This window comes from Cellulosimicrobium sp. AB352, assembly GCF_049538415.1.
Classification (GTDB): domain Bacteria; phylum Actinomycetota; class Actinomycetes; order Actinomycetales; family Cellulomonadaceae; genus Cellulosimicrobium; species Cellulosimicrobium funkei.
In genome coordinates this window covers 1-115,343 of sequence record NZ_JBMVFX010000004.1, presented here as the reverse complement: position 1 = coordinate 115,343, position 115,343 = coordinate 1, and the positions used below count along the sequence as shown (strand labels likewise).

The 115,343-nt window shown below is 74.6% G+C and carries 91 protein-coding genes (1 of these 91 running past the window's edge); 41 read left to right on the top strand and 50 right to left on the bottom strand.

Annotated elements, in window-relative coordinates; all coding sequences use genetic code 11:
* The 7 genes from secA to mtrA form a co-directional block, all read right to left on the bottom strand.
* Positions 1-2,069, bottom strand: the 5' portion of a protein-coding gene (secA, locus tag ACPCUX_RS04450; RefSeq protein WP_255179358.1) for a preprotein translocase subunit SecA. The gene continues 997 nt to the left of window position 1, outside the view; only the first 2,069 of its 3,066 coding nucleotides appear in the window; the start codon lies at positions 2,067-2,069; its stop codon lies beyond the left edge, outside the window.
* A 284-nt stretch (positions 2,070-2,353) separates the two neighbouring features.
* Positions 2,354-3,598 (bottom strand): winged helix-turn-helix domain-containing protein, encoded by a 1,245-nt coding sequence (locus tag ACPCUX_RS04445; protein ID WP_423388239.1) that lies wholly within the window; start codon positions 3,596-3,598, stop codon positions 2,354-2,356.
* Positions 3,599-3,919: 321 nt separating this feature from the next.
* Positions 3,920-4,573: a ribosome hibernation-promoting factor, HPF/YfiA family gene (gene hpf / locus ACPCUX_RS04440; RefSeq protein ID WP_021482087.1), complete on the bottom strand. Its 654-nt coding sequence runs from the start codon at positions 4,571-4,573 to the stop codon at positions 3,920-3,922.
* A gap of 270 nt (positions 4,574-4,843) precedes the next feature.
* Positions 4,844-5,752, bottom strand: a complete 909-nt coding sequence (locus ACPCUX_RS04435; protein WP_423388238.1) for a ComF family protein — start codon at positions 5,750-5,752, stop codon at positions 4,844-4,846.
* 145 nt (positions 5,753-5,897) lie between these two features.
* A complete protein-coding gene (locus ACPCUX_RS04430; protein WP_423388237.1) occupies positions 5,898-7,658 on the bottom strand; it encodes an LpqB family beta-propeller domain-containing protein in 1,761 nt (586 codons plus the stop codon).
* Positions 7,655-9,385, bottom strand: a complete 1,731-nt coding sequence (gene mtrB, locus ACPCUX_RS04425; protein ID WP_423388262.1) for an MtrAB system histidine kinase MtrB — start codon at positions 9,383-9,385, stop codon at positions 7,655-7,657. Before mtrB ends, ACPCUX_RS04430 begins: the two co-directional genes overlap by 4 nt.
* A 107-nt stretch (positions 9,386-9,492) precedes the next feature.
* Entirely contained in the window at positions 9,493-10,176 is a 684-nt protein-coding gene (gene mtrA, locus ACPCUX_RS04420) for an MtrAB system response regulator MtrA (protein WP_034655451.1), read from the bottom strand.
* A 204-nt stretch (positions 10,177-10,380) separates the two neighbouring features.
* Here mtrA and ACPCUX_RS04415 point away from each other — a divergent pair, with 204 nt between their 5' ends.
* The 7 genes from ACPCUX_RS04415 to ACPCUX_RS04385 all read left to right on the top strand — a co-directional run bounded on the left by ACPCUX_RS04415 (position 10,381) and on the right by ACPCUX_RS04385 (position 18,249).
* Positions 10,381-11,817, top strand: a complete 1,437-nt coding sequence (locus tag ACPCUX_RS04415; protein WP_423388236.1) for a hypothetical protein — start codon at positions 10,381-10,383, stop codon at positions 11,815-11,817.
* On the top strand, positions 11,814-12,476 hold the full coding sequence (locus ACPCUX_RS04410) for a DUF4129 domain-containing protein (protein WP_144722715.1): 663 nt from the start codon (positions 11,814-11,816) through the stop codon (positions 12,474-12,476). The genes ACPCUX_RS04415 and ACPCUX_RS04410 overlap by 4 nt, the downstream gene beginning before the upstream one ends.
* On the top strand, positions 12,473-13,741 hold the full coding sequence (locus ACPCUX_RS04405) for a DUF4350 domain-containing protein (RefSeq protein ID WP_253705646.1): 1,269 nt from the start codon (positions 12,473-12,475) through the stop codon (positions 13,739-13,741). Before ACPCUX_RS04410 ends, ACPCUX_RS04405 begins: the two co-directional genes overlap by 4 nt.
* A gap of 197 nt (positions 13,742-13,938) precedes the next feature.
* Positions 13,939-14,913 carry an AAA family ATPase gene (locus ACPCUX_RS04400; RefSeq protein WP_034656053.1) on the top strand — a complete coding sequence of 325 codons (975 nt, stop codon included), beginning with the start codon at positions 13,939-13,941 and terminating at the stop codon, positions 14,911-14,913.
* Between the two features lie 10 nt (positions 14,914-14,923).
* Positions 14,924-16,216, top strand: a complete 1,293-nt coding sequence (locus ACPCUX_RS04395) for a DUF58 domain-containing protein (RefSeq protein WP_085387531.1) — start codon at positions 14,924-14,926, stop codon at positions 16,214-16,216.
* A 568-nt stretch (positions 16,217-16,784) separates the two neighbouring features.
* On the top strand, positions 16,785-16,907 hold the full coding sequence (locus tag ACPCUX_RS04390; RefSeq protein WP_255179365.1) for a hypothetical protein: 123 nt from the start codon (positions 16,785-16,787) through the stop codon (positions 16,905-16,907).
* 7 nt (positions 16,908-16,914) lie between these two features.
* On the top strand, positions 16,915-18,249 hold the full coding sequence (locus ACPCUX_RS04385; protein ID WP_423388235.1) for a winged helix DNA-binding domain-containing protein: 1,335 nt from the start codon (positions 16,915-16,917) through the stop codon (positions 18,247-18,249).
* 11 nt (positions 18,250-18,260) lie between these two features.
* Here ACPCUX_RS04385 and ACPCUX_RS04380 read toward each other — a convergent pair whose 3' ends face one another.
* Entirely contained in the window at positions 18,261-19,250 is a 990-nt protein-coding gene (locus ACPCUX_RS04380; RefSeq protein ID WP_396052412.1) for a stage II sporulation protein M, read from the bottom strand.
* An 86-nt stretch (positions 19,251-19,336) separates the two neighbouring features.
* On the opposite strand from ACPCUX_RS04380, the gene ACPCUX_RS04375 reads away from it, so the two are divergent.
* Positions 19,337-20,155: an RDD family protein gene (locus ACPCUX_RS04375; RefSeq protein WP_034654446.1), complete on the top strand. Its 819-nt coding sequence runs from the start codon at positions 19,337-19,339 to the stop codon at positions 20,153-20,155.
* Here ACPCUX_RS04375 and ACPCUX_RS04370 read toward each other — a convergent pair.
* The 5 genes from ACPCUX_RS04370 to ahcY all read right to left on the bottom strand — a co-directional run bounded on the left by ACPCUX_RS04370 (position 20,128) and on the right by ahcY (position 26,232).
* On the bottom strand, positions 20,128-21,480 hold the full coding sequence (locus ACPCUX_RS04370) for an acyltransferase family protein (protein ID WP_423388234.1): 1,353 nt from the start codon (positions 21,478-21,480) through the stop codon (positions 20,128-20,130). The two genes, ACPCUX_RS04375 and ACPCUX_RS04370, sit on opposite strands and share 28 nt — an antisense overlap.
* 156 nt (positions 21,481-21,636) lie before the next feature.
* Entirely contained in the window at positions 21,637-22,296 is a 660-nt protein-coding gene (locus ACPCUX_RS04365) for a response regulator transcription factor (RefSeq protein WP_034651737.1), read from the bottom strand.
* Between the two features lie 115 nt (positions 22,297-22,411).
* Positions 22,412-23,947: a sensor histidine kinase gene (locus ACPCUX_RS04360; RefSeq protein ID WP_423388233.1), complete on the bottom strand. Its 1,536-nt coding sequence runs from the start codon at positions 23,945-23,947 to the stop codon at positions 22,412-22,414.
* A gap of 82 nt (positions 23,948-24,029) precedes the next feature.
* Positions 24,030-24,638 carry a hypothetical protein gene (locus ACPCUX_RS04355; RefSeq protein ID WP_034651704.1) on the bottom strand — a complete coding sequence of 203 codons (609 nt, stop codon included), beginning with the start codon at positions 24,636-24,638 and terminating at the stop codon, positions 24,030-24,032.
* 40 nt (positions 24,639-24,678) lie between these two features.
* A complete protein-coding gene (ahcY, locus tag ACPCUX_RS04350) occupies positions 24,679-26,232 on the bottom strand; it encodes an adenosylhomocysteinase (RefSeq protein ID WP_370512506.1) in 1,554 nt (517 codons plus the stop codon).
* Positions 26,233-26,817: 585 nt separating this feature from the next.
* On the opposite strand from ahcY, the gene ACPCUX_RS04345 reads away from it, so the two are divergent.
* The 3 genes from ACPCUX_RS04345 to ACPCUX_RS04335 all read left to right on the top strand — a co-directional run bounded on the left by ACPCUX_RS04345 (position 26,818) and on the right by ACPCUX_RS04335 (position 30,078).
* Entirely contained in the window at positions 26,818-28,179 is a 1,362-nt protein-coding gene (locus ACPCUX_RS04345; RefSeq protein WP_255179369.1) for a quaternary amine ABC transporter ATP-binding protein, read from the top strand.
* Complete coding sequence (locus ACPCUX_RS04340; protein ID WP_061267508.1) at positions 28,176-29,045, top strand: ABC transporter permease; 870 nt, start codon at positions 28,176-28,178, stop codon at positions 29,043-29,045. The genes ACPCUX_RS04345 and ACPCUX_RS04340 overlap by 4 nt, the downstream gene beginning before the upstream one ends.
* Before the next feature lie 97 nt (positions 29,046-29,142).
* The gene (locus ACPCUX_RS04335) at positions 29,143-30,078 is read left to right on the top strand and encodes a glycine betaine ABC transporter substrate-binding protein (protein ID WP_034651706.1); all 936 of its coding nucleotides are present in this window, start codon (positions 29,143-29,145) and stop codon (positions 30,076-30,078) included.
* A gap of 160 nt (positions 30,079-30,238) precedes the next feature.
* On the opposite strand, the gene ACPCUX_RS04330 is transcribed toward ACPCUX_RS04335, so the two are convergent.
* Genes ACPCUX_RS04330 through rfbB form a run of 3 tightly spaced genes read right to left on the bottom strand, consistent with a single transcriptional unit; the run spans position 30,239 to position 32,933 of the window.
* Positions 30,239-30,427, bottom strand: coding sequence for a hypothetical protein (locus tag ACPCUX_RS04330; RefSeq protein ID WP_175009132.1), 189 nt, complete (start codon positions 30,425-30,427; stop codon positions 30,239-30,241).
* Positions 30,424-31,881 carry a phosphomannomutase/phosphoglucomutase gene (locus tag ACPCUX_RS04325; protein ID WP_423388232.1) on the bottom strand — a complete coding sequence of 486 codons (1,458 nt, stop codon included), beginning with the start codon at positions 31,879-31,881 and terminating at the stop codon, positions 30,424-30,426. The genes ACPCUX_RS04330 and ACPCUX_RS04325 overlap by 4 nt, the downstream gene beginning before the upstream one ends.
* Positions 31,882-31,937: 56 nt before the next feature.
* On the bottom strand, positions 31,938-32,933 hold the full coding sequence (gene rfbB, locus ACPCUX_RS04320; RefSeq protein ID WP_034651713.1) for a dTDP-glucose 4,6-dehydratase: 996 nt from the start codon (positions 32,931-32,933) through the stop codon (positions 31,938-31,940).
* 121 nt (positions 32,934-33,054) lie between these two features.
* On the opposite strand from rfbB, the gene rfbA reads away from it, so the two are divergent.
* Positions 33,055-33,918: a glucose-1-phosphate thymidylyltransferase RfbA gene (rfbA, locus tag ACPCUX_RS04315; protein WP_423388231.1), complete on the top strand. Its 864-nt coding sequence runs from the start codon at positions 33,055-33,057 to the stop codon at positions 33,916-33,918.
* Here rfbA and rfbD read toward each other — a convergent pair.
* Positions 33,891-34,790 carry a dTDP-4-dehydrorhamnose reductase gene (rfbD, locus tag ACPCUX_RS04310; protein WP_144722758.1) on the bottom strand — a complete coding sequence of 300 codons (900 nt, stop codon included), beginning with the start codon at positions 34,788-34,790 and terminating at the stop codon, positions 33,891-33,893. The two genes, rfbA and rfbD, sit on opposite strands and share 28 nt — an antisense overlap.
* 38 nt (positions 34,791-34,828) lie before the next feature.
* Between rfbD and ACPCUX_RS04305 the strand changes: the two genes are divergently transcribed.
* Positions 34,829-35,446, top strand: a complete 618-nt coding sequence (locus tag ACPCUX_RS04305; protein ID WP_423388230.1) for a dTDP-4-dehydrorhamnose 3,5-epimerase family protein — start codon at positions 34,829-34,831, stop codon at positions 35,444-35,446.
* Between the two features lies 1 nt (position 35,447).
* On the opposite strand, the gene ACPCUX_RS04300 is transcribed toward ACPCUX_RS04305, so the two are convergent.
* The gene (locus ACPCUX_RS04300; protein WP_009863301.1) at positions 35,448-35,801 is read right to left on the bottom strand and encodes a DUF3499 domain-containing protein; all 354 of its coding nucleotides are present in this window, start codon (positions 35,799-35,801) and stop codon (positions 35,448-35,450) included.
* A gap of 145 nt (positions 35,802-35,946) precedes the next feature.
* Here ACPCUX_RS04300 and ACPCUX_RS04295 point away from each other — a divergent pair, with 145 nt between their 5' ends.
* Positions 35,947-36,525 carry a metallopeptidase family protein gene (locus ACPCUX_RS04295; RefSeq protein ID WP_336244565.1) on the top strand — a complete coding sequence of 193 codons (579 nt, stop codon included), beginning with the start codon at positions 35,947-35,949 and terminating at the stop codon, positions 36,523-36,525.
* A 7-nt stretch (positions 36,526-36,532) separates the two neighbouring features.
* Here the strand turns inward: ACPCUX_RS04295 and ACPCUX_RS04290 are convergent, their stop codons facing one another.
* The 3 genes from ACPCUX_RS04290 to ACPCUX_RS04280 all read right to left on the bottom strand — a co-directional run bounded on the left by ACPCUX_RS04290 (position 36,533) and on the right by ACPCUX_RS04280 (position 42,111).
* The gene (locus ACPCUX_RS04290; protein WP_423388229.1) at positions 36,533-38,278 is read right to left on the bottom strand and encodes a DUF5719 family protein; all 1,746 of its coding nucleotides are present in this window, start codon (positions 38,276-38,278) and stop codon (positions 36,533-36,535) included.
* 5 nt (positions 38,279-38,283) lie between these two features.
* Positions 38,284-41,649, bottom strand: a complete 3,366-nt coding sequence (locus ACPCUX_RS04285; RefSeq protein ID WP_409141595.1) for a glycosyltransferase — start codon at positions 41,647-41,649, stop codon at positions 38,284-38,286.
* Between the two features lie 132 nt (positions 41,650-41,781).
* Positions 41,782-42,111 carry a WhiB family transcriptional regulator gene (locus tag ACPCUX_RS04280; RefSeq protein WP_021482334.1) on the bottom strand — a complete coding sequence of 110 codons (330 nt, stop codon included), beginning with the start codon at positions 42,109-42,111 and terminating at the stop codon, positions 41,782-41,784.
* 178 nt (positions 42,112-42,289) lie between these two features.
* On the opposite strand from ACPCUX_RS04280, the gene ACPCUX_RS04275 reads away from it, so the two are divergent.
* On the top strand, positions 42,290-43,087 hold the full coding sequence (locus ACPCUX_RS04275) for a TIGR03089 family protein (protein WP_423388228.1): 798 nt from the start codon (positions 42,290-42,292) through the stop codon (positions 43,085-43,087).
* A gap of 34 nt (positions 43,088-43,121) precedes the next feature.
* Here the strand turns inward: ACPCUX_RS04275 and ACPCUX_RS04270 are convergent, their stop codons facing one another.
* From ACPCUX_RS04270 to ACPCUX_RS04210, 13 genes are all read right to left on the bottom strand, one after another.
* Complete coding sequence (locus ACPCUX_RS04270) at positions 43,122-43,844, bottom strand: ABC transporter ATP-binding protein (RefSeq protein ID WP_034650565.1); 723 nt, start codon at positions 43,842-43,844, stop codon at positions 43,122-43,124.
* Positions 43,844-44,698, bottom strand: coding sequence for an ABC transporter permease (locus ACPCUX_RS04265; protein ID WP_034650568.1), 855 nt, complete (start codon positions 44,696-44,698; stop codon positions 43,844-43,846). The genes ACPCUX_RS04270 and ACPCUX_RS04265 overlap by 1 nt, the downstream gene beginning before the upstream one ends.
* Positions 44,695-46,692: a glycosyltransferase gene (locus ACPCUX_RS04260; RefSeq protein WP_423388227.1), complete on the bottom strand. Its 1,998-nt coding sequence runs from the start codon at positions 46,690-46,692 to the stop codon at positions 44,695-44,697. Before ACPCUX_RS04260 ends, ACPCUX_RS04265 begins: the two co-directional genes overlap by 4 nt.
* The gene (glf, locus tag ACPCUX_RS04255; RefSeq protein WP_034650576.1) at positions 46,689-47,876 is read right to left on the bottom strand and encodes a UDP-galactopyranose mutase; all 1,188 of its coding nucleotides are present in this window, start codon (positions 47,874-47,876) and stop codon (positions 46,689-46,691) included. The genes ACPCUX_RS04260 and glf overlap by 4 nt, the downstream gene beginning before the upstream one ends.
* A gap of 112 nt (positions 47,877-47,988) precedes the next feature.
* Complete coding sequence (locus ACPCUX_RS04250) at positions 47,989-49,962, bottom strand: DUF6541 family protein (protein WP_423388226.1); 1,974 nt, start codon at positions 49,960-49,962, stop codon at positions 47,989-47,991.
* A gap of 15 nt (positions 49,963-49,977) precedes the next feature.
* Entirely contained in the window at positions 49,978-50,865 is an 888-nt protein-coding gene (locus ACPCUX_RS04245; RefSeq protein ID WP_051027626.1) for a glycosyltransferase, read from the bottom strand.
* Positions 50,862-51,827 (bottom strand): glycosyltransferase, encoded by a 966-nt coding sequence (locus ACPCUX_RS04240; RefSeq protein WP_423388225.1) that lies wholly within the window; start codon positions 51,825-51,827, stop codon positions 50,862-50,864. Before ACPCUX_RS04240 ends, ACPCUX_RS04245 begins: the two co-directional genes overlap by 4 nt.
* Entirely contained in the window at positions 51,824-53,122 is a 1,299-nt protein-coding gene (locus ACPCUX_RS04235; RefSeq protein ID WP_423388224.1) for a nucleotide sugar dehydrogenase, read from the bottom strand. Before ACPCUX_RS04235 ends, ACPCUX_RS04240 begins: the two co-directional genes overlap by 4 nt.
* Before the next feature lie 67 nt (positions 53,123-53,189).
* The gene (locus tag ACPCUX_RS04230; RefSeq protein ID WP_423388223.1) at positions 53,190-54,275 is read right to left on the bottom strand and encodes a glycosyltransferase; all 1,086 of its coding nucleotides are present in this window, start codon (positions 54,273-54,275) and stop codon (positions 53,190-53,192) included.
* A gap of 30 nt (positions 54,276-54,305) precedes the next feature.
* Positions 54,306-55,457: a glycosyltransferase family 1 protein gene (locus ACPCUX_RS04225; protein ID WP_423388222.1), complete on the bottom strand. Its 1,152-nt coding sequence runs from the start codon at positions 55,455-55,457 to the stop codon at positions 54,306-54,308.
* Positions 55,454-56,704 carry a hypothetical protein gene (locus ACPCUX_RS04220; RefSeq protein ID WP_423388221.1) on the bottom strand — a complete coding sequence of 417 codons (1,251 nt, stop codon included), beginning with the start codon at positions 56,702-56,704 and terminating at the stop codon, positions 55,454-55,456. The genes ACPCUX_RS04225 and ACPCUX_RS04220 overlap by 4 nt, the downstream gene beginning before the upstream one ends.
* 3 nt (positions 56,705-56,707) lie before the next feature.
* On the bottom strand, positions 56,708-58,489 hold the full coding sequence (locus ACPCUX_RS04215; protein WP_423388220.1) for an ABC transporter ATP-binding protein: 1,782 nt from the start codon (positions 58,487-58,489) through the stop codon (positions 56,708-56,710).
* A 63-nt stretch (positions 58,490-58,552) separates the two neighbouring features.
* Complete coding sequence (locus ACPCUX_RS04210) at positions 58,553-59,764, bottom strand: hypothetical protein (protein ID WP_423388219.1); 1,212 nt, start codon at positions 59,762-59,764, stop codon at positions 58,553-58,555.
* 136 nt (positions 59,765-59,900) lie between these two features.
* Here ACPCUX_RS04210 and ACPCUX_RS04205 point away from each other — a divergent pair, with 136 nt between their 5' ends.
* The 3 genes from ACPCUX_RS04205 (at position 59,901) to ACPCUX_RS04195 (ending at position 64,335) form a co-directional block, all read left to right on the top strand.
* On the top strand, positions 59,901-61,082 hold the full coding sequence (locus tag ACPCUX_RS04205; protein WP_423388218.1) for an acyltransferase family protein: 1,182 nt from the start codon (positions 59,901-59,903) through the stop codon (positions 61,080-61,082).
* Between the two features lie 7 nt (positions 61,083-61,089).
* Positions 61,090-62,268: a glycosyltransferase gene (locus tag ACPCUX_RS04200; RefSeq protein WP_423388217.1), complete on the top strand. Its 1,179-nt coding sequence runs from the start codon at positions 61,090-61,092 to the stop codon at positions 62,266-62,268.
* 72 nt (positions 62,269-62,340) lie between these two features.
* Positions 62,341-64,335 carry a SpoIID/LytB domain-containing protein gene (locus ACPCUX_RS04195; protein WP_423388216.1) on the top strand — a complete coding sequence of 665 codons (1,995 nt, stop codon included), beginning with the start codon at positions 62,341-62,343 and terminating at the stop codon, positions 64,333-64,335.
* A gap of 55 nt (positions 64,336-64,390) precedes the next feature.
* On the opposite strand, the gene ACPCUX_RS04190 is transcribed toward ACPCUX_RS04195, so the two are convergent.
* The 4 genes from ACPCUX_RS04190 to ACPCUX_RS04175 all read right to left on the bottom strand — a co-directional run bounded on the left by ACPCUX_RS04190 (position 64,391) and on the right by ACPCUX_RS04175 (position 69,936).
* On the bottom strand, positions 64,391-67,165 hold the full coding sequence (locus tag ACPCUX_RS04190; protein WP_423388215.1) for an FG-GAP-like repeat-containing protein: 2,775 nt from the start codon (positions 67,163-67,165) through the stop codon (positions 64,391-64,393).
* Between the two features lie 91 nt (positions 67,166-67,256).
* Entirely contained in the window at positions 67,257-68,243 is a 987-nt protein-coding gene (locus ACPCUX_RS04185; RefSeq protein ID WP_423388214.1) for a Gfo/Idh/MocA family oxidoreductase, read from the bottom strand.
* Positions 68,243-69,343, bottom strand: coding sequence for a DegT/DnrJ/EryC1/StrS family aminotransferase (locus ACPCUX_RS04180; protein WP_423388213.1), 1,101 nt, complete (start codon positions 69,341-69,343; stop codon positions 68,243-68,245). The genes ACPCUX_RS04185 and ACPCUX_RS04180 overlap by 1 nt, the downstream gene beginning before the upstream one ends.
* A complete protein-coding gene (locus tag ACPCUX_RS04175; RefSeq protein WP_423388212.1) occupies positions 69,340-69,936 on the bottom strand; it encodes an acyltransferase in 597 nt (198 codons plus the stop codon). The genes ACPCUX_RS04180 and ACPCUX_RS04175 overlap by 4 nt, the downstream gene beginning before the upstream one ends.
* Positions 69,937-70,079: 143 nt before the next feature.
* Here ACPCUX_RS04175 and ACPCUX_RS04170 point away from each other — a divergent pair, with 143 nt between their 5' ends.
* The 4 genes from ACPCUX_RS04170 to ACPCUX_RS04155 all read left to right on the top strand — a co-directional run bounded on the left by ACPCUX_RS04170 (position 70,080) and on the right by ACPCUX_RS04155 (position 74,043).
* A complete protein-coding gene (locus ACPCUX_RS04170) occupies positions 70,080-70,796 on the top strand; it encodes a glycosyltransferase family 2 protein (protein ID WP_391516212.1) in 717 nt (238 codons plus the stop codon).
* 12 nt (positions 70,797-70,808) lie between these two features.
* The gene (locus ACPCUX_RS04165; protein WP_423388211.1) at positions 70,809-71,237 is read left to right on the top strand and encodes a DUF2304 domain-containing protein; all 429 of its coding nucleotides are present in this window, start codon (positions 70,809-70,811) and stop codon (positions 71,235-71,237) included.
* A gap of 69 nt (positions 71,238-71,306) precedes the next feature.
* Entirely contained in the window at positions 71,307-72,593 is a 1,287-nt protein-coding gene (locus tag ACPCUX_RS04160) for an LCP family protein (protein ID WP_423388210.1), read from the top strand.
* Positions 72,594-72,597: 4 nt separating this feature from the next.
* Complete coding sequence (locus ACPCUX_RS04155) at positions 72,598-74,043, top strand: LCP family protein (RefSeq protein ID WP_423388209.1); 1,446 nt, start codon at positions 72,598-72,600, stop codon at positions 74,041-74,043.
* Between the two features lie 9 nt (positions 74,044-74,052).
* Here the strand turns inward: ACPCUX_RS04155 and purE are convergent, their stop codons facing one another.
* Entirely contained in the window at positions 74,053-74,592 is a 540-nt protein-coding gene (purE, locus tag ACPCUX_RS04150; protein WP_043658982.1) for a 5-(carboxyamino)imidazole ribonucleotide mutase, read from the bottom strand.
* The gene (locus ACPCUX_RS04145) at positions 74,589-75,830 is read right to left on the bottom strand and encodes a 5-(carboxyamino)imidazole ribonucleotide synthase (RefSeq protein WP_423388208.1); all 1,242 of its coding nucleotides are present in this window, start codon (positions 75,828-75,830) and stop codon (positions 74,589-74,591) included. The genes purE and ACPCUX_RS04145 overlap by 4 nt, the downstream gene beginning before the upstream one ends.
* A gap of 110 nt (positions 75,831-75,940) precedes the next feature.
* On the opposite strand from ACPCUX_RS04145, the gene ACPCUX_RS04140 reads away from it, so the two are divergent.
* Positions 75,941-76,492 carry a GtrA family protein gene (locus ACPCUX_RS04140; protein WP_085387507.1) on the top strand — a complete coding sequence of 184 codons (552 nt, stop codon included), beginning with the start codon at positions 75,941-75,943 and terminating at the stop codon, positions 76,490-76,492.
* Positions 76,493-76,513: 21 nt separating this feature from the next.
* Here ACPCUX_RS04140 and ACPCUX_RS04135 read toward each other — a convergent pair whose 3' ends face one another.
* Positions 76,514-77,845: an ATP-binding protein gene (locus ACPCUX_RS04135; protein WP_085387506.1), complete on the bottom strand. Its 1,332-nt coding sequence runs from the start codon at positions 77,843-77,845 to the stop codon at positions 76,514-76,516.
* A gap of 43 nt (positions 77,846-77,888) precedes the next feature.
* A complete protein-coding gene (locus tag ACPCUX_RS04130) occupies positions 77,889-78,572 on the bottom strand; it encodes a response regulator transcription factor (protein WP_031316534.1) in 684 nt (227 codons plus the stop codon).
* Positions 78,573-78,676: 104 nt separating this feature from the next.
* Here ACPCUX_RS04130 and ACPCUX_RS04125 point away from each other — a divergent pair, with 104 nt between their 5' ends.
* The 5 genes from ACPCUX_RS04125 (at position 78,677) to ACPCUX_RS04105 (ending at position 89,286) form a co-directional block, all read left to right on the top strand.
* Positions 78,677-80,248, top strand: coding sequence for a sensor histidine kinase (locus ACPCUX_RS04125; RefSeq protein WP_144722727.1), 1,572 nt, complete (start codon positions 78,677-78,679; stop codon positions 80,246-80,248).
* A 42-nt stretch (positions 80,249-80,290) separates the two neighbouring features.
* A complete protein-coding gene (locus tag ACPCUX_RS04120; RefSeq protein WP_051876517.1) occupies positions 80,291-81,025 on the top strand; it encodes a response regulator in 735 nt (244 codons plus the stop codon).
* A 218-nt stretch (positions 81,026-81,243) separates the two neighbouring features.
* On the top strand, positions 81,244-82,065 hold the full coding sequence (locus ACPCUX_RS04115) for an ABC transporter ATP-binding protein (RefSeq protein WP_021482458.1): 822 nt from the start codon (positions 81,244-81,246) through the stop codon (positions 82,063-82,065).
* The gene (locus ACPCUX_RS04110; RefSeq protein WP_423388207.1) at positions 82,065-84,623 is read left to right on the top strand and encodes an ABC transporter permease; all 2,559 of its coding nucleotides are present in this window, start codon (positions 82,065-82,067) and stop codon (positions 84,621-84,623) included. Before ACPCUX_RS04115 ends, ACPCUX_RS04110 begins: the two co-directional genes overlap by 1 nt.
* A gap of 112 nt (positions 84,624-84,735) precedes the next feature.
* Complete coding sequence (locus tag ACPCUX_RS04105) at positions 84,736-89,286, top strand: FtsK/SpoIIIE domain-containing protein (protein WP_423388206.1); 4,551 nt, start codon at positions 84,736-84,738, stop codon at positions 89,284-89,286.
* A gap of 123 nt (positions 89,287-89,409) precedes the next feature.
* Here ACPCUX_RS04105 and ACPCUX_RS04100 read toward each other — a convergent pair whose 3' ends face one another.
* Positions 89,410-89,871 (bottom strand): hypothetical protein, encoded by a 462-nt coding sequence (locus ACPCUX_RS04100; RefSeq protein WP_228485038.1) that lies wholly within the window; start codon positions 89,869-89,871, stop codon positions 89,410-89,412.
* 240 nt (positions 89,872-90,111) lie between these two features.
* On the opposite strand from ACPCUX_RS04100, the gene ACPCUX_RS04095 reads away from it, so the two are divergent.
* On the top strand, positions 90,112-90,360 hold the full coding sequence (locus ACPCUX_RS04095) for a WhiB family transcriptional regulator (protein ID WP_021481972.1): 249 nt from the start codon (positions 90,112-90,114) through the stop codon (positions 90,358-90,360).
* 140 nt (positions 90,361-90,500) lie between these two features.
* Here ACPCUX_RS04095 and ACPCUX_RS04090 read toward each other — a convergent pair whose 3' ends face one another.
* Positions 90,501-91,982, bottom strand: a complete 1,482-nt coding sequence (locus ACPCUX_RS04090; RefSeq protein ID WP_085387501.1) for a sensor histidine kinase — start codon at positions 91,980-91,982, stop codon at positions 90,501-90,503.
* A 134-nt stretch (positions 91,983-92,116) separates the two neighbouring features.
* On the opposite strand from ACPCUX_RS04090, the gene ACPCUX_RS04085 reads away from it, so the two are divergent.
* The 7 genes from ACPCUX_RS04085 to ACPCUX_RS04055 all read left to right on the top strand — a co-directional run bounded on the left by ACPCUX_RS04085 (position 92,117) and on the right by ACPCUX_RS04055 (position 100,471).
* Entirely contained in the window at positions 92,117-92,617 is a 501-nt protein-coding gene (locus ACPCUX_RS04085; RefSeq protein WP_021481970.1) for a DUF2505 domain-containing protein, read from the top strand.
* 291 nt (positions 92,618-92,908) lie between these two features.
* The gene (locus tag ACPCUX_RS04080) at positions 92,909-94,243 is read left to right on the top strand and encodes an ABC transporter substrate-binding protein (RefSeq protein ID WP_034651856.1); all 1,335 of its coding nucleotides are present in this window, start codon (positions 92,909-92,911) and stop codon (positions 94,241-94,243) included.
* Between the two features lie 116 nt (positions 94,244-94,359).
* A complete protein-coding gene (locus ACPCUX_RS04075) occupies positions 94,360-95,484 on the top strand; it encodes a carbohydrate ABC transporter permease (protein WP_086150843.1) in 1,125 nt (374 codons plus the stop codon).
* The gene (locus ACPCUX_RS04070) at positions 95,481-96,401 is read left to right on the top strand and encodes a carbohydrate ABC transporter permease (RefSeq protein ID WP_034651858.1); all 921 of its coding nucleotides are present in this window, start codon (positions 95,481-95,483) and stop codon (positions 96,399-96,401) included. The genes ACPCUX_RS04075 and ACPCUX_RS04070 overlap by 4 nt, the downstream gene beginning before the upstream one ends.
* Before the next feature lie 135 nt (positions 96,402-96,536).
* Positions 96,537-98,087, top strand: a complete 1,551-nt coding sequence (locus ACPCUX_RS04065; RefSeq protein WP_423388205.1) for a glycoside hydrolase family 1 protein — start codon at positions 96,537-96,539, stop codon at positions 98,085-98,087.
* Positions 98,088-98,154: 67 nt separating this feature from the next.
* Entirely contained in the window at positions 98,155-99,171 is a 1,017-nt protein-coding gene (locus ACPCUX_RS04060; RefSeq protein WP_423388204.1) for a LacI family DNA-binding transcriptional regulator, read from the top strand.
* 106 nt (positions 99,172-99,277) lie between these two features.
* Positions 99,278-100,471, top strand: a complete 1,194-nt coding sequence (locus ACPCUX_RS04055) for a DNA glycosylase AlkZ-like family protein (protein WP_423388203.1) — start codon at positions 99,278-99,280, stop codon at positions 100,469-100,471.
* 73 nt (positions 100,472-100,544) lie between these two features.
* On the opposite strand, the gene ACPCUX_RS04050 is transcribed toward ACPCUX_RS04055, so the two are convergent.
* The gene (locus ACPCUX_RS04050; protein WP_423388202.1) at positions 100,545-104,081 is read right to left on the bottom strand and encodes a bifunctional proline dehydrogenase/L-glutamate gamma-semialdehyde dehydrogenase; all 3,537 of its coding nucleotides are present in this window, start codon (positions 104,079-104,081) and stop codon (positions 100,545-100,547) included.
* Between the two features lie 53 nt (positions 104,082-104,134).
* Here ACPCUX_RS04050 and ACPCUX_RS04045 point away from each other — a divergent pair, with 53 nt between their 5' ends.
* The 3 genes from ACPCUX_RS04045 (at position 104,135) to ACPCUX_RS04035 (ending at position 107,218) form a co-directional block, all read left to right on the top strand.
* The gene (locus tag ACPCUX_RS04045; protein WP_043653362.1) at positions 104,135-104,893 is read left to right on the top strand and encodes a helix-turn-helix transcriptional regulator; all 759 of its coding nucleotides are present in this window, start codon (positions 104,135-104,137) and stop codon (positions 104,891-104,893) included.
* Positions 104,894-104,984: 91 nt separating this feature from the next.
* Positions 104,985-105,785 (top strand): aldo/keto reductase, encoded by an 801-nt coding sequence (locus ACPCUX_RS04040; RefSeq protein WP_423388201.1) that lies wholly within the window; start codon positions 104,985-104,987, stop codon positions 105,783-105,785.
* Between the two features lie 86 nt (positions 105,786-105,871).
* Positions 105,872-107,218 carry a Glu/Leu/Phe/Val family dehydrogenase gene (locus tag ACPCUX_RS04035; RefSeq protein WP_249355976.1) on the top strand — a complete coding sequence of 449 codons (1,347 nt, stop codon included), beginning with the start codon at positions 105,872-105,874 and terminating at the stop codon, positions 107,216-107,218.
* A gap of 84 nt (positions 107,219-107,302) precedes the next feature.
* Here ACPCUX_RS04035 and ACPCUX_RS04030 read toward each other — a convergent pair whose 3' ends face one another.
* From ACPCUX_RS04030 to ACPCUX_RS04020, 3 genes are all read right to left on the bottom strand, one after another.
* A complete protein-coding gene (locus ACPCUX_RS04030) occupies positions 107,303-108,136 on the bottom strand; it encodes a tryptophan-rich sensory protein (RefSeq protein ID WP_043653356.1) in 834 nt (277 codons plus the stop codon).
* A 205-nt stretch (positions 108,137-108,341) separates the two neighbouring features.
* Positions 108,342-109,076, bottom strand: a complete 735-nt coding sequence (gene hemQ, locus ACPCUX_RS04025; protein ID WP_061267467.1) for a hydrogen peroxide-dependent heme synthase — start codon at positions 109,074-109,076, stop codon at positions 108,342-108,344.
* A gap of 41 nt (positions 109,077-109,117) precedes the next feature.
* Entirely contained in the window at positions 109,118-110,356 is a 1,239-nt protein-coding gene (locus tag ACPCUX_RS04020; protein WP_423388200.1) for a ferrochelatase, read from the bottom strand.
* 201 nt (positions 110,357-110,557) lie between these two features.
* On the opposite strand from ACPCUX_RS04020, the gene ACPCUX_RS04015 reads away from it, so the two are divergent.
* Positions 110,558-111,598: a DUF2804 domain-containing protein gene (locus ACPCUX_RS04015; protein ID WP_409141611.1), complete on the top strand. Its 1,041-nt coding sequence runs from the start codon at positions 110,558-110,560 to the stop codon at positions 111,596-111,598.
* Positions 111,599-111,761: 163 nt separating this feature from the next.
* The gene (locus ACPCUX_RS04010) at positions 111,762-113,057 is read left to right on the top strand and encodes an alkaline phosphatase (protein ID WP_171468243.1); all 1,296 of its coding nucleotides are present in this window, start codon (positions 111,762-111,764) and stop codon (positions 113,055-113,057) included.
* 170 nt (positions 113,058-113,227) lie between these two features.
* Here ACPCUX_RS04010 and ACPCUX_RS04005 read toward each other — a convergent pair whose 3' ends face one another.
* A complete protein-coding gene (locus ACPCUX_RS04005) occupies positions 113,228-114,301 on the bottom strand; it encodes a carbohydrate ABC transporter permease (protein ID WP_423388199.1) in 1,074 nt (357 codons plus the stop codon).
* A complete protein-coding gene (locus ACPCUX_RS04000; protein WP_170982177.1) occupies positions 114,298-115,263 on the bottom strand; it encodes a carbohydrate ABC transporter permease in 966 nt (321 codons plus the stop codon). The genes ACPCUX_RS04005 and ACPCUX_RS04000 overlap by 4 nt, the downstream gene beginning before the upstream one ends.
* Between the last annotated feature and the right edge of the window lie 80 nt (positions 115,264-115,343).

Here is a 115,343-nt window from a genome sequence, read left to right as displayed (position 1 = left end):
GCCGTGGCGCCCTCGACGTACGCGGTGACCACGTCGGTGAGGAAGTGCTGCACCTGCTCCTGCAGGTCCTCGCCCTCGAGCACGCGGCGGCGCTCGTCGTAGATGACGGTGCGCTGGCGCGACAGGACGTCGTCGTACTTGAGGACGTTCTTGCGGATCTCGAAGTTGCGCGACTCGACCTGGCCCTGCGCGCTCGCGATGCCGCGCGTGACCATCTTCGACTCGAGCGGCACGTCGTCGGGGAACCCCGCGCGGTTCATCATCGACTCGGCGAGGGTCGAGTTGAACAGGCGCATGAGGTCGTCCTGCATGGACAGGTAGAACCGGGACTCGCCCGGGTCGCCCTGACGGCCGGAACGACCACGGAGCTGGTTGTCGATGCGGCGCGACTCGTGCCGCTCCGTGCCGAGGACGTACAGACCGCCGAGCTCGCGGACCTCGTCGTGCTCCGCGGCGACCGCGGCCTTCGCCTTCTCCAGCGCGTCGGGCCAGGCGGCCTCGTACTCCTCCGGGTTCTCCGCCGCGTCCAGGCCGCGCGCCGCGAGGTCCGCGACCGCCATGAACTCGGCGTTGCCACCGAGCATGATGTCCGTACCACGGCCGGCCATGTTCGTCGCGACCGTCACGGCGCCCTTGCGGCCCGCGAGCGCGACGATCGCGGCTTCGCGCTCGTGCTGCTTCGCGTTGAGGACCTCGTGCGGGACGCCCTGCTTCTTCAGCTTGGACGACAGCAGCTCCGACTTCTCGACGCTCGTCGTGCCGACGAGCACCGGCTGGCCCTGCGCGTGGCGCTCGACGATGTCCGCGACGACGGCGTCGAACTTGCCCTCCTCGTTCTTGTAGACGAGGTCGGGCTGGTCGACGCGCTGCATCGGACGGTTCGTCGGGATCGGCACGACGCCGAGCTTGTAGGTGCCCTGGAACTCCGCCGCCTCGGTGTCGGCGGTACCGGTCATGCCCGCGAGCTTGGAGTACAGGCGGAAGTAGTTCTGGAGCGTGATCGTGGCGAGCGTCTGGTTCTCCGCCTTGATCTGCACGCCCTCCTTGGCCTCGATGGCCTGGTGCATGCCCTCGTTGTACCGGCGGCCCGGCAGGATGCGGCCCGTGTGCTCGTCGACGATCATGACCTCGCCGTTGAGCACGACGTAGTCCTTGTCGCGCTTGAAGAGCTCCTTCGCCTTGATGGCGTTGTTGAGGAACCCGATGAGCGGCGTGTTGAGCGACTCGTACAGGTTGTCGATGCCGAGGTAGTCCTCGACCTTCTCGATGCCGGGCTCGAGCACCCCGACCGTGCGCTTCTTCTCGTCGACCTCGTAGTCCGTCCCGGGGTTGAGACGGCGCACGACCTTGGCGAACTCGCCGAACCAGCGGTTCGTGTCGCCCGAGGCCGGGCCCGAGATGATGAGCGGCGTGCGCGCCTCGTCGATGAGGATCGAGTCGACCTCGTCGACGATCGCGAAGTGGTGGCCGCGCTGCACGAGGTCGTCCGTGGACCACGCCATGTTGTCGCGCAGGTAGTCGAAGCCGAACTCGTTGTTCGTCCCGTACGTGATGTCGGCGGCGTACTGCTCGCGCCGCTGCGCCGGAGTCTGGCCGGACAGGATGACGCCGGTCGACAGGCCCAGGAAGCGGTACACCCGGCCCATGAGCTCGGACTGGTACTTCGCCAGGTAGTCGTTCACCGTGACGACGTGGACGCCCTTGCCCTCGAGCGCGTTGAGGTACGCGGCCGTCGTCGCGACGAGGGTCTTGCCCTCACCGGTCTTCATCTCGGCGATGTTGCCGAGGTGCAGCGCCGCGCCGCCCATGAGCTGGACGTCGAAGTGCCGCTGGCCGAGCGTGCGCCGCGACGCCTCGCGCACCGCGGCGAACGCCTCGGGGAGCAGGTCGTCGAGGGTCTCGCCCGCCTCGAGGCGCGCCTTGAAGCGGTCGGTCTCCTCCCGCAGCTCCTCGTCGGTGAGATCCTCGAAGCCGGGCTCGAGCTTGTTCACCTGGTCGGCGATGCCGGACAGCTTCTTGAGGATCCGGCCCTCGCCGATGCGAAGGACCTTGTCGAGGATCGAAGGCACGCAGGACTCCCGTTTCGATCGGTGCCCGGGCCGGGTGGTCCGGGAGCAGAGCCGACGCTCTGCCGCGCGGGCGCGCACGGCAGCGGACGTCGGCAACGTCACACAACATCGTAGGGGAGTCGTGGCCGCGCCGGTCCCGTCCGGGTTTCGCCGACGACGAACCTCTCCCCCGCGACGTCGCCCGCCAGCCTACGGCGCAGGCACCTCGGCCGGGCGCGCCGTCCACCGCCGCCGGCGGCAGCAACGGCGGAGGGCCACGACGTCGCCGTCGCCGACAGGCGGCCTCAGTGCGTCGCGACCTCGGCCGCGAGGGCGGGCGCCAGGTCACCCACCGGCGCGACGTCGACCTCCGGCACCCCCAGCCACCGGCCGAGCACGTGCAGTTCGGCGGCGAGGCGCGCCGCCGTCTGCGGCCCGGCCGCCTGCTCCCGGTGCGCCGACTGCACCCGCAGCACCCCGGCCCGGCGGTCGGCCTTGAGGTCGACGCGCGCGGTGAGCGCCTCGCCCTCGAGGAAGGGCAGGACGTAGTAGCCGTGCACCCGCTTCGCCGCGGGCACGTAGATCTCGATCCGGTAGTGGACGTCGAACAGCCGCTCGAGGCGGGTCCGCTCGAACACGAGCGGGTCGAACGGGTTGAGCAGCGTCGTCCCCGTCGCGCGCCGCGGGAGCGCCGCGTCCGCGTGCAGGTAGGTCGGCTCGTCCCACCCCCGCACGGTCACCGGGCGCAGGGTGCCCGCCTCGACGAGCTCGTCGAGCGCCGTCCGCACCGCGGGCCCCTTGAGCCGGAAGTAGTCGCGGAAGCAGCGCAGCGTCCCGACCCCGTGCGCGCGGGCGCCGATCTCGAGCAGCGCCCGGACGGCGTCGGCGTCCGCGACCGGCGGCGTCGCGACGACCTCCGGCGGGAGCACGCGCTCCGTGAGGTCGTAGCAGCGCTCGAACGCGCCGTTGCGCCGCGCGGACGTGATCTCCCCCGTGAAGAAGAGGAACTCGAGCGCGCGCTTCGCGACCGTCCAGTTCCAGCCCCACTGCGAGCGGTCGCGCGGGTGCGCCCGCCCCTCGGCCTCGAGGATCTCGTGCACCTCGCTCGCGGTGATCGGGCCGCGCTCCGTGACGAGGCGCCGCACGTCCTGGACCGCCTCGGAGTGGCTCATCTCGACCGCGCTGATGGTGCCCCACGCCTCCGTGCGGTACCGGCGGCGGCGCCACTCGAGCAGCGGCCACGTGCTGGGCGGCACGTAGGACGCGACGTGCGCCCACGTCTCCACGAGCCGACGCGGCGCACGGCCCGCCGCGCGGTCGAGCAGCGCCGTGTCGTACGGGCCGAGCCGCGCGTACAGCGGCATGAGGTGCGCCCGCGCGAGCACGTTGACCGAGTCGATCTGGAGGAGCCCCAGGCGGTCGATGACCCCCTGGACCTGCCGCATCGTCGGGGCGCGCCCGCCGGACCCGGCACGCGCGCCGACGTCCGGGCGCTCCCGGTGCAGCCCTTGCGCGGCGAGCGCGACACGGCGCGCCTGGGACAGGGACATCGACTCGGACCTCGACGGCGTGGCGACCACCCCCCGATCCTGCCCGCCCCCACCCACACGCCCACCCGCCGCCCACCCGGCGTCCACCCGCCCCCGCCGACCAGGCGGTCCTGGCGCGTCCCGGCGGCCGGACCCGCCACGACCACCTGCTCGGCCGACCGGGATCGCCTGGTCGGCGGCGGTCGGCGGGCGGCGGTCGGCGGGCGGCGGACGGTGGGCAGCGGGCAGCGGGCAGCGGGCAGCGGGGGCGGGTCAGCGGGCGACGGGTCCGGACAGCACGACGCGCCCGGACCCTCGAGGGTCCGGGCGCGTCAGGTGCGGTCAGGCGCTCTTCTCGACCGAGGCGTCGGCGCAGTCGCAGGACGTGTCGAGCGCGACGACGCCGTACGTCCAGCCGCGGCGGCGGTAGGCGACGGACGGGCGCGACGTCTCGATGTCGACGAAGAGGAAGAAGTCGTGGCCGACCATCTCCATCTCGTACAGCGCGTCGTCCACCGTCATGGGCTCCGCGGTGTGCAGCTTCTGCCGGATGACGACGGGCGAGTCGCCGAGCGTCGTCTCGACGGCCTCCCCGGGCGCGGTCGGCGCGGTCGGCGCCGGCGGCGGGGGTGCCTCGTGCGTGGCCGGGTCGTAGGGACGCACGTCGACGGGCGGCACGACGGTGTGGTTGCGGTGGTCCTTGCGACGGTCGCGGGCGCGGCGCAGCCGTTCCGCGAGCTTGTCCATCGCGAGGTCGAGGGCGCCGAACCGGTCGTCGGCCGCGGCCTCGGCGCGGACGACGGGTCCCTTGGCCCGCACGGTGAGCTCGACGCGTTCGCGGACCCCCGAGAGCCTCGGGTTGTTCTCGTGGGTGACCTCGACGTCCACGCGCTGCGCCGTGGGCGCGAGCTGCTGGACCTTGGCGAGCTTGTCCTCCACGTGCCGGCGGAAGCGGTCTGCCACTTCCGTGTGCCTGCCGACGACGACGATCTCCATGTGAGCCTCCGCGAGGATCTAGTGCGACGCCCGGCCCGGTGCGTCCGGGCGCCTCGTTCGGATTCGGTAGGAGCACCCGCTGCCGGGTGCGGTGGGCTACCACCTCCTTGCGGCGCAGGGCCGCGCGCTCGGTACGCTCGCGCGGCGGCGCACGTGTCCTGCACGTCCGTCGTCCGCGGCGACTGGCCCTCAGCCTAACCCCGGGCCCGGGGTGTCGGCAGCACCAACGGAAGGTGAACGAGGGGACCTTCGACCCGCGCGGCGCGGACCTCACGGAGGCTGCCCGGCGGACCGCCGTCGTTCGCCCGGCGACGGGGTCGCGGCGAGCGCGACGGCGCCCAGCACGAGAGCGCCCGCGCTGGTCAGAGCCCTCTCGCACGCGGCGAGGGTGGCTCCCGTGGTGACGACGTCGTCGACGAGGAGGCACGCCACGACCGGTGCCGGTGCACCGGTCGACGGGCGCCGCCCGGGCCGTCCTCGACGCGCTCCGGCGGACGGTCCGACGAGCGGTCGGACGAGCCCTCCGGCACCGGCCCCGAGGAGCTTCCCGGGGGCGACGGCGACCGTGCCGAGACGGGCCCCGCGCGCCCGCGAGCCGAGCCCGACCTGGTCCCGGGCGCGCCCGCGGTGCACGAGGAGCGCGGCGCTCCGGGCGGGGGTTCCCGAGGTGTCGAGTCCGGCGGCGACCGCACGCGCGAGCAGGGCGACGGGGTCGCGCCCGCGGGCGCGACGCGCGGCCCGCGTCGTCGGTGCCGGGACGACGGGGACCGGGCACCCCCGGGACCCCTCCCCCGGGACCGCCCCGACCCCAGACCCGAGCGCGGGACCGAGCGCGGTGCCGCGCCCCTGCCCGAGCACGGCTCCGAGCACCGGCCCCAGCGCGGTGCCCGCGCGCCACGCGGCGTCCGCGAGCGGCCGGTCGAGGTCCGCCCTGCCGCGGTCCTTCCAGGCGACGACGACGCCGCGCACGGGCCCCGTGTACGCCGCCGGCGCCCACACCGGCAGGGGCGCGACGCCGTCGAGCCGGTCGAGGCGGGGCGCCCCACGCTCGCGCCGCTGGAGCGGGGCGCGCAGCGGCGCGAGGCAGGGCTCGCACCACCGGACGTCGGGCGCGTCGCAGCCGGGGCACGCGACGGGCAGGACGAGGCGGGCGACGTCGTCGAGGGCGGCGAGGAGCACCGGGCCAGCGTGCCCGGTGGCGCGAGCGTCCGGCACCGGCGGACCGGCCACCTGTGGACGACGCGCGCACCGCGGGCTCCCGACCCGCGCCGTCCGGGAGCCTGTGGTCGCCCGGCGCGCCTCGCGCCACCGGGCGCGCGGCGTCTCAGCCGGGGTACGTGGGCAGCCGGACCTCGGTGGCGATCTTGGTCCAGAGGCTCGACGTGCCCGCGGCGTACAGGCTGCTGTCGCTCGTCCCGACGAGCGTCGTGCCGACGCCCGTGGCCGACGCGAGCGAGACGGCGCCCTCGACGGGCGAGGCGGCGACCGTCGGCCCCCCGACGGGCACCCGCTGGACGACGACCTCGGACTCGCCGGACGCCCGGCCGAGCACCCCGAGGAGCGCGCGGTCGACCCACGTCACCTGTGTCGCGGCGGCGATCGGCTGCCCGACCCGGACCGGTGCGGAGAGCTGGGTCGGCCGGCCGGTCTCGTCGCGGACGATGCCCGCGACGTGGACCTGCGCCCCGGACCCCGAGTCGCTGACGACGGCCACCCGGGCGCCGTCGGGCGCGACCCGCAGCGACATCACGGTGCGCCCGTCGAGCCACGGCGCGGCCACCTCGGAGACCGCCGCGTCGCTGCCGGCCTCCCGCAGGTCCACGACCTGCAGCGACCCTGCCTGCACCTGCGGGCCGCTCCAGACGTACTGGAACCGGTCGATCGACGGCGCGACGAGGCTCGTCCCGGTGAGGAGCGTGACGGGCCCGGCCTCCGCCGTCGGCGCCGTGACGAGCCGCGCGGCGCCGTCCCGCACGACGTACGTGGCGTCGTCGGCCCGGCCGCGGAACGCGAGCGCGGTGGGCTGGAGCCCGGCGAGCGGGGCGGCCGACGTCACCGCGCGCGTCGTGCGCCCCTCCAGGCTCATGACCTGGTCGCCCGAGAGCACGACCGGCTCGTCGGGCGTGGTGGCGACGCCGATGGTCGGGACGTCGTCGGCCGAGAGCTCCGAGCCGCCGACGCCCACCGTGATGTCGACGGGCACGCCGAGCGAGGCCTGGAGCTGCGCGATGAGCATCGCGCGGTCGGCCGGCGACGCCGCGGTCACCGGGTCGGTGAGGGGCACCGCGACCCTGCCCTCCCCCGGGGGCACGGAGTCGATGCTCAGCGAGGTGCCCTCGGGCGCGACCGTCGCGACGGACCCTGCGAGCCAGTCGGCCGGGCCACGCAGCGTCTCGCGGACCGCGAGCGCCTGCCAGTTCCGGCTCGGGAACCAGCGGGCGTCGGGCACGAGGTAGGCCCGGTCGAGGGTCGGGAAGTAGAGGTTGGCCTGCTTGAAGGTGCGCGCGAAGTTCGTGGCCGTGATCGTCAGCCCGTCGTCGACCACGTCGATGCGCCACTGGTCGTCGGCGTCGCGGACGAGGCCGTAGGAGACCTCGGTGGTCCGGCCGGGCGCCTGCTCCGTGTAGACGCCGCGCTCGTCCACGGTGCCCACGACGTCGGCGGTGGCGCGGACCGTCGTCGTGCCGCCCTCGATCGCGGCCTCGTCGACGTCGAGCTGCGGCACGTCCTCGAGGATCGCGACCTGGGAGACGGGCGACCAGTCGTCCTGCGCGTCGCGCGTGAGGAACTCGGACGCGACGTCGAACGAGCCGCGCGCGCCCTGGGCCTGGGCGGCCAGGAAGCCGCGGACGATCTGGTCCGGCGAGGCGTCGCGGCGGGGCGAGGCGGCGCTGACGAACGGCTGGCCCGGGTCCTCCGGCGTCGCCTCGCCCTCGACGACCGGCCCGGACGTGGGGATCGAGGCGCACGCCGCGAGAGCGGCGACCCCCGCGGCCGCGATCCCGGCCGCGAGCGCGCGCCCGACCCGGCGCCGCAGGTTCGCCTGCCCCGTGGTCGGACGCCGCACGGTCCCCGTCGTGGTCATCGCCCCTCCTGGACGTCGTCGGGGCCGGCGGCCGGACCGCCGCCGGAGCCGGGCACCGTCGCCCGGCCGGGCTGGGGCGCGTGGTCGCGCGGGATGACGACGGGGATGCCGCCCGTGACCGACGGCAGGTCGGCGGGGCCCGCCGTCCCCTCGACGTCCTCGACGACCGGCGTCCGCACGCTCCACTCCGCGGGCAGCCCGCGGCCGGCGGCCGCCTCGGAGACGAGCGGCAGGGGGGACGACTGGAGCCGGATCCCGGCGCGCCGCGGGAGCGTGAGCCGGAAGCTCGCGCCCCGGCCGGGGCGGCCCCACGCCTCGAGCCACCCGCCGTGCAGGTGCGCGTCCTCCAGCGAGATCGCGAGCCCGAGGCCGGTGCCGCCGGTCGTGCGGGCGCGAGCGGGGTCCGCACGCCAGAAGCGGTCGAACACGTGCTGGACCTCGTCGGTCGTCATCCCGACCCCGTGGTCGCGGACCGTCACCGCGACGGCGTGCCCGTCGCCGTCGACCGTGATCTCGACCGGCCGCTCCTCGGCGTGCTCGACCGCGTTGACGACGAGGTTGCGCACGATGCGCTCGACCCGCCGCGGGTCGATGTCGGCCGTGACGGGCTCGTCGCCGAGGTGGACCGACAGCCACACGCTCTTGCGCTCGGCGAGCGGGGCGGCGTGGTCGACGGCGGCGTTCACCACGTCGCGCAGGTCGCGCCGCTCGGCGTCGAGGACCGCGGCGCCGGCGTCGAACCGGCTGATCTCGAGCAGGTCGGCGAGCAGGTCCTCGAACCGGTCGAGCTGGGCCTGCAGGAGCTCGGTCGAGCGTCGCGAGACCGGGTCGAAGTCCTCGCGCGACGCGTGCAGCACCTCGGAGGCCATGCGGATCGTGGTGAGCGGCGTGCGCAGCTCGTGGGACACGTCCGAGACGAACCGGCGCTGGAGCATCGACAGCTCCTCCATGCGCCCGATCTGCTCCTGGAGGCTCTGCGCCATCTCGTTGAACGAGTGCGCGAGGGACGCCATCTCGTCGTGGCCCTTGACCGGGAGCCGCTCGTCGAGGCGGCCGTCCGCGAGCCGTTCCGCGACGCTCGCGGCCTGGCGCACCGGGAGCACCGCCTGGCGCGTGACGAGCGCCGTGATCCCGACGAGCAGGGCGAGCAGCACGAGCGCCCCGACGAGCAGGACCGACTGGAGGAAGCGCAGCGTCTCCTGGTCGGCCTCGAGGTCGTAGAGGTAGTAGAGCTCGTACGTGCCCGCGACCGGCACCTCGACGGTCGAGCCCACGACGATGCCGGGCACCACCCCCGACGACTCCGGGTGGGCCGGGTCGACCGGGATCGCCACGGACTGGAGGTACTGCTCGCCGTCCGCCGCGACGGTCGCCGCGCGCATCTCGGGCGACACGAGGCCGTCGAGCTGCTGGTCGGTCGACTGGTCGAGGAAGCCGACCGTGCCCGACCCGCCGGACTGCCAGAGGAAGACGTCGCGCGACGACCCGGTGGTCTGGAGCATGGAGAAGAGGTCGAAGAGGAGCGACTGGGCCTCGGTCGGCGTCGACGCGGGCGACGCGTCGAGCGTGCGGCGCGCCTGCTGCGTGGACTGGGCGCTCTCCTGGTCGAGCTCGGCGGCACGCCGCTCGTAGAGGCCGTCGCGCATGGCGTCGGTGAGGTAGGCGCCGAGCGCCCCGACGGTCAGCACGCCGACGACGAGCGCCGACGTGACGACACGGAGCTGCATCGACGAGCGCCAGCGCCACACCACGCGGCGGACGGTCGCGCGCGCCCGGCGCCGGACGCGGCGCCAGAGCCCTCGCCCGCGCCCGTCGGCGGAGCCGGCCGTCGTGCTCACGTGCGGGTCGCGCCCGCCTTGTAGCCGACGCCGCGCACCGTGAGGACGATCTCCGGGTTCTCCGGGTCGTGCTCGATCTTCGAGCGCAGGCGCTGCACGTGGACGTTGACCAGCCGCGTGTCCGCCGCGTGCCGGTAGCCCCAGACCTTCTCGAGGAGCACCTCGCGCGTGAAGACCTGCCACGGCTTGCGCGCGAGCGCGACGAGGAGGTCGAACTCGAGCGGGGTCAGGGACACCTGCTCGCCGCCGCGCGACACGCGGTGCCCCGTGACGTCGATCTCGACGTCGCCGATGGACAGGTGCTCGGGGGCGGGCTCCTCCGTGCGGCGCAGGCGCGCCCGGATGCGGGCGACGAGCTCCTTGGGCTTGAACGGCTTGGAGATGTAGTCGTCGGCACCCGACTCCAGGCCGAGCACGACGTCGACCGTGTCGCTCTTCGCGGTGAGCATGATGATCGGGACGCCCGACTCCGCCCGGATGAGGCGGCACACCTCCGTGCCGTCCTTGCCCGGGAGCATGAGGTCGAGCAGGACCAGGTCCGGCTGCGTGGTGCGGAACGTCTCGAGCGCGAGGTCGCCGTCCGCGCAGAACACCGGTTCGAAGCCCTCGGAGCGCAGGACGATGCCGATCATCTCGGCCAGGGCGGTGTCGTCGTCCACCACGAGCACACGAACCTTCATGCGGACATCTTGCCATCGACGGGCCCGACGTCGGGGCGGCCGGGCCCCGCGGCGAGGGTGAACCCGCGGGCGGGGCGCACCCGGCGGCGCGAGCCGGTCGGCCGCCGCGCAGGGCCGCGTACTAGGGTGGCCTCGCCGCCGTTGCCGATCCTCGCCCGGCGGCCTGGACCGACGCCCGAGCCGATCGCGGGGGACCACGAGCACATGAGCACACCCGACACCTCCGGCACGCCGGACGGTGCCACGCCCGACCCGACGGCGGCCCCCGGCCCCACGCCGCCCGCCGCGCCCGGTCCGGGCGGCGACGCGAGCGGCTGGGGCGCGCCCTCGTACGGCGCCCCCGGCTACGGTGCGCCCGGCTCGTCGGCGCCCCAGCCGCGGTACGGCCAGTACGCGCCCGGCCAGGAGCCCGGTCAGCACCCGCCGACGGACCAGCCGCCCGCACCCGGCGCGTGGGGTGCGCCCGGCGCCGCTCCGGGACAGCCGGGGTACGGCCAGCCGGGCTACGGCCAGCAGCCGGGGTACGGCCAGCAGCAGCCGGGGTACGGCCAGCCCGGCTACGGCCAGCAGCCGGGGTACGGCCAGCCCGGATACGGCCAGCAGCCCGGTTACGGCCAGCAGCAGTTCGGGCAGGGCCAGTACGGGCAGCAGCAGTACGGCGCGCCGGGCTACGGCCCGCCGCCCGGCCTCGCGGGCGCGCCCTACGCGCCGGCCGCGGCGAAGCCCGGCATCATCCCGCTGCGCCCGCTGTCGCTCGGCGAGATCTTCGACGGCGCGTTCGGCGCGATCCGCCACAACCCCCGGGTCGTGCTCGGCATGAGCGCGCTCGTCGTCGTGGTGGCGACGCTGCTCGGCACCTTCCTGGGCTGGGCGTTCTCCGGCTACGTCGCCCAGTACTTCGACGTCGTGCTGGACGAGGCCACCTTCCCCGGCTTCGACGAGAGCTTCGCCACGACGCTCGCGAGCTCCCTCGGCATCCAGGTGACCACGTTCTTCGCCGCGCCGATCATCGCGGGTCTCCTCACGGTCTCCGTCGGCCAGTCCGCGATCGGGCGCAAGGCCGGTGTCGGCGAGGTCTGGTCCCAGGTCGGACGGCGCACGTGGTTCCTCATCGCGTTCCCCCTGCTGACCGGCCTGGCTGCGTCCGTGGCGCTCGGCCTGGCCACGCTCCTCGTCGTCGCGGGCTTCGCGGTCTCCGAGGGGCTCGGCGCGTTCCTCATCGTCGTCGCCCTGCTCGCCTGGCCCGTGCTCCTCGTCTGGGTCGGGACGCGGACCGGCCTCGTGCCTCCCGCCCTGGCGCTGGAGGGGCAGCCGTTCTGGCGGACCGTCAAGCGGGCGTGGCTGCTCACCCGCGGCAGCTTCTGGCGCCTGTTCGGCATCTACCTGCTCGCCCTCGTGGCGATGAGCTTCGTCTCCGGCATCGTCGCGTACCCCGCGAGCCTCGCCGCGTCGTTCCTGCTCATGGCGGGCCAGACCTTCCTGTACCACCTCGTGCAGGCGATCGGCGTCGCGCTCTCGATGATCCTCACCTCGGTCTTCCTGGGCTGCATCGTCGCCCTGCTCTACATCGACGTGCGCATGCGCCGCGAGGGCCTCGACGTCGAGCTCGCCGCGGCGGCGAGCGAGCAGCCGCCCGCATGACCGTGCGGTCGCTCGCGGCCGACGTGCCCGTGCAGCCCGGCGCCGACGAGGCCCGGCGGTGGCTCGTCGGCGAGCTCGCCGGGCCGGAGTACCGCACGGACCCGTCGCTCCTGCAGCGGTTCCTCGAGTGGCTCCAGGGACTGTTCGACGGCGCGCCCACGCTCGACCTCGGCGGCCCGCTGACGGCGGTGGTCGTCGTCGTGGCGGTCGCCCTCGTCGCGGCGGTGGCCTACTGGGTCGCCGGCCCGGTGCGCCTGTCGCGCCGGGCGAAGGCCTCGGTGGTCGTGCTCGACGACGACGCGCGCACCGCGGCCGAGATGCGGGCCGCGGCCGACGCCGCCGCGGCGCGCGCCGACTGGGCGACCGCCGCGCTCGAACGCTTCCGCGCCGTCGTGCGCTCGCTGGAGGAGCGCGCGGTCCTCGACCCGCGTCCCGGACGGACCGCGTGGGAGGCCGCGCGGACGGCGGGCGAGCGCCTGCCCGACGTCGCCGACGGGCTCGAGCGCGGCGCGCACCTGTTCGACGACGTCGCGTACGGCGCCGTGACCGTCGGCCCGGAGGCGGACGCCTTCCTGCGCGCGCTCGACGAGCGGACGCTCGCGACGCGCCCCGCGCTCCGTGCGGAGCTCGCCGCGTCCGCGCCCGGTGACGGCGCATGAGCGCCCCGACGACGTCCTCCGTCCCGCCCGGTGCGGCGCCCTCCGCGGGCGCGTCGGGCGACCCGCGAGCCGTGACGACCGCCTACGTGCCCGTCGTCGGCGACGGCACGACCGCCCGCTCGCGGGCCCGCAGCCGCTGGCGCCGGGCGCGCTGGCCCGTCGCCGTCGTCGGCGCGCTGCTGCTGCTCGCCGGGCTGACGGCGCTCGCGCGCCCCGCGACGTCGGCCACGCCGCTCGCACCCGACAACCCGGGCCCCGCCGGGGCGCGCGCGGTCGCGCAGGTGCTGGGCGACCAGGGCGTCGAGGTCACCTACGTGCGCACGGTCGCCGACGCGGTGCGCGCCGCCGAGGAGGGCGGCACGCTCCTCGTCGCGCAGGGCGACTACCTGCTCGACGAGCAGGTGGACGCGCTCGTCGGGACCCCCACGGACCTCGTGCTCGTCGCGCCGCCCGACCACCTGCTCGCCGCCGCGACCGACGGCGGCGCGGAGCTCGCGTACGACTGGGGCTCCGGCGGGTCGGCACGACCGGCGCGCTGCGCGGACCCGGCCGCGCAGGCCGCGGGCTCGATCCGCTCCGACGGCGTCGGCTTCGTCGCGCTCGACGACGCGACCGTCCTCTGCTTCCCCTCCCCCGACGACCCGTCCCTGGGCGCCTACCTCGTGCACGAGGCCGACGGGCGCACGGTGCGCGCGGTGGACACGCCCGCCGTCCTGCGCAACGACTCGGTCACCGAGGACGGCAACGCCGCGCTCGCGCTCTGGACGCTCGGCGCGCACGACCGTCTCGTGTGGCTCGTGCCCGACCCGTTCGACACGTCGCTCGCCGACGACGGGAGCACGACCCCCGGGCTGTCCCTGCCGCCGTGGTTCGGCGTCGTCGCCCTCCAGGCGCTCGTCGTGCTGCTCGTGGTCGTGCTGTGGCGCGGCCGCCGGCTGGGCCCCCTCGTCACGGAGGACCTGCCGGTGATCGTGCGCGCCGCCGAGACGACGCGCGGCCGCGGCCGCCTCTACCGACGCGCCGGGGCGCGCGGCCACGCCGCCGCAGGGCTGCGCGCGAGCGCCGCCGACCGTCTCGCGCACCGCCTCGGCCTGCCCCGCTCGGCCGACGCCCCCACCGTCGTCGACGCCGTCGCCCGCGCGACGGGTCGGCCGGGCGACCAGGTCGCCCAGCTCCTGTACGGACCACCACCCGCCGACGACGCGGCGCTGCTCGAGCTCGCGCGTCACCTTGACCGGATCGAGAGCGAGGTCTACCACTCGTGACGCACCACCCCGACGGCTCCGTGCCGCAGCCCGACCGCTACGCGCCGCCCGCCCAGGACCCGGGCGCCGCCGACCGCGTGAGCGCGGCCGCCGGCCAGCCCGCGCACCGGCCCGGACCGCAGGCACCCGCCCCGCAGGCGCCGTACGCCCAGGGCCATGCGCCCGCCACGCCGGCCCCGACCCCGACCCCCGCACCGGTGCACGACGCCCCGCCCGCGCCGTCGCCCGAGCTGCGGCAGGCGCTCGCCGCCGTCCGCAGCGAGGTCGGCAAGGCCGTCGTCGGGCAGGACGGCGCCGTGACGAGCCTGCTCATCGCGCTGCTCTGCAAGGGCCACGTGCTGCTCGAGGGCGTGCCCGGCGTCGCCAAGACGCTGCTCGTGCGCACGCTCGCCGCGTCGCTCGACCTCGGCACGAAGCGCGTGCAGTTCACGCCCGACCTCATGCCCGGCGACGTCACGGGCTCGCTCGTGTACGACGCGCGGACCGCCGAGTTCTCGTTCCGCGAGGGCCCGGTCTTCACGAACCTCCTGCTCGCCGACGAGATCAACCGCACGCCCCCCAAGACCCAGGCGTCGCTCCTGGAGGCCATGGAGGAGCGGCAGGTCTCGGTCGACGGGACGCCGCGCCCGCTGCCCGACCCCTTCCTCGTCATCGCGACGCAGAACCCCGTCGAGTACGAGGGCACGTACCCGCTGCCCGAGGCGCAGCTCGACCGCTTCCTGCTCAAGGTCGTGCTGCCGCTGCCGGAGCGCGAGCAGGAGGTCGAGGTGCTCGCGCGGCACGCCGCCGGCTTCAACCCGCGCGACCTCGCGGGCGCCGGGGTGCGCGCCGTCGCCGGGCGCGACGTGCTCGACCGCGCCCGCGCGGAGGTCGCGCGCGTCCAGGTCGCGCGCGAGGTGCTCGGCTACGCCGTCGACGTGTGCCGCGCGACGCGCCACTCCCCCTCGCTGTCCCTCGGCGTGTCCCCGCGTGGCGCGACGGCGCTGCTCGCCACGTCGCGCGCGTGGGCGTGGCTCTCGGGCCGCTCCTACGTGACGCCGGACGACGTCAAGGCCCTCGCGCACCCCACGCTGCGCCACCGCGTGCAGCTGCGGCCCGAGGCCGAGCTGGAGGGCGTGACGGCCGAGAGCGTGCTCGACACCGTGCTCGCGTCCGTCCCCGTCCCCCGCTGAGGCGTCGCTCGTGGCCCTGACGTGGCGCGCCGTCGTGCTGGCGGCGCTCGGGATCGTCCCCGTGCTGCTCGTCCCCGTGCCGGGGACGGTGCTCGTGTGGACGCTGCTCGTCGTCGCGCTGTGCGCGCTCGACGCGGCCCTCGCGGCGTCCCCGCGGCGTGTCGCGATCGAGCGGCGCGTCGCGGGCTCCGTGCGGCTCACCGACGCGACGGCGTCCCGGCTCACGCTGACGAACCTCGCCCCGCGGCGGCTGCGCGCGCTCGTGCGCGACGCGTGGCCGCCGTCCGCGGGGACCCAGGTCAACCGGCACGACGTCGACCTGCCGCCCGGCGAGGCGACGCGCGTGACGACCGTGCTCGTCCCGACGCGCCGCGGCGAGCGCGTCGCGGACCGCGTGACGATCCGCTCGTTCGGCCCGCTGCGGCTCGCCGCGCGCCAGGCGTCGATCCCCGTGCCCGGGCGGCTGCGCGTGCTCCCCGAGTTCGCGTCGCGACGCCACCTCCCGAGCCGCCTCGCGCGCCTGCGCGAGATGGACGGGCGCGCCGCGGTGCAGGTGCGCGGCGAGGGCACCGAGTTCGACTCGCTGCGCGAGTACGTGCTCGGCGACGACGTCCGCTCGATCGACTGGCGCGCGTCGGCGCGCGGCCGGGACATGGTCGTGCGCACGTGGCGGCCCGAGCGCGACCGCCGCGTGCTCATCGTCGTCGACACGTCCCGCACGTCCGCGGCGCGCGTCGGGGACGCGCCGCGCCTCGACGCGAGCATCGAGGCGGCGCTCCTGCTCGCCGCGCTCGCGGGGCGCGCCGGGGACCGCGTCGAGCTCGTCGCCTACGACCGCACCGTGCGCTCGCGCGTCGCGGGGGCCGCCGGGCCGCGCCTCATGCCCGCCATGGCGGACGCCCTCGCGCCGCTCGAGCCCGCGCTCCTCGAGACCGACTGGCCCGGCCTCGTCGGCACCGTCCACGAGCGCCTGTCGCAGCGCGCGCTCGTCGTGCTCCTGTCCACGCTCGACGCCGCCGCCGTCGAGTCCGGCCTGCTGCCCGTCGTCGGGCAGCTCACGGCCAAGCACCAGGTCGTGCTCGCCGCGGCGGGCGACCCCGAGGTCGCCGCCCTGCGCGACGACCGCACCGGGACCGCCGAGGTGTACGACGCCGCGGCCGCCGCGCGCGGCGAGATCGAGCGCGCCGCCGTGACGACGGTCCTGCGCCAGCGCGGCGTCGAGGTCGTCGACGCCCTCCCCGACGACCTCGCCCCCCGCCTCGCCGACACCTACCTCGCGCTCAAGGCGGCCGGCCGCCTCTGAGCCCCCGCCGGGGGCCACCGAGCCGGAGCCGGTGGTCGCGCGAGGTAGAGCCACGGTCGCACGAGGTAGAGGCCCGGTCTCACGAGGTAGAGGCGTCGTCCCACGAGGTAGAGCCGAGGCCGCGCGAGGTAGAGGCCAGGTCTCACGGGACGAGGGTGCCCGGGTTCGCCGAGCAGGGATCCCGGCTCCGTCTGCGGCGCCGGGCCACCAGAAGCGCCCTGTCGGGCGCCACGACCGTCCGGTCGGCGCGCAACCCGTCTGAGGTGGCCCGACGTCGTCGTCCCTCCGAGCGTGGGCAGGCCCACCCTGGGCGACCACGCCTCTACCTGGCGGAACCAACGCTCTACCTCGCGCAACCACGGCTCCACCTCGCGCAACCACGGCTCCACGTCGCGCAACCACGGCTCCACCTCGCGCAACCCACGCCTCTACCTCGCGGAACCACGGCTCTACCTCGGGAGGCCAGGCCTCTACCTCGCGGGAGGTGGTGCAGGGGCCCTCTCCCCCGACCGTCAGGGGCGGGAGGTAGGGTCGTCCAGCACGTCCATCCCGACCTCAGGAGGCTCCCGTGGCCTGGCAGCCGACCGACCCCCGGCAGCGCGTCCGGCGCAACCGTCGCGTCGCGATCATCGTCGTGGTGGCGCTGCTCGCGACGTTCCTCGTCCCGGCGCTCGCGATCGTCCTGTCCTGACGGGCCGATGGCCGACGAGCGGTTCGGGCCGCGGCTGAGCCACGACGACCTCAACCGGGCGCTGCTCGCGCGCCAGCACCTCGCGGCACCGCGCGACGCGACCGTGCTGGACGAGGTGCGGCACCTCGTCGGCCTGCAGTCGCAGGTCCCGTCGTCGCCGTACCCGGCGCTCTGGTCGCGCCTGGCGGGCTTCGCGCCGGACGACCTGGGCGACCGCCTGCTCGACCGCCAGGTGGTGCGCGTCGCGACGCTGCGCGGCACGGTGCACCTCGTCGCGGCCGACGACGCGCTCGAGCTGACGGCGCTCGCCCGCCCCGGCCTGGCGACCTACCTGCGGTCGCGGAACCAGCACGGGACCGCGCTCGCGCACGTCGACCTCGACGACCTCGAGCGCGCGGCGCGCGACCTGCTCGCGGAGCCGCTGACGTCGGTCGAGCTGGGGCGGCGCCTCGCGGAGCGCTGGCCCGACGTCGACCCGAAGCACCTCGCGTACGCGGCGCGCTGCCTGCTCCCGCTCGTGCAGGTCCCGCCCCGCGGCCTGTGGGGCGCGAGCGGCGCGGGCACCACGACCACCTGGACGACGGCGCAGGCCTGGCTCGGTCGGGCCGACGACGCCCTCGACGCCGTCGCGCACGGCACGGACCCGGACGCAACGCTCGCGGCGCGCGTGCGGCTCGTGCGCCGGTACCTCGCGGCGTTCGGCCCGGCGTCGGTGGCCGACGCGCAGCGCTGGGCGGGCCTGACCCGGCTGCGCGCCGCGGTCGACGTGCTGCGGCCCGAGCTCGTGACGTTCACCGGCCCGGCCGGCACCGAGCTCCTCGACCTGCCCGACGCGCCGCGCCCGCCGGGCGACGAGCCCGTGCCCGTGGTCCTCGCGGGCGACTTCGACAACCTGCTCCTGTCCCACGACGACCGCACGCGCGTCCTCGGGGACCTGCCGGTCACGAGCGTCGTGAGCGTCAACGGTCAGGTCGCGGCGGCGGTCCTCGTCGACGGCCGCGTCGCGGGCGCCTGGACGGCCCGCCCGGCGGCACCGGCGGCGCGCAGCGCCCGAGCAGCGGACCCAGGCACCCCCAGCGCCCGAGCAGCGGCCGCGCGCGGCGCCCGAGCGGCGGCCCCGGCCGACGGGACGCGCCCGGCCGACGGGACGGACGTCGTCGTGCACGTCGAGGTGCGGCCGCTGCGCGCACGGAGCGGCCCCGGCGCGCCCGGCGGCGAGGCGCCGAGCCTCGCCGACCGCCTGCGCGACCCCGCGGTGCGCGACGAGGTCGTCGCGCGCGCCGAGGACTGGGTGCGGTGCGGGTGGCCGGACGCCGGGGCGCGCGTCGTCGTCGACGGCTGAGGCGTCGCGGGTCAGGCCGCGACGGGCGCGGTGTCGCCCGCGTGGTCGGCCGTGAGGTCGCCCGTCTCCCCGGCCCGGACCGCGCGGCGTCCGAGCACGATCGTGTAGACCCAGAACGCCGCGAGCGCGACCGCCCCGATCACGATCTTGAGCCACCACGGCAGCTCCGACCCGGTGACGAAGCCCTCGATGACGCCGGAGACCGCGAGCGCGATCGCGAGGCCGATCGCGACGGTGACGAGCGCCCGGCCCTCCTGCGCGAGGGCGCGCGAGCGGGGCAGGGGGCCGGGGTCGATCCACGCCCAGAAGATCCGCAGCCCGGCGGCGCCGGCGACGAAGATCGACATGAGCTCGAGCAGCCCGTGGGGCGCGATGAGCTGGAGGAAGAGCGCGAGCTCGCCGTGCGCGGCCATCATGCCGCCGATCGAGCCGATGCCGACCGCGTTCTGGAACAGGACCCACGCGGGGAACACCCCCGTGATCCCGAGGCCCACGCAGAAGGCCGCGATCCGCGCGTTGTTCGTCCACACGACGGCGGCGAAGTCGACGCCCGGGTCGTAGTAGGACGCGAACGCGTCGTTCACGTACTCCTCCTGGGTGCTGGGCGGGCCCATGGAGGCGAGGCCCTCGGGCGTGGTCGCGACCCAGACGCCCGCGACGAGCGCGACGAGGAGGCACGCGGCGGTCACGCCGACCGACCACCACCGGATCCGGTAGAGCGCGGCCGGGAGGGACACCGTGAGGAACCGCACGACGTCGCGCCACGCGGGCTCGTGCGCCCCCGCGATGCGCGTGCGGGCGCGCCCGAGGAGCACGGACAGGCGCGAGATGAGCACCGGGTCCGGCGCGACGGAGCGCACGGTCGACAGGTGCGTCGCGACGGCCTGGTAGAGCCGGACGAGCTCGTCGGCCTCCGCGCCGTCGAGCGTGCGGCGGCGGACGAGCGCGTCGAGGCGGTCCCACTCCGCGCCGTGCACGTCGGTGAAGGCGTCGAGGTCCACGACCGATACCCTGCCACACGGGGCGTGCCGCCGGTGCGCCGACCGACGGGCGGGCAGGACCCGCGACGGCGAGGACGGGAGCGGGCGTGCGCGAGGGCATCGTGATCGGCGAGGGCGTGGTCCTGGACGCGCGACCGGCGTCGTTCGTGACGCGCGGGCTGGCGCTCGCGCTCGACCTGCTCGTCGTGCTGGTGTTCTTCGTCGCGACGCTCTTCGTGCTCGGCGCCTCGCTGGGCTCGCTCGAGCTCGACCTGGTCACCGCGATCCTCATCGCGTTCTCGGTCCTCGTCATGGTCGTCATCCCGACGACGGTCGAGACGCTCTCGCGCGGGCGCTCGCTCGGCAAGCTCGCGCTCGGCATCCGGGTCGTGCGCGACGACGGCGGCCCGGTCCGGTTCCGGCACGCGTTCCTGCGGGCGCTCGTCGGGGTCGGTGAGATCTGGCTGACGTTCGGCTCGGTCGCGCTCGTCGCGTCGCTGACGAACGACAAGGGCAAGCGGCTCGGCGACATGGCGGCGGGCACGTACGCGATCCGGGTGCGGGGCGGGCGACCGACGCTCGCCCCGCTCGCGATGCCGCCCTACCTCGCCGCGTGGGCCGCGCACGCCGACATGCGCCGGCTGCCGGACGGCCTCGCGCTGGCCGCCCGGCAGTTCCTCGGGCGCGCCGACCGCCTGCACCCGGCGTCGCGCGCACGGCTGGGCCAGGAGCTCGCGGGGCAGGTCGAGCGGTACGTCGCGCCGGGCCCGCCGCCCGGCACCCACCCCGAGACGTTCCTGCTCGCGGTGCTCACCGAGCGCCGCGACCGGGACCGCGCGACGGCCCACCGCGCGCAGGCCGCCGCGCGGGAGCAGGCCGAGCTGCTCCACCGGCTCCCCTACTCGGTGCCCGACCCGACGCGCTGACGCGCGCGGCGGCCCGTCGGAGCGTCCTCGAAGCGCCCGACGACGCGCGCGATCCCGACGAGCACGAGGGCGAACGCGCCGAACCAGACGGGCCGGCTCGCCCACCAGTCGGCGCCGCCCACGGCCGGGAGCTCCTGCCCGAGCACCACGAGGACGACCCCGACCACGACCACCATCGCGGTGAGGTGCCACAGGTACACGGTCATCGAGCGCCGCGCGAGACCGCGCACGACGGACCGCCCCCGGCCGTCGGCCCAGCGCACGAGCGGTCCCCGCGCGGCGAGCGCGAGCGCGACGAGCGCGACGGCGTGCAGCACGACGGGCGCGGTCGGCGGCCCGAGGTTGGACATCGCGTCGCCCGGCATGCCGATGAGCGAGACCGGGTAGGGCCCGACGGCGACGAGCAGGGCGGCGAGGGCCGCCGCGGCGAGCCCGGCGGCCACGAGCACGCGGGACCGCGGCACGACGGCGACGGGGACGACGCGGCCCCGGCGCACGACCCGCAGGCCCGAGCGGGCGTCGGCGTAGAGGAGCCCGACCGCGTAGGGCACGGCCCACACGAGCACCACGTTCACGAGCGCGAGCCGCTCGAGCCCGGCGCCGAACCGCAGGGCCTCGACCGCGAGCGGGGCCGCGGCGAGCCCGGCGACGGCCCACCAGCCGGCGGCGTGCAGCGCGCGGCGCAGGAGCGGCGTGAGCACGACGAGGCCGAGGTAGACCGCGAGGAACCACAGGAGCTGCGGCGCGAGCGTCGCGAGCGAGCGGACGGCGTCGGCCGGGAGCCCGACGGCCAGCAGGACGCCGACGGCGACCACCCACGCCCCGACGAAGACGGCCACCGGCCGCAGCAGGCGCGGCAGCCGGGCGCCCGCGAGGCGGGCGCCGTCGGCCAGGTCGGCGAGGGCGCTCGGGCGGGTCACGACCCGGCCCCGGGCGGCGGTCCCGCCGGGGCTGCCGGCACGCCGCAGCCCGTACGCCGCCGAGGCGCCCGCCGCGAAGAACAGCAGGGCGAGCACCTGGAGCACCCACGTCACGGCCCACCCGGCGCCGTGCGCGAGCGCGTTCCCGATCCGGAGCTGGTCGCCGTCCCACGTCGCGTCCGCCATGAGCCAGTGCACCGTGAGGACGCTCAGGGTCGCGACGGCGCGCACGGCGTCGACGAACACGTCGCGCGACGGGCGACGCGGCCCCTCGCCCGCCGCGGCCGCCGCGCCGGGCCGGTCCGGGCGCGGGGCCGGCGGGCCGCCGTCCCGGGTCCGGCGCGCGGCCGGGAGGACGGGCGACGACGCGCGGGGTCGGGCGGGGGGTGGCGACAGGACGGCCACGGGATGCTCCTCGGTCGGCGGGCCCGGGAGGTCTCCCGGTGCTCACCAGTCTCGAAACATCCCCTTCGTCCCGGTACGGGACGGTCCCCCGACCGCGTCGCGGTCGTCCACCCAGGTTCCGGGGGGTTGTCCCCCGCTGCTCAGACCATGAGCCGCTCAGACCTTGAGGTAGCGCAGGACCGCGAGGACGCGGCGGTGGTCGCCGGCGTCCTGCGGGAGCCCGAGCTTGCCGAAGATCGAGGTGACGTTCTTCTCGACCGCGCCGTAGGAGAGGAACAGGGCCTCCGCGATGGCGGAGTTCGACCGGCCCTGCGCCATGAGCTCGAGCACCTCGGTCTCGCGCGGCGTGAGGCGCGCGAGACCGTCGTCGGACCGCGACGCGCCCATGAGCTGGCTCACGACCTCCGGGTCGAGGACGGTCTGGCCCGCGGCGATGCGCGTGAGCGCGTCGACGAACTCGCCGACGTCCGCGACCCGGTCCTTGAGGAGGTAGCCGACGCCGCGCGCCCCGCCCGTGAGCAGCTCGCTCGCGAACCGCGTCTCGACGTACTGGGAGAACAGCAGCACCCCGAGGTCGGGGTGCGCCGCGCGCAGCGCGAGGGCGGCGCGCAGCCCCTCGTCCGTGAACGTCGGGGGCATGCGGATGTCGACGACGGCGACGTCCGGCAGCGCGTCCTGCGCCGCGAGCCGCGCGACCTGCGCGACGAGCTCGTCGCCGTCCGCGACCGCCGCCGCGACCTCGTGGCCGCGGCGGGTGACGAGCGCGACGAGACCGTCGCGCAGGATGGCGGAGTCCTCGGCGATGACGAGCCGCATGGTGTCCTTCCGGTCGGGCGGGCCGGGCGGCCCGGGCGGGCGCGGTGCCCCGGGGACATCCTGCCCGACGCCGCCCCGCCGCCCGGGCAGGACCGTCCCGTCCGTGCGCAGCACGTCAGACCCGGACGGGCAGGAGGACCGTGACGACCGTCGGCCCGCCGACGGGGCTCGTGAGCTCGAGCGAGCCGTCCACGGAACGCACGCGCTCCGCGAGGCCGGCGAGCCCCGAGCGGTGACCGTCGGAGCCCGGCTGCACGACGCGCGCGCCGCCCTGGCCGTCGTCGCGCACCCGCAGGCGCAGGCGGGCCCCCCGGCCGCCGCCCTGGCGCTCCACGAGCACGTACACGCCCGACGCGCGCGCGTGCTTGACCGCGTTCGTCACGAGCTCGGCGACGCAGAAGTACGCGATCGACTCGACCGCGGGGGCGAGCCGGCCGGACGCCTCGACGGCCGGGTCGACGTCGACCGTCACCGGCAGCGGCGAGCGCGCCGCGAGGGTCTCGAGCGCGACCGCGAGGCCGTTGTCGAGTGCCGGCGGGTGGATGCCGCGCGCGAGCTCGCGCAGCTCGACCAGCGCCTCCTTGGTCGACGAGTGCGCGAGGTCGACGAGCTCGAGCGCGTCGCCCGCGTCGCCGCCCGCCGCGAGCTGCTCCTTGGCCTCGCCGAGCTGCATCGCGACGGCGACGAGGCGCGCCTGGGTGCCGTCGTGCAGGTCGCGCTCGATGCGGCGCAGCTTCGCGTCGGCGTCCTCGACCGTGCGGCCGCGCGACTCCTCGAGGTCGGCGACGCGCAGGCTGGACAGCGTGGGGCCGAGCAGCGCCACGGTGAGCACGCGGAAGAGGTGCGCGAACGCGCGCGTGATGTGGGGCCACACCCAGAGGAAGAGCGCCCCGACGAGCACGAGGCCGAGCTGGCGCGCCGGGGTGTCGACGTACCAGTCGACGCCGAACTGCGCGCCGCGGTGCCACGACCCGTCGGCGGCCTGCTGCAGCGGGAGCCAGCGCGACCAGATCCAGTGCGTCATGCCGCCCAGCCCGACGGCGAGGAAGACCGTGCTCACGACGAAGGACAGGATGGCGAGCGGGAACGTCACGAGGAGGAACAGCACGGCCCGCCACCCCGTGCCGTCGCCGATCCCGCTCCACAGCGTGCTCCAGAAGCCGCGGCGGCGGGTGTACGGGGCGGGGGCGGCGACGTCGACCCCGAGCAGGGACCGCGCGAGCGACCGGTACATCGAGCCCCAGCCGCGCCCGCCGACCACGACCCACCCCGCGACGACGAGGCCCAGGACGGGCACGATCATCGCGACGAGGAAGACCACGGAGAACAGCCCGTAGGAGAACGCGAAGGGCGCCAGCAGGAGCGCGAGCGAGAGGTACCCGTACTCGCGCCACGTGCGCCCCGCGAACGGCGCGCGCGCGAAGCCGACCCGCTCGCGGTGGTCCACGTACCGCGGGTCGGGCTGCGAGCCCGCGAACGCGCCCGGGACCCCGGGCGCGGCGGCCACGGCGGACGCCGAGGGGTCCGACGGCGCGGCGGGCGACGACGGCACCGCGGAGGGGTGCGGCGTCGGCACGACCGCGTCGGGCACGCCCGGCGAGGGATCGCCCGCGGGCACGACGCTCGGCTGGTCAGGGGTCACGGCAGTCATGGTGCCAGTCTGGGCGCGCGCGCGCGGCGACGACAGGGTGGCGTCCGCCGCACCCGGGTGGGGACAACCCCCGTGCCTGCCTTCAGTGCAGCAGGTACTTGACCGCGATGACCACGCCGCCGAACGCCGCGGCGAGCAGCGTCTCCCCCACCAGCAGGCCTCCGCGCGCCCCCGCGCGGTACGCGGCGAGGAACCCCACCACGCCGAGCAGGACGACGGTGAACCACACCGCGACGAGGGCGGCGCCCTCGGCGTCGAGCCCGGCCGCGAGCGCCACGAGGTACACGACGATCCCGGGGAGCGCGCCGAGGAGCACCCCGACGTTGGACCGCAGCGCGACGACCGTGCGGCCCCACAGCGAGTGCCCGGTGTCGTGGAAGCGTCCGCTCACCGCGTCCACGTAGCAGTGCGCGAGCCAGTAGCCCACCGCCACGAGGGTCGTCGCGAGCACGACGCGGTCGCCCGTCGGGGCGTGCACGCTGGAGACCGCCATGACGAACCCCGCGACGATCGCGCCGTACAGGAGGTCGTGCGGGGGCTCGCGCTCCCAGCGGTCGCCCACGCGGTGCCACAGCGGCCGCACCCGGCCGGGCGGCGGCTCGTCGCGCACCTCGTCGGCCGGCCCCGTCGTGCCCTCGCCCGCGGGGGGCGAGGGCACGACTGGCGTGCGCTCGTCGGACGACGGGTCCATGCGACCTCCTCGGCGCGTGCCGGACGACTCGGGGCAGTGCTCAGTAGCGGTAGTGCTCCGGCTTGTACGGCCCCTCGACGGGGACGCCCAGGTAGTCCGCCTGGGACGGCGAGAGCTCGGTGAGCCGGACGCCGAGCGCGTCGAGGTGCAGGCGCGCGACCTTCTCGTCGAGCACCTTGGGCAGACGGTAGACCTGGCGTGCGTAGGCGCGCTCGCGCCCCTCGCGCGCGGCGGCCGTCGCGTCCTCGTAGAGCTCGATCTGGCCGATCACCTGGTTCGAGAACGAGTTGCTCATGACGAACGACGGGTGGCCCGTGGCGTTCCCGAGGTTGAGCAGGCGGCCCTCGGAGAGCACGACGACCGAGCGGCCCGCGGGCTGGCCGTCGGGGCCCGGCTCCGCGAACGTCCACTCGTGGACCTGGGGCTTGATCTCGGTGCGCGACACCCCGGGCACCTCGGCGAGGCCGGCCATGTCGATCTCGTTGTCGAAGTGGCCGATGTTGCCGACGACGGCCTTGTCCTTCATCGCGACGAGGTGCTCGGCGCGGATGACGTCCTTGTTGCCCGTGGTCGTGATGAAGAAGTCGGCCTCGCCGAGCACGTCCTCGATCCGGGCGACCTGGTAGCCGTCCATCGCGGCCTGGAGCGCGCAGATCGGGTCGACCTCGGACACGATGACGCGCGCGCCCTGGCCGCGGAACGCCTCGGCCGCGCCCTTGCCGACGTCGCCGTAGCCCGCGACGAACGCGACCTTGCCGCCCATGAGGACGTCGGTCGCGCGGTTGATGCCGTCGGGCAGCGAGTGGCGGATGCCGTACTTGTTGTCGAACTTCGACTTGGTGACCGAGTCGTTGACGTTGATCGCCGGGAAGAGCAGCTCGCCCGACTCGGCGAGCTGGTAGAGGCGGTGCACGCCCGTCGTCGTCTCCTCGGTGACGCCCTGGATCTCCTGCGCGATCGTCGTCCAGCGCAGCGGGTCGGCCTCGAGCGCGCGGCGCAGCACCCCGCGCACGACGTTCATCTCGTGGGTGTGGTCCGGCTCGCCCGGGAGCGTGTCCGGCGGGACGACGCCCGCGCGCTCGTACTGCAGGCCCAGGTGGACGAGCATCGTGGCGTCGCCGCCGTCGTCGAGGATGAGGTTGGGCGACTCGTCCCCCGGCCACACGAGGATCTGCTCGGTGCAGTCCCAGTACTCCTCGAGGCTCTCGCCCTTCCACGCGAACACCGGGACGCCCTGCGGGTCCTCGGGCGTCCCGTGCGGTCCGACGACGACGGCGGCCGCCGCCTCGTCCTGCGTCGAGAAGATGTTGCAGCTCGCCCAGCGCACCTGCGCGCCGAGCGCGACGAGCGTCTCGATGAGGACGGCCGTCTGCACGGTCATGTGCAGGGAGCCGGCGATGCGGGCGCCCGCGAGCGGCTGCGACTCCCCGTACTCGGCGCGCAGCGCCATGAGTCCGGGCATCTCGTGCTCGGCGAGGCGGAGCTGGTGGCGGCCCGCCTCGGCCAGGGACAGGTCGCGGACCTTGTACCGGCCGGGGATCTCGTCGAAGCCGGGGGTGGCGCCGGAGGTCGGGGCCTGCGCTGTGGTGGACATGGTTCTCCTGTGCGTTCTCGGTGCCGGCGGGGCCGGTGGTGCCGGCTCCGCGGTGGCTGCCGATGACTGGTCGGTTGCTGCGCTGGGGGCTCCCGTCCGCGCGGGACGGGACCGCGGCCCGCCCGGCACCAGCCTACCGAGGACGACGCCGTCCGGCCGGGGCGCGGACCGCCCGGTCCCGGAGCACCACCGTTCGTCCGGCGCGCGCGCCCGGGCGCGCGCGTAACACGAACGCTTGACCATCTCAAGATCACGAAGGGATAACGATCCCGGTTCCGCCGTCATCCGCACCATTCCAACGATGCTCGGTCAAGAATCGTCCTGGAATCGCCCCCGGTGCGGGGGTCCTGGGTAGAAGTTGAACCTCGAATCAGGCAGGGTGGGCGCGAACCGATTGACATCGGATCAGCGTGAGGCCCTGTGTGCGCCGGCCCCTGCGGGGGCAACCGGCCGGACGCGCCACCCCAGGGAGGACGTCCTCGCACCCGGGGCCTCCTGCCGTGCCCTCTCGTCGAGCGCCCGCACCCGGGTGCTCCGGAGGGGCGTGACGCTGGTCCACGACCGGAAGGTGGCGACACCCACCGCATGACAGCTCTCAGCACACCCGTGCCGACCGACCCGGCCGCGCACGCCGGCGCCGCGACCGTCGGCACCGACGACCGCGCGACCGCGCTCTCGGTCCGCGACGTCTACAAGGTCTTCGGGCGCCGCCCCGTCGAGGCGATCCGCCGCCTCGAGCAGGGCGCGAGCCGCGACGACGTCAAGCCGCTCGGCACCGCCGCGGTCATCGACGCGTCGTTCGACGTGAAGCAGGGCGAGATCTTCGTCGTCATGGGCCTCTCGGGCTCCGGCAAGTCGACGCTCATCCGCATGCTCAACGGGCTGTGGAAGCCGACGTCCGGGCACGTGCTGCTCGGCGGCACCGACCTCGCGCAGGCCGACGCCAAGCAGATGCGCGCGCTGCGCCGCAAGCACGTGTCGATGGTCTTCCAGCACTTCGCGCTCCTGCCCCACCGCACGGTGCTCGACAACGCCGCCTACCCCCTGGAGATCCAGGGCGTCGGCAAGGCGGAGCGCCGCGAGAAGGCCCGCACCGCGCTCGGCCTCGTCGGGCTCGGCGGCTGGGAGGACTCCCTGCCCTCGCAGCTCTCCGGCGGCATGCGCCAGCGCGTCGGGCTCGCCCGCGCGCTCGCCGCCGACACCGACGTCCTGCTCATGGACGAGGCGTTCTCCGCGCTCGACCCGCTCATCCGGCGCGAGATGCAGGAGCAGCTCCTCGAGCTCCAGCAGACGCTCGGCAAGACGATCGTCTTCATCACGCACGACCTCAACGAGGCGATGCACCTCGGGGACCGGATCGCCGTCATGCGCGACGGCCGGATCGTGCAGATCGGCACCGCCGAGCAGATCCTGTCCGACCCCGCGAACGACTACGTCGCCCAGTTCGTCGCCGACGTGGACCGCACGCGCGTCCTCACGGCGTCGTCCGTCATGGTGCGCCCCGCCGTCGTCGTCCCGCTCTCCGGCGGTCCCCGCCAGGCGAGCCGCACGATGCGCGAGGCGCAGGTCTCGGCCGCGTACGTCGTCGACCGCCAGCGCCGCCTCCAGGGCGTCGTGCGCGACGAGGACGCGGTCGCCGCCCTGAAGAAGGGCCAGGACAGCCTCGACGGGCTCGTGCGCCAGGGCGTCGCGCCCGTCTCCCCCGACACCCCGCTCGCGGAGGTCTTCGCCCCCGCCGCGGAGTCGCCGCTGCCCGTCGCGGTCACGGACGAGCAGGGCCGGCTCGTCGGCGTCGTCCCCCGCGTCACGCTCCTCGAGGCCATGGTCCCCGGCGACCAGCCGAAGACCGGCGAGATCGACCTCGGGCAGACGCCCGTCGTCCAGGACGCGCCGGCGGAGGGCCCCGCCCCGCTCGCGGCCGCCCCGACCGAAGGCGGTGCCGCGTGAACGACACCCTCGTCCCCCGCATCCCGCTCGGCGAGTGGGTCGACGCCTTCGTCGGCTGGGTCACCACCACGTTCCGGCCGCTCTTCCGGTTCATCAAGGACGTCCTCGTGGGCGTCTACGACGGGCTCGACGCCGTGCTCTCCGGCCCGCCGTTCTGGGTCGTCGCGATCGCCCTCGCCGCGCTGGCGTTCTTCGTCAAGGGCTGGCGGCTCGCGGTCGGCACGCTCGTCGGCTTCGTCCTCATCGCGGGCGTGAACCAGTGGGACAACGCGATGGACACCCTCGCGCTCGTCCTGCTGTCCGCCGTCCTCGCGATCGCGATCGCGATCCCGCTCGGCATCTGGGCCGCGCGCAACGACCGCGTCTCCGCCGTCGTGCGGCCCGTGCTCGACTTCATGCAGACGATGCCGGCGTTCGTCTATCTCATCCCGACCGTCGTCATCTTCCTCACCGGGCCCGTGCCCGGGATCATCGCGACGATCGTCTTCGCCATGGCGCCCGGCGTCCGGTTCACCGAGCTGGGCATCCGGCAGGTCGACAAGGAGGTGGTCGAGGCCGGGCAGGCGTTCGGCTCGACCCCCGGCCGCATCCTGCGCCAGATCCAGCTCCCGCTCGCCCTGCCGACCATCATGGCGGGCGTCAACCAGGTCATCATGCTCTCGCTCTCCATGGTCGTCATCGCCGGCATGGTCGGCGCCGGCGGCCTGGGCGAGGACGTCGTCGCCGCGCTCCAGCGCGTCGACGTGGCGCTCGGGTTCGAGGCGGGCCTCGCCGTCGTCATCCTGGCGATGTTCCTCGACCGCGTGACCTCCGCGCTCGGCGACCGCGCCCCCGTGGCGCGCGCCCTCGCCGCGGCGCGCGTCTGACCGCGCCACCCACCGTCCCCGGCCGCACGCCGGGACCCCGCCCACGCACCCGCCGTCGGGCACCCCGACCGGGCCCCCCGGCCCACGGAAGGAACGCATGACCCCCGCACGCAAGCGCACCACCCGCACCGCCGCCGTCGCCGCGACCGCCGTCCTCGGCCTCGCGCTCACCGGCTGCGCGTCCGACTCCGGCTCGGGCGGCTCCGGCGACGGCGCCTCCTCCACCGGCGAGGACGAGACGTCGGTCTCCATCGGCATCCCGTCCGGCTGGGACGAGGGCATCGCCGTCTCCCACCTGTGGACCACCATCCTCGAGGACGAGGGCTACGACGTGTCGACGCAGACCGCCGACGTCGGCGTCGTCTACACCGGCCTCGTCGGCGGGGACTTCGACCTCACGCTCGACGTCTGGCTGCCCTACACGCACGCGTCGTACGAGAAGAAGTACGGCGGCGAGATCACCGACCTCGGCTACTGGTACGACGACGCCAAGCTCACCATCGCGGTGAACGAGGACTCCCCCGCGCAGTCCCTCGAGGACCTCGCGGCCATGTCCGACGAGTACGGCAACAAGCTCGTCGGCATCGAGGCGGGCGCCGGCCTGACCGAGATCACCCAGGACCAGGTCATCCCCACCTACGGCCTCGAGGACATGGACTACTCCATCTCCTCCACCCCCGCGATGCTCGCCGAGCTCAAGGGCGCGACCGACAGCGGCGAGAACATCGCGGTCACGCTGTGGCGCCCGCACTGGGCCTACGACGAGTTCCCCGTCCGCGACCTCGAGGACCCCGAGGGCGCGCTCGGCGAGGCGGAGAAGATCCACATGTGGGGCTCGTCCGACTTCGAGGAGCGCTACCCGACGCTGACGAAGATGCTCGGCGCGTTCTCCCTCGACGACGAGCAGCTGTTCTCGCTCGAGAACATGATGTTCAACTCCGACGAGTACGCCGACGAGCAGGCCGCCGTCGAGGCGTGGCTCGAGGAGAACCCGACGTTCGTCGACGACCTCAAGGAGGCCGCGGGCGTCTGACGCCCCGACCACCCGCGCTCCGACGGGCCCGGCAGGGCCCGTCCCGGACGGGCTGCGGTCCCGGTTCGCCGCAGCCGTGCGGGCACCCTCGGTGCCCGACGCCGAAGGCCGGCTCCCTGGCGGGGGCCGGCCTTCGGTCGTGCAGCGGGGCGTGGCGCCCTCAGAGCTCGCGCGCGTCGTCCTCCAGCAGGACCGGGATGCCGTCGCGCACGGGATAGGCCAGCGGTCGCTCCGGGTCGGTCGAGTGCAGCTCCGGCTCCCCGGACGGGCCCGTCCCGTCCACGAGGCGGGCGCCCGTCACCGGGCACCGCAGCGCCTCGCGCACCCAGGGGTCGATCTGCAGGCTCATGCTCGCTCCTCGTCGTCGTCCGTGCGCACGAGCGACAGGACGTCGTCGCGCACCTTCTCCATGATGTCCTCGTCAGCGGCCTCGACGTTGAGCCGCAGGAGCGGCTCCGTGTTGGACGCCCGCAGGTTGAACCACCACTGCGGGTGGGAGCCCCAGTGCGAGACCGTCAGGCCGTCGAGCTCGTCGACCTCGACCGGGCCGGCCCCCTGCTGGGTCACGTACGCCTCGACGACGCGCGCACGCGCCGCCGGGACGTCCGCCACGGTCGAGTTGATCTCCCCCGAGGCGACGTAGGGCTCGTACATCTCCGCGAGGTCGGACAGCGCGTGCGGCTGCGACCCGAGCGCGGCCAGGACGTGCATCGCCGCCAGCATCCCGGTGTCCGCGAAGAAGAAGTCGCGGAAGTAGTAGTGGGCGCTGTGCTCGCCCCCGAACACGGCGTCGTGCTCCGCCATCTGCGCCTTGATGAACGAGTGGCCCACGCGCGTGCGGACCGTGCGCGCGCCGGCCGCCCCGAGGAAGTCGGGGACGGCGCGCGAGGTGATGAGGTTGTGGATCACCGTGGGGGTGCGCCCGGCCTCGAGCTCCTTCGCGACCTCCCGCAGGCCGACCAGCGCCGTGACGGCGGACGGGGAGACCGGCTCGCCGCGCTCGTCCACGACGAAGCAGCGGTCGGCGTCGCCGTCGAACGCGAGCCCGAGGTCGGCCCCGTGCTCGACCACGGCCGCCTGCAGGTCCACGAGGTTCTTCGGGTCCAGCGGGTTCGCCTCGTGGTTCGGGAACGTGCCGTCGAGCTCGAAGTAGAGCGGCACGACGTCGAGCGGCAGGGCGGGCAGTCCCGCGCCCGTGCCCAGCACGGCCGGCACGGTGTGCCCACCCATCCCGTTGCCGGCGTCGACGACGACCTTGAGCGGACGGATGCCCGACAGGTCGACGAGGCCGCGCAGGAACGCCGCGTACTCCGCGAGCATGTCGCGGTCCGTGACGGTGCCGGGCTCCTCGGCAGCGGGCGGGAGACCGCCGTTCAGGTACCCCTCCGCGAGGGTCCGTACGTCGATCAGGCCCGTGTCCTGGCCGACCGGGCGCGCGCCCGCGCGGCACAGCTTGATGCCGTTGTAGACGGCGGGGTTGTGGCTCGCGGTGAACATGGCCCCGGGGACGCCCAGCACCCCGGACGCGTGGTAGAGACCGTCCGTCGAGCACAGCCCGATGCGCGTCACGTCCACCCCCGCGGCCGTGAGCCCCGCGGCGAACGCGTCGACGAGCTCCGGGCCCGAGTCGCGCATGTCGTGCCCCAGCACGGCGCTGGCCCGCGTGCCGGCCGGGGCCTCCGGCAGCACCACGGCCCGCGCGAACGCCGCGCCGACGGCCCGGGCCACCTCCGGGTTCAGCTGGTCCGGGACGGTGCCGCGGACGTCGTACGCCTTGATGAGGTGGGAGAGGTCGGTGCTCACGCGACCCACCCTATCCGCGGGTGCACCGCGTGCGACGGCGACGGCTGCTGCGCGTGCTACTGCCCGGCCGCCGCGTACCGCTCCTCGGTCCGCGCCTTCGCCGGGCGCCACCACTCCTCGTGCTCGCGGTACCAGTCCACCGTCCGGGCGAGACCGTCGCCGAACGAGGTGAAGGCGGGCTCCCACCCCAGCTCGGTCCGCAGCCGCGTGGCGTCGATCGCGTAGCGCAGGTCGTGCCCCGCACGGTCCGCGACGAGCTCGTAGTCGTCACGGTCGCGGCCGAAGATCTCGAGCAGGTCCTGGACGACCTGCAGGTTGGACCGCTCGCCGTCCGCCCCGACGAGGTAGGTCTCGCCCACGGCGCCCCGCTCGACGATCGCCCACACCGCGTCGTTGTGGTCGTCGACGTGGATCCAGTCCCGCACGTTCGCGCCCGCCCCGTAGACCTTGGGACGCCCGCCGTCGAGCAGGTTGGTGATCTGCCGCGGGATGAACTTCTCGACGTGCTGGTACGGCCCGTAGTTGTTCGAGCAGTTCGAGATCGTCGCGCGCACGCCGAACGAGCGCACCCACGCCCGCACCAGCAGGTCGCTCGACGCCTTCGTCGAGGAGTAGGGCGACGAGGGGTTGTACGGGGTCGTCTCCGTGAAGCGCGCGACGTCGTCGAGCTCGAGGTCGCCGTACACCTCGTCCGTCGAGACGTGGTGCAGCCGCACGTCGTGGCGGCGCACCGCCTCGAGCAGGGTGAACGTGCCGAGCACGTTGGTCCGGACGAACGGGGACGGGTCTCGCAGGGAGTTGTCGTTGTGCGACTCCGCGGCGAAGTGGACCACGAGGTCGGCCTCGCCCACGAGCCGGTCCACCAGGTCGGCGTCCGCGACGTCGCCCTCGACGAGCTCGACGCGGTCGCGCACCGGGTCGAGGGACCGCGCGTCCCCCGCGTACGTGAGGGCGTCGAGCACGACCACCGCGGCGTCGGGCCGCGTCTCGACCGTGCGATGCACGAAGTTCGCCCCGATGAAGCCGGCGCCGCCGGTCACGAGCACCCGCACAGCCGACCTCCTCGATCCGTCCTCCTGGCGCGGCGAGTCTATCGACGGCGGGCCCCGGCCCCGGGGTCCGCGGCGGCATTTCACCCGCCGCGGCACGGGGCTGTCGTGAGAGCCTGCCGGGATGAAGGGGATCGTCCTGGCAGGAGGCGCGGGCACGCGCCTGCACCCGATCACGCTCGGGGTGAGCAAGCAGCTCCTGCCCGTCTACGACAAGCCGATGGTGTACTACCCGCTCTCCACGCTGCTGCTGGCCGGGGTGCGGGACGTGCTCGTCATCACGACACCGCACGACGCCGCCGCGTTCACGCGCCTGCTGGGCGACGGCTCGCAGTTCGGCATCTCCATCTCCTACGCGGTGCAGGCGGAGCCGAACGGGCTCGCCCAGGCGTTCGTGCTCGGCGCGGACTTCCTCGACGGGGACTCCGCCGCGCTCGTCCTCGGCGACAACATCTTCTACGGGCCCGGCCTCGGCGACCGGCTCCAGCGGTTCGCCGAGATCGACGGCGGCGCCGTCTTCGCCTACCGCGTCTCGGACCCGACGGCGTACGGCGTGGTCGAGTTCGACGGGTCGGGACGCGCCCTGAGCATCGAGGAGAAGCCCGTGCACCCGCGGAGCAGCTACGCGGTGCCGGGCCTGTACTTCTACTCGGCGGACGTCGTCGACGTCGCCCGCTCGCTGCGGCCCTCCGCGCGCGGCGAGTACGAGATCACGGACGTCAACCTGCACTACCTGCGCGAGGACCGGCTCCAGGTGGAGGTCCTGCCGCGCGGGACCGCCTGGCTCGACACCGGGACGGTCGACTCGCTCCTCGACGCGAGCGACTTCGTCCGCACGATCGAGAACCGGCAGGGCCTGAAGATCGGGGCCCCCGAGGAGGTCGCGTGGCGCCGCGGCTTCCTCGACGACGACGGCCTGCGCGAGCGTGCGGCCGCGCTGGGCCGGTCGCGCTACGGCACCTACCTGCTGTCGCTGCTCGACGCGTGAGCGCCCGGGGCCGAGGCTCCGGCGAGCACGTCGGCCGCCGCGACGACCCAGCGCTCGCGCCAGTCGCCGACGGGCTCGACGCCGGCCCGGCGCAGCGCCTCGTGACCGAGCACGGACCACGCCGGCCGCGGCGCGGGGCGCGCGGACGCGGCGCTGGGGACGGGGCGGACGATCGCCGGGTCGAGCCCGGTCGCGGCGACGACCTCGCGGGCGAGGTCCCACCAGGACGCCCGGCCCTGCGCCGTGCCGTGGTAGACGCCGCCCGGCGCCGGGGACCGCACCAGCCGCACGACGAGGTCGGCGAGGTCCCGCGCCCACGTCGGCTGCCCCACCTGGTCGTCGACGACCTCGAGCGCTCCGCGCTCGCGCGCCACCCGGGCGATCGTCCGCGGGAAGCACGCGCCGTGCGCGCCGTAGAGCCACGCCGTGCGGACCACGAGGGCGTCCGGGTGCTCGGTCCTCACGGCCCACTCCCCGGCGGCCTTCGTCCGGCCGTACGCGGACCGGGGCGCCAGCGGCGCGTCCTCGGCGTACGGGACCCCGACGGCGGCGGGCCCGCCGTCGAAGACGTAGTCCGTCGACACGTGCACGAGCCGGGCCCCGTGGCGAACCGCCGCGCGGGCGACGTGCTGGGCCCCGACGGCGTTGACGGCGAAGGCCGTCGCCTCGTCCGCCTCGGCGGCGTCGACGGCCGTGTACGCCGCACAGCTCACCACGACGTCCGCGCCGGCGAGCGCGCGCGCGACGGCGTCCCCGTCCGTGACGTCGAGCGCCGCGCGGTCGAGCGCGCGCACGGGCTCCCCGCCGGCGCGCAGCAGCGCCACCACCTCGGCCCCGAGCATCCCGCCGGCCCCTGTCACCGCCCACCGCACCACGACCACCTCCGCACGGCACCCTACCGAGGAGCACCATGAACGTCCGTGAGCTCACCGTCCCCGGCGCGTGGGAGCTGCTGCCGCGCCAGCACGCCGACGACCGAGGGGTCTTCCTCGAGTGGTTCACGGCCGCGGCCCTGCGCGAGGCGACGGGGCGCGACCTCGACCTCGCCCAGGCGAACGCCTCGGTGTCGAGGGCGGGCGTCGTGCGCGGGATCCACTACGCCGACGTCCCGCCCGGGCAGGCGAAGTACGTGACGTGCGTCGCGGGGTCCGTCCTCGACGTCGTGGTCGACCTCCGCATCGGGTCGCCCGCCTTCGGGCGCTGGGACGCGGTCCTGCTGGACGCCCACGAGCGCCGGGCCGTGTTCCTCCCCGAGGGCGTCGGGCACGCGTTCATGGCGCTCGAGGACGGCGCGACGGTCGTCTACCTGTGCTCGAGCGGGTACGCCCCCGAGCGGGAGCACGGCGTCGACCCGACCGACCCCGAGCTCGCCATCGAGTGGCCGACCACCGGCCCGGACGGGCGCGCCCTCGTGCCGTCGTTCTCCGCGAAGGACGCGGCGGCGCCGTCCCTGCGGGAGGCGCTCGCGGCCGGAGCCCTCCCCCGCGCGGACGAGGTCGCCGCGTTCGTCCGGACGCTGCAGGGGTAGGTCAGTCGGCCTCGGCGCGCAGGACCCGCAGGTGCCCGCGCCGCCCGACCTCGGTGACGTCCGGCGGCTCCGGCTCGGTGCGGACCTTGCCCGCCTCGCGGACGGCGTCGGCGAGCGCCGAGAGGTCGTCGTCGCTGGGACCGGTCTCGACGAACTGCGGCGACAGGCGCACGACCTCCCAGCCGCGCGGCGCGGTGAGCCGCTCCGCGTGCTCGGCGCACAGGTCATAGCTGTGCGGCTCGGCGAGGTGCGCGAGCGGGCCCAGGACCGCCGTGGAGTCGGCGTAGACGTAGGTGAGGGTCGCGACGGCGGCACGGACGCACGCCGTGCGCGAGCACTGCCTGACGGATCTCACGGCCTGACCTTACGCCTTCCGGAGGGGTCCTGGAGACGGCACACGCCGTCCGCCCCCGCTCCGGGCCGTGGCTGGTCGCGGCCGGGTTCGTACCGGAGCCCGACGAGCCCCGGTGCGTCGGGCGGCGGCCGACTAGAGTCGGGGTGTGCGTGGCAACTCATCGTCCCCCGGCTCGCGCCCCGACCCGGCCGGCGCCGGGCGCCGGGCCCGCGACCGCTGGTCGCGTCGCAGCGCCGTCACCCCTCCCCCGGTCTCGTTCGACGAGCTCGTCATCCCGCCGCGCGCCCCCGGGCCGGGCGGCCACGGCCCGGTGCCCCGACGGCGCGACCGCCGGGGACGCGGCATCCGGGGTCCTCTCCTGCCGCCGACCGCGCCCGCGAGCCGCACGCGCGCGGAGAAGTTCGACGACGTCGTGCTCGACGTCGTGGAGCGCGTGCAGCGCTCGTGGGCGAAGCAGCTGCGCGGGACGGAGTTCGCGGTGGAGGACGTCCCGCCGTCGGACCCGGCGCCCTGGGAGGACGGCGGCGTGCCGCTCGGCCGGTGCTTCCCGGCCGAGTCGGGCCAGCCCGCCCGCATCGTGGTCTACCGGCGGCCCGTCGAGGCGCGCGCGTTCGACGCCGAGGACCTCGAGGACCTCGTCCGCGACGTGCTCGTCGAGCAGGTCGCGCACCTGCTGGCCCGCACCCCCGAGGAGATCGACCCGCGCTACACGGGCGACCGCTGACCGTCGCCTAGCGTCCGAGCCCGGCGGTGTCCGACGCGCGGACCGCGACCTCGTGCGCGGCGGGCGCCTCCGTGACCGGCAGGAGCACCGACACGAGGCTCGGCGCGCCGTCGCCCTCGTCGCCGCTCGGCGGGCCTGCGCTCGCCGTGAGCGACCAGACGGGGAGCAGGCCCTCGTCCTCCCCGACGACGTCGACCGTCACCGCCGCGGGGACGGCCTCCGACCCTTCTGCCCGCACCGTCGCCGGGTCGAGCGTCTGCGTCGTGCCCGCGCGGAGCGTCAGGGTCGTCGTGCCCGCCTCCGCGCCGCTCTCGTCGTAGACGCGCACGAGGAGCTCGAGCGAGCCCGTCGGCTCGTCCTCGTCGGCACGCGCCGCGGGGACGGCGGCGAGCGTCAGCGCGGAGGACGTGCCCGGGACGAGCGCCACCTGACCGGCGGGCGACGCGTCGTCGGCGGACCCGGCGCTCTCGTCGGCGCTCGCCGCGTCCTTCACGGGCGGCAGCGGTCGCGCCGCGACCCAGGCGCGGTCGTACTGCCGCTCCTCGTGGAGCAGGTCGGGGTCCGGCTCGCCGCGGCGGTCGACGGACGCGCCGCCGACGACGGGGACGTCGGCGTGCACGGAGACGGCGTACGCGCCCGCGGGCAGGCCGCCGAGCGACACGTCCGTGACGACGCCGGGCGTGAGCGTGATCTCCTCGGCCCCGCGCAGGGGCACCGCGCCGTCCTCGCCGTAGACCGTGACGCGCGCGTTCCCGGCCTCCTCGCCCGGGGCGAGCAGGCGCAGCTGCGGGGCGTGCGGGTCGTCGACCGCCTCCCCGACGCTCGTGACGCCCGCCAGCGCGAGGTCCGTCGTCGGTTCCGCGCCCGGGACCACGTGGTCGACGCCGAGCGGGACGAGGCCGTCGAGCGTCGAGTGCTGCAGGTACGCCGACACGAGGCCGCCCGACGCGGCCACGTGGACGACCAGGCGGCGCTGCTCGGGGGCCGCCGCCTCGACCAGGGTCACGACCTCCTGCCCCGGACCGACGAGCTGCTGCCCGCCCCCGGAGAGCACGACCTCGCCCCCCTGCCCCCAGACCTGCACCTGGACGACCGCGGGCGTGAGGCCGGGGTTCTGGAGCACGAGCTGGGAGCTGCTGCCGATCTCGGTGCTCCCGCCCACGAGCCACTGGCTGATGCCCGGCCGCGAGCAGCTCGCCGCGGCGAGCCCGCGCAGGTCGCCGTCGGTCGTCACGGAGCCGACGGACGCGGCCACCCGCGGGGACGAGTCCTGAGCAGGGCGCACCGACAGGATGGTGCCGTGCGCGGGGTCCTCGACGTCGCCCACGGTCACGTCGGCGCCCGGCCCGGGCGCGAGCTCCTGCTCCTCGAGGTCGCCGCCGTCGAGCACGCCGAGCCCGGCGGCCCCCTCGCCCTCGACCACTGCCCGCAGGCGGCTGGTCGTGCCGACCGGGGCGGGACCGAACTGCGCGTCACCGACCGTCTCGGGGTCGGTGAGCCGCGCCGGGCCCGGGCAGACCGAGACCTCCTGGGCGGGCTCGACCGTGACCTCCTCGACGGGGTCCGCCGGGGCCGGTGCCGCGGGCAGGAGCGCCGCGCCCGTGCTCCCGAGCACGACGACCGCGCCCACCGCCAGGATGCCGACCAGCCCGGCGCCCGTCGTCGTGACGCGGCGCACCACCGCCCGGGCGCGCCCGGGGCGCGCGTCCGTCTCCGGAGCCTCGTCGGGGCTCGTCCCGTTCGTCGTCGTCACCGTTCCTACCTCGTTCCCGCGCGACGGCGCCGGACCGGCACCGCGAGCAGCACGTACACGACCAGGGTCACGCCCGCCGCCGCCATCCAGCCGGACCGGTGGTCTGCGGCGTGGTACACCTCGAGCCGCCCGGCGTCGGTCCCGAGGGCGAAGGCCTGCAACCCGCCGGTCGTCGCCGGGTCGACCGCCTCCAGCGGGCGGCCGTCGAGCGTCGCGCGCCACCCGGACGACGCGTCCTCCGCGAGGACGACCTGCCGGTCCTCGGCCCCCTCAGGCACGGTCGTGACGACCGGGCGCAGCGCGTCGCGGTCCGCGGCCAGCGGCTCGACGCCCGCGCCGGACTCGACGCGCGCCCACGACGGCTCGCCTCCCTCGGGCACGACGCGCCAGAGCAGCGCCGAGCGGCCCTCCGTCATGCGCTCGAGCCCCGGCACCATGTCGAGCCGGGCGACGAGCTCGGCCCGCGCCTGGTCCTCCGGCGCGGACGCGGGCAGGAGCACGGCCCCGACGCCCAGACGGCCCAGGCCGTCGGCGACGTCCGCGGAGGTCCCGGAGACGAGCTCCGCGACGAGCCGGGGCAGCTCGCCCTCGGTCACCGCGGGGTCGGCCGCCTGCCACGCGTGCACGACGACCGACGAGTCGACCGCCTGCGGACCGTCCGAGCGCAGCGCCGCGTACTCGACGACGCCACCCGGACCGTGCTCCAGGGTGAGCACGCGCGCCTGGCGCGGCGAGGACTGCATCTGGCGGCCGACCGGCGGCACCACCGGCTCGGTCGTGGCCACGACCGAGCCGACCCGGGCGTCGTCGCGGTCGAGCACGCCCACGGTCCAGGACGCGGCGGCCCCGAGGGGCAGCAGGGTGACGACGAGCGCGAGCGCGACGACGGCGCCCGAGCGCCAGGCCGGGGCCCCGGCGCCGGGCCACCGCGGGGCGCCCACGAGCGCGGCACCGAGGAGGGCGAGGAGCGCGAGGGACAGCCCGGCGCCGGGCCACCCCGTGACCGGGGCGTCGGGCGACGCCCCGGCGGCCACGACGGTCGACCCGGCGAGGACGGCGGCGGCCAGCCCGAGCGCCGCGACGAACCACGCCCCCACGGCCAGACGGCGGCCGCGCAGCACGGCGAGCACGGCGAGCACCACGACGACCGCGCCGGCGGCGAACGGGGCCCAGCGCGCCAGGAGGTCGCCGGCGCCGCCCCCGTCGAGCCCGAACCACGCCTCGGGCGCGGTCGGCAGCCCCAGGAGCTGCTGCCACGGCGCGGCGGGCGTCGCCGCGACCGGCGCGCCCGGGTCGGCGAGCAGCAGTCGCCACCCGCCGTCGCCCGCGGTGCGGGCCACGTGCACGAGGAACGGGGCGAAGAGCACGAGGGCCGGCACGGGGACGAGGGCGAGGTAGCGGCGGTGCGCCCGGACCCCGAGCGCCACGACGACGAGCACGACCACACCGACGGGCAGGAGCACGGGCGCCCCGGCGACGGCGACCGCGAACAGCAGGCCCGCGGTGGCGGCGGCCGCGAGCGACCCCGGCTCGCGGCGCGCGCCCCGGCGGACGACGTCCTGCGTCGGGGGCGCGACGACGTCGAGCCGCTGGAGCCCGAGCGCGCGGACGACCGCGAGCGCGAGCCACGGGAGGGTCGCGTGCACGAGGACGGCGCCGACCCGGCCGGCACCCACGGCGGTGAGGAGCGCGGGAGCGGCGACCCAGACGAGCGTCGCCCAGGCCCGGAGCGGCACCGAGCGCGTGACCGCGCCCGCGGCGAACCACGCGCCAAGCCCGGCCGCGAGGAAGCACGCGGGGACGAGGAGGTTCACGGCGGTCTGCGTGGCGCCGCCGGCGAGCAGGGACGCCGGGACCAGCGCGGACACGAACGGGTCCGCCGGCGCGGGCGCGCCGAGCCCCGTGGTGACCCAGCCCGTCGTCGCCGCACGCCACACGTCCCCGAGCGTCCCCGTGGCCGGGAGGAGCGAGCCGCCGACGAGCCGACCGCCCGCGAGGAGAGCCCCCGCCAGCGGCCCGAACACGACGGCGGTGAACCCCGCCAGCACGACGGCGGCCCCGGCGAGCCCGGCCCGACGCCGCACCGCGAGGGCGCGCAGCTCGCGCCGCTCGATGTCGGTCGGCGCCCACGCGGTGCGCCGCTGCTCGGCGCGCGCGAGCCGGCGGTCGCGCCGCTCGACGAGCACCTCGCGCCACGTGCCGCGCAGCGGGCGCAGCGCTCGGCGCGGGAGCGTCCGGGTCCGGCGCGCCACGCGGCGCGCCCGCACGACGGGCCCGACCCGCACGAGCGCCCACAGCGGCGCGAGCAGCTCGTCCCGGGCCTGCCCCGGCTGCTTCACGAGCAGCCGGAACGCGGCGTGGAAGGGTGCGCCGACGACCATCGCGAGCGCGACGAACGGGAGCCACGGTGCCGCGACGCCGACGAGCCGCGCGTGGAGCTGGGAGTGACGGCGCGCCGCCGACGACGCGTCGGGGTCCGGGGCGGGGAGCGCCGTCGTCCCGCGCCGACGCTCGCGCAGGCCGAGCAGGGAGGCCTGCGCGTGCCGCACCACGGCCGACGGCACGACGACGACCCGGTGACCCGCGAGGCGCGCCCGCCGGCACAGGTCCAGGCCGTCGCCGAACGGACCGAGCTCGGGGTCGGTCCCGCCGAGCTCCTGCCACACCGACCGCCGCACGAGCGCCCCGGCGAGCCCGACGGCGAGCACGTCCTCGCGCGCGTCGTGCTGCCCCTGGTCGACCTCGTCCTCGTCGATGCCGGTCAGGCGGCGGCCGAGCGGCGTCGTGGTCACGCCCACCTCGACGAGGCGGCTGACCGTGCCCGGCTCGAACGGCGCCGCGGGCTGCGCGTCGGTGCCGGGCACCCAGCGCTCCTGCTTGGGGCCGGCCACCGCGACCGCGCTCGAGTGCTCGACGGCGCGCAGCAGCTCGGCGAGCGCGTCGGGCGCAGGGGCCGAGTCGTCGTGCAGGAGCCAGAGCCACGTACCCGGCTCGACGTTCGCGAGGGCCGTGTCGACCGCGTCGCCGAACGAGCGGGCGCGCGGCGCCGCGACGAAGCGCGCGTCCCCGAGCTGCAGGCCCTGGTGCTCGCTGCTCGCGTCGCCGGTCGCGGCGTCGACGACGACGACCTCGTGCGGGCTCGTCGTCTGGGCGCGCAGCGCCGCCAGCGTGTGGGCGAGGAACGGGGTGCGGCCGCGCGTCACGACGACCGCCGTGACCGTGGTCACGACGGGCAGCGCGCCCGTCACGGCGGCGACGATCCCGGGTGCCGCGACGACGCCCGGCACGGCGGCGGCGCGCGCGGCGGCCCCCGGCGTGACGTCGCCGGGACGGGCGCTGCGCGCGGACGTGGTGAGGTCGGAGGAAGTCATGTCCCGTCGATCATGCGACGGACACGGCTCCAGGCGCGGCATTTGCGCGCCCCGGTGTGGCGGGTGTCGGCCACCCGTCACGACGGCACCCGTCGGCGACGCCGACGAGCCCTCCGGGCCGAGGCCCGGTCGTCAGACGACGCGGCGCTTGAGCTTGCGGCGCTCCCGCTCGGAGAGCCCGCCCCAGATGCCGAAGCGCTCGTCGTGCTCGAGCGCGTACTCCAGGCACTCGGCCCGGACCTCGCAGCCCGTGCAGACCTTCTTCGCCTCGCGCGTGGACCCGCCCTTCTCCGGGAAGAAGGCCTCCGGGTCCGTCTGGGCGCACAGCGCGCGCTCCTGCCACCCCATGAGCGAGTCGTCGACCGGCTCACCGAAGAGCGGCAGCACCGGTGCCACGCGCTCCACCTCTCGCTCAGCGTCGGAGGGGAAGACCCCGCCCGTCCCGTCCAGCATGTTCCACATTGCTCGCCCCTTCATGCCGTTCGCCGGGCCTCGAGCGAGAACCAGGCAGGAAACTGCATTGAAGAAATTACACGCGTGTCATCCGCGGGCGTCAAGCCGAAATGTGATAGCCCCGCGGAGGGCCCGGGTGAAACCACCACATCTCGGGTGTCGATATCAGCGCCCTAGGGTGGTGTCCATGGTGACCGCTCCCCACGCCCGCGCCCCTCGCGACGGCCGTCCTGCCCACGTCTCTGACCTGCTCCGACTCGTCACGCGCGACCCGGGTCGACCCCGTCTCACGTGGTACGGGGACGAAGGCGAGCGCGTCGAGCTCTCCGGCGCGGTGCTCGAGAACTGGGTCAACAAGACGACGAACCTGCTCGTCGAGGAATTCGACGCCGGTCCCGGAACGCGGGTCGTTCTCGATCTTCCCGTGCATTGGCGCACCGTCGTCTGGGCGTTGGCTGCATGGCGCGTGGGAGCCACCGTGGTCCTGGTCGACGAGAATGCCACCGCCCCGGGCACCACGCACGCCGACCTGGTCGTCACCCACCGTCCTGACGTGTGGACGAGTTCCGGCGCGGAGCTCGTCGCCGTGGCTCTCCCCGCCCTGGCACGCCGGTTCGACGGCGCGCTGCCCCCCGGGGCGATCGACGCCGCGTCGGCGGTGATGAGCTACGGGGACCAGCTCGGCTGGGCACCCGAGCCGGACCCGACGCTGGACGCGCTCGTGGACCCGCGCGCGGGCGGACCCCTCGTCGTCCGCCACGAGAGCCTCGTGCAGCCCTCCGCGGGCGTCGGGGACGCCGGGCCGGGGCCGCGCGCCCTCGTCGGGCTGGAGGTCGGATCGGTCGCCTCCACGCTGCGCGAGGTTCTCGCCCTCCTGGCCGCCGACGGGTCCGCGGTCGTGCTCTCCCCTGCCACGGCCGGTTCGCTGTCGGCCGACGAGCAGCGGCTCCAGCGTCTCGTGTCGACCGAGCGCGTCACCCGCTGACGCGCTCGGCCGGGCCGAGAGACCGCGCGGGCCGTCAGTCGCCGCGCATCTTCTCCACGACGGCGTGCGACTCGCCGTCCGCGACGACCACACCCTTCTCGAGGAGGACGCCGCGGTCGCACAGGTCGGCGACCATGTCGAGGTCGTGGCTGACGATCACCAGCGTGCGGCCCTCGTCGCGCAGCTGGCGCACACGCTCGAGACACTTGCGCTGGAACGGCTCGTCCCCCACCGCGAGGATCTCGTCGATGAGGAAGACCTCCGGGTCGGAGTGCACCGCGACGGCGAACGCGAGCCGCAGGAACATGCCGGAGGAGTAGAACTTCACCTCGGTGTCGATGAACTTCTCGATCTCGCTGAACGCGACGATCTCGTCGAACCGCTGCTCCACCTGCTTCTCGGACATCCCGAGGATCGCACCGTTCAGCAGGACGTTCTCGCGACCGGTCAGGTCGGGGTGGAAGCCCGCACCGACCTCGATGAGACCCGCGACCCGCCCCCGCGTGCCGATCGAGCCCGCGTCGGGCTGCAGCACGCCGGAGATGAGCTTGAGCAGGGTCGACTTGCCGGAGCCGTTGAACCCCAGCAGCGCGACCGTCTCGCCCTCCTCGACGGTGAGCGAGACGTCGTCGAGCGCGAGGAAGGTGTCGGACAGGTCCTTGCCCCGGACCATCGCGACGGCCAGCTCCTTGAGAGAGCGGTTGTGCCGCAGCGTGAACCGCTTCTGGACGTGAGAGATCTCGATGGACGACGTCATCACAGCTCCTGCGCGAAGCGCCCCTCGAGGCGCCGGAAGACGGACTGCCCGAGGAACACGACCACGACCGAGATGGCGAGGCCGACGAAGCCCCACATCCACAGGTTCGGCGGCATCGCGGCGGTGCGCGACGTGGCGGGGAACCAGAAGCAGTAGTGGAAGAGCTCCACGGCGGCCGTGATGGGGTTGAGCTGGTAGACGGTGAAGAGCCAGCCGGGCAGCGTGTCCCGGACCATCTCCCAGCTGTACAGGATCGGCGACGCCCAGGTGGCGACCATCACGATGAGGTCGACGAAGTTCTCGGCGTCGCGGTAGAAGACGTTGATCGCACCGGCCAGGAGCCCCAGCCCGAGCGCGAGCGTCGCGATGATCACCAGCCCCAGCAGACCCGCCGCGACCTCCGCCGGGTTCGGCCTCCACCCCGCGATCACCGTACCGACCAGCAGGACGACGAGCTGCGGGAAGAAGTGGACCGCCGAGACGTAGATCGACGCCACGGGGAACAGCTCGCGCGGCAGGTAGATCTTCCGCACGAGCGGCGCGTTCCAGACGATGGAGCGCGTCGCGTTGCCGAAGCCCTCGCCGAAGAAGTTGATGACGACGATGCCCGAGAAGAGGTAGACCGCGTAGTCCTCGATCTGGTCGCCCAGCCGGAGGAACAGACCCATGGCCACGAAGAACACGGCGAACTGGGTCGCCGGCTTGACGTACGACCAGGCCATCCCCAGCACCGACCCGCGGTAGCGGACCCGGAGCTCCTTGCGGACGATCAGGCGGAGCAGGAACCGTCGGTCGAGGACGTCGAGGAGACCTCTGCCCTGCCCGGGGGCGACGAGCGGAGCCGGTGCGTTCACGACGACGGCGGGTTGTCGGAGAAGGTCCGCTCCCACGCCTCGACGGACGTGATGCGCGGGAGCGCGTCACGGTAGGTGGTCCGCAGGTCGCCCCACCGCGCGAAGAGCTCCGCGTGGAGCTTCACGGCCTCGGTGAGCATCGTGCGCACGACCCGCGGGTCCCTCCGGTGCCAGGAGACACCGGTGCCCTCGGCGTTGGAGACGATCGCGGAGTCGTACTGCGACAGGCGCCACCACCGGGCGTCCTGGTGCGGGACGACGGCCTCGGGACGCTCCCGCTTGTTCTCCGGGACCGGCTTCGCGATCTGCCGGACGACGGTCTTCGCCGCCCACGGCCCCAGCATCAGGCGGCTGGGCATCTGGACGCCACGCCCCTTGTTCCGGGGCTTCGCCGCCGCGGGCGCGGGGAACTCGTCGAGGTCGGGCTTGAGCTGGGCGTCCGTGAAGTCCTGCGTGAGCCGACGGATCTCCGGGAGCTTCGTCCCGATCATCCCGTGCAGGCCGTCCGGTCCGGCGAGGACGTCCCGCATCGCGAGGATGCGCCCCTGCTCGGTGTAGTACTGCATCGAGATCAGGTGCTTGACGTCCATGTACGTGGACTCGCGGAGCACCCGCCCGCCCCGCTCGTACAGGGAGTAGAGCAGCGCCGTGATGAGCCGGTTGCGCTCGTGGAAGTACGACTGCCATCCCACGAGGTCGTCCTTGTCCCCCCACGACACGTGCCAGACGGCCGCCCCGGGGAGCGAGACCGTCGGGAAGCCGTGCGCCCGCGCACGCAGGCCGTACTCGGCGTCGTCCCACTTGATGAAGACGGGCAGCGACAGGCCGATCGTCCGGATCACCTCGGTGGGGATGAGGCACATCCACCAGCCGTTGTAGTCCACGTCCGCGCGCCGGTGCAGCCACGAGGTGGCCCGGAGCCCGCTCTCGCGGAAGTCGTGGCCGTTCTCCATGTCCGGGTGCGGGACGCCGGGCTGGATGCGCCACGGCTCGACGATCTCGCCGAAGGTGTGCAGGACCGAGCGGTTGTACATGTCGAACATGTGCCCGCCGACGAGCGTCGGCACCCGCGTGAAGTCCGCGAACGTCACGAGCCGCAGGATGCTCTCCGGCTCGAGGACGATGTCGTCGTCGAGGAGGATGACGTAGTCGCTGCGGCCGGCCGTGACGGTCTCGTACATGGCGCGCGAGAAACCGCCCGAGCCGCCGATGTTGGCCTGCTTGATGATGCGGAGCTGGTCGCCCATCTCCGCCGCCACGTCGGCGAAGCCGTCCTCGTCCTCGACGCGCTGCGACCCCTGGTCGACGATGATCAGCTCGTCGAGGAGCGCACGTACGGAGTCGTTCTCGGCCACGCTGCGGATCGTCTCGAGGCAGAAGTCCGGTCGGTTGAACGTCGTGATGCCGAGCGACGTCCGGCCGTGCCGAGCCGCCTCGTCCTCGACCTCCCACACCGCGCGCTCGAGCACCAGGGGCTCGGTGCCGCCGATGAGGTCGAACCAGTACCACCCGCCGTCACCGAACCGGTCGAGCGGGAGGTCCACCGAGATCGTCTGGCGCCCCTCCACGTGGAACGACTCCACCCGGTGCTGGGCGCCCTTCGCGTTCGAGCGGTAGACCGTGAGGTTCCCGTTGCCCACGAGCTCGGCGGTCAGCCGGACGGAGCGCACCACGGTCCACCGGCGCCAGTACCCGGCGGGGAACGCGTTGAAGTAGCTGCCGAACGAGACGCGGCGCCCGGCCCGGACGCTCATCGACAGACGGCTGCGGATGTCCTGGGCACGGACGGACTCGGAGACGCGGGGGGCCGCGCCCGTGCCCGCGCCCGTCCGGAGCGACTCGAAGTCCGTCTTGGACGGTGCCGGTCGCGCCTCCCCCGCCTCGACGTAGAGGGCCAGGCTGTCGGAGTCGGACTCCACCGGGAAGATGACCCGCTGGACCGTCCGCATGGTCCCGCTCTGCGTCGTCGTCTGCTGCTCCTCGGTCGCCGTCACGCGTCGACCCCTCCGCTCTCGATTCGCGTGCCCCCGCCGAAGTGCGGCGCAAGCTTGTTGTCGACCACGGAGAGCGCTGCTCCGATGGCCATGTGCATGTCGAGGTACTTGTAGGTACCGAGCCGGCCGCCGAAGATCACGTCCGTCTCCCCCGCCGCGAGGTCGCGGTACTTGAGGAGGCGCTCCCGGTCCGCCGGCGTGTTCACCGGGTAGTACGGCTCGTCGGCGCGGTCGGCGAAGCGGGAGAACTCCCGCATGATCACCGTCTTGTCCGTGGGGTAGTCCCGCTCAGGGTGGAAGTGCCGGAACTCGTGGATGCGCGTGTACGGCACGTCCGCGTCGGCGTAGTTCATCACCGGGGTGCCCTGGAAGTCACCGACCGGGAGGACCTCCTCCTCGAAGTCGAGCGTGCGCCACGACAGGTCGCCCTCGGCATAGTCGAAGTAGCGGTCGACCGGCCCCGTGTAGACGACCGGCACGTTCCCCACCACGTTGCCCTTGCTCACCGGCTGGGACTCGTCGAAGAAGTCGACGCCCAGACGCACCTCGATGTTCTTGTGGTCGGCCATGCGCTCGAGCCACGCCGTGTAGCCGTCGACCGGCAGACCCTCGTGCGTGTCGTTGAAGTACCGGTTGTCGTACGTGTACCGCACCGGCAGCCTCGAGATGATCGACGCGGGCAGCTCGCGCGGGTCCGTCTGCCACTGCTTCGCCGTGTACTCACGGATGAAGGCCTCGTACAGCGGGCGCCCGATGAGCGAGACCCCCTGCTCGTCGAGGTTCTCCGGCTTCTTGCCGCCGAGCTCGGCGGACAGCTCCTTGACGAGCGCGCGCGCGGCGTCGGGGCCGTGCGCCGAACGGAAGAACTGGTTGATCGTGCCGAGGTTGATCGGCATCGGGAAGACCTCGCCACGGTGCGTGGTGTACACGCGGTGCACGTAGCTCGTGAACGCCGTGAAGCGGTTGACGTACTCCCAGACCCGTTCGTTCGACGTGTGGAACAGGTGCGCGCCGTAGCGGTGCACCTCGATCCCGGTCGACTCCTCGGCCTCGCTGTAGGCGTTGCCACCGATGTGGGACCGGCGGTCGATCACGAGGACCTTCCGGTCGAACTCTGCGGCGATCCGCTCCGCGACGGTCAGGCCGAAGAAACCCGAACCGACAACGACAAGGTCGGCGTCCACTCAATCTCCTTAGGTAGCACGCTGGCCGGGACAGCCTACGTGACCGGCACGGCCGGGAATGCCCGCAGCGGGTCGCGGGGAACGGTCAACACGGAACGTTCACGCGCGAGGACTACCCGCAGGACGTGATCGCGTACACCCGCGCCGACCCGCCCTCGTCGACGAGCTCGAGACCGAGCGGCAGGTCCTCGGGGTCGTCGAGAAGAGCCTCGTAGCGGACCTGGTTCTCGTTCTCCGGCCAGTAGGGCCGGGAGTCCGTGTAGAGGTGCGTCACCCCGGTCCGCTCCAGCGCTGCGCAGACGTCGTCGACGTCGCTCCGCGAGTCGAGCTCCGTCGCGAGGAGCAACTCGTCCGGCCCCCAGCTCCCGCTGATGTGCGGGAACACGACGTCGTGACCGGTGAGCCCGTAGACGAACGGCGCGCCGGTGAAGGGGGACCCCAGCACGACCGCGTCGTCCGGCAGCTCGTCCTCGAGGCGGTCGATCATGTCGAGCTCGTCCTGCGTGACCATGCCCCAGCGGCCCTCGGGGTCGGCGTAGTAGAGGTCGTACATCCACTGCCGTCCGTCCGCACGCAGCCACCCGCTGCCGACGACCACCGCGACGAGGGCGACGGCGGTGACCACCTCGGCCGCGACCGCGGCCCGACCGGCACCGCGGCCGTCCAGGGCGCGGCGGACCGCCTCGCCCGCACCCACCAGACCGAGCGCGGTCAACGGTGCCATCACCACCACGCAGAGCGCCCCGATGCGCAAGGGGTCCGAGTACCACGGGCCGACGACCCACTGGAGCGCGGGCAGCGGCGCGACGGTGAGCGTGTACATGCCCAGCACGATCAGCAGGCTGACCGTGAGCCACCGCCCCCGGCGCAGCAGGAACGTCGTGAGGATCCCCAGGACCACGAGGCCGAGCAGCCACCAGGCGCGGTCCGTGTTCCCGTAGAGCATGGCGCCCTGCTGGGAGTCGGTGACGACGCTGAGGACGGCGTCGAGGCGCCCTTCGAGATGCTCACGCCGGTACGACGACACCGAGCGGACCAGAGGGGAGAACAGGAGGACGACGGCGAGCACGACGACCGCGACGGGGATCCCGACCACGACCGACCGCACCGCCCGGGAAGCCTCGCGGTAGCCGCGTGCGGCACGCCACCACGCCGCCGCCCACAGCGGGGCGCTGAGCACCACGTAGGCGAGCAGCCCGTTGGGGTGGCAGACCGTGACCCCGCCGAGCACGGCCACGAGCCCCGTCAGCACCGCGGGTCTGCTGCCGGGGTCGGCCCCCGGCAGCACGGCACGTCGCATCCCCGTCAGCCGGACGGTCAGGGCGAGCGCGACCGGCACGAGCGCGAAGGCGAGCGCGTTGGGCCAGAGCGTCCCGACCGACTGGATACGAGCGGGGAACGCGATGAACGCACCGCCCAGGCACATCGCCACGACAGGCGCGAGGCGGCTCATCGGCACGACCGCACCGACCAGGCAGGCCAGCCCCAGCGGCCAGACGACCGCGGCCACCACGATGGCCGTGACGTTCACCGCGGCGGGGATCGAGTCGCCGACGACGAGCGCGACGAGGTCGTGCCACCCGGCCGGGTAGAAGCGCTCGACCTGCGGGTTGCTCGACACCGCGCCGAGGTGGAGCGTCGACCCGTCACCCGTCTCCAGGATCCATCGCACCGCGTTCACGTGGAAGGGCGTGTCCCACGTCTGGGCGGGCATCCCGGGGTCGATCATGCCGCGCTTGATCGGGAGCGCCGCGAGGGGCGCCGACACGACGAGACCCACGAGGGTCCACAGCGTGGAGGGCGGGGAGGCTGCGTCGGTCGGCCAGCGGCTGCCGAGCAGGCGTCGCAGACCCAGCACGCACACCACCGCGACCACCGTGACCACGAGCGCACCGAGCCGGCCCCACGGCATCCCGACGAGATCGAGGAGCACCGCGCCGGCGCCGAGGACGGCGACGCTCGCCGCAGGGGCGACAGCGAGCAACCAGACGCGCCGCAGGCCGAGCGCCGCGCCGACGGCGAGGCCCGGCCCGAACAGGAACAGCAGCGCCCACCCGAGCTCGTCCAGGACGGACCACCAGCTCACCGAGCCCTCGATTCTTCACTCACGACGGGACCTCGCCCGGCGGTTCGCGTGCCGGGCGGGCATCAGCGGCTCCCGTCGGACCGCCACCGCGACCCATGCCCGATACAGGGCACGCCGGACCGGTTCGCCCAGGACACGATATCCGCCCCGGACGAGAACGTTGCGCACGAACTGCGCGAGCGTCGTGAACCCGATCGCCCGCATCCGCCGCTGCAGCTCGATCTCGGACCGCAGGAGCCGGCGTCCGCCGCGCCGTCGGTAGGCCCCGGCGTCGACGCGGTACAGCACGAGGGGGTCGGGGACGTTCGCCACCCGGGCACCGCGCGCGATCATGCGGGCGAAGAGCCAGTAGTCCTCGAGGAGGTCGAGGTGCTCGTAGCCACCGGCCTCACGGACCGCGCTGCGACGGAACACCACGGTCGGGTGGTTGAACGGGGACGCGAACCGGGCCCGTCGCACGATCTCCGCCTGCGTCGTGGGAGGCACGCGGACGAGCCCGTCGCCGGGCCGGCTGTCGTCGAGCTCCTCGATGGCGCTGCCCACGAGGTCGAACCCGCGCTCGAGGAGCGGCAGCTGGGCGGCGAAGCGCTCCGGGCGCGAGACGTCGTCGGCGTCCTGCCGGGCGACGACCTCGTGACGACAGCGCACGAGGCCGGCCTCCAGGGCGCGGGCGAGGCCGACGTTCGCCTCGAGCCGGACATGGTCGACCGGGACGGCGGAGGCGGCGACGAGCGCGAGGACGGCCTCGTCGAGCTCCGGGCCCGTCGGGCCGTCCTGCACCAGCACCACCTCGTCCGGCGGGAGCGTCTGGTCGGCCGTCACAGAGAGGAACGACCTCCGCAGGTGCTCGGGGTCGTCGCTGCGGTAGTACGGGAGAAGGACGGAGAACGGCGTCGTCGTCACGCCGTGGACCGTTCGAGCCGCTCGACCGAGGCGCTGACCGGACCGAGCCCGGCGAGGACCCGGCTGTTGGGCCGCGGGCGGCGGAACACCCCGTCCCGCAGCCCCTTCACCCCGGCCGCCAGGAGCGTGCGCCGGTCCTGCGAGCGCGCGGCGGTGCGCAGCCACCGTCGTGCGCTGGCCCCGGCGTACAGCACCCGCTCCGACGGCGAGAGCGACGACGAGCGGGTGAGCATCCAGATCTTGTTGCGCACCTCGTAGTAGAACCGAGGACCGGGGTCGGCGTCCGTCGCCCCGAAGGTCTTCGTCCGGTGCTCGACGACGCTCCGCGGCACGTGCAGACCGGTCCCCGAGCGCAGCAGGCGGGCGGAGTACTCGAAGTCGTCGTTCCAGATGAAGTAGTCCGCCACGGGCAGCCCGTGGTGCCGGACCGCGCGCGCGTCGACGAGCATCGAGACGAACGAGGAGGACCGTACCGGCACCGCCGCGACCGAGGCCGCGGACCGCACCTCGGCGCCCGCCGCGCCCGGCCGCCGCCGCGGCGTGTTCATCGGGTGGTCGCGGCCGTCGGTCCACACCACGCGGCTCCCCAGGAGCGCGACGGGCCCCCCGTAGCCGTCGCGCGCGGCCAGGAGCTCCTGCAGCGCCCCCGGCGTCGGGATCGTGTCGTCGTCCATGAGCCAGACCAGGTCGGCGGCCATCTCCTCGACCGCGTGCGCGAGGCCGACGGCGAAGCCCCCGGCACCGCCGGTGTTGCGTGCCAGCTCCAGCACGGTCGGCGCCACGCGGTGGGTCGCGGCGACGACCGCCGAGTCGTCCGGCGACGCGTTGTCCACGACGAGCACCGCGTCCACCGGCCGCGTCTGGACGGCGAGCGCGTCGAGCGCCTCCACGAGCAGGTCCCGGCGCGCGTACGCGACGACGACCGCGACGACCCGCGCCGGCGCGCCGCTCGAGGTGGTCACGCCGTCCCGCCCCCGAGCACGATGCGCGGCGTGCCGGACCAGCGCGCGGCGTCGGTGACCCGACGCCCGTCCACGACGAGGCGGACCCCCGGCAGGCGGTCCGGACCCAGCTCCGCGTACTCCGCGTGGTCGGTCTGCACGACGGCGAGGTCGGCGGCGTCGCCGTACGCGTACGGCTCGAGGCCCAGCGACCGCAGCTCGTCGTCGGAGTAGAGCGGGTCATGGACGACGACGGTCGCGCCTCGCTCCTCGAGCGCCCGGACGGTGGCGAACACGCCGGAGAACGCCGTCTCCTTGACCCCGCCGCGGTACGCGGCCCCGAGGACCACGGAGCGCAGCCCCGAGAGATCGCCCAGCACCTCGGCGGCGCGCTCGACCACGCGGTCCGGCATCGCGGCGTTCACGGCGCGGGCCTCGCGGACGATCGACGCCTTCGGGTCGACCGACAGGTAGAGGCGGGGATACACCGGGATGCAGTGACCCCCGACCGCGATGCCCGGGCGGTGGATGTGGCTGTACGGCTGGGAGTTGCACGCCTCGATCACGGAGTACACGTCGATGGCGTGCTCGTCGGCGAACAGGGCGAACTGGTTCGCGAGGCCGATGTTGACGTCCCGGTAGGTCGTCTCGGCGAGCTTGGCGAGCTCCGCCGCCTCGGCGGACCCCAGGTCCCACACCCCGTTCGGACGGGCGAGGTCGTCGCGCTCGTCGAACGTGAGGACCGCCTCGTAGAACTCCCGGGCCCGCTGCGCGCCGGCCTCCGAGAGCCCTCCGACGAGCTTCGGGTAGCGGCGCAGGTCCGCGAACACCCGTCCCGTCAGCACGCGCTCCGGCGAGAAGACGAGGTGGAAGTCCTCGCCCTCGCGCAGGCCGGAGACCTCCTCCAGGAGCGGCTTCCAGCGGTTGCGCGTGGTGCCGACGGGCAGCGTCGTCTCGTACGACACGAGGGTCCCGGGGGTCAGGTGCTCCGCCAGCGACCGCGTCGCGGCGTCCATCCAGCCGAAGTCGGGCTGCGCCGTCTCCTCGTCGACGAAGAGCGGCACCACCAGCACGACGGCGTCCGCACCCGGCACCGCGTCCCCGTAGTCGGTCGTCGCGCGCAGCCGCCCCGCGGGGACGAGCTCCGTGAGCTTCTCCTGGAGGTGGGCCTCGCCGGGGAACGGCTCCACCCCGGCGTTGACCTTCTCGACGACGGCGGGATTCACGTCGACGCCCACGACGTCGTGCCCCTGGTCGGCGAACTGGACGGCAAGGGGAAGACCGATCTTGCCGAGAGCGATGACGGCGATGCGCATGGGTTCCTCATCTGGAAGGGGACGTGGCGCACGCGACAGCAGTGCGCCGTACAGGATGATATGGCGGTCAGCGTCGTGTCAGGACAGACGCGGTCATGAAGCGCAGCGGCGCCTCCCGAGCGAGGAGACGCGACGGGTCGCGGGTGAGCACGGCGGCAGCCGAGCGGTAGCGGCGCCGCGCCTCGCTCAGCGCGAAGAGACGCTCGACGGGCGTGCCCACGTCGAGGACGGCGTCCAGGAGACGACGGTCGGCGACGGAGAGCACACGTTCCGCGCCGGGAGCGAACCCGAGCACACGCCGCGTCACGTCGCGCAGGTCGACGCGCTCAGCGGGCGTCCAGAACGCGGGGTCGGGCCTGTTGTGCACGGCACCGAAGACCTGGACGCGGAGGAACTTGACCGCGTAGGAGGTCCTGGCCTGCGCCGGCAGGCCCGTGAACCACTCCGCCTCGACGAGGCTCGGCAGGTAGGTGAACTCCTCGGAGACGGGCTTGGGGCGGAACGTCACGCGGTCCGCCGCGTCCGCACCGATCACGTAGGCCGGACCGGTCCTGTCGTAGCTGATGCTGCGCCCGGAGAACCACAGCGCGAGGACGAACGCGATGTCGCCGCCGACAGGCGCTCCCTCCGTCAGGCGGAGCGACGGGAACGCCTCACGTCGGACGAGCCCCAGCGGAGCGCTGCGGTACGAGAGCCTGTCACGGGTCCCGTCCAGGCGGCGCGTCCGGCCCGGGCGGACGGGTGGCGTCGGCACGACCGGGCCGGCTGCGTGCCGGAGCCGGGTGACCACGACGTCGGCGTCGTCGGCACGCTGCTTGCGGAGCCACGAGTCGACCGCGCCCGGTTCGAGCGTGTCGTCGGACCCCATGATCGACGTGAACGGCGCCGTCGCCTCGTCCATGCCCCGGTTGAACGGGCCCGAGGGCGACCGCACGCCGTCGACGTGCTCGACGAGGCGCACCCGGGGATCGGCGGCGAGAGGGCCCAGCTTCCCGGCGATCTCGGCGCGCCCGATGTTGTGGCACACGACCGTGACACGGACCGCCGACCGAGTGCCGTCGAGCACCGACGCGACGGCGCGCTCCACCGGCCGCCCCGTGCTGTGGACGGCGACGACGAGGTCGACCGCGGGCGTCGGGTCAGCGGTGTTCATGAGGTCCTCCTGGTCGTTCGTGGGTCGACGTCATCGACCGCCGCCGGGGCGTCCCGCGAGGATCGCGTCGACGGCGCGTGCCCACACGTGCGCGACGTTCTCCGCCGACAGCTCGTGCGCCGCGGCGTCGGAGGCCCGTTTCCACGCGGTCACCTGCTCCGGGCTGAGGCCGTCGATCACCTCGGCCAGCGCCGGCGCGTCGAAGGCCTTCGCCACCGCCCCGATCCCGTGATCCCGGACGGGGCCTGCCATCTCCTCCGAGGGCCCGACGACGACACCCAGCCTGGCCTGGACGTAGTCGAAGAACTTGTTGGGCAACGCCCACCGATAGCTGAAGTTGATGGGCGGCAGGACGAACACGCCGACGTCGTACTCGTTGAGCGTCGCCACCAACCGCTCGTACGGGACCGGGTCGTGCACCGTGACACCCTCGACCTGGCTCGCGCGGGCGCGGAGGTCGTCGACGTACCGGGGGTTGTTCGGCGTGAGGAACAGATCGAGCGTGACGTCGGTGCGCGCGAGGTCCACGGCGTCGATCATGAGCATGAGGTCGCGGTCCGCCATCCCCGCGCCGCTGTGGACCAGCCGCAGCGGCTCGCCCGTCGGCAGGGCCGCGAGGTCGGCGTAGGGCGCGGCGTTGGTCACCACGTCCGGGTTGAAGCCGAACTGCTCCGCGTACTGGCGTGCCAGCCCCCCGGAGACCGTCGAGGTCGAGGCCACGCGGGAGACGTGGGCACGGCACAACCACTCGTAGTAAGGCTGCCGCCACCGCACCCAGTCCGCGACGTGCTCGTGCCGCCGTGGGCTGTACTCGTGGAGGTCCGCGTGGATGATCCGCGAGGGCCAGTGCCGCCGCGCGAGCGGGACGGTCTCCAGGTCGTTCGTAAGCACCGCGTCGAACTCGCGCCCGGCGAGCGCGCGGTGCGCGGCCCGGACGGCGCTCGTGCGCCAGTAGGCGACGGAGAACTGCCGCACCGCGAGAAGCTTGGCGTTCACGTCGTTGTAGGGGGCGTCGTCGGGGATCCGCACGTGCTCGACGACGCCCTCGGGCGCGTCCCCGTACCCGCAGGTGGTCACCGCGTAGTCGTCGCGGAACCTCCGGACCTGCTTGAGCAGCCGGGCGTCGGAGACGATGGGCGAGAAGGAGAGGATGAGCAGTCGTGGGCGCGACCGGTCCGTCACGTGCGGGCCTCCAGGAGGAACGGGCGGAGTACATCGCTCGACGTCCGGCCGTCGTGGACGGCCGCGACGAACTCGGGGCCTCGGGCAGCTCGTCGTCGGTAGTGCTCGCGGTCGTCCAGGACGGCCGTCAGCACCTCCTCGAGCGAGTCGGGCGTCGCCTCGACGATCGGCAGCTCCAGGCCGGTCGTCCGCAGGACGTGGGACCGCACAGCGGGCGACACGTGCCCCACGACCACCCGGCCGGCCGCCATGGCCTCGCACGCTGCGACCCCGTAGCTGCCGATCCGGAACTGGTCGAGCACGATGTCGGCCTCACCGTAGAGCGCGGGCATGTCGGCCGCCGGGACGCCCTCGACGTACCGGAAGTCGATCGTCCCGCGCTCGGCGAGCCTCTCGAGCACCGGCGCGATCAGCTGCGTGCCCTTCACGGACGAGCTGCTCGGGACGTGCACCACGAGCGGTCGGGGTCGCTCGAGCACGCGCGCCGACGGAGACCACCGGGCCGCGTCCACGACGACCGGGCACCACGTGGCGTCGGGGACGTCTTCCAGGAGGTCCGGCGTCGAGACGAAGACCGGCACGGACAGGGACGCGAGCCCGTCGATGTTCTTCCGCGCGACGTCCTCGAGCGTGGCGGTAGCGGCCGAGTCGTCGTGGAAGGGCGACCAGGGGTGAGTGGCCCGGTGCCGGCTCGGCAGGCGCACGTCGGTGCCGTGGCACATCATCGCCACGCGCAGCCCCGACTCCTGCAGGGACCTCGTCTCCGCGAAGGCGTCACCTCCGTGCAGCCGGCCCAGGAGCGGGCGTTCCGCCTCGACGAGGACGTGCGTGAACTGCTCGACGTACCGCCGCTGCTCCTCCTGCCAGGGCCGGGACAGGAGGTAGGTCGCGACCGGTACCGCGTCGTCGGCGGGGAACCGGAACCCGTGCTCGACCTCGGCCACCATGTTCACGGCCCCCACGCCGGCGATCTCGCGCTCGACCGCACGGGCCCACAGGTAGCCCTGCCCCGCGTAGTTCGTCGGGCCCACGAAGAGGCGGACCGGCGTGCCGGGCACCGCAGGCCGCGACCCGGGGCGGGCGCCGCCCCCCGACAGACGGCCGAGGGCGTCCTGCGCGAAGCGGCCCAGCGGGCCTCCGCCACCCGCCACGATCCGGTCGAGCGCAGCGTTGACGGGTCGGGGCAGGCGCGAGCGACGCGCGACGAGCGCACTCACGATCCGGTTGAGACGCGTCGAGATCGACATGGGCTACACCAGGCCCGCGAGCGTCGCCTGAACGGCGAACTCGGGCACCCGCTCCACCAGCTCGTCGAACCGACCCTGGTCGACGATCGTCCCGTCCCGCATGAAGCAGATCAGGTCGTTGTTGCGGACGGTCGAGAGCCGGTGCGCCACGCTGATGACGGTCACCCGCCCGCGCAGCCCGCTGATGGCCTCCGCCACGCTGGCCTCCGTCTTGGTGTCCAGCGCGCTCGTCGCCTCGTCGAGCACCAGCACGAGCGGGTCGGAGTAGAGCGCGCGGGCAATCCCGAGACGCTGACGCTGGCCGCCCGAGAACGCCATGCCCCGCTCGCCGATGCGGGCGTCGATCCCTCCGTCGCGCGACGCGACGACGTCCCACAGCTGCGCCTGCTGGAGCACGGCCACGACACGGTCGCGGTCGATGTCACCGCTCCACGAGAGGGCGACGTTCTGGGCCACGGTCCCGTCGAAGAGCGCCACGTCCTGCGGTACGTACCCCACGCGGCTGCGCCAGGCGCCTAGGACGTCCTCGAGACGCTGGTCCCCCACGGTGATCGACCCACGGGAGGGCACCAGCAGGCCCAGGAAGATGTCGATCAGGGTCGACTTCCCCGCGCCGGACTGCCCGACGACACCGACCGTGCTGCCCAGCGGGACGGACAGGGTGATCCCGTGCACGGCCTCGACCGTCGTCCTCGGGTAGGTGAACGCGACGTCACGCAGCTCCAGCGAGCGCGGCTCGCCGACGATGGGCGCCTTGCCGATCTGCTCGGCATGCGCGATGTACTCCTGGGCGGCGCGGATGTCTCCGATCACAGCCTGGACGTGCGGGATGTTCGCGGTCGCGCTCGACATCGTCGACTGGAAGGTCACGAGCGCGGGCACCATGCGGAAGCCCGCGACACCGAAGAGCGCCACGCTGGCGAAGGCCTCCGCCTGCCCCTGGGTGAGCCAGGCGAACCCGCCGACGAGGACGAACCCGCCGATCAGCGCGGAGTCGATGACGAACTTCGGGACGGCGCCCAGGAACGAGATGTTCGCACGCGCCCGGGTGGTGTGGATGCGGTTCGCGTGGACGACCTGCGCCACCTCGCCCGCCTTGTCGCGGAGCGTGATCTCCTTCAGGGCGGAGACCATCTCCGTCATGAGCGTCGCGACCCGGAACGAGTAGTCGCGGTTCACCCGGCCCGCCTGGTACGAACGGCGCCCGACCCACAGGTAGAGGAAGGCCGCCACCAGGCCGAGGTAGACGAACGTGATGCCGGCGGTGGCGGGCTGGGACACGGCGAGCACCAGGAGCACCGCGCCGAGCGTGACCACCTGCATCGGCAGGCCCGCGACGGGGAGCAGGAAGCCGGAGGTGACGTTCGCGATGCCGACGTCCGCGAGACGGACCAGCTGCGCGGTGTTCCGCCCGAGACGCTCGGTCCACGGCGCCCGGATGTATGCGTCGAAGAGCCGGTCGCCGATCTCGAGCTCGAACGCGGCGAAGCGGCGGGTCGCGAACCACTGGAGCAGGACGGAGAGCCCCGACTTGGTGACGATCAGCAGGCAGGCGAAGAGGATGACCCACACGAAGCTCGACTGATCGACCGAGCCCACGAGCGGCAGGTCGATCACGGACGACCCCGTCGCCATGCTGGACAGCGCCACGGCGATCACGCCGAGGGCCGCGATGTCCAGCAGGCCCAGCGCGCAGCTGAGCACGACGTACCACTTGAGGAACCGGCGTGCGCCGCCGGGGAGGTAGGGCAGGATGCTGCTGAGCGTTCCGAAGATGACCTTCAAGCGGACCGGACCTTTCACCAGGACGGGTGGTTGTGCCCGCACGTGCGGGCACCGCGCCGTTCGTCAGAGGACGTCGAGCGTCTCGGCGAGCACGCGCGCCGAGAACCTCCCCCCGTGCAACGTGTCGACGAACTGCGGTCCGCGCGAGGCGACCTCACGGAATGCCTCTCGGTCGCCGGCGATCCGCCGCAGCACGTCGGACAGCGTATCCGGTGTCGCCTCGACGATGGGAACGTCGAGGCCGCTCGCCTCCCGGACGGCGGACCGCACCTGGTCGTCGACGTGCGACACGACGACGCGCCCCGCGGCCAACGCCTCGCACGCCGCGGCGCCGTAGCTCCCGATCCGGAACTGGTCGACGACGACGTCGGCCTCCCCGTAGAGCGCGGGCATGGCGTCGTTCGGCACGCCGGAGACCGGCCGGTACTCGATCACCCCCGCGGCGTCCAGCTCACGCAGGGCGGGCTCGACGAGGGCCGTGCCCTTGACGACGCCCCGGCTGGGAGCGTGCACGACGAGCGGCCGCTCTCGCTCGAGCAGCGGGCTCCCGCTCGCCCAACGCTCCGCCTCGACGACGACGGGGCACCACCGCGCCCAGGGCACGTCGAGCAGGAGGTCCGGCGTCGAGACGAGCACGGGCACGCCCAGGTCGGCGGCGGTGGCCTTGTTCATCGCGGCGATCTCGCGGAGCCGCGGGACCTCCTCCCAACCGTTCTCGTGGAACGGGGACCACCGGCTCGACGCCGCGTGGCGGTCCGGGGACCGGATGTCGCTCCCGTGGAACAGCATCACCACCCGCAGCCCGTTCGAGCGCAGCTCGGCGACCTCGGCCGCGACGGTCCCCGCCCCGAGGCGCGGGAAGAGCGGTCGGCCCGCCTCGAGGACGACGTGCGTGTAGCTCAGCACCTGCTGCCGCTGCGCTCGCTGCCACCGTCGCGAGGCGGCGTAGACCGGGTAGGGCACGGGGTAGTCGACACGGAACCCGAAGCCCCCGTCGCGCACGGGCGCCATGCTCACGGCGGTGAGGTCGTCGACGTGCCGCTCGAGCGCGCGCGACCACGCATACCCCTGGCCGGCGAAGTTGGCGGGGGCGACGTAGACCCGTCGACCGGTCGCGGGCACCGCGACAGGCGCGGGGCGGTCCGCAGCGCTGTACCCGAAGTAGCGCTCGTCGAGCCGCTCCCCGACCACGAGCGGGAGCCGACGCTGCACCCCGTACAGGAGCCCGTCGAGCCGTCGAGGCAGGATCCCGCGGAGCCGTCTCGCCGCGCTCATCGAACCTCCTGGAGTGTCGTCGTCCGCCGGACCTGCGCCCAGGACGGAGCCCATCATGGTGTTCGCACCACGCCGAGGACAAACGGCCGCCCCGCCCTGCACGGGCCGAGCTCGCCCGATTGATAGCCTCTCGACCATGTCGTCGTGGTCACGCCCCGTCGCGCGCATGCCGCGAGCCGACTCTCTCACCGGTCTGCGGTGGTGGGCGGCGTTCGGCGTCTTTTGCTACCACATGGCGAACTTCGCCCCCCTGCCGGTCCAGGCGGTGTTCGACTACGGCAACTTCGGGGTGACGTTCTTCTTCGTCCTCTCCGGGTTCGTGCTGACCTGGGCATGGTCCTCCGCCACGCCCGCGACGACGTTCTGGTGGCGGCGCGTGGCACGCATCTACCCCGCGCACCTCGTCGCCCTCGCCCTCGCGATACCCGTCTTCTACTCGGTGTCGCCCGACCCCGAGCAGTGGTGGGTCAAGCCCTTCAGCGCCGTGCTCCTGCTCTCGATCCCCCTGCTGCAGGGTTGGTCGCGGGACCCCTCCGTCCTCTTCTCCGGCAATCCGGCCGCGTGGACGCTCACCTGCGAGGCCTTCTTCTACGCCCTGCACCCCGCGCTCCAGCGACCCCTCCTGGCGGTGCGCACGCGTGGTGCGCTCCTCTTCGCCGCGGGCACCGTCGTCGTCGCACTCACCTATCGCACCGCCGCCATGGGTGCACCGGGCTCGTGGTGGTCGTCCGGTCTCCCGTGGCCCGTGGTCCGGCTCAGCGAGTTCTTCCTCGGCATGTGCCTGGCGTGGGCCGTACGGAACGGCTGGCGCCCTCGGCTGCGTCCATGGTTCGGGTACGCCGCCGCGCTCGGTCTCGTCGGCCTGCTGATCGTGTGCCGGACGCCCGCCGCCCCCGCCTCGGTCGCGCGCTGGGTCAACGGTTCGGCGAACGAGCTGGCCATGGTCGTCTGCGCCCTCATGATCGTTCTCGTCGCGGTGCGCGACCTCGCCGGCCGCCCTTCGTTGCTCCGCACCCGGGTCCTCGTCGCCCTGGGCAACGCCTCGTACGCCTTCTACCTGGTGCACGCCACGGTGCTGTACGCGCTCCTCGCCCTCGTGGGTCACCGGGGCGAAGGATGGGCGAACCTCGGGTGGTACGCGGTGACCTTCGCGCTCTCGCTCGCGCTCGCGCTCGCGCTGCACCACGGCGTGGAGGCACCCGTCGAGCGGCGCATGCGGCGATGGTGGGACGCACGCCGTGCACGCAGGCAGCCACCGACCGGCCCCGTCCCGAGCCCCGGTGTGACGATGCCGCAGCCCAAGCCCACCACCGTCTGAGGAACCGATGCCCCCACGCACCCCGACCCGCGTCGCGATCGCTTCCCGGGTCTACGCTCCCGAGCCCGCGGCCGCGGCCTTCCGGCTCCGGGCCGCCGCTTCTGCCCTCGCACGACGCGGGGCCGACGTGACCGTCCTCACCAGCCGCACGTCCGAAACAGGTCTCGCGAGCGAGCGCGGGGTACGGGTCCGCCGGTGGCCGGTCCTGCGCGCGAAGGACGGCACGGTCCGGGGATACCTCCCGTACGCCTCTTTCGACGCACCCCTGCTCGGGCGGCTCCTCCTCGGCCGACGGAACGACACGGTCCTCGTCGAGCCGCCCCCGACCACGGGCACCGTCGCTCGCCTCGCGCTCACGATCCGCCGGACGCCCTACGTCTACTACGCCGCGGACCTCGTGTCCGCGGCGGCCGAGGGTGCCGGCTTCCCTGCCCCGGTCGTCGCGCTGACGCGGGCGCTCGAGGCCTTCGCGGTGCGTCGCGCCGCCGCCGTCGTGACGGTGAACGACGAGCTCCGTCGGCACGTGGAGCGCCTGGGAGCGGCGCCCTCGCGCGTCCACGTCGTCGGCAACGGGGTCGACACCGGGGTCTTCACGCTCGACGGCCCGGTCCGGGACGTCGCACCCGGGCGGTCGGGACCGCTCTTCGTCTATCCCGGGACCATGAACGACCTGCACGGCGCTGAGGTCTTCGTCGAGGGCTTCCGGCGGGCGCTCCGGGACCTCCCCGGCGCGACCCTCGTCATGGTGGGCCGCGGCAGCGAGGTCGGGCGCGTCGCCGCCGCAGGCGCCACGCTGGAGCCAGGCTCGTTCGTGCGTCTGGACGCGATGCCGGGGACGGACGTCGCCGCGATCGTGCGCGGCGCCACTGCGGCCCTCGCCTCCGTCCGACCCGGCGGCGGCTACACGATCGCCCTCGCGACGAAGGCGGTCGCCGCGGCGGCGACCGGGACGCCCGTGATCTTCGCGGGCGAAGGGCCGACCGTCGACGTCGTGACCGAGGGCGGGCTCGGGCACGCGGTCCCGTGGGACGCCGACGCCGTGGCCGACGCACTTCGGACGGTCGCCAGCGGCTCCGACGGCGACGCGGGGAGACGCGTGGAGCGCGCGGCATGGGTGCAGGCCAACGCGTCGCTCGACGCCGTCGGCGAGCGGGTCGCCGACATCGTCCTGGCCGCGCACCGCTAGGCGGCCCACGCACGGACGGCGGCGCGCCCGTGCCGCGCTGCCAGGTCCCTGGGCGCATGGGATGCTGCCCCCATGTCACCTCGTCCACGCGCCCTCGCGCTCCTCACCGCACTAGGGCTGCTCGTCTCCAGCCTCGTCGCTCCCGTCGCGGCGTCCGCCGCAGTGGTGACCTCGGAGCGCGTCGTCCTCCCACCGTCGGGGACGGTGACGATCGCGGGACGCGGCTACGGCCACGGTCGGGGTCTGTCGCAGTGGGGGGCTCGAGCGGCCGCCGCCCAAGGCGTTAGTTACCCGGCCATCCTCGACTTCTACTACCCGGGCACGGTGGCGGTCACGCAGTCGAACCAGCCGATCCGCGTGCTCGTCAGCGCGGACACCGACAACGAGGTCCGGGTCGTCGCGGAGGCCGGGATGACCGCCTCGGACACCGTCAACGGGCCCCGCCCCATCGGCTTCGCCGGTCAGCAGGTCACTCAGTGGCGGATCGTCCGCCAAGCGCCGGGCCTGTATCTCGAAGGGCTCGTGAACGGCTCGTGGCGGCGATGGTCGCAGGGCGCGTCCGCGACGTACCTCGACCTCGCCTCTCCCGACGGCACCCTACGGCTGATCCTCCCGGACGGTCGGCAGAAGGAGTATCGAGGATCGCTCCGAGGCGTGAGCGACGGCGACGCTCCCCGGCTGCGGACGGTGAACGCTGTGCCGCTCGAGTCGTACCTGCGCTCCGTGGTGCCGGCCGAGTCCCCGTCGAGCTGGCCCGCCGACGCGTTGCGCGCACAGGCCGTCGCGGCACGGACGTACGCGTCCCACCAGCGGGCGTCCGCGGGCAACGCGGGCTGGCAGACCTGTGACACCACGCAGTGCCAGGTCTACTCCGGGATCAGGACGCTCAACGCGTCCGGCACCGTGACCGCGGTCCACGAGGCCGCGTCCACCGACGCGGCGATCTCGGCCACGGCGAACCAGGTACGCCACTACGCCGGGGCGCTCGCCTTCACCCAGTTCAGCGCGTCGAACGGTGGCTGGACAGCCGCGGGGAACCTGCCCTACCAGGTGGCGCGACGCGATCCCTGGGACCCGATCGGCAACCCGTCGCACGCGTGGTCGGTGAAGGTCTCGGCCAGCACGCTGCGCTCGGCGTTTCCCCAGGTCGGGACACCCCGCTCCATCGAGGTCCGGCGCCGCACCGGCGACGGAGAGTGGGGTGGTCGCGTCGTCGAGGTCGTGGTCTCCGGGGCGAGCGGGTCGACGTCCACGACGGGTTCCGGGTTCCGCAGCGCGCTCGGCCTGCGGAGCGACTGGTGGAAGGTCACGGGCAGCACGGCGCTCGACTCCGACACGACGACGGACGGACGGACCGACCTCACCGCCGTGATGTCCGACGGGACCCTGCGGGTGTACGAGGGGAACGGGACCGGCGGGTTCGCCGAGTCTCGCCAGATCGGTAACGGGTGGTCCACGATGCGACTCGTCGTCCGGGCCAACGACCTCACCGGCGACGGGCGTACCGACCTTCTCGCGGTCGACGCGGCGGGCGTCATGTGGCGCTACCCGACCACGGCCGACGGGGCGTTCGCGCCGCGCGTCCGCGTCGGTTCGGGCTGGGGCGGCGCACGGACGGTCGTCGCCCCCGGGGACCTCGACGGCGACGGCAACGCTGACCTCCTCGCCATCGACACGGCGGGCGTCCTGTGGCGGTACCGGGGCCAGGGCAACGGCGGGTTCTCCGCACGCGAGCGCATGGGCGCGGGCTGGCAGTCGATGTCCGTCGTGGTCGGCGGCGGGGACTGGAACGCGGATGGCAGGGCGGACTTCCTCGCCCGCGACGGCGCCGGACGTCTCTATCTGTACCGCGGTGCGGGGAACGGGTTCGACCGCACGCAGATCGGCACGGGGTGGGGCTCCATGCGGCTGCTCAGCGTCGTCCGAGACTGGGACGGAGACGGACTCCCTGACCTCGTCGCCACCGGCGCCGACGGGCTCCTGTACCTCTACCGCTGGACGGGCTCCGGCTTCGCCAGCCGGACGACGATCGGCAACGGCTGGGGGGTCGTCGCCCGTCTGGCGTGACACGCGTCGACGCGCTGCGGCCGGGGTGGCATGTGCTGCCCCGGCCGCAGCCGTGTCAGGACGCCACGCCTCCGGAGGGCACGGCGCCGAAGCTCCAGGCAGGCACGAACCCGCCTCGGCCGTTGCCCGGGTAGAGGGTGATCCGGCCGTCGCTCCCGACGAACGCGAGGTCGGGGTTGCCGTCTCGCGTCGCGTCGCCCGTCCCGATGACGGCGGCAGCCGAACCCCAGCCGGAGCCGATCTGGCGGGACGGGCCGAGCGTCCCCGCCCCGTTGCCCTGGCGTAGGAAGAGTCGGCCGTTCTCCCGGGTGATCACGTCCGGGACGAGCCCGGTCCACGCGCCGGCGCTCACGATGGTGTCGGCGGCGCCCGCGTCGGTCGCGAGGAGGATCCGCGCGCCGAAGCCGCCCTTCCCGTCGCCCGGGTACAGCCAGATCCGCCCGCCAGTCCGGTCGAGCGCGAGCAGCGCGGGCTTCCCGTCGCCGACGAAGCCGGGTGCGGCGACGACGTCCCGCATCGCGTTCCAGCCGCTGCCCACGCGGACACCGCTGGTCGCGAACGTCCCGTTCCCGGTCCCCCGGTGGAGCAGGAGCTCGCCGCCCGGGTTGCGCACCATCAGGTCGGGGCGAGAGTCGCCGTCCCAGTCCCCGGCGACGATCACGTCGGCGCCCTGCGCGACGCGGACCGTGGTGGGGACGCTCCGCGCGAGCACATCGCTCTTCGCGTACGCGTACCGGTGGAGGCGCCCGTCCTTGGCGACCGCGTAGACCTCGACCGTGCTCCCGGTCCGGGCCGCGACGACGCTGGTGAACGACTGCCAGCCGGTCCCGATCTGCGTTCGCGCGCCGAACCCGCCCTGACCGTTCCCCGGGTACCGCCACATCTGCCCCTGCGCGTCCCGGGCGATGAGGTCCGCGTGCCCGTCGCCGGACGCGTCGCCGACGCCGAGGATCGTCGTCATGGCGTTCCAGCCGGAGCCGGAGGCCACGCTGCCGGAGAAGCCGCCCTTGCCGTCCCCGAAGTAGGTCGTGAGGCGACCGTCGGACGACCTCGCGACTAGCGCCGGTCGTCCGCCCTGGACGTTGCCCAGCATGACGACGGCCGACATGGAGCCCCATCCCGTACCGATCTTGCGCGGTGAACCGAAACCGCCGGATCCGTTGTTCGGGTAGAGCCACAGCGCGCCGTCGCGAGTCCGCGCCAGGAGGTCGGGAACACCGTCGCCGTCCCAGTCGGAACCACCGGTGATCAGGGTCATCATGCCCCAGCCCTTGCCGATCTGCTTCCGGGGCTGCCAGCCGTCGGTAGTGCGTCCGTAGAGGAACAGCCCACCGGCCGCGTCCCGAAGGATGAGGTCACCCCGCCCGTCGCGGTTCCAGTCGCCCGCTCCGATCACGGTCCCCGAGTTCCAGCCGTTCCCGACGGCGGTGGGTGACGACCACGCCCAGCCGACCTGGGTGAGCAGCGACACGACGCCGTTCTTCTGCACGGCGAGATCCGGCTGCGCGTCGTCGACGAGACTACGGGTGATCGACCGGAAGGGTCCGCCGCCCTGCAGGCTCGACGCACGCGAGCGCAGCTCTCCGAGCCGGGGGTAGAGGTTCGCCCCCGGACAGGACGTCTGCCCGACGTCGCGGTGCCCGACGACCGCAGGCTGGGTGCGACCGTCGATGGCCGCGGTCCCGTTCGCGCGGACGCCGTGGAGGGAGAGCTTCCACGCGATCAGGCGCGACATCGCGTCCATGGCCGCGGCCGGAACGGCGACCTGGTCGTAGTTCCCCATGAGCGAGAGGCCGAACGTGTGCGAGTTCACGCCTGACGCGTGCGCGCCGACGATCGCGCGCTCCACCCCGCCCGCGCGTCCTTCCCAGATGCGACCGAACTTATCGACGAGGAAGTTGTAGCCGATGTCGCCCCAGCCGCGGGACTGCGCGTGGTAGGTGTAGATGCCCCGGATGATCGACGGCACCTGCGCCGCGGTGTAGTTGTTGGAGCCGGCGGTGTGGTGTACCACGGCGCCGTTGACGCGGCCGACCTGCGGCGTCCAGGTCATGATCGACTCGTCGGCGCCCCACTGCGCGCGCGTGTTGATCGTCGGACGGGACACGGCGGCCGCCGCGAAGCCGTCGGGTTCGAAGGTGGTGCCGCCGGACGCGGACTCGTCGACGATCGCGGGCGGCGCGACGTCCGGCTCCTCCACGAGCCTCGTCGTCGCCACGGTCGGCTCCGCGTCCGCCTCCCCCGGCTCGATCACGACGAGGCGGATGTCCTGGGGCAGGCTGTCGGCGGCGCCGCGCACCGCGACCTCGACCTCGTCGACGTCCCCGACGAAGGCCGGCTCCGTGCCGTCGCGGAGCACGGTCGCGTCGGACCCGACCTCGTCCTCCGTCGGGTCGTCGGAGACGACCTCCTCCTGGTCGAGGACCGCCCACTCCGACCAGGTCTTGGCCGTGCGCGTCCGCAGCACCACGGTCGCACCGTCGGGTGCGGTGCCCTGCTCCCAGGTGACGCCGACCACCGCGAGGCCCGTCGTCTCGCCGGAGGTCGCGACGACCGTGCCGTCCTGCTCGGGAGCACCTGCCTCCGTGAACGGGGCGTCGGCGTCAGTGGGCGCGTCCAGCGCCTGGGGGCTCTCGTCCACGGCGAGCTCCGCGACGTCGGACTCGATCCCCTCACCGCCCTCCGTGGCCTCGAGCGAGGCGCGAACGGGTGCCGCGGTGGCTGGTGCCGCCGTGGCGGGCGCGGCGGTCGCTGCCGTGAACGGCAGCGCGAGTACCGCGGCGCCCGCCACGAGGGATCGAAGTGACGTACCGAACCGATGCGACTGCATCGTTCCTCCCCTGTGGTCGAGATGTGTGCCTTGGGCACTCTCTCGTCACCGTACGTTCCCGGGAGAAAGTCCGCAGTGCGGGCGAGCAGGTTCAGAGGGTGATCATCGTGCCCGTTCGGGACGAATCGAGCACCGCCTCCGCGACCTCGAGGGTGCGCAGCCCCTCCTCCATGGTCACGACGTCGTGGCGCAGCCCCAGCACCGCGTCGCGGAACGCCTCGTGCTCGACGCGGAGCGGCTCGCGCTTCGCGAAGGCGTACCGCGTGACGTCCCCCTCGGAGACGCCCCGGAAGGCCGAGACGGCCTCCCACTCCGTCGGGATGACCCCGTTGGCGTAGAAGGTGAGGTCGGCGGTGCCCGTGTCGGCGACGAACGCGCCGCGCTCGCCGGTGACGATGGTGACGCGCTCCTTCATCGGCGAGAGCCAGTTGACGACGTGGTTCGTCACGACGCCGTTCTCGAGACGTCCGGTCACCGTGACCATGTCCTCGTGAGGACGGCCGCTGCGGTGGGTCGTCTGCGCCGCGACCGACTGGAACGGGCTCTGGGCGACCCAGGCCGTGAGGTCGATGTCGTGGGTCCCGAGGTCCTTGACGACCCCGACGTCGGCGATGCGCGCGGGGAAGGGCCCCTGGCGACGGGTCGCGATCTGGTACACCTCGCCGAGCTCGCCCGCCTCCGTGCGGCGGCGAAGCTCCTGGAGCGCGGGGTTGAAGCGCTCGATGTGCCCGACGGCGCCGACCAGGCCAGCCTCCGCGAACGCCTGGGCGACCTTCCGGCCGGCCTCGCTCGTCGCGGCGATGGGCTTCTCGACGAGCGTGTGGACGCCGGCCGCGGCGAGGGCGAGCGCGACGTCCTCGTGGAAGACGGTGGGGACCGCGACGACCGCCATCTGGATCCCGGCGGCGATCAGCGCCTCGACGTCGGGCAGGACGTCGAGGTCACCCGACGCGCCGTAGGGGTCGCCGCCCGGGTCGGCGACGGCCACGAGGTCGACGCCGTCGATCTCGCGGAGCACCCGGGCGTGGTGCCGACCCATGGCACCGAGGCCGATGAGGCCTGCGCGGAGGTCGGCCATCACGCACCTGCCTTCACGACGGTGTTGACCGCGGTGACGATGCGGTCGAGGTCGGCCTGGGTGAGCGACGGATGCACCGGCAGGGAGATCACCTGCTGCGCCGCGATCTCGGTCTTGGGCAGGTCGAGGCCCGGCGCGAAGTGCCGCAGGCTCTCGAGACGGTGGTTGGGGATCGGGTAGTAGACGCCCGAGCCCACGCCGTGCTCCTCGCGCAGCGCGGTCACCACGCCGTCGCGGTCGTCGGCGACCCGGATCGTGTACTGGTGGTAGACGTGCACCGCCCCGTCGGCGACCGGCGGCGTGACGACGCCCTCGAGGTTCTCGGTGAGGAACGCCGCGTTGCGCTGACGGTCCGCGGTCCAGCCCTGGACCTTGGTGAGCTGCACCCGGCCGATCGCCGCGTGGACGTCGGTCATGCGGGCGTTGAAGCCGACGACCTCGTTCGCGTACTGGCGCTCCATGCCCTGGTTGCGCAGCAGCCGGACGTTGCGGGCGACCTCGTCGGTCGCGCAGGACACCATGCCGCCCTCGCCCGACGTCATGTTCTTCGTCGGGTAGAGGCTGAACATCGCGAACGTGCCGAACGAGCCGACCGGACGGCCGTCGAGCGTCGCGCCGTGCGCCTGGGCCGCGTCCTCGAAGAGCAGCAGACCGTGCTCCTCGGCGATCGCTCCGAGCGCCGTCATGTCCGCCGGGTGACCGTAGAGGTGCACCGGCATGATCGCCTTCGTGCGCTCGGTGATCGCGGCGCGCACCGCGTCGGGCGACAGGCAGAAGTGGTCCGCCTCGATGTCCGCGAACACCGGCGTCGCGCCGGTCAGCGCGACCGAGTTCGCGGTCGCCGCGAACGTGAACGACGGGACGATCACCTCGTCGCCCGGGCCGATGCCCGCGGCGAGGAGGCCCAGGTGGAGGCCGGAGGTCCCGGAGTTGACCGCGACGCACGTGCGCCCGCCGACGAGCACGTCGGCGAACTCCTGCTCGAAGGCGGCGACCTCCGGGCCCTGGGCGATCATCCCGCTGCGCAGCACGCGGTCCACGGCCGCTCGCTCGTCGTCCCCGACGATCGGCTTCGCCGCGGGGATCAGTGTCTGGCTCATTCGGCCGCAACCTCTCTGATGTTGTCGTCGTTCTCTTCGTAGCGGGCCCCCGTCACCGGGCACACCCAGTGCTCGCCGTCGCGCTCCAACGGTCGGCCTGCTCGTCCGACCCAGCCGACCCGTCGCGCGGGAACCCCGACGACGATGGCGTGGTCCGGGACGTCCTTGGTGACGACGGCGCCGGCGGCCACGGTCGCCCAGGCGCCGATCGTGACGGGGGCGACGCACACGGCGCGCGCACCGATCGCTGCCCCCTCGCCGATCGTCACGCCGACGGCGTGCCAGTCGTCCGCGCTCTTCAGCGTGCCGTCGGGGTTCACGGCGCGCGGGTAGGTGTCGTTCGTCAGCACCACGGCGGGACCGATGAAGACGCCGTCCGCGAGCGTCGCCGGCTCGTACACGAGGGCGTAGTTCTGCACCTTGCAGTTCCGGCCCATCTGCACGCCGGTGCCGATGTAGGCGCCTCGTCCGACGACGCACGACTCCCCCATCGACACCCCCTCGCGCACCTGGGCGAGGTGCCAGATCTGGCTGCCGTCGCCGATCGCGGCACTCTCGGCGACGTCGGCGCTGGGTGCGATGCGCACACTCATGATGGGAGGAGCTCCTCGCTCTCGACAGCAGTGGGCGGGCTCACTCTAACCGCGGCACCGCACCGGCCAGCCTACCGACGCGGTCGGCACGGGACGACTGACCTTCGTCCTGACCTCGCTCCGGATGCTGCAAGAATGAGGGCATGGACTTTTCGGACGCGGCGACGGACGGTCGCGCGCCCACCCGCACCGTCACCGACGACGTCTGGCTCGTGATCCCGCTCTACAACGAGGACGCGGTGGTCGGCGACGTCGTCGCCGAGGCGCGCAAGACCTTCCCGAACGTCGTCTGCGTCGACGACGGCAGCACGGACGACTCCGCGGAGCGCGCCCGCGAGGCGGGCGCCGTCGTGGTCCGCCACGCGGTGAACCTCGGCCAGGGCGCCGCGCTCCAGACCGGCATCGAGTACGCGCGGGCGCAGGAGGGCGCGCGGTACCTCGTGACGTTCGACGCGGACGGCCAGCACCAGGTCGAGGACGCGCTCGCGATGGTGGAGCTGGCGCGCGCCGAGGACGTGGCGGTCGTGTTCGGCTCGCGATTCCTCGACGACCGCACGAGGCCGGGCCTCCTCAAGCGGCTCGTCCTCCGGACGGCCGTGTGGTTCACGAACCGGAGCACCGGGCTGCGCCTGACCGACGCGCACAACGGCCTCCGGGTCATCCGCGTGGACGCGGCCCGGCAGGTCGACCTGCGCCAGGATCGTATGGCGCACGCGAGCGAGATCGTCCTCCAGCTCGGCCGGACACGGCTGCCGTGGCGGGAGCACCCGGTCCACGTGCTGTACACGGACTACTCCAAGGGCAAGGGCCAGTCGCTCTGGAACTCCGTCAACATCCTCGTCGACCTCGTCTTCAAGTAGCAGGGATCGGCCATGCTCATCCAGATCATCCTCGTCGTCGCGGTCGTCGTGGCGTCCGTTCTCCTGACCCGCTCGACGGCGAACGCCCGCCACCAGGCGATCCGTCGTCTGCTCCTCGTCGGGTTCGTGCTCTCCGCGGTGCTGGCGATCCTCTTCCCGGAGTGGCTCACGTACGTCGCCAACATGCTCGACGTCGGGCGAGGCACCGACCTGCTGCTCTACGCGCTGGTGATCGCGTTCGTCAGCTTCATCGCGACGAGCCACCGGCGCACGAACCAGCTCGAGCGGAAGATCACCGTGCTCACGCGCGAGCTCGGCCTGGCCGAGGCCACGCTCGAGCGCGTCGACGACTCGGTCGGCCAGCTCGAGCACGACGAGTCCGCGCGGACCGCCACGATCGACGACGGCGCGGTGCCCACGCGTCCCCGGTCGGAACCGTAGGTTCCACAACTCCTCCACGCCGCGAGCCCCGTGCACGCGCCAGCGCGTCGCGGCGTCCGCCTATGCTCGATGCCCGTGACCCCACGCTCCCGCGCCCAGAACCGCAGCGCCGCGGCCTCCCGGCCGTCGCGCGGTCCTGCGCACGCGAGACGGCAGCGCACCCACCGGGTCGCGCGCTCCGTGGGCCTCGTCGCCACGGCCGTCCTCGCGTTCGGCGCGGTCGGCGGTGCCTCGGCGCTGTCGAACATCCAGGGCAACATCACGTCGTCGAGCGCGCTCGACCTGCTCGACGACCGTCCCGCGCAGACCACCCCGGACCCGAGCGACCCGAACGCCGGGAAGCCCCTCAACATCCTCGTGATGGGGTCCGACGCGCGCGGCGGGGACAACGGCCACGAGGTCGAGGGCGTCGAGGGCATGCGCTCGGACACGACGATCCTCGTGCACGTGTCCGCCGACCGCTCGCGCGTGGAGATGATCTCGATCCCGCGCGACTCGCGCGTCGACGTCCCGGCGTGCAACACGACGAGCGGGAAGACGACCGCCCCCGCCAACACCCGCTTCAACGCGGCGTTCGCCAACGGGGCGACCGTCGGCGGCGACGTGGACTCCGCCGCCGCGTGCACCATGCAGACCGTCGAGAGCCTCACCGACGTCTACGTCGACGGTTTCGTCGTCGTCGACTTCGCGGGCTTCCAGAACATGGTGTCGGCGATCGGCGGGGTGCGCATGTGCATCCCCGAGGCGATCGACTCCCCCAAGGCGGACCTGAAGCTCGCCGCGGGGTGGCAGACGCTCGACGGCGCCCAGGCGCTCGGCTTCGCGCGTGCCCGGTACGGGGTGGGCGACGGGTCGGACCTCAGCCGCATCGGCCGGCAGCAGCAGCTCCTCGCCGCGACGGTCAACCAGGTGCTGTCGAAGAACGTGCTCTCGGACCTCGGCCAGATCTACGGCTTCGTCGACGCGGGCACCAGGTCGCTGACGACGAGCGACAACCTCTCGTCGATCCCGAGCCTCGCCGGGCTCGCCTTCAGCCTCCGGGGCGCGACGAGTGGCAACATCACCTTCATGACCGTTCCCAACGCGCCGGACCCGCGGGACCCCGACGCGAAGGTCGTCTGGACCTCGGAGGCCGACGAGCTGTGGGCGAAGGTGCGCGCGGACGAGCCGATCGTGACGCCCGCCCCCGCGGCCGACCAGCCGGCGGACGACGCCGCGACCGACGCGCCACCGGCGGGCGAGGGCGACGAGGCCCCGGCGCCGGACACCGCCACGGACGAGCCCGCGCCGGTGCAGACGAAGGAAGCCGGCAAGGAGGCGTTCTCCGCCGCCGACGAGACCGCGCAGTGCGGGTGATCCCATGACCGACTCCCGCGATCCCCGGTCGCTGCCCCCGAGCTTCACGCCCCAGGGCGGTCGCTCGCCCCGGCCTACGTCGGCCGACGACGCGATCGCCGTCGGGAACAGCGGTCGCCCCCGCCCGCCGGCCCGGCCGGTGCCCGACGACGCCGTCCGGGCCGAGCCACGCATCCGGCGCCAGTCGTCGCGCGAGATCCCCGTGACCCCGGCCCGCCAGGGCACGCCGCCGCCGGCGCCGCCCGCGGGGCGCGCACGACCTCGGAGCGAGCCCGCGGCCTCGGCGCTGCCCCCGTCCGTCGCGCCGGCGCGGTCGCCCGAGCGCTCGGCTCCCGCTCGCGTCTCGTCGTCCCCGCACGCGAGCGCGCGCGCCGCGACCGCGACCGCGGGACGTCGACCCACGGCGGCACCTCGCCCGCGCCCGGCCGGCCCCGGCGGCCCGGGCGGCGGACGCCCGCCCTCCGCCACCGGGGCGTCCCGTCCGGGCGGCGGCTTCCGCGTCCGCAAGGGCCGCATCGTCGGGCTCGTCGCCGGCGTCGTCATCGTCGCGCTCCTCGCCTGGCCCGTCGGCCTCCTCATCTGGGCCAACGGCAAGATCCAGCACGTCGAGGCGCTCTCCGGCGCTCCCGGCACCGCGGGCAACACCTACCTGCTCGCCGGGTCGGACGCGCGGGGGGACGGCATCAGCGAGGACGGCACCGAGGGCGCCCGCACCGACACGATCATGGTCCTCCACGCGCCGCCGAGCGGGCCGGTCGCGCTCATCAGCCTGCCGCGCGACACGTACGCGGAGATCCCGGGCAACGGGTCGAGCAAGCTCAACTCGGCGTACTCCTGGGGCGGTCCGGCGCTGCTCGTGCAGACCGTCGAGCAGCTCACCGGCCTCACGGTCGACCACTACGTCGAGGTCGGGTTCGGCGGTGTCGAAGGGATCGTGGACGCCGTCGGCGGCGTCGAGCTGTGCCTCGACTACGACGTGGACGACCCGAAGAGCGAGCTCGTCTGGACGGCGGGCTGCCACGTGGCCGACGGGCACACCGCGCTCGCGTTCTCGCGCATGCGGTACTCGGACCCACAGGGCGACATCGGACGGGCTGAGCGTCAGCGCCAGGTCATCGGCGCGATCAGCTCGCAGGCCGCCGACCCCGGCATCCTCTTCCGCCCGGGCGACCAGGTCTCGCTGCTCGACTCCGGGCTGGGGGCCCTCACCGTCGACGAGAAGACCGGCATCGTGGACCTCGGCAAGCTCGCGCTCGCCTTCCGCAAGGCCAACGGGCCCGACGGCATCACCGGCACCCCGCCGATCTCGAACCCCGACTTCCGCCCCGGCGGCAACCTCGGGTCGACCGTGCAGCTCGACCCCGAGACGGTCGGCCAGTTCTGGGTCGACATCCGGGACGGCAACCTCGCGCCCGGTCAGGTGGGCGGCCTCCCGCAGCCGACGGGCTGACGCCTCGGCTCAGGCGCCGAAGCCGGTGCGCTGCCCGCCGGCGCGCGACGCGCGCAGCCGTGCACCCTTGGCACGCGCCTGCTCTCCCAGGTCCGCCTGGAAGGCGACCATGCGCTCGCGCAGCCGCGCGGCGTCGTCGTCGGTGCCCGCGGCAAGGATGCGCGCGGCGAGCAGGCCCGCGTTGCGCGCGCCGCCGACGGACACCGTCGCGACGGGGACGCCCGCGGGCATCTGGACGATCGACAGCAGCGAGTCCATGCCGTCGAGGTGGCGCAGCGGCACGGGGACGCCGATGACGGGCAGGGGCGTGACGGCGGCGAGCATGCCCGGCAGGTGGGCCGCTCCCCCGGCGCCCGCGACGATCACGCGCAGGCCGCGCTCCGCGGCGGTGCGGCCGTAGTCGATCATCTCGACGGGCATCCGGTGGGCGGAGACGACGTCGACCTCGACGGGCACGTCGAACTCGGCCAGCGCGTCGGCGGCGGCCTCCATGACGGGCCAGTCGGAGTCCGACCCCATGACGATGCCGACGACAGGGTTCTGGCTCATGCGCGCTCCTCGTTCGGGTCGGTCGCGGGACGCTCGCCCCGCAGGGTCGCGGCGGCGGCCAGAGCCCGACGCCGGACCTCGTCCAGGTCGTCGCCGCTCACGTTGACGTGGCCGAGCTTGCGCCCGGGGCGCACGCCCTTGCCGTAGAGGTTCACCCGGGCGTCGGGGAACGCGGCGAGGACGTCGGGCAGCGCGTCGGTGAGCTCGTCCAGGGTCGAGCCGAGGACGTTCGCCATCACGGTCCAGCGCGCGGTCGACGCGGTGTCGCCGAGCGGGAGGTCCAGGACGGCCCGCAGGTGCTGCTCGAACTGGCTCGTCACCGCGCCGTCGATCGTCCAGTGGCCGGAGTTGTGGGGGCGCATCGCGAGCTCGTTGACCAGCACGCGCGGGCCCTCCTCCCCCGCGACCTCGAACATCTCGACCGCGAGCACCCCCGTGACGCCGAGCCCCTCGGCGATCCGCACGGCGGCGGCGCGCGCACGCTCCGCCTCGGCGTCGGTGAGGCCGGGCGCGGGCGCGATCACCTCGGCGCACACGCCGTCGCGCTGGATCGACTCGACGACGGGCCAGGTGCGCACCTCGCCCCGCCCGTCCGCTCCGCCGCTCGGGCGCCGAGCGACGAGCACCGCGAGCTCGCGCGTGAACGGGACCTTCTCCTCGACGAGGAGCTCGGGGCCGTCCGTCGCGGCGGCCTCGATCCACTCCGCCACCTGCGCGGGGCCACCCGCCGCGGCCGAGACCACGCGGACGCCCTTGCCGTCGTACCCGCCGCGCGCGGTCTTCACCACGGCCTCGCCCCCGACCTCGGCGAGGAAGTCGGTGAGCGCGGCCCGGGCCGCCGTCGGGTCCGTGGGGAGCGCGGCCCAGCGCGGGCACGGCACGCCGAGCTCGGTGAGCCGGCGGCGCATGACGATCTTGTCCTGGGCGTGGACGAGCGCGTCCGGGCCCGGGCGCACGGGCGTGCCGTGCTCGAGGAGGTCGGTGAGCAGCGCGTTCGGGACGTGCTCGTGCTCGAACGTCAGGACGTCCGCCAGGGCGGCGCCCGCGGGGGCGATGAGGGAGCGGACCGCCGCCTCGTCGGACGCGACGCCGACGGGCGCGTCCACGACGACCTGGGCCGCGGACGAGTCCGCGGCCTCCACGAGCACGCGCAGGTGCACGCCGAGCTCTCCGGCCGCGGGGGCCATCATGCGTGCGAGCTGTCCTCCGCCGACCACGGCGATCACTGGGGCTGCCACGTGCACCCACCCTAGTGCCTGGCCGCGGGGCGGCCCTCCCCCGACCGCCCGTCGGACGGACGGCGGACGGCACCCGGGCGGGGGCCAGGACCGGCCGGTAGCCTCGAGGGGTGGTGAACGACCTGGACCGACGAGCGGAGACGTCCGCGACGTCCGGGTCGCGCCGCGAGCGCGTGCTGGCGCGGGTCCGCGAGCTCGCGAAGTTCGGGTCGGTCGGCGCGCTCGCGTACGTCGTCGACCTGGGCCTGTTCAACCTGCTGAGCTTCGGCCCGGGCGAGCTCCTCGGGCACAAGCCGCTCACCGCGAAGATCGTCTCCGTCGCCGTCGCGACGCTCGTGGCGTGGGTCGGCAACCGGTACTGGACGTTCTCGGACCGGCGCACGCAGTCGCGCGGGCGGGAGCTCGCCGCGTTCGTCGTCGTCAACGTGGGCGGCATGCTCATCGCGGTGGGGTGCCTCGCGATCTCGACGTACGCGCTCGGGCTGACGTCGCCGCTCGCCAAGAACGTCTCGGCGAACGTCGTGGGGCTCGCCCTGGGCACGGCGTTCCGCTACGTCGCGTACCGCCACCTCGTCTTCACGGGAGACCGCGCCGACGCCGCGACCCCGGCGAAAGCCGCGGACGGCGCGCCTCGCCCTCCTGCGGACGTGCGGACCGACTGAGCCGCACGCGTCCCGGAGGTGTCAGCCGCGTCGGCGCCGGCGTCGGCCACCGGCCGCGACGGCCGTCCCCGTCGGCAGCACGACGCGCGGGTCGAGGCGCCGCGGCACCCCCGCGAGGAAGAGCGCGAAGACCGCGGGCCGACGCTGCGCCAGCTCCAGGCGGCCGCCGTCGGACGCGGCGAGGTCCCGGGCGAGCGCGAGGCCGAGACCGGTCCCCGCGCCCGAGGTGACCTCACGCTCGAAGATGCGCGGCGCGAGGTCGTCGGGGACGCCCGCGCCCTCGTCGGACACCTCGGTGACGATGGCGCCGCTCGTGCCGGACGGGCGCGCGCGGACCGTGGTCGTGCCGCCGCCGTGCTTGAGGGAGTTCTCGATGAGCGTGGCCAGGACCTGCGCGAGCGCGCCGGGCGTCGCGAGCACCTGGTACTCGGGCGGCACGTCGACGACGAGCCGGCGCCCCGCCTTCGCGAACGTCGGCACCCACTCCTCCTCCTGCTGGTGCACGACGTCGAGCAGGCTCACCGCCTCCGTCGTCCCGCCCTGGGCGCGCCGGGACGACGCGAGGAGGTCGTCGACGACCCCGACCAGCCGCTCGACCTGCTCGAGGGAGATCCGCGCCTCCTCCTGGACGGCCGGGTCGTCGGACGCGAGGGAGATCTCCTCGAGCCGCATGCTCAGGGCCGTGAGGGGCGTGCGGAGCTGGTGCGACGCGTCGGCCGCGAACTGGCGCTCCGCGGCGAGCCGGCCCGCGAGCCGGTCGGAGCTGCGCGCGAGCTCGGCGGCGACGAGGTCGATCTCCTCGACGCCCGAGGGTTCGAGCCGTGGGCGGACCTGCCCCGAGCCGAGCTGCTCCGCGGACGCGGCGAGGTACACGAGCGGCGCGGCGATGCGGTTCGCCTGCCACACCGCCATCCCGATGCCCGCGGCGAACGCGACGATCGCCGCGGCCACGACGAGCAGCACGACCTGCGCGGCCCGGAGGTAGGCGTCCCAGTAGGAGACGGTGAGGGTCACGAGCGCGCCCGAGTCGGAGTGCAGGGGCTGCTCGATCTCGCGGCCGGTGACCTCGTCGCCCGCCGTGAGCACCGTGCCGTCGGGCAGCGCGACGTAGACGTGCGCCGGAGGGTCGCTCGCGCGGGGCTGGACCGCGTCCTCGATGACGTGGTCCGGGATCTCGTCACCCGTCGCGAGGCGCGCGTCGATGGACCGGGAGAGGCGCTCGACGCGCGAGGAGAGGTCGTCGACCTCGCCCTGGAGCACGAACCGGGCGCCGTAGAAGGCGAGGGGGAACCCGAGGAGGATCACGGCGACGGCCACGGCCGCCACCGTCGCCTGCAGCATCCGACGCCGCACGCTGCTCCTCGCTCCCCGTGTCCCTCGTCCCGTCAGGGGACGGTCAGCTCTCGCCGGTCTCGAAGCGGAAGCCGAGGCCCCGGACGGTCGAGATGTAGCGCGGCGCGTTGGCGTCGTCGCCGAGCTTGCGGCGCAGCCACGACACGTGCATGTCGAGCGTCTTCGTCGAGCCGACGGGCTCCGAGCCCCACACGTCGCGCATCAGGGCGTCGCGGACGACGACCGAGCCCGCGCTCGCGACGAGCACGCGCAGCAGCTCGAACTCCTTGGTGGTCAGGTGGAGCTCGCGCTCGCCCTGGAACGCCCGGTGCGCGGAGACGTCGATGCGGACGTCCTGCGCCGCGAGCTCCTCCTCGTCGACCTGCTCACCGTGCGAGCGGCGCAGGAGCGCCCGGACCCGGGCAAGGAGCTCCGCGAGGCGGAACGGCTTGGTGACGTAGTCGTCGGCGCCCGCGTCGAGCCCCACGACGAGGTCGACCTCGTCGGCGCGCGCGGTGAGCACGAGCACGGGCGTGGTCAGGCCCTTGTGACGGATCTCGCGTGCGACGTCGAGGCCGTCCATGTCCGGAAGGCCCAGATCGAGCACCACGATGTCCGCACCGCTGGCCGAGTCGATCGCCCCTTGACCAGTTCCTTGGACGACGACGTTGTAACCCTCACGTGTCAGTGCGCGCGCCAAAGGTTCGGCAATCGCCGGGTCGTCCTCCGCTAGCAGTACGTGGGTCATTCGCTCATGCTAGGGCATCAGTACGACTTCGGTCCCATCGTGCCCGGTGAACTCTGCGACCCTGGTCGGACGCCGCGCGACCGCCCGCTGCCTAGGCTGGACGCATGGGTTGGTACGAGCGCCTCGGGCAGTGGTCCGACGAGCACCGCTTCGGTGTGGACCTCACCGTCACGCTCGTCCTCGCGGTGGTGTTCGTGCCCGCGTCGGCGGCGTTCTCCGCGTCCGGCGCGAGCGGCGTCGGCACGAGCGGCGGCTGGGCCGCGTTCTGGGCCGTGCTGCTCCTCGCCCCGCTCCCCTGGCGACGCTCGCACCCGCTCGCGTCGGCGGTCACGGTGTACTCGGTCGCGCTCGTGCACCTGCTCGCGGGCTACCTCCTCATCTTCCCCGCCGACTTCGCCGTGCTCGTCGCGCTCTACTCGGTCACGGTCTACGGGCCGCGCTGGGCGCACCGCACCGCGATCGTCGCCTCGCTCGTCGGGGCGGTCGTCCTGGGCGTCGCGCTCGGGCTGCTGTCGGGCCGGCTCCAAGACCTCGCGCTCATGGTGTTCCTCACGTCCGCGTTCGGCGGCATGACGTTCCTCGCCGTCTGGGCGTTCGGCCTCGTGCGGCGGTCCCGGCGCGAGACGATCGCCGCGCTCGTCGACCGCGCCGAGCGCCTCGAGGTCGAGCGCGACCAGCAGGCCCAGATCGCGACCGCCGCCGAGCGGGCGCGCATCGCCCGCGAGATGCACGACATCGTGGCCCACTCGCTGTCCGTCATCATCGCCCAGGCCGACGGCGGCCGGTACGCCGCCGCCCACGACCCCGACGCCGCGGCCCGCGCGCTCGCGACCGTCTCGGAGACGGGACGCACCGCCCTGGCCGACATGCGCCGTCTGCTCGGCGTGCTGCGGTCCGAGCCGCCGCGCCCGCCCGCGCCGGGGGCCGCCGTCGGGCCCGGGGGCACCCTGGCGCTGCCCGCGGGGCGCGGCGGCGTCCTCGGCCCGGGCTCGCCGTCCGGACCCGGTGCGGCCACGCAGCAGCTCCCGGGGAACCCCCCGCCGGCCGCCCTCGAGCGCGCGCCGCAGCCCGACGCCGCCGACCTCGAGAGCCTCGTCGCCCAGGTGCGCGACAGCGGGATGCGCGTGTCGTTCGTGCGCGTGGGCGAGGCGCGCACCCTGCCGCCCGGGGCCGGGCTCACGGTCTACCGCGTCTGCCAGGAGGCGCTCACCAACGTCCTCAAGCACGCGGGACCGGACCCGGAGGTCACGGTCGTCGTGCGCTGGGGCGCCACGACCCTCGACCTCGAGGTCGAGGACGACGGCCGGGGCGCCTCCAGCGCGGCGGAGGCCCGGCAGGACGCCCGCTCCGGCGGCTACGGCGTGCTCGGGATGCGCGAGCGGGCCGCGCTCTTCGGCGGGTCCGTCCAGGTGGGGCCGCGCGCGGGCGGCGGGTTCCGCGTGCACCTGCGCCTGCCCGTGCCGCCGGTCCCCGGTCGCGCGCCCGTGCCGCCCGGCCCCGTGCCGTCGGGACCTGCGCCGTCGGGACCTGTGCCGCCGGGCCCCGCGCCGTCTGGCCCCGTGCCGTCGGGGCCCGCGCTGCCGGGCAGGTCGGGACCGTCGGGCAGGATGGGACCGGGCAGGACGGCCACCGGACCGGCGCCGGGCCTGTTCGCCCCGCCCCCGCCGCCCCCCTGACCCGCGCGCGAGCCCTCCGACCGGACCGACCGACAGGACACCATGACCGACGCCCTCCCCGTGCCCGGCGACGCGTACGCCACCGAGCCGCACGCCCCCGTGCGCATCGCGCTCGTCGACGACCAACAGCTCGTGCGCGCGGGCTTCCGCATGGTGATCGACTCCCAGCCCGACCTCACGGTCGCCGTCGAGGCGGGCGACGGGCTCCAGGCGCTGCGCCTGCTCGCCGACCACCCGGTCGACGTCGTGCTCATGGACGTGCGCATGCCGCACCTCGACGGGCTCCAGACGACGGCCCGCCTCACCGCGGCGGCGGCCGACGGCGCGCACGCCCCCAAGGTCATCGTCCTCACGACGTTCGACCTCGACGAGTACGTGCTCGAGGCCATCCGTTCGGGCGCGAGCGGCTTCCTGCTCAAGGACGCGCCGCCCGAGGAGATGCTGGCCGCGATCCGGACGGTGCACCGCGGCGACGCGGTCATCGCGCCGTCGTCCACGCGGCGCCTGCTCGAGCACCTCGTGACGGCGCTGCCCGCCGAGCAGGTCCAGGACTCGCCCGCGCACGCGGCCGTCGAGGGCCTCACCGAGCGCGAGCGCGAGGTGCTCGTGCTCATGGCGCGCGGCCGCTCCAACACCGAGATCGCGAGCGACCTGTTCGTCGCCGAGGCGACGGTCAAGACGCACGTCGGGCGCATCCTCGCCAAGCTCGGCGCACGCGACCGCGTGCAGGCCGTCGTGACGGCCTACGAGACGGGGCTCGTGCGCCCCGGCGCCTGACCCGCTCCGCCCGCGCCCCACCGGTCCCCGACCGGTGGGGCGTCGTCGTGTCCACCCTGGGCGGGGCACTCCTACGACCAGAGGATGACCCGGCCCGCGGCCATGACCCGACCGTCGCCGGACGCGGCGGGCCGGGCCCTCTCCGTAGCGTCGTCCACGATCCCGACGCACGCCCGTGACCACCGGTCCGCGTGCGGCACGACGAACCAGGAGACGACGTGGACACGACCGTGTACCGACCCACCGACCCGGCCCCCGCCGGCCCGCCCGCGGTGCGGGCCCGCACGCTGCGCAAGACCTACGGCACGGGCGAGGCGGCGGTGCACGCGCTCGACGGCGTCGACGTGGACTTCGAGCGCGGGCACTTCACGGCCATCATGGGGCCGTCGGGCTCGGGCAAGTCGACGCTCATGCACCTGCTCGCGGGCCTCGACACCGCGACGAGCGGGCACGCCTTCATCGGGGACACCGAGGTCACTGGGCTCAACGACAACGCGCTCACGCAGCTGCGCCGCGACCGCGTGGGCTTCGTGTTCCAGTCGTTCAACCTCCTGCCGATGTTCACGGCGGAGCAGAACATCACGCTCCCCGTGGAGCTCGCGGGCGGCAAGGTGGACCGTGCGTGGTTCGAGACGCTCGTGCGCACGCTCGGCCTCGAGGCGCGCCTGAGCCACCGCCCGAGCGAGCTGTCCGGCGGGCAGCAGCAGCGCGTCGCCATCGCGCGCGCCCTCATCGCCGGCCCGGAGGTCGTGTTCGCCGACGAGCCGACGGGCAACCTCGACTCGCGCTCGGGCGCGGAGGTGCTGAGCTTCCTGCGCCGCTCGGTGCGCGAGCTCGGCCGCACCATCATCATGGTCACGCACGACCCGACGGCCGCGGCCTACGCGGACCGCGTCGTGCTCATCGCCGACGGGCGCATCGCGGGCGACATCACGGACCCGACGCCCGAGTCGGTGCTCGCGGGGCTCGACGCGCTCCGCACGCTCGACGCCGGCACCGACGGTCCCGCCCCGACGGCGTCGCAGGCGGTGCGCGCCTGATGTTCCGGCTCACCCTGGCGCAGATGCGCCGCAGCATCGGCCGCCTCGTCGCGGCCGGCGTCGCGATCGTCATCGGGACGGCCTTCGTCACGGCGACGCTCATCGCGGGCAACGTCATCACCCAGACCACGAACGACTCGATCGCCGCGCAGTACGCGGACGCCGACCTCGTCGTGTCCGCCCCGGACGACCTCACGGCGCCCGACGTCGAGGCCCTGCGCTCCGTGCCCGGCGTCGAGGCCGTCGACGCCACGGCGTTCACCTACCTCGACCTCTCGCACGGTGCGAAGCGCGTGTTCCAGCTCGGCGTCCCGGCGCCGTCCGACCCGCGCTTCGAGGCGCTCGAGGTGGTCGAGGGCTCGATGCCCACCGCGTCGGGCCAGGTCTCGCTGCCCACCGCCGTGGCCGAGCGCCTCGGCGTCGGGATCGGCGACACCGTCACGAGCTCGCGCAACGTGTGGGACGAGACCGCGCCCGACGGCGGCGACTACACGGAGGTCCGTGACGAGCTGACCGTCGTCGGGACGACCGACGACCCGTACGGCGCGTACGCCCAGATGGGCGGCGCCGTCGTCGTCCCGGCCGAGGACGTCGCCGCCTGGGAGGCCGCGCAGGCCACGCCCGACGACCCGGCCCGCACCTACTCGTCGGCGATGGTGGCCCTCGCGCCCGGCACGGACCTCGAGACGGCGCGCGCCGAGCTCGTCGCCGCCTCGCCGGACGGGGCGAAGGCCGTCACCCCGGACGAGCACGCGCAGGAGCAGGCGCGCAAGATGACCGGCGACCAGGACGTCTTCACGTACGTCATCCTCTCGTTCGCCGCCGTCGCGCTGCTCGTCGCCGCGCTCGTCATCGCGAACACGTTCCAGGTCCTCGTCGCGCAGCGCACGCGCACCCTCGCGCTCCTGCGGGCGGTCGGCGCGAACAAGGCGCAGCTCGCCCGGTCCGTCCTCACCGAGGCGACGATCCTCGGCGTCGTGTCGTCGCTCGCCGGCATCGTCCTGGGCGCCCTGCTCACGCAGATCGCGCTCCTCGTGGCGCGCGGCGCCGACCTGGGCGTCCCGGTCCCCGCGACCATCACGGTCACGCCCGTGGTGGTGCTCGTGCCGCTCGTGGTCGGCACGCTCGTGACGGTCGTCGCGTCGCTCGCCCCCGCTCGCGCCGCGACCCGCGTCGCCCCGCTCGAGGCGCTGCGCCCGGCCGACGCGCCGAGCATCCTGCGCGGCGGCGGCCGCGTGCGGCTCGTCATCGCGTCCCTGCTCACGCTGGGCGGCGTCGCCGTCCTCGCGGGCGGGATCTGGCTCGGGCTCACCGACAAGCCCGAGATCGGGCTCCTCGCCGGGGTCGCCGGCGGCGCGCTGTCGTTCGTGGGCGTCCTCGTCGGAGCGGTCTACTGGCTGCCCGCCGTCGTGTCGTTCGTCGGCCGCCTGCTCGCGGGCACCGGGTCGACGGCGCGCCTCGCCACCGCGAACACGCTGCGCAACCCGCGCCGCACCACCGCGACGAGCACCGCGCTGCTCATCGGCGTCACGCTCGTCGCGATGATGTCGACCGGCGCCGCGAGCGCCCGCACCTCGCTCGACGCCGCGCTCGACGACCAGTACCCCGTCGACGTCATGCTCGCGACGGACGCGTACGGGTCGACCGGTGAGCCGGTGCCGTCGGACGTCGTGCGCGCCGTGTCCGGCACCGAGGGCGTGTCCCGCGTCGTCGAGCTGTACGCCGCGACGGTGACCATGCCGGACGGCACCGAGACGTCGTTCCACGGGGTCGACCCCGACGCCGCGCGCTCCGTGGTGCGGACGCCGGACGACCTCGCGGCCTTCGGTCCGGGGACGTTCCTCCTCTCGGAGGGCGAGGCGGAGAACTACGGTCTCGCGGACGGCGAGACCGCCGAGCTCACGGGCCCGACGGGCGAGACGCTCGACGTGGTCGTCCGCACCGGGGGGATCGGCTCCGGCGGGCTGCTCACCGTCGACGACGCGCGCGCCGTCGACCCGACGAGCCTCATGTCCCGGCTGTGGGTCGGCCTCGACGACACCGGCACCGCCGCGCAGGTGGTCCCCGCGATCCAGGACGCCGTCGTGGAGTCGGACACGCCCGTGGAGGTCGCCGGGATCGCCGTCGAGCGCGCGGCGATGCAGAGCGTCATCGACACGATCCTCGGGGTCATCGTCGGGCTGCTCGCGGTCGCGGTCGTCATCGCGCTCATCGGCGTGGCGAACACGCTCTCGCTCTCGGTCATCGAGCGGCGGCGCGAGTCCGCGACGCTCCGGGCTATCGGCCTCAGCCGCTCCCAGCTGCGCTGGATGCTCGCGATCGAGGGCATGCTCATCGCGGGCGTCGGGGCGGTCCTCGGGATCGTGCTGGGCGTCCTCTACGGGTGGGCCGGAGCGGCCACGGCGCTGAGCGTCATGGGTGACGTGTCGCTCGCCGTGCCGTGGCGCGACATCGCGCTCGTGCTCGTGGTCGCGCTCGTCGCGGGGCTCGTCGCCTCCGTCGTCCCCGGCCGCACCGCGGCCCGGACGTCGCCCGTCGCGGCGCTCGCCGTGGACTGAGCGACACGCCCCACCGGCCTTCGGCCGACGCGCGCCCCTGTGGACGGACCCCCGTCCACAGGGGCGCGGTCGTGCCCGGCCCGCGCGGACCGCCGTCGGGCACGATCGCCGCGTGCTCTCCCCCTCCCCGCCCCTCGCTCCCGGTGCACCGCCGGGCGGCACGCCCGCGCCCGGGGCCGACGGCGGGGCATGGGTGCGCGTGACGGTCCACCCTGGCACGGACGTCCTGCTCGCCGCGGGTACACGCCTCGGCGACGCGCGACCCGCTCTCGCCGACCTCGGGTGCCGCCCCGAGCTGCGCACGGCACCGCTCGCCGTGGACGGCGTCCCCGTCGACGACGACCAGCGCTGCGGCACGCGTCCGCTGCTCCCCGGGGCGACGGTCACGGTCGTGCGGGCGGGGTCGGACCCGCGCGGTCGCGACGACGGGCCGGGTCCGGAGGGCGTGCTCGCGGCGCCCCGGCACGTCGCGGTCCTGGGCGGCCCGGACGCCGGGCGGCTCGTCGCCGTCGGGCACGGCGACCGGGGACGCACCCGCGTCGACCGGCTCGACGTCCGCTGGCGCACCACGCGGCGCGGCCCCCGGGTACGGGTGCGCGTGCCGCGCGGCACGCGCCGGGTGCCCGACGACGCGGCTCTCCTCCGTGCGCGACCGGCCCGGGCCGGTCGGCGGGTGGGCGCGTGGCGCGCGGTGCGCTGGCGCGACGGTCGCGCCCTGGTGACGCCCGACGGCGCGTACGCCCTGCGCGCGCGGCCCGCGCTCGTGCACGGTCCGCGGTCCGGACCGGCCGTGGGTCCGGACCGTCCCGTCGAGGCCGGCCGCCTCGGGACGCCGCAGCTCGCGACCGCGCTCGTGCCGGCCGTCGCGTCGATCGGGCTCGCGGTGGCGCTGCGCCAGCCGCTCCTCGCGCTGCTCGCGCTCGTGGGGCCGCTCGCGGTCCTCGGTCCCGCGCTCGCCGAGGCGCGCCGTCGCCGCGTCGCGCAGCGCGCCGCGCCGTCCGAGGCCGCGGCGGACGTCGGGGCCGCCCCCGGCACCGTGCCGGTGGACCCGCTGCACCCCCGGCCCGCCGACGTCCTGCTCTGGGCGACGGTCGCCCGGCTCGCCCCGGGCGCCGACCTGGCGGGGGCGGGGGCGGCGGGCGCTCTCTCGGCGCGCGCCGGGTCGCCGGGGGCGGCGCCGGGAACGACCGTCGGCACGACGTCGGGCGGGTCCGTGGGCGCGGCCGGCGGCGGGGCGCCGCTCGCGGCGCCGGGTGGGACGAGCCCGTCGCGGGTCCGGCTGCCGGACGGGTGCGTGGCCGTCGTCGGGCCCCGGGACGTCGCGCTCGCCGCGGCCCGGGCCCTGCTCGTGGAGGTCCTCGCGTCGGGGGCGCCACTGACGGTGCGGCCCGCGGCGCAGGACGCACCCGCGTGGTCGTGGTGCCGCTGGCTGCCGCACGCCCGCGCCGTCCGGACGCTCGACGCCGTGGCCGCCGCCGACCCGCCCGGCCTCGTCGTCGTCGACGGCCCGGTGCCTGCGGGCGAGCTCGCCCGGGCGTGGGAGAGGTGCGCACCCGCGGGCACGGACGTGCTGCTGGTGCTCGGGGACCGGACGCAGGTCCCGGCGTGGTGCCGGACGCTCGTCGACGTCACCGGAGCCGTCCCCGTCGTCACGGGTCCCGACGGAGCACGGGCGCCGCGCGAGCACGTTGGCGTGACCGCCGGGTGGGCGCTCGGCCTCGCGCGGCGGCTCGCCGCGGCCGAGCACCTCGGCCGGCTGGGCATCGGGAACGGGGACCGTACGGGTGAGCCCGACCCGGGCGACCCCACGGCGCGGTCGCTGCCGTCGGCGGTCGCGCTCGGTCCGCTGCTGGGCGCTCCGCGAGCGCCGGACCGGCTCGCGGCCTGGGTCGCCGAGCGCTGGCAGGACGCGCCCCGCCGGGACGGGCACGGGCTGCGGACCGTCCTCGGCGTCGGGCCCGGGGGCGCGCCGGTCGCCGTCGACCTCGTCCGCGACGGCCCGCACGTGCTCGTCGCCGGCACGACGGGCGCCGGGAAGTCCGAGCTCCTGCAGACCCTCGTCGCCGGGCTCGCGCTCGGACGCCCGCCCGACGAGCTGTCGTTCGCGCTCGTCGACTTCAAGGGTGGCGCGAGCTTCGGGGCGTGCGGCCGGCTGCCGCACGTCGTGGGCCAGGTGACCGACCTCGACCCGGGGCTCGCGGGACGGGCGCTGGCCGGGCTCCGGGCCGAGCTGCACCGGCGCGAACGGATCCTCGCCGCGGCGGAGGTCGCAAGCATCGACGCCCTCCCCCGGGGACGGCTCGCGCGGCTCGTGGTCGTGGTGGACGAGTTCCGCGCGCTCGCCGACGACCTGCCCGACCTCGTGCCCGGGCTGCTGCGCGTCGCCGCGCAGGGCCGGTCGCTCGGCGTGCACCTGGTCCTCGCGACGCAGCGGCCCGCGGGCGCCGTCAGCGCCGACGTACGGGCGAACGTCACGCTGCGGCTCGCGCTCCGGGTCGTGGACGTCGCCGACTCGCGCGACGTCGTCGACTCGCCGCACGCCGCCCGCGTCCCGGCATCGACGCCCGGGCGCCTGATCCTGCGCCGCGGCGCCGAGCCACCGGTGGCCGTGCAGTGCGCACGAGCCGGCGGGCCGCTCGCCCTGCCGGAGGCGCGCGTGCGGCTCGCGGACCCGTGGGGCGCTGGACGCGGCCCGTGCGGGCCCGCGCCGAACTCGGCGGACGACCATCTGCCGCTCCTCGTCGCGGCGGCACGCGAGGTCGCGGCGCGGTCGGGGCTGCGCGCCCACCCCGCGCCGTGGCTCCCCGCCCTGCCCGCCCGCGTCGGGCCCGACGAGCTCGCCAGGGTCGACGGGGTCGACGGGATCGACGGGATCGCCAGGGTCGACGGCGAGGCGGTGCGCTCCGACGACCGCACGCTGCCCGTCGCGCTCGGTGACCTGCCGGCCCTGCAGCGCCGCACGGTGGTCCGCTGGGACCCGCTCGATGGTCATCTCGCGGTCCAGGGCCGACCCCGGTCGGGCCGCACCACGGCCCTGCGCACCGTCGGGCTGGCCGCGCTCGACCGCGGCTGGGCGGTCCACGCGATCGGGTCGGGGCTCGCGGACCTCGCGGCGCACCCCGGCACCGGCACGGTCGTGGACCGGAGCGACCCGCGCCGTGTCGTCCGCCTTCTCCGGCTCCTGGCGGGTCACGACGACGGTCAGTCCCGACCCGCGGGGCTCGACCGCACGACCGGACGCACCCTCCTCCTCGTGGACGACGTCGAGGCCGTGCGGGGCGTGCTCGCCGGCGTCGCGGGCGGGGCCGGCGCCGACGCCCTCGCCGACGTGCTCGCCGACTCCCCCACGGCGGTCGCCGTGAGCGCGAGCGGGCCGACGGTCGGCGGCCTGGCGTCGCTCGTCGGCGTCAGAGCGGTGCTGGCCTCGCGCGACCGCCACGACGACGTGTCGCTGGGCGTGCCAGCAGCGCTCGCCGGGCAAGGCGGACCGCCCGGCCGGGCGGTGTGGCTCGGGCCGGGCGACCCGCTCGTGTGCCAGGTCGTGCTGCCACCGACCGTCGCGCGAGGACGAGCACGGCGCCCGGCGCCGCCCCTGCGGGGCGCGTTCCGGCTGCACCCGCTGCCCGACGACGTCGACTCCGCCGATCTCGACGTGGCCGGGCACGCGCCGGGCGGTGTCGACCCGGGCCCCGCCGTCGTCGTGACGGACTCCGGTCTCGCGGTCGCCTCGGCTGACGGTGACGACACGGACGTCGTACCCGGCCCGGGACCCACCTGCGGCCCGGTCGGTCGAGGCGCCGCAGACGTTGCGGTCTGCCGTGCCGTCGCGGACGTCGCGGTGGGCTGGGACGTCGCGATCGGCCGGGGCGGCGACGACGGCCGGACGCTGTGGATGGACGTCGCGCGGGGCGCGCTCGTCGTCGGGCCGCCCGGGAGCGGCCGCACGAGCACGCTCGCGCTGCTCGCCCGGCACGCGGCCGCCACCGGCTCGCTCCGCGCGGTCGTGAGCCGCGACGGCGCGCTGGCGGGCGCGGCGATGCCTGCCCCCGGGCGCACCGCGCGCACCACCGGCCGGGCCAGGAGCGGGAACGGCAGGAAAGACGGGAGGGCGAGCAGCAACAGCCATGGCAACCGGGACGGGAGCGGGACGACCGACTGGAGAGCGAGCGGCAGCAGCAACGGGAACCAGAGCGGGAACGGGATCCGGAACGGGAACGGAAACGGGAACCGGAACGGGGCGATCGTCGTGCGGCGGTACACGCCGGCGGACGTCGCGCGCCTCCTCGACACGCTGGAGGCAGGTCAGGGCGCTGCGACGTTCCCGAGCAGGGCGACGGCGCCGCGGGTCGTGGTGGTCGACGACCTGGACGTGCTGACCCAGCTCTGCGTGCTGGAGGCCGACCGGCTCGCGGCGCTGTGCCGGGACGGGCTCGTGCTGCTCGCGTCGGCGACCACGGGCGCCGCGGCCTCGGCGTTGCGCGGTCCGCTCGCGGACCTGCGCGGGGCGCGCAGCGGGATCGTCCTCGCGCCGCGGGAACGTGGGAGCGCCGAGGTGTTCGGGCACGGGCTGGAGTGGCTCACCGAACCCGGCCGACCCCGACCGGGCCGAGGGGTGCTGGTCCAGGGCGCGTGGCTGGCGCCGCTCCAGGTCGCCCGCCCGTGACGGACGAGAGCCGCGCCCGGCGCAGCGTCGGCCACGGCGGGGGCAGGGCCGGTCCTCCGGGGCCGTCAGGCGAACAGGCCGGGCCGCAGGCGTGCGCGCCGGAATCGAGCAGCGCGCCGGGAGTCAGGCAGCCGGGCGGACGTCGCGCGTGGTCGCCTCGACGACGGGACGCAGCATGAGGAGGACGAGCACCACGACGGCGAGCACGAGCGCGACGACGACCCACGGGGTCACGCCCACCTGGAGCGAGCTGACCGCGACGACCCCCTGGAGGATCTGCCAGGTCGCGACGGGCGACCGCGCCCAGCGCTGCCCGCGCAGCAGCCCGCGCACGCTCGCGGCGAGCACGGCCCCCACGCCGAGGGCGAAGACGACGAGGAAGACGCTCACCCCGAACGACTGCGAACCACCGCGGAGGAGCTCGACGAGGATCAGCACGGCGCCCACCGCGAGCGCGGCGATCTCGATGCCGACCCCGGCGACGAGCGCCGTCAGCGCGGGCGGCCGCGACCCCCCGTCGGACGACGGTCCCGGGGGCGTCGGGCGGGGCTCGGGCGGGGTTCCGGAGGGCTCGCGGGAGGGCACGATCACCCAGCGTACGCGCCGACCTGCGGCTTCACACCCGTGTGACGAAGGCCTCACGATTCATGCGACGGAAACTTTCTCGTAACCCCTTGTGCTGTGCTTCACGAGGTGTGAACCTGGTTCAAGCATCAATCACCCCCCGCCTCGAGCCCTTGGCCCGGGCAGCCCCCTGCCGGGTCGCCCAGCGACGAGTCATCACCTCGCGACCAGGCTCCCCTCTGCCCGAAGGAGACGACGAACATGGACTGGCGCCACCGCGCAGCCTGCCTCGACGAAGACCCCGAGCTGTTCTTCCCCATCGGGAACACCGGCCCTGCGCTCCTCCAGATCGAGGAGGCGAAGGCCGTCTGCCGCCGCTGCGACGTCGTCGACACGTGCCTCAAGTGGGCCATCGAGTCCGGCCAGGACGCCGGCGTCTGGGGCGGTCTCTCCGAGGACGAGCGCCGCGCCCTCAAGCGCCGCACCGCGCGCGCACGCCGCGCCGGCTGACACGCCGCTCCGCCTCCGGGCGTCGAGCAGCACGACGGGCCGTCACCCTCCGGGGTGGCGGCCCGTCGTCGTGCGGTGCCTCCGCTCCGCGACCCGTGCCGTGCGCGCCTCCGCGCGGCGGCCGCCGTCGTGCCGGCCGGTCAGCCCTGGCGGTTGCCGTCGCGCAGCACGAGCGCGAGCACGACCTGGGTGCCCCCGCCGGGCCGCGGCGACCACTCGATGGTGCCGCCGAGCTCGTTCGTCACGAGGGTCTGCACGATCTGCGACCCCAGGCCGCTCTTGGCGGCCTTGCCCGCCCGGGCGACGTCGCCGTCGGGCATGCCGACACCGTCGTCCGACACGACGATCCGCAGGGCCGAGCCGTCGCGCTCGACCGCGACCTCGACCGTGCCGGTCTCCTGCTTCGCGAGGCCGTGCTCGACGGCGTTCGTGACGAGCTCGGTGAGGATGAGCGCGAGGGGGGTCGCGTCCTCCGCGGGCACGAGCCCGAAGCTCCCCGTGCGGACGGTGCGCACGCTCGTGTCGGCGGAGGCGACGTCGGCCGCGAGGCGCAGCGCGCGACCGACCATGTCGTCGAACTCCACCTCCTCGTCGAGCGTCTGCGACAGGCTCTCGTGCACGAGCGCGATCGTCGCGACGCGGCGCATCGCCTCCTCCAGCGCCGCGCGCGCCTCGGGGACGTCCATGCGCCGGGCCTGGAGCCGCAGGAGCGCCGCGACGGTCTGGAGGTTGTTCTTCACGCGGTGGTGGATCTCGCGGATCGTCGCGTCCTTGGTGATGAGCTCGCGCTCCCGGCGGCGCAGCTCCGAGACGTCGCGGCACAGCAGGACGGCGCCGATGCGCTGGCCGGACTCGGTGAGCGGGAGCGCGCGCAGCGACAGCGCGACGCGCTGCGCCTCGATCTCGGTGCGCCAGGGCGCGCGGCCCATGACGACGAGCGGGAGCGACTCGTCCACGGGGGTCTGGTGCTCGATGAGGTCGGCCGTCACCTCGGCGAGCGACCGCCCGACGAGCGGGCCGATGACCCCCAGGCGGTGGAAGCAGCTCAGCGCGTTGGGGCTCGCGTAGAGGACCTCGCCCTCGGAGTTCAGCCGGATGAGGCCGTCGCCGACGCGCGGCGCGCCGCGACGCGGACCGGTCGCGGCGTTCGGGAAGGGGAACTCCCCGCGCGAGATCATCGCGATGAGGTCGTCCGCGGCCTCGACGTAGTTGAGCTCGAGGCGGCTGGGCGTGCGCCCGCTCCCGAGGTTGGTCTGCCGCGCGACGACGGCGATCGCCTTCCCGGAGTGCAGGACCGGGATGGCCTCCTCGCGCACGGCGTACGCGCCGAACCAGCGCGGCTCGCGCGAGCGCTGCGACCGCACCTCGGTGAGCGCGCGCTCGAGCTGCGGGCGCTGGCCCTCCGGGGCGAACGACCCGACGATGTCGTCGTAGTGGACGGTCGCGCCCGTCGACGGCCGGCACTGGGAGACGGCGACGAAGTTGCCGTCGCTCGTGGGCAGCCACAGCACGAGGTCGGCGAACGCGAGGTCGGAGATCACCTGCCAGTCGCCCACGAGCAGGTGCAACCACTCGTTGTCCGCCGGGCTGAGGTCGGCGTGGCGGGAGATGAGGTCACTCATGGCAGACACGGACCCCAGCGTAGAGGGGCGCGACCGGTAGAGTCCCCTCAGCGCCCGCGTGCGCGGTCGCCCGAACCGTCAGCCGTCCCGTCGGCCGGTCCGTCACGGGCCGGCGCAGGGCCCGAGGAGGTCCCGTGCACCTGAGCGTCGAGCTCCGCTACCCCGCCCCCGTCCACGCCGTCGGGGCGATGCTCGCGGACGAGGAGTTCGTCCGCTGGCGCGCCGCCCGCTCGGGCGGAGAGGGCGCCCACGTCGAGCAGGTGGACGTCACCGGCGGACCGGACGAGGGGTTCACCGTCACGGTGCGGCGGACGCTGCCCACGGACCAGATCCCGGCGCACGTCCGCTCGTTCGTCGGGGGTCGTCTCGAGATCCGGCAGGCGGAGGCCTGGGAGCCGGAGCGCGACGGCGAGCGGTCGGGCACGGTGTCGCTCGAGATCACGGGCGCACCGGTGCGCCTCACGGGCACCGTGACGCTCTCCCCGGAGGGGGACGGCACCGTCGAGCGCTACGACGGCGAGGTCAAGGCCAACGTGCCGCTCTTCGGCGGGGCGATCGAGCAGGCCGCGGCCGAGGCCGTGCGGACGGCGCTCGCCGCCGAGGAGTCCGCCGGTCTCGCGTGGCTGTCGCGCTGACCATCTACCGAGCGGCGCCCGGCCGCACCTGATCGGCGACCCGGCGACACCCGCCCGGCGACCGGTCTCGAACCGGTAACGATTTCCACAGAACCCGACCAACTGGTAGGTCGCCGAAACGCGCTGACCTGCGGCGATACCTGAGTGGGAGCGCGACCACACCCGTGCCGACCCGACCCAGGCTTGACACGGGTTCGGGCGGGAACGCACGATCAGGCCGTTGTGTGGAAGCGCTACCACATTGGAGGTGGGAGCGCTGCCACGACCCGCCCCACCGACAAGGGAGTCACCGTGCTGAGCAGCACCCGTACGACCCGCCGGCCCCGCAAGGCGATCGCCGCCGTCGCAGGCCTCGCGGCCATCACCCTCACCCTGACCGCGTGCTCGAGCGGCTCCGGCTCGGACGACGACGCGACGGGCTCCGGCGACGGAGACAAGATCACGCTCACCGTCGCGACGTTCAACGACTTCGGCTACACGGACGAGCTCCTCGCCGCGTACACCGCGGAGCACCCGAACGTCACCGTCAAGCAGACGAAGGCCGCCAAGTCCGAGGACGCGCGGACCAACCTCACCACGAAGCTCGCCGCCGGCGGCGAGGGCCTCGCGGACATCGAGGCCATCGAGGTCGACTGGCTCCCGGAGCTCATGCAGTACCCCGACCTCTTCACCGACCTCACCGACTCGTCGCTCGACGGCCGCTGGGTGGACTGGAAGGTCCAGCAGGCGACGACGACCGACGGCAAGCTCATCGGCTACGGCACCGACATCGGCCCGAGCGCGATCTGCTACCGCCAGGACCTCTTCGAGGCCGCGGGCCTCCCGAGCGACCCGGCCGGCGTGGCGGAGCTCCTCGGTGGCGAGGACGCCACGTGGGACGACTACTTCGCCGCGGGCAAGACCTTCGTCGCTGCGAGCGACGCGGCCTGGTACGACTCCGCGATGTCCATCTCGCAGGCGATGGTCAACCAGATCGACAACGCCTACGAGGAGTCCGACGGCACGCCCAAGGACCTCGCGTCCAACCAGCCGATCATCGACATCTACGACACGGTGCTCGAGCAGTCGACGACGAACGAGCTCTCCGCCGGCCTCGAGCAGTGGTCGGGCGACTGGGACGCCGCGTTCCAGAACGACGGCTTCGCGACGATGATCTGCCCCGCGTGGATGACCGGCCCGGTCGAGGAGCGCTCGGGCGGCGTCACCGGCTGGAACGTCGCGGACGTCTTCCCCGGCGGCGGCCTCAACTGGGGCGGCTCGTTCCTCACGGTGCCGGCCTCCGGCCCGAACGCCGAGGCGGCCAAGGAGCTCGCCGCGTGGCTGACCGACCCGGCGCAGCAGACGACGGCCTTCGAGAACGCGGGCACGTTCCCGTCGCAGCTCGAGGCGCAGGAGTCCGACGCCGTGCAGTCCTTCACGAACGACTTCTTCAACGACGCCCCGGTCGGCACGATCTTCGTCAACCGTGCGCTCGCGATCGACAGCGCGCCGTTCAAGGGCGCGAACTACTTCTCGATCCACACGACCGTCCAGGACGGCATCAAGCGCGTGGACGTCGAGAAGACGGACGACGCCGCCTCCTCGTGGCAGAAGACGCTCCAGTCCTTCCAGGACCTGGGCCTGTGACCTGACGGGGCCGGGGGCGGCACGATCTGCCGCCCCCGGCCCCGCGCGCGTCCGCCCGCGGACGACGCCCCGCACCCGCAGCCACCCAGCGCCACCGAGCAGCCCAGGAATCCCACATGGCCGTCCTCACGCCCACCCAGCCCTCGCCGGGGCTCAGCGGGCCGCCGCCGCGCACGCCGCGCCGCGTCGGCTTCTCCCAGCGCCTCAGCCGCTGGGACGTCAAGGTCTCGCCCTACCTCTACATCTCGCCCTTCTTCATCCTGTTCGCGATCACGGGACTCTTCCCGCTCGTGTACACCGCCGTGGTGTCGGTCTACGACTGGAACCTGCTCGGCGGCCAGGGCGACTTCGTCGGTCTCCAGAACTACACGGACGTCCTCGCGCAGCCGACGTTCTGGAAGTCCCTGCGCAACACCGTCTCGATCTTCGTGCTCTCGTCCGTGCCGCAGGTCATCGCCGCGATCGCGATCGCGGCCCTGCTCGACCAGAACCTGCGCGCCGCGACGTTCTGGCGCATGGGCGTCCTGCTGCCGTACGTCGTCGCGCCCGTCGCGGTCTCGATGATCTTCGGCCGCCTGTTCGCCGACCAGTACGGGCTCATCAACGAGCTGCTCGGCCTCGTCGGCGTCGACCCGATCCGCTGGCACGCCGACGCCCTCGCGAGCCACGTCGCCATCGCGTCGATGGTGAACTTCCGCTGGACCGGCTACAACGCGCTGATCTTCCTCGCCGCGATGCAGGCCGTGCCGCGCGAGCTCTACGAGGCCGCGATCATCGACGGCGCCGGGCGCGTGCGCCAGTTCTTCTCCGTGACCGTCCCCCAGATCCGCGCCACGATCATCTTCGTCGTCATCACGTCGACGATCGGCGGCCTGCAGATCTTCGACGAGCCGCGCATGTTCGACGCGCAGGGCCTCGGCGGCGCCGACCGGCAGTGGATGACGACCGTGCTCTACCTCTACGACGTCGCGTGGGGCAACCAGAAGAACTTCGGCCGTGCGGCCGCCGTCGCGTGGCTGCTGTTCCTGCTCATCATCCTCGTGGGCATCGTCAACTTCCTCGTCACCCGGCGGATCGCCACGTCGAACGCGCAGCCGCGCCCGCCACGCTGGGTGCGTCGCCGCCACGAGGCGCGCAAGCGCCTGCGCGCCGAGGACGCCATGTCCGCGCAGCGTTCCGCCGCGGGGACCGAGGCGTCCGTCCCGACCGCCGCCAGCCCGACCGACCGGAGGAAGCGATGAGCTCCGTCCCCGTCATCGCCCAGACCGCCGGCCCGGGCGCGGCCCGCGCCGCGTCCCGCCGCCGGAGCGCCGGGAAGAACGTCGGCGGCACGCAGCGCCGCCCGCGCTGGGTCACGTACACCATCCTCGGGATCGTCCTGCTCATCTCGGTGTTCCCGCTGTACTTCACGCTGATCCTCGGCTCCTCGACGCCCGAGGAGATCTCGCGCAGCGCGCTGCCCCAGCTCCTGCCGGACGCGAGCCTGTTCGACCGGTTCGCCGACGTCATGAGCTCGGACGCGATCAACTTCTGGAAGGCCGCCTGGAACTCCGTGGTCGTCGCGGTGCTCACGTCCCTCTCGGTCGTGCTGTTCTCGACGCTCGCCGGCTTCTCGTTCGCGAAGCTCCGGTTCCGTGGCCGCGGCCCGCTGCTCGTGTTCGTCATCGCGACGATGGCGGTGCCGACGCAGCTCGGCGTCATCCCGATGTACATCCTCATGTCGGACCTCGGGTGGATCGGCAAGCTCCAGGCCGTCATCGTGCCCGCGCTCGTCACGGCGTTCGGCGTCTTCTGGATGACGCAGTACCTCGGCGAGGCGCTCCCGTACGAGCTCATCGAGGCGGCCCGGGTCGACGGCGCGTCCATGATCCGCACGTTCTGGTCCATCGCGCTGCCGGCGGCCCGCCCGGCCGCCGCCATGCTGGGCTTGTTCACGTTCGTGCAGCAGTGGACGAACTTCTTCTGGCCGTCCATCGTGCTGAACCAGAACAACCCGACGCTGCCGCTCGTGGTGCGGTCCCTGCAGTCGAACTTCTTCGTCGACTACTCGCTCGTCATGGCCGGGATCTTCCTCGTCACGCTGCCGCTCATCGTCATCTTCATCTTCACCGGCCGCCAGCTCGTGGCGGGCATCATGCAGGGCGCCGTCAAGGGCTGACGCCCGGCGCCCCGCGCCGCACGACCCGCCCACCACCCGGTGGGCGCGGTCCGTGCTGCGCGCCGACCGTCGCGCGGGCGGGCCCGACCGGCCCGCCCGCGTGCCATCCCGCGACTTCTCGAAGGACAATCGACCATGACCAGCTTCGTCCCGTCCGCGCCCCTCCCCCCGAACCCGGCGACCGCGACCGGACGCGTCGAGATGCCCCCGGGCTTCCTCTGGGGCGCCGCGACGGCCGCGTTCCAGATCGAGGGCGCGGGGCACACCGACGGACGCACGGACTCCGTGTGGGACGCGTTCGCCCGCGTGCCGGGCGCCGTCGTGAACGGTGACGACGGCATGGTCGCGTGCGACCACTACCACCGGTACCGCGAGGACGTCGCGCTCCTGCGCGACCTCAACCTGGGGACGTACCGGTTCTCGACGTCGTGGGCCCGCGTGCGCCCCGACGGCGGCGCGGTGAACCCCGCCGGGCTGGCGTTCTACGACCGCCTCGTGGACGAGCTGCTCGCGGCGGACGTCCTGCCGTGGCTCACGCTCTATCACTGGGACCTCCCCCAGGCGCTCGAGGAGAAGGGCGGCTGGACGTCGCGCGACACGGCGTCCCTCTTCGCCGAGTACGCGGTGACGATGCACGAGGCGCTGGGCGACCGCGTCGGCGTGTGGACGACGCTCAACGAGCCGTGGTGCTCCGCGTTCCTCGGCTACACCGCGGGCGTGCACGCGCCCGGCCGGCAGTCGCGCGAGGACGGCCTCGCGGCCGCGCACCACCTGCTGCTCGGGCACGGCCTCGCGGTCCAGGCGCTGCGCGAGCGCGCGCCGGAGGCGAACCTCGGGCTCACGCTGAACTTCACGGTGTCCGACCCGGTCGACCCGCAGGACCCGGCCGACGTCGACGCCGCGCGCCGGATCGACGGCCAGTTCAACCGGATCTTCCTCGACCCCGTCTTCCACGGCGAGTACCCGGCCGACGTCCTCGAGGACGTCGCGCCCTACGGTCTGCTCGACCACGTCAAGGACGGGGACCTCGAGATCATCTCCACCCCGATCGACACGCTCGGGGTCAACTACTACAACGGCGGGGCGGTCTCGGCCCGCCCGCAGACGACGGCGCCCGGCACCGGGGGCGACGGCGGCGGTGGCACGCGCCCCGAGGGCGTCCGCGACGAGGAGGCCGATGCCGCGCCGGTGCGCCCGACGTCGTCCCCCTACCCCGCCGCGGACGGCGTGCACGCCCACTCGCGCGGCCTGCCGCGCACGGACATGGGCTGGGAGGTCCAGCCCGAGGGGCTGACGCGCCTCCTCACGCGCCTGCAGCGCGACTTCACCGGCCCGCGCGGCGTCGCGATGTACATCACCGAGAACGGCGCCGCCTACCCGGACCAGGTGGGCCCGGACGGCTCGGTCGACGACCAGGACCGGCTCGAGTTCCTCGACGCGCACCTGCGCGCGACGCGCGACGCGATCGACGCGGGGGCGGACGTGCGCGGCTACTTCGCGTGGTCCCTCATGGACAACTTCGAGTGGGCGCTCGGCTACACGAAGCGCTTCGGCATCGTCCGCGTCGACTACGAGACGCAGGAGCGCACCGTCAAGGCGAGCGGCGCCTGGTACGCCCAGGTCGCGCGCGACAACGCGATCCCGGCGCGCGAGACGCCGGCCGCGGACCCCGCCCCGGCCGAGTGAGCGCCACGGTGAGGACACGGTGAGCGGGCCGGTGCGGACCGGGGAGCGCGCGCGCCATACTGTCCCGATGAACAGCCTGCGCTCCGCGCCGACCCTGGACGAGGTGGCCCAGACGGCGGGTGTCTCGCGCTCGACGGCGTCGCGCGCCATCAACGGCGGCCTGCGGGTGTCCCCCGAGGCGCAGGCGGCGGTCGACGCCGCCGTCGCGCAGCTCGGCTACACGCCCAACCGCGCCGCCCGCTCGCTCGTGACGCGCCGCACGGACTCGATCGCCCTCGTGGTCCCCGAGCCCGACGAGCGCATCCTCACCGACCCGTTCCTCGCGGGCACGATGCGCGGCGTGAGCGCCGCGCTCGGCGGCACGGACCTGCAGCTCGTGCTGCTGTTCGCGCGCCCCGACGAGCAGCCGGGCCGCATCGTGCGGTACCTCAGCAGCGGCCACGTCGACGGCGCGATCGTCGCGTCCCACCACCGCGACGACGACCTCGAGGAGGCGCTCCTCGCGGCGCGCCTGCCCGCCGTGTTCGTGGGGCGGCCGTTCCGCCCGACGCCGGACCTCCTGTACGTCGACGTGGACAACGTCGAGGGCGGCCGCCTCGCGGCGCGGCGTCTCGTCGAGGCGGGCCGGCGCCGTATCGCGACGATCGCCGGCCCGCAGGACATGACGGCGGGCGTGGACCGGCTCACGGGGTTCCGCGAGGTGCTGCGCGACGCCGGCCTGCCGGACGACGCGGTCGAGATCGGCGACTTCGCCGTCGCGGGCGGCGCGGCGGCCATGGAGCGCCTCCTCGCCGCGCACCCGGACCTCGACGGCCTGTTCGTCGCGTCCGACCTCATGGCCGAGGGCGCGCTGCGCGTGCTCGCGGCCCACGGCCGCGACGTGCCGCGCGACGTGTCCGTCGTCGGCTTCGACAACCTCGCCACCGCCGCCACGACGTCGCCCCCGCTCACCACGGTCCAGAACCCCATGGTCGAGATGGTGCGCGGCGCGACCGACCTTCTGCTCGACCTCGTGGGGGGCCGCGGCGACGAGATCGCGTCGCAGGTCCTCGCGCCGGAGCTCGTCGAGCGCGACTCCGTCTGACCCCGCGCCGTCCGCGGCGCCGCGCGGCACCCGAGGCGTGGGGAGCCGAGACGCTGTGGGCGGTCGCTCGTAATCTGGCGTCGTGCACCCGTCCACGGAACCGGTGGTGGCCACGCTCTCGCGGGCCGACGTCCTCGCCGCGCGCTGGCACGCCCACGAGCTCGACCGGGCGCCGGGCGCGGCGGCCGCGCTGACGGACGTCGCCGTCCTCGACCTGGGCGTCCAGGACACGGGGTCCGACGGCGCCGCGTGGGCGCTCGCCGTCCGGGGCGCCCCGGACGTCGCGCCGGGCACCCTGCCGCCCGACCTCGCGCTCGCGTGGACGCTGCGCGGCGCCCCGCACGTCTACCGCCGCGCGGACCTCGCCGACGTCGCGACCGCGACGGCGCCGTTCTCCGAGGCCGACGCCGCCAAGCGGGTCTACGACGCGAGCCGACCGCTCCGCGCGGCGGGTGTCGCCGTGCTCGGCGCCCTGCGCACCGAGGCGCGGCTCGAGCGCGAGCTCGTCGAGACCCCGACCGTCAAGGGCGACCTCTCGACGCGGCTCACCGCGCGGCTCCCGGAGCCGCACCTGCGCTGGTGCGGGCCGTGCGGCGCCACCCACAGCTACGAGCAGACGTTCCGCCTCGCGGCCCTGCAGGCCGGGCTCGAGCTCGAACCGGGCTCGTCCCCGCCCGTGCTGCGGCGCGTCCCCGGCCTCGAGCCGCCGCTCTACGGGCGCCTCGGCGGCGACGCCCTGCCGCGCCTGGACGTCGTCCGCGGCTACCTGCGCTTCTTCCCCGCCGCCAGCGTCCAGGACGTCGCCGCGTTCCTCGACGCCCCGGTGAAGGACGTCCGGGACCGGTGGCCCGACGACGCGGTCCGCGTCGAGGTCGCCGACGTCGAGCCCGGCCCGCGGCCGACCGAGCGCTGGGTGCTCGCCGAGGATCTCGGTCGCGTCACGGGCGCCGCCGCGCGCGAGCGCGACGCGCGACCCGCGCCCGGCGCCCCGGTCGTGCGCCTCGTGGGCCCCTACGACCTGTTCCTGCAGCTGCGCGACCGCGCGACGCTCGTCCCGGACGTGGCGCGTGCCAAGGACCTGTGGCGGGTCCTCGGCCGGCCCGGGGCCGTGCTCGCGGGCGGCGAGGTCGTGGGCACGTGGCGGCCCCGCGCGTCGGGCCGTCGCCTCACGGTCCTCACCGACCCCTGGGTCCCGTGGGACGCCGGGCTCGCCGACGCCGTCGCCGAGCAGGCGGAGCGCCTGCGCGCGTACCGCGACGCGGCGTCCGTGACCGTCTCGCCGGTGCCGGACGCGCGGTAGCGACCGGGGTGCCGCGCGGTCGTCGCGGGAGGGGCCCGGCGGTGGCCGAGCCTCTCCCGCGCGCCGGGAGCGGTCAGCGCTTCACGTGGCCGTACCGGTGCGTCGTGCGGCTGACGGCCTGCTCGTGGAGCACGGTGAGCAGCTCGCGGCGCCCGCTCGCGACGACGGGGTGGTCGAGCACCGTGACCTCGCCGACGCGCTCGGCCGCGGCCTCGTGCAGCCCCGGCGCGGAGCCGACGACGCGGACCCGGCCCCGGACGGCGCCCGACGCGACGCGGCGCGCGAACTCCTCGTCGCTCACCGCGGCGTCGCCCGTGCTCGGCACGACGACGGCCGGCACCCCCGCGGTGCGCGCGGCGTGGAGCACGCGCTCGACCTCGACGGGGAGCGCGTCCGCGCCGACGCGCACGGTGAGCACGTCGACCGGGCGGTAGCGGAAGACGTTCGCCTCGACGTGCAGGCCCGAGGGGTCGTGGCCCACGGAGAACTCCCGCTCCCACCAGCGCGCGTCGTCGGCCTTCGCCCACGCGAGCCACGCCTCGGGCGCGGCCTCGCGCGCGGGCGGTACCGCGTCGTGCGTGCTGTCGGTGCCCGACGCCGACGCGCTCGTCGAGGTGTCGGGCGCGTCGCTCCAGCGCCCGAGCTGCGCGACGTAGTTCGGCCCGCCCGCCTTGGCGCCCGGCCCGACGGCCGACTGCTTCCAGCCGCCGAACGACTGCCGCTGCACGATCGCGCCGGTGATGTGCCGGTTGACGTAGGCGTTGCCCACCTGGACGGCGTCGAGCCAGCGCTCGACCTCGGCGTCGTCGAGGCTGTGGATGCCTCCGGTGAGGCCGAACGGGACCGCGTTCTGCAGCGCGATCGCCTCGTCGAGGGTCGCGGCCGTCATGATCCCGAGGACCGGCCCGAAGTACTCCGTGAGGTGGAACGGCGACCCGGGCGCGACGCCCTCCTTGAGTCCCGGCGTCCAGAGGCGGCCTTCCAGGTCGGGGCCGCCGTCCAGCAGCCGCGGCCGGACGAGCCAGGACTCCCCCGGCTCCAGCGTCGTCAGGGCGTGCAGCAGCTTGCCCGACGCGGGCTCGGTGAGCGGGCCCATGGTCGTCGCGACGTCGGTCGCCGGACCGACGGCGAGCGAGCGCACCGCGTCCACGAGCTGGCGCCGCACCCGGCGTCCCGTCTCCGTCCGCGGGTCGCCCGCCGAGCCGACGAGGATCGCGAGCGACGCGGCCGAGCACTTCTGCCCCGCGTGCCCGAACGCCGACCGCACGAGGTCCGCGACCGCGAGGTCGAGGTCCGCCGACGGCGTGACGACGAGCGCGTTCTTGCCCGACGTCTCGGCGAGCACCGGGCGCGACGGCTTCCACCGCGCGAAGAGCTGCGCGGTCTCGATCGAGCCCGTGAGCACGACGCGCGCGACGTCGTCGTGCGTGACGAGGCGGGTGCCGAGCTCGTCGTCGGGCACGCGGACGTACTGCACGACGTCGGTCACCGAGCCCGCGTCCAGCCCCGGGAAGTCACCGGGTGCCGCCGCCACCGCGTCGCGCAGGCCCGCGTGGACCGCCTCGACGGCGACCTCGAGGCAGCGCGGCGTCGGCGGCGCGGGCTTGGCGAGCACGGCCGACCCGGCCGCGAGCGCCGCGAGGACCCCGCCCACGGGGATCGCGACGGGGAAGTTCCACGGCGGCGTGACGAGCGTGACGCCGTCGGGCGCGAACCGGGCGCCGGGCACGTGGTCCAGCTCCTCGGCGGAGCGCGCGTAGTAGCGCGCGAAGTCGACGGCCTCGCTCACCTCGGGGTCGGCCTCGGCGACGGTCTTGCCGGGTTCGTGCACCATCGCGGCGACGAGGTCGGTGCGCGCCTCCTCCAGGCGCCGGGCGACGGCCCGCAGGGCGGCGGCGCGGGCCGCCGGGGCGACCTGCGACCACGCGGCGGTCGCGCGCACGGCGGTCGCGACGGCGTCGTCCACCTGGGCGGTCGTGGTGAGCTCGGGCGTGCGGACGGGGACGTACCCGGAGCCGGTCCCGGTGACGTGGCGGGCCCAGTCGCGCGAGGCGGCGACGGCCGGGTCGGTGTCGGGGGCGTTCGCGAACCCGGCGTCGGTCCCGCCGCCGACGGCGGGCCGGGGCGTGCGGCGCGGCGCGACGTCGGTCTCGGCGTAGTGCACCCCGTGGCGCACCGACGCGCGGAACGCGGCCTCCTGGCGCTCCATGGGGCTGCCCGCGGGCGACCCGTCGGGCGCGAACATGGCGTGCAGGAAGTTCTGCTCGGCGGCGTTCTCCTCGAGGCGGCGCACGAGGTAGGAGATGGCGACGTCGAAGTCCTCGTCGCGCACGACGGGCGTGTACAGCACGACGCGGCCGCCGCGGCCGGCGTGCGGGCCGCTCTCGACGCGGTCGGCCGCGACCTCGTCGCGCACGGCGCGCGCCTCGCCGGGGGCCATGCCCTGGAGCATCTCGACGTCGAGCGCGTGGCTCACGCCGCGGGCCCGGCCGAGGAGCACGGCGAGCGCGACGTGGAAGAGGTTGTGGCTCGCGACGCCGATGCGCACGGCGTCGGTCCGCGGCGCGCGCAGGGCGTGGTCGAGGAGGCGGACGTAGTTCGCGTCGACGTCGGGCTTCGTGGGGTAGGGCGCCTGCGGCCAGCCGTGCAGCTCGGCCTCGACGGCCTCCATCGCGAGGTTCGCACCCTTGACGAGACGCACCTTGATCGGCGCTCCCCCGGCGGCGACGCGCTCGGTCGCGAAGCGGGTGAGCCCGTCGAGCGCGCCGAGCGCGTCGGGCAGGTACGCCTGGAGCACGATCCCGGCCTCGAGGTCGTGCAGGTCGTCGTGCGCGAGGATCTCGCGGAAGACCGCGGTCGTGAGCGCGAGGTCCTTGTACTCCTCCATGTCGAGGTTGAGGAAGACGCCGTGGTCGCGCGCCGCCCGGTACAGCGGCAGCAGCCGCTCGACGACGCGGGCGCACGACCCGTCGAGGTCCCACGTGACGAGCTGCGACGCGACGGACGACACCTTGACCGACACGTAGTCGACGTCGGGGCGCCGCACGAGTGCGAGCGTGCGCTCGAGGCGAGCGTCCGCCTCGGCCTCGCCGAGCACGGCCTCGCCGAGGAGGTTGACGTTGAGCGCGTAGCCCTCCGCGCGGGTGCGGGCCAGGTGCGGGCCGAGGCCGCGGCCGGCGTCGGCGACGAGGTGGCCCACGAGCTGGCGCAGGCGCACGCGCGCGGCCGGCACGACGACGCGCGGCAGCACCGGTGCGACGCCCGCCCCGACGCGCAGGAGCGACCGGTCGACCGGCCCGAGGAACGACCCCGCGCTGCCCGCGAGCTCGCCGAGGCGGCCGAGCGCGCGCGCGGCGACGTGCACGTCCTGGGGGCGCGCGACGTCGTCGACGAACCGGACCGCGAGCTCGAGGCCCGCGGGGTCGGAGACGAGCGCACCGAGCCGCTCGGCGGTCTTGCGGGCGCGCGCGTCGCCCGCTCCCTCGCTGGCGGCGAGCCAGCGCCGGGCCAGCGCGACGGCCTCCTCGACGAGGTCGTCCGGGGAGGTGAGGCTCGTGTCGCCGACGGCTCCGGGGGTGGGGAGCGGCCGGGCGGGCGCGTCGTTGCTCATCCCTCCAGGGTGCCTCGGGTCGCGGTGGCTCGTCTTGTACGATCCAGGGCGACATGGCACCCGTCCGCGACAACGCCGAGACCTCGCCGCCCGCGGCGGACCAGCTCCTCGCCGCCCTCAGCCCCGCCATGGTCGCGCTCATGGACGAGCTGCCGGACACGATGTTCTGCGCGAAGGACGTCACGGGCCGGTACGTCGCGGTCAACCCGGTGTTCGTCGCGCGCACGAACGAGCGCTCGCGCCGCGCGGTGCTGGGCCGACGCGCGCGCGACCTGTTCGTCGCGCAGCTCGCCGAGCGCTACGAGCAGCAGGACGCCGAGGTGCTGCGCGGGCGCGCGCTGCGCGGCGAGCTCGAGCGCATCCGGCGGCTCGGCGGCACGTCGGGCTGGTTCCTCACCTCCAAGCTCCCCGTGCACGACGACGCCGGTCACCTCGTGGGGATCGTCTCGGTCTCGCACGACCTGCGCGCGGGCGCGGCGGACGACGCGACGATGGACTCCCTCGCCGCGCTCGTCGCCGCGGTCGAGGCGGACCTCGGGGCGCGCTGGACGACGGCGCGGCTCGCCGAGGCGGCGGGGTGCACGCCCGCGGTGCTCGACCGGCGCGTGCGGCGCGTGTACGGCGTGACGCCGCGCCAGCTCGTGCTGCGCACCCGGGTCGACCACGCGACGCGCCTGCTCGCGGGGAGCGCCGTGTCGATCGGCGACGTCGCGGCGGCGAGCGGGTTCTACGACCAGCCGTCGTTCACGCGCACGTTCGCGCGCCTCGCGGGCGAGACCCCGGCCCAGTACCGGCGCCGCACGCGGCGCTGACCCGTTCCCGCCCGCGCGACGACGGGCGGGCCCGCGGTGCCGCGCGCGCCCGCGGTGGCGAGAGACGGCGTCGGGCACGGAGACTGACGGCATGACCTCCGCAGACACCGCCCCCGTCCCCACGGTCGAGCTGCCCGGCGGCCCGATGCCCCTGCTCGGCCTCGGCACCTGGCAGTCCGAGGGCGACGACGCCTACCGCGCCGTGCGCCACGCGCTCGACGTGGGCTACCGGCACGTCGACACCGCGACGGGCTACGGCAACGAGGCGCAGGTCGGGCGCGCGCTCGCCGACTCGTCCGTGGACCGCGCCGACGTGTTCGTCACGACCAAGCTCCCGCCGGACGCCGCGGGCCGCGAGCGCGAGACGCTCGAGGCGTCGCTGCACGACCTCGGCACGGACCACGTGGACCTGTGGCTCGTCCACTGGCCGCCGGCGGGCGAGGTGTCGCCGTGGGTGTGGGAGCGGTTCGTCGAGCTGCGCGACGAGGGCAAGGTGCGTTCGATCGGGGTGAGCAACTACTCCGTCGAGCAGGTCGACGTGCTGTCCGAGCAGGTCGGCGAGACGCCCGCCGTCGACCAGATCCCGTGGAGCCCGGCCGACTACGACCACCGGGTCGTGCACGAGCTCGCGCAGCGCGGCGTCGTGCTCGAGGGGTACAGCCCGTTCAAGCGCACCGACCTCGACGCGCCGGTGCTCGCCGAGGTCGCGGCCGCGCACGGCGTCACCCCTGCGCAGGTCGTGCTGCGCTGGCACCTCGACCACGGGTTCGTCGTCATCCCGAAGTCCGTGACGCCGGAGCGCATCGAGGCGAACTTCCGGGTCACCGGGTTCTCCCTCACCGCCGACGAGCTCGCGGCGGTCGACTCCCTCGGGCACCGCCGGGGCGCGTGAGGGGCGAGCGACCGCGCCGGGGGTAGCGTGACCCTCGGTGCCGCACACCCCCGCGGCACCGAGGAGAACCTCGAACCGGAGGAACCGTGACGACGACGTCCGTGCCGCCCGCCACCACGAGCGACGGCCCCACCCCCACCGACAGCACCGATCTCCCCCGCGGCACGCGCCGCTCCCCCGACGCCGGCGCCCCGGCGTCCGCGCTCGACACCGCGCACGCGCAGCTCGCCGGCGCGGTCCGCTTCCTCGGCTACGACGACGGCCTGCACGAGATGCTCGCGACCCCGCGCCGCGAGGTGAACGTGGCCGTGCCGCTGCGGCGCGACGACGGCCGCACCGTCCTCTTCCACGGTTACCGCGTGCAGCACAACGTGTCGCGCGGTCCGGGCAAGGGCGGCCTGCGGTACGCGCCGAGCGTCGACATCGACGAGGTCCGCGCGCTCGCCATGTGGATGACGTGGAAGTGCGCCCTCGTGGACCTGCCGTACGGCGGCGCGAAGGGCGGCGTCGCGATCGACCCGCGCTCCTACTCCGACGCGGAGCTCGAGCGCGTGACGCGCCGCTACACGTCGGAGATCATGCCGGTCATCGGGCCCGAGCGGGACATCATGGCGCCCGACATGGGCACGAGCGAGCGGACCATGGCCTGGGTCATGGACACCTACTCCGTCAACCAGGGCTACACGATCCCGGCGGTCGTGACGGGCAAGCCCATCACCGTGGGCGGGTCGCTCGGCCGCACGACGGCGACGAGCGCCGGGGTCGTGCACGTCACCGCCGCGGCGCTCGAGGAGGCGGGCGTGCCGCTGTCCGACGTGCGCGTCGCCATCCAGGGCTTCGGCAAGGTCGGGTCGCACGCGGCCGCGATCTTCGCGGCCCGCGGGGCCCGCGTCGTGGCGGTCTCCGACCAGTACGGCGGGGTGCACGCCCCGGACGGTCTCGACGTGCGCGCCCTGGTCGAGCACGTCGCCGCGACGGGGAGCGTCGTGGGCTTCGACCGGGCCGACCCGGTGGACAACGACGCGCTGCTCGCGCTCGACGTCGACGTGCTCGTCCCGGCCGCGGTAGAGGGCGTGCTCGACGGCGACACCGCTCGCACCGTGCGCGCGCGCTGGGTCGTCGAGGGCGCCAACGGCCCGACGACCGCCGAGGGCGACCGCGTGCTCGCGAAGAACGGCGTGACCGTGGTGCCGGACGTGCTCGCGAACGCGGGCGGCGTCGTCGTCTCCTACTTCGAGTGGGTCCAGGCGAACCAGGCGTACTGGTGGACCGCGGAGGAGATCGGCGACAAGCTCGAGCACCGCATGCTCCACGCCTACGAGGAGGTCGCGGGTCTCGCGCGCCGAGAGGACCTGAGCCTGCGCGACGCAGCGCTCGTCATCGGCGTCCAGCGCGTAGCAGAGGCCCACCAGATCCGAGGCCTCTACCCCTGACGGACCACGCTCGGCCCCGCCGAGCACGGGGTCCGCGACCGTCCTGGGCTCGATCCGGTCGCGGATCCCGTGCTCGGCGGGTGATCAGGGGCGTAGGTGGCGGGTTGTCGCCAGGAGCGCCGACAGGAGGGCGATCGCGGATGCTGCGACGGCGGCCCAGGCGACGGTGGGGTTCACGAGCTCGCCCTGGAACCGCCCGACGGCGATCCACGCGAGGCCCCACGACATCGCGAGGCCGATGCCGAGCACGACCGCGCGACGCCCGGCGGCGAACGCCGCCCACGCGACGGAGAGGGCGGCGGCCGCCGCGACGAGCACGACCGACCAGCCCGTCGCGCCGAGGCCGAGCTCGCCGACGCCCGCGTCGGTGAGGGCCGCGGCGACGTTGGCGAGCGTCGCGACGCTCACCCAGCCGGTGTACAGGCCCATCGTCCCGTCGAGCACGACGGCCTGCGCCGTCGACTCGGGCCGACGGCGCACGAGCCGCACGACGACCACCGCGTTGACGGCGAGCAGCGCCGCGATGACGACGACGCTCAGCGGCACCCACCCGGCCTGCACGACGCCGATCCACGCGGCGTTGAGGACCATGGACACCAGGACCCACCACGCGGTCGCGCGCAGGCGCGGGCTCGTCGCGTGCCGCGGCAGCACCTGGTAGACGGCGAACGCGAAGAGGCCGAGGTAGATCACCGACCAGATGCGGAACGCCGGGTTGTCGGGCGCGACGGGCGTCGCGGTCGAGGACAGCGCTCCCCCGGCGGTCTGCTCGACGGACGTGCCGCCGAAGGCGCCCGCGCCGTACGCGGCGGCCCCGGCCGCGACGAGCGACCCGACGAGGACGACGACCTGGCGGACCCGATCGGAGGGAGCGGGGGCGCGGACGCTTCCCGCGGGGACGGCGGCTGCGGTGGTCATGCCTCCAGCCTGACATCACTCAGCATGCTGAGCATCTCGGGAGCGTCGCCGCTCCCCCGCTGAGAACGACGCTGCTCGCCGACGAGAACGACTCTGCTCCCCGCCGAGAACGACTCTGGTGTCGGTATCGCGGAGATACCGACACCAGAGTCGTTCTCGGCCGCAGGCCCGGGGTTGCCGGGCGGGCGGGTGGGGTGGGTGGGGGTCAGGCCAGGGGCTGGCGGTCCGCCCAGTCGGCGAGCGTCGTGCGCGGGCCCGTGAAGAACGGGACCTCCTCGCGGACGTGGCGGCGCGCCTCGGTCGCGCGCAGCTCGCGCATGAGGTCGACGATGCGGTGCAGCTCGTCGGCCTCGAACGCGAGGATCCACTCGTAGTCGCCGAGCGCGAACGACGCGACCGTGTTGGCCCGCACGTCCGGGTAGTCCTTCGCCGCGAGGCCGTGGTCGCGCAGCATGGTGCGGCGCTCGGCGTCGGGCAGGAGGTACCAGTCGTACGAGCGCACGAACGGGTACACCGACAGGTAGTCGCGCGGCTCCTCGCCCGCGAGGAACGCGGGCACGTGCCCCCGGTTGAACTCCGCCGGGCGGTGCAGCGCCACGTTCGACCACACGGGCTCGAGGTGCGCGCCCAGGCCGCTCGCGCGCAGGTGCTGGTAGGCGCGCTGCACCGACTCGACCGTCGGGCCGTGCCACCACACCATGAGGTCGGCGTCCGAGCGCAGGCCCGCGACGTCGTACCAGCCGCGCACGACGAGGTCGCCGTCCGTCGCGGACGGGTCGTCGCCGCCACCGACAGCGGCCAGCGCGTCGGCCACGAGGCCCGCGCGCTCGTCCGCGTCGGCGGGCAGGGGCGCCGCCGTCGCGAAGACGGACCACATCGCGTAGCGGATGGTGGTGTTGATCTGCTCGTGGTCCGCGGGCACGCGCGCGGCGTCGTTCATCGGGGTTCCTCTCGGGTCCGTGCGGGGGTGTCCGCCGGGGTTCAGCTGTGGATGTCCGTGCTGCACAGCGCCGGGACGCCGCTCGGCTCGCCGTCGCGGCGCAGGCAGCAGCCCGGCGCGCACACCGAGCGGAACGCCGGGAGCGCGCCGACCGTGGCTTGCTCGACGTCCTCGCCGCGCGCGAGCGCCGCGCGCTCGACGAGCAGGTCCACGAGGCCGCGCACGAACGGCTCGCGCGTGCTCACGGTGCCCGCGCGCACCGCAGTCATCCCGAGCCCCGTCGCCGTCTCCATCGCCTCGGTGTCGAGGTCGTACGCGACCTCCATGTGGTCGGAGACGAAGCCGATCGGCGACAGCACGACGTCGCGGACGCCGTCCTGCGCGAGGGCCTCCAGGTGGTCGTTCACGTCGGGCTCGAGCCACGGCTGGCTCGGCGGGCCGGACCGCGAGCAGTACGCGAGGTCCCACGCGACGTCGTGGCCCAGGCGCGCCGAGACCTCCGCGGCGATGACGCGCGCGAGGTCGAGGTGCTGCTCGGAGTACGTCGCGAACGAGATGCGCGACGCCGCCTCCATCGTGTCCGGGATGGAGTGCGTGACGAACACGAGCCGCGCGGCCGCGCCGTCGCCGCCCTTGTCCGCGAGCGCCGCGTAGCCGTCGAGCACCGCGTCGACGTTCGCCTGCGCGAAGCCCGGGTGGTTGAAGTAGGAGCGCACCTTGTCGAACTGCACGCCCGTGGAGCCGTCGGGGCCGAGCTGGCCGCGCCCGTCGAGCACGACCGCGAGGTCCTCGCGGTACTGGCGGCAGCCCGAGTACGACGAGTACGCGGACGTCACGAGCGCGACGGCGTTCTTCGCGCCCAGCGCCTCGAGCTCGTCGATCGCGTCGGTCGTGTACGGCTCCCAGTTGCGGTTGCCCCACACGACGGGCAGCTCGACGCCGCGGCGCGCGAGCTCGGCCTCGAGCGCCGCCTTGAGCGCGAGGTTCTGCTCGTTGATGGGGCTCTTGCCGCCGAAGCCGTAGTAGTGCTCGCCGACCTCCTCGAGGCGGGAGTCCGGGATGCCCTTGCCCGCGGTGACGTTGCGCAGGAACGGCACGACGTCCTCGGGCTTGTTGGGCCCGCCGAACGAGTACAGCAGCAGCGCGTCGTACGGGCGCAGGTCGGGCGCAGGGCCGGGGTCGACGGTGCTCGCGGGGGTGGCGGCGGGCTCGACGGGCTCGACAGGCTCGGCGGCCCGGCCCGTGTCGGCAGTGACGTCCTGGGGGGAGAACGGGGGCATGCTCCCGATCATGGCACCCGCTCCTGAGCCCGCTCGTCCGGAAGCGGGCACCTCGGACGTGACATTGACGGGACAGAGTGTCACCTCGTCCCTCGCGAGGCCGGTCGCACCCTAGACTCGGGCCGCTCGTCCCTCGGGCCGCGCCGCGGGCACCGACGCCCGCGCACGAGCCGCCCGAGCCGACCACGTGGAGGTGGAGCCGTGCCGCTCCCGGAGATCACCGAGCGCGTGCCGCTCACGCGCCCCGACGGCCGCCTCGACCGCCGGGCCGTCGGCTGGGCCCGCCAGCCCCTCGTCGACACCGACGCGATCGGGCGCCGCGGGGCGGGCGGCCCGCGCCGGTTCGGCCGGAACAAGCGCTGGGAGTACTGGGGCGTCACCACCCCGACGCACGTCCTCGCCCTCACCGTCTCCTCGATCGACTACGCCGCGGTGCACGAGGTGTGGGTCCTGGACCGGGAGTCGGGCCGGACGTGGGGTGCCGCCGCGACCGTGGCGCCGGCGCGCGGCGTCGAGCTCCCCGGCACGCTGGGCGACGGCCCGGCGCGCGCCCGGGCGAGGAACCTCGCGATCGACCTCGACGAGGTCGACGGCGGCACGCGTCTGCGGGCACGCACGCGCGACGTCTCGTTCGACGTCGTCGCCACGCTGCCGCCGGGTCACGAGCGGCTCGCAGTGGTGGTCCCGTGGAGCGACACGCGGTTCCAGTACACGGTCAAGGACGTGGCCCGCCCGGCGCACGGGACGCTGTGGGTCGACGGCCGGACGGTCGACGTGCCCGCCGGGTCGTCGTGGGCCGTGCTCGACCACGGCCGCGGGCGCTGGCCGTACGACGTCCGGTGGAACTGGGGCGCGGGATCGGGCGAGAGCCACGGCCGGGTCGTCGGGATCCAGGTGGGCGGCCGCTGGACGGTCGGCACGGGATCGACCGAGAACGCGGTCCTCGTCGACGGGCGCCTCCACCACCTCCCCGACGAGCTCGTGTGGGACTACGACCTCGCCGACCCGGACCGGCCGTGGCGCGTCACCGGCGGCGGCCTCGACGCGACGTTCGTGCCCTTCCACACCAAGGTCACGCGCACGCACCTCGGGGTCGTCTCGTCGTCGACCGACCAGTGCTTCGGGCACTGGTCGGGCACGTTCACGCCGCCGGCCGCGCCGGGTGCGGGCGGCACCCCGCCCGCGCCGGTGCGGTTCGACGGGCTCGTCGGCTGGGCCGAGGAGGTCCACAACCGCTGGTGACCGCCCCGCACCCCGGCCCGGCTTGCCAGTCCCCCGCCCCTGCCTAGCGTGGGGAACGTCCCGACGGCACCGACGCCGTCGGGCGTGCCCCGCGACGACGGCGACCCCGTCCGCGGCGGCCGTGCCGGCACCGGAGCCGGCGCCGGTGGGAACGGGGAGTCTCATGCAGGCACGACGAGGACGGTTCAGCGCGGGGACGACGGGGGTCGCGGCCGCCGCGGCGCTCGTGATGCTCCTGCCGCTCGGCGGCGGTGGCGAGCGCGGCGACGACCGGGGCGGCGGTCAGGGTCACGGGAACGACCGCGCCCGCAACGTCATCTTCATCCAGGGCGACGGGCTCGGGCTCTCGCACCGTGAGCTGATCCGGCTCGCGACGGTGGGCAAGGACGGGCAGCTCGCGATGGACTCGCTCGAGCACGCCGGGTGGACCACGACGGACTCGGCCGACCCCGAGGAGGCCGTCACGGACTCCGCGGCGGGCGCCACGGCGTTCGCGTCCGGGGTCCGGACGTACAACGGGGCGGTGGGCGTCGACGTCGACGGCAACCCGGTCCCGACGCTCCTCGAGGCGGCCCGGGGCGCGGGCAAGGCCACCGGGCTCGTCACGACGGCGCAGGTCACCGACGCGACACCGGCGGCGTTCGGCGCGCACGTGCCCGACCGGGGCGACCAGAGCGAGATCGCGCGCCAGCTCCTGGAGAGCTCGCGGCCCGACGTCGTCCTCGGCGGCGGCGAGGACTGGTGGTACCCGGCGGGCGACCCCGGCGCGTGGGAGGACAACCCCGCGAAGGACCCGACCGAGCAGAGCAAGGGGACGAAGGGGAACCTGGTCGAGCGCGCGCAGGACCTCGGCTACACGTACGTGAGCGACGCCGAGGGGCTCGCGGACGCGCGCGGGCGCAAGCTGCTCGGCCTGTTCGCGAACGAGGAGATGTTCGAGCAGCGCAACGAGGGCGAGGGCGACCTCTACGAGCCGGAGGTGCCGCTCGTCGACATGACGGCCAAGGCGCTCGACGTGCTGTCGCGCGACCGCGACGGGTTCTTCCTGCTCGTCGAGGAGGAGGGCGTGGACGAGTTCGCGCACCGCTCCAACGCGACGCGCACGATCCAGGCCGGGCAGGCGCTCGACGAGACCGTCGCGCTGGCGCTCGACTTCCAGAAGCGGAACCGGGACACGCTCGTGCTCGTCGTGGGCGACCACGCGACGGGCGGGCTCGCGATCGAGAACGTCGACCCCGACGACGAGGGCGGCGAGGGCGCGACGGCCGAGGACGGCCCGTTCGACCTCGCGGGCTCCGACCTGCAGTTCACCGTCGACTGGACGACGGGCGGCCACACGGGCGAGGCGACGCCGATCACCGCGCAGGGCCCCGGCGCCGCACGGCTCGCGGGCGCGCAGCGCAACACCGACGTCCACGACGCCGTCCTGCGCGCGATGCAGCCCCGCGGCCGCGGCTGAGCCCCGGGGCCGCACGGCCCCGCGCCGCCGACCACGGCCCTGGCGCCGCCGAGCACGGGGTAGGCGACCGGAATCGTCTCGATCCGGTCGCCGACCCCGTGCTCGACGGAGAGGTGGGGGCGGAGAGAGGGTGCGGGGCGGGGACCGAGGGGGCAGAGCGCCAGGGGGGGTCAGCCCTTGACCGCTCCTCCGAGGCCGGCGCCCTGGAGGAACATGCGCTGGAAGGCGAGGAACAGGCCGACGGGGATGAGGGTCGAGATCGCGAGCGCGGCGAGGAAGACGCCGAGGTCGGTCGACGCCTCGATGGACGGCAGGCGCACGGACAGCGGCTGGATCGCCGGGTCCTTGAGGACGAGCAGCGGCCAGAGGAAGTCCTTCCAGGCCGCGATGACCGCGAACACCGAGACGACGCCGACGATCGGGCGCGACATCGGCAGCACGACCGACCAGAACAGCCGGTAGGGCCCGGCGCCGTCCATGCGCGCGGCCTCGAACACCTCGCGCGGCAGGCTGTCGAAGAACCGCTGGACGAGCAGCACGTTGAACGCGCTCGCGCCCGCGGGCAGCCACACGGCCCAGAAGCTGTTGATGAGCGAGCGCCCCAGCAGCGGCGGGTCGAGGATCGTCAGGTACAGCGGGACGAGCAGGACGATCGCGGGCACGAACATCGTCGACAGCACGAGCGCCTGCACGACCTTCCCGTACCGCGGCCGCAGCACGGACAGCGCGTAGCCGCCCGTCGTCGCGACGAGGATCTGCGACGCCCACGACCCGACCGCGAGCCAGATCGTGTTGAGGAAGTACCGGCTGACCTGGACGTCGTTCCACGCCTTGTCGAGGTTGTCCCACGCGATGCCGTTCGGGAAGACCGCCATCGGCGTGCGCAGGATGTCCTGCGTCGGCGTGACGGCGTACTTCGCGAGCAGCAGCATCGGGCCGAGGCCCGCGACGACGAGGACCACGAGCAGCAGGACGTGGGTCGTGCCCATCCCCCACCGCACGGAGGGGCGGCGCCAGTCCGCCTCGGAGAGCGCGCCGCGGTCCTCGACGCCGTCGAGCACCTTCCGGCGCCGCGCGCGCAGCCGACGGCGGTCCGCCTCGCGGCGGGTGCGGCTCGCCTCGGCGGCGCGGCGGGCGGCGTCCGTCCCGTCCGTCGGGCCCGTCGGCGTGCCGTCGGCCGCCGCCTCGGAGTCCTGCGAGACGACGCCGATCTCGCTCGGGTTGTCGGTGGGCGAGAGGGTCATGACGTGCTCCAGGACCGGGTGAGCCGGAAGTAGAGGACCGAGAAGACGGCGAGCACGGCGGCGAGCATGATCGACAGCGCGGTCGCGGCCCCGTAGTCGCCGCCCAGGCTGTTCTGGAAGGCGTAGCGGTAGATGAGCAGCAGGATCGTCAGGGTCGCGTTGTTCGGCCCGCCCCCGGTGAAGAGGTAGGGCTCGAGGAAGACCTGCGCCGTGCCGATCACCTGGAGGATCAGGGTGATGAACAGGACGCCGCGCAGCGCGGGCAGCGTGACGTGCCAGATCTTGCGCCACAGCCCGGCGCCGTCGACCTCGGACGCGTCGTAGAGCTCGGGCGGCACGCTCGTGAGCGCCGCGAGGTAGATGATGATCGTCCCGCCCGCGCCGGCCCACGTGGCCGCGAGCACGAGCGAGGGCATCGCGGTCGAGGCGTCCTGGAGCCACGGGTACGGGCCGAGCCCGACCCAGCCGAGGATCGTGTTGAACACGCCCGTCGGGCTGCCGTTGTAGAAGAACTTCCACAGCAGCACCGCGACGACTGGCGGCACGACGACCGGCAGGTACGCGAGCGCGGAGTACAGCCCGCGCGCCCGGCGGACCTCGCGCATGAGCACCGCGGCGACGAGCGGGATCGGGTAGCCGAAGAGCAGTGCGAGGAACGCGAAGTAGAGCGTGTTCTTCACGGCCTTGCCCAGGAGCGGATCGCTGAGCACCTGGCGGAAGTTGTCCAGCCCGACGAACGTCGGGTCGCTCACGAGGTTCGTCTCCTGGAAGCTCATGATCACCGCGCGCACGATCGGGAACCACGAGAAGACGCCGAAGATCACGATCAGCGGGAGCAGGAACACGAGGTTGCTCAGGCCGCCGCCGCGGAACCACGTCACGGGGCTGCGGCGTCGGCCGCCGCGGTCGGCCCGCGCGTGCGAGGCGGGTCCCCGTCGCGGCGGGGCGGTGGTGGCGGTCACGGGCGGACGTCCTTCGGTGCGGTGGGAGGTGCCCGACGACGCGAGGTGCGTCGCGCCGTCGGGCACCGGCGGGGTACGGG

Excerpts from the sequence above, each read along its gene's own strand:
- ACPCUX_RS04095 (WP_021481972.1), top strand. The coding sequence starts at position 90,112 with ATGGACTGGCGCCACCGCGCAGCCTGCCTCGACGAAGACCCCGAGCTG.
- ACPCUX_RS04110 (WP_423388207.1), top strand. The coding sequence starts at position 82,065 with ATGTTCCGGCTCACCCTGGCGCAGATGCGCCGCAGCATCGGCCGCCTC.
- ACPCUX_RS04050 (WP_423388202.1), bottom strand. The coding sequence starts at position 104,081 with ATGAGCAACGACGCGCCCGCCCGGCCGCTCCCCACCCCCGGAGCCGTC.
- ACPCUX_RS04410 (WP_144722715.1), top strand. The coding sequence starts at position 11,814 with ATGACCGTGCGGTCGCTCGCGGCCGACGTGCCCGTGCAGCCCGGCGCC.
- purE (WP_043658982.1), bottom strand. The coding sequence starts at position 74,592 with ATGAGCCAGAACCCTGTCGTCGGCATCGTCATGGGGTCGGACTCCGAC.
- ACPCUX_RS04430 (WP_423388237.1), bottom strand. The coding sequence starts at position 7,658 with ATGACCACGACGGGGACCGTGCGGCGTCCGACCACGGGGCAGGCGAAC.
- ACPCUX_RS04185 (WP_423388214.1), bottom strand. The coding sequence starts at position 68,243 with ATGGCCGACCTCCGCGCAGGCCTCATCGGCCTCGGTGCCATGGGTCGG.
- mtrA (WP_034655451.1), bottom strand. The coding sequence starts at position 10,176 with ATGAAGGTTCGTGTGCTCGTGGTGGACGACGACACCGCCCTGGCCGAG.
- ACPCUX_RS04200 (WP_423388217.1), top strand. The coding sequence starts at position 61,090 with ATGCCCCCACGCACCCCGACCCGCGTCGCGATCGCTTCCCGGGTCTAC.
- ACPCUX_RS04005 (WP_423388199.1), bottom strand. The coding sequence starts at position 114,301 with ATGACCCTCTCGCCCACCGACAACCCGAGCGAGATCGGCGTCGTCTCG.
- ACPCUX_RS04040 (WP_423388201.1), top strand. The coding sequence starts at position 104,985 with ATGACCTCCGCAGACACCGCCCCCGTCCCCACGGTCGAGCTGCCCGGC.
- ACPCUX_RS04030 (WP_043653356.1), bottom strand. The coding sequence starts at position 108,136 with ATGACCACCGCAGCCGCCGTCCCCGCGGGAAGCGTCCGCGCCCCCGCT.
- ACPCUX_RS04230 (WP_423388223.1), bottom strand. The coding sequence starts at position 54,275 with ATGAACACCGCTGACCCGACGCCCGCGGTCGACCTCGTCGTCGCCGTC.
- mtrB (WP_423388262.1), bottom strand. The coding sequence starts at position 9,385 with ATGCAGCTCCGTGTCGTCACGTCGGCGCTCGTCGTCGGCGTGCTGACC.
- ACPCUX_RS04160 (WP_423388210.1), top strand. The coding sequence starts at position 71,307 with ATGCCCGTGACCCCACGCTCCCGCGCCCAGAACCGCAGCGCCGCGGCC.
- ACPCUX_RS04365 (WP_034651737.1), bottom strand. The coding sequence starts at position 22,296 with ATGCGGCTCGTCATCGCCGAGGACTCCGCCATCCTGCGCGACGGTCTC.
- ACPCUX_RS04335 (WP_034651706.1), top strand. The coding sequence starts at position 29,143 with ATGACCCCCGCACGCAAGCGCACCACCCGCACCGCCGCCGTCGCCGCG.
- ACPCUX_RS04220 (WP_423388221.1), bottom strand. The coding sequence starts at position 56,704 with ATGTCGATCTCGACGCGTCTCAACCGGATCGTGAGTGCGCTCGTCGCG.
- hpf (WP_021482087.1), bottom strand. The coding sequence starts at position 4,573 with ATGGAGATCGTCGTCGTCGGCAGGCACACGGAAGTGGCAGACCGCTTC.
- ACPCUX_RS04170 (WP_391516212.1), top strand. The coding sequence starts at position 70,080 with ATGGACTTTTCGGACGCGGCGACGGACGGTCGCGCGCCCACCCGCACC.
- ACPCUX_RS04280 (WP_021482334.1), bottom strand. The coding sequence starts at position 42,111 with ATGTGGAACATGCTGGACGGGACGGGCGGGGTCTTCCCCTCCGACGCT.
- ACPCUX_RS04155 (WP_423388209.1), top strand. The coding sequence starts at position 72,598 with ATGACCGACTCCCGCGATCCCCGGTCGCTGCCCCCGAGCTTCACGCCC.
- ACPCUX_RS04070 (WP_034651858.1), top strand. The coding sequence starts at position 95,481 with ATGAGCTCCGTCCCCGTCATCGCCCAGACCGCCGGCCCGGGCGCGGCC.
- ACPCUX_RS04360 (WP_423388233.1), bottom strand. The coding sequence starts at position 23,947 with ATGACTGCCGTGACCCCTGACCAGCCGAGCGTCGTGCCCGCGGGCGAT.
- ACPCUX_RS04090 (WP_085387501.1), bottom strand. The coding sequence starts at position 91,982 with ATGAGTGACCTCATCTCCCGCCACGCCGACCTCAGCCCGGCGGACAAC.
- ahcY (WP_370512506.1), bottom strand. The coding sequence starts at position 26,232 with ATGTCCACCACAGCGCAGGCCCCGACCTCCGGCGCCACCCCCGGCTTC.
- ACPCUX_RS04060 (WP_423388204.1), top strand. The coding sequence starts at position 98,155 with ATGAACAGCCTGCGCTCCGCGCCGACCCTGGACGAGGTGGCCCAGACG.
- hemQ (WP_061267467.1), bottom strand. The coding sequence starts at position 109,076 with ATGAACGACGCCGCGCGCGTGCCCGCGGACCACGAGCAGATCAACACC.
- ACPCUX_RS04165 (WP_423388211.1), top strand. The coding sequence starts at position 70,809 with ATGCTCATCCAGATCATCCTCGTCGTCGCGGTCGTCGTGGCGTCCGTT.
- ACPCUX_RS04385 (WP_423388235.1), top strand. The coding sequence starts at position 16,915 with ATGGCCGACGAGCGGTTCGGGCCGCGGCTGAGCCACGACGACCTCAAC.
- ACPCUX_RS04075 (WP_086150843.1), top strand. The coding sequence starts at position 94,360 with ATGGCCGTCCTCACGCCCACCCAGCCCTCGCCGGGGCTCAGCGGGCCG.
- ACPCUX_RS04275 (WP_423388228.1), top strand. The coding sequence starts at position 42,290 with ATGGTGACCGCTCCCCACGCCCGCGCCCCTCGCGACGGCCGTCCTGCC.
- ACPCUX_RS04345 (WP_255179369.1), top strand. The coding sequence starts at position 26,818 with ATGACAGCTCTCAGCACACCCGTGCCGACCGACCCGGCCGCGCACGCC.
- ACPCUX_RS04180 (WP_423388213.1), bottom strand. The coding sequence starts at position 69,343 with ATGAGCCAGACACTGATCCCCGCGGCGAAGCCGATCGTCGGGGACGAC.
- ACPCUX_RS04175 (WP_423388212.1), bottom strand. The coding sequence starts at position 69,936 with ATGAGTGTGCGCATCGCACCCAGCGCCGACGTCGCCGAGAGTGCCGCG.
- ACPCUX_RS04445 (WP_423388239.1), bottom strand. The coding sequence starts at position 3,598 with ATGTCCCTGTCCCAGGCGCGCCGTGTCGCGCTCGCCGCGCAAGGGCTG.
- rfbA (WP_423388231.1), top strand. The coding sequence starts at position 33,055 with ATGAAGGGGATCGTCCTGGCAGGAGGCGCGGGCACGCGCCTGCACCCG.
- ACPCUX_RS04065 (WP_423388205.1), top strand. The coding sequence starts at position 96,537 with ATGACCAGCTTCGTCCCGTCCGCGCCCCTCCCCCCGAACCCGGCGACC.
- ACPCUX_RS04020 (WP_423388200.1), bottom strand. The coding sequence starts at position 110,356 with ATGCCCCCGTTCTCCCCCCAGGACGTCACTGCCGACACGGGCCGGGCC.
- ACPCUX_RS04120 (WP_051876517.1), top strand. The coding sequence starts at position 80,291 with ATGACCGACGCCCTCCCCGTGCCCGGCGACGCGTACGCCACCGAGCCG.
- ACPCUX_RS04190 (WP_423388215.1), bottom strand. The coding sequence starts at position 67,165 with ATGCAGTCGCATCGGTTCGGTACGTCACTTCGATCCCTCGTGGCGGGC.
- ACPCUX_RS04355 (WP_034651704.1), bottom strand. The coding sequence starts at position 24,638 with ATGGACCCGTCGTCCGACGAGCGCACGCCAGTCGTGCCCTCGCCCCCC.
- ACPCUX_RS04195 (WP_423388216.1), top strand. The coding sequence starts at position 62,341 with ATGTCACCTCGTCCACGCGCCCTCGCGCTCCTCACCGCACTAGGGCTG.
- ACPCUX_RS04045 (WP_043653362.1), top strand. The coding sequence starts at position 104,135 with ATGGCACCCGTCCGCGACAACGCCGAGACCTCGCCGCCCGCGGCGGAC.
- ACPCUX_RS04235 (WP_423388224.1), bottom strand. The coding sequence starts at position 53,122 with ATGCGCATCGCCGTCATCGCTCTCGGCAAGATCGGTCTTCCCCTTGCC.
- ACPCUX_RS04205 (WP_423388218.1), top strand. The coding sequence starts at position 59,901 with ATGTCGTCGTGGTCACGCCCCGTCGCGCGCATGCCGCGAGCCGACTCT.
- ACPCUX_RS04130 (WP_031316534.1), bottom strand. The coding sequence starts at position 78,572 with ATGACCCACGTACTGCTAGCGGAGGACGACCCGGCGATTGCCGAACCT.
- ACPCUX_RS04305 (WP_423388230.1), top strand. The coding sequence starts at position 34,829 with ATGAACGTCCGTGAGCTCACCGTCCCCGGCGCGTGGGAGCTGCTGCCG.
- ACPCUX_RS04405 (WP_253705646.1), top strand. The coding sequence starts at position 12,473 with ATGAGCGCCCCGACGACGTCCTCCGTCCCGCCCGGTGCGGCGCCCTCC.
- ACPCUX_RS04210 (WP_423388219.1), bottom strand. The coding sequence starts at position 59,764 with ATGAGCGCGGCGAGACGGCTCCGCGGGATCCTGCCTCGACGGCTCGAC.
- ACPCUX_RS04125 (WP_144722727.1), top strand. The coding sequence starts at position 78,677 with ATGGGTTGGTACGAGCGCCTCGGGCAGTGGTCCGACGAGCACCGCTTC.
- ACPCUX_RS04285 (WP_409141595.1), bottom strand. The coding sequence starts at position 41,649 with ATGACTTCCTCCGACCTCACCACGTCCGCGCGCAGCGCCCGTCCCGGC.
- ACPCUX_RS04270 (WP_034650565.1), bottom strand. The coding sequence starts at position 43,844 with ATGACGTCGTCCATCGAGATCTCTCACGTCCAGAAGCGGTTCACGCTG.
- ACPCUX_RS04330 (WP_175009132.1), bottom strand. The coding sequence starts at position 30,427 with ATGAGCCTGCAGATCGACCCCTGGGTGCGCGAGGCGCTGCGGTGCCCG.
- ACPCUX_RS04415 (WP_423388236.1), top strand. The coding sequence starts at position 10,381 with ATGAGCACACCCGACACCTCCGGCACGCCGGACGGTGCCACGCCCGAC.
- ACPCUX_RS04010 (WP_171468243.1), top strand. The coding sequence starts at position 111,762 with ATGCAGGCACGACGAGGACGGTTCAGCGCGGGGACGACGGGGGTCGCG.